Annotated in this window: 118 protein-coding genes, 3 tRNA genes and 4 pseudogenes; 64 read left to right on the top strand and 61 right to left on the bottom strand. The window is 62.1% G+C overall.

What is annotated here, in order from left to right:
* The 6 genes from AC0L3N_RS18885 to AC0L3N_RS18910 all read right to left on the bottom strand — a co-directional run.
* On the bottom strand, positions 1 to 2,701 hold a 2,701-nt coding region (locus AC0L3N_RS18885; protein WP_473549022.1), incomplete at its 3' end, for a CoA-binding protein.
* A gap of 12 nt (positions 2,702 to 2,713) precedes the next feature.
* On the bottom strand, positions 2,714 to 3,997 hold the full coding sequence (locus tag AC0L3N_RS18890) for an ATP citrate lyase citrate-binding domain-containing protein (protein ID WP_473549024.1): 1,284 nt from the start codon (positions 3,995 to 3,997) through the stop codon (positions 2,714 to 2,716).
* A 191-nt stretch (positions 3,998 to 4,188) separates the two neighbouring features.
* Positions 4,189 to 4,965 carry an ABC transporter permease gene (locus tag AC0L3N_RS18895; protein WP_473549026.1) on the bottom strand — a complete coding sequence of 259 codons (777 nt, stop codon included), beginning with the start codon at positions 4,963 to 4,965 and terminating at the stop codon, positions 4,189 to 4,191.
* Positions 4,949 to 5,779, bottom strand: a complete 831-nt coding sequence (locus AC0L3N_RS18900; RefSeq protein ID WP_473549028.1) for an ABC transporter ATP-binding protein — start codon at positions 5,777 to 5,779, stop codon at positions 4,949 to 4,951. Before AC0L3N_RS18900 ends, AC0L3N_RS18895 begins: the two co-directional genes overlap by 17 nt.
* A gap of 13 nt (positions 5,780 to 5,792) precedes the next feature.
* Complete coding sequence (locus AC0L3N_RS18905; RefSeq protein WP_473549030.1) at positions 5,793 to 6,794, bottom strand: ABC transporter substrate-binding protein; 1,002 nt, start codon at positions 6,792 to 6,794, stop codon at positions 5,793 to 5,795.
* 45 nt (positions 6,795 to 6,839) lie between these two features.
* A complete protein-coding gene (locus tag AC0L3N_RS18910; RefSeq protein ID WP_473549031.1) occupies positions 6,840 to 7,922 on the bottom strand; it encodes a 4-oxalomesaconate tautomerase in 1,083 nt (360 codons plus the stop codon).
* 104 nt (positions 7,923 to 8,026) lie between these two features.
* Between AC0L3N_RS18910 and AC0L3N_RS18915 the strand changes: the two genes are divergently transcribed.
* The 3 genes and pseudogenes from AC0L3N_RS18915 to proC all read left to right on the top strand — a co-directional run bounded on the left by AC0L3N_RS18915 (position 8,027) and on the right by proC (position 10,975).
* Positions 8,027 to 8,947: a LysR family transcriptional regulator gene (locus AC0L3N_RS18915; protein ID WP_473549032.1), complete on the top strand. Its 921-nt coding sequence runs from the start codon at positions 8,027 to 8,029 to the stop codon at positions 8,945 to 8,947.
* Positions 8,948 to 8,970: 23 nt separating this feature from the next.
* A pseudogene (locus tag AC0L3N_RS18920) lies at positions 8,971 to 10,032 on the top strand (O-antigen ligase family protein); the annotation flags it as partial.
* A gap of 127 nt (positions 10,033 to 10,159) precedes the next feature.
* Positions 10,160 to 10,975 carry a pyrroline-5-carboxylate reductase gene (gene proC / locus AC0L3N_RS18925; protein WP_473549033.1) on the top strand — a complete coding sequence of 272 codons (816 nt, stop codon included), beginning with the start codon at positions 10,160 to 10,162 and terminating at the stop codon, positions 10,973 to 10,975.
* A gap of 270 nt (positions 10,976 to 11,245) precedes the next feature.
* Here the strand turns inward: proC and AC0L3N_RS18930 are convergent, their stop codons facing one another.
* Positions 11,246 to 12,562 carry an NAD(P)H-dependent oxidoreductase gene (locus AC0L3N_RS18930; RefSeq protein ID WP_473549034.1) on the bottom strand — a complete coding sequence of 439 codons (1,317 nt, stop codon included), beginning with the start codon at positions 12,560 to 12,562 and terminating at the stop codon, positions 11,246 to 11,248.
* 205 nt (positions 12,563 to 12,767) lie between these two features.
* Here AC0L3N_RS18930 and AC0L3N_RS18935 point away from each other — a divergent pair, with 205 nt between their 5' ends.
* From AC0L3N_RS18935 to AC0L3N_RS18965, 7 genes are all read left to right on the top strand, one after another.
* On the top strand, positions 12,768 to 13,541 hold the full coding sequence (locus tag AC0L3N_RS18935) for an SDR family NAD(P)-dependent oxidoreductase (RefSeq protein ID WP_473549036.1): 774 nt from the start codon (positions 12,768 to 12,770) through the stop codon (positions 13,539 to 13,541).
* A gap of 196 nt (positions 13,542 to 13,737) precedes the next feature.
* Complete coding sequence (locus AC0L3N_RS18940) at positions 13,738 to 14,121, top strand: DUF2314 domain-containing protein (RefSeq protein WP_473549037.1); 384 nt, start codon at positions 13,738 to 13,740, stop codon at positions 14,119 to 14,121.
* 66 nt (positions 14,122 to 14,187) lie between these two features.
* Complete coding sequence (locus AC0L3N_RS18945) at positions 14,188 to 15,540, top strand: pilus assembly protein TadG-related protein (RefSeq protein ID WP_473549039.1); 1,353 nt, start codon at positions 14,188 to 14,190, stop codon at positions 15,538 to 15,540.
* A gap of 5 nt (positions 15,541 to 15,545) precedes the next feature.
* Positions 15,546 to 15,989, top strand: coding sequence for a TadE/TadG family type IV pilus assembly protein (locus tag AC0L3N_RS18950; protein ID WP_123146642.1), 444 nt, complete (start codon positions 15,546 to 15,548; stop codon positions 15,987 to 15,989).
* A gap of 46 nt (positions 15,990 to 16,035) precedes the next feature.
* Positions 16,036 to 16,389, top strand: coding sequence for a TadE/TadG family type IV pilus assembly protein (locus AC0L3N_RS18955; protein ID WP_473549041.1), 354 nt, complete (start codon positions 16,036 to 16,038; stop codon positions 16,387 to 16,389).
* A 366-nt stretch (positions 16,390 to 16,755) separates the two neighbouring features.
* Positions 16,756 to 17,412 (top strand): hypothetical protein, encoded by a 657-nt coding sequence (locus AC0L3N_RS18960; protein ID WP_473528154.1) that lies wholly within the window; start codon positions 16,756 to 16,758, stop codon positions 17,410 to 17,412.
* Positions 17,413 to 17,508: 96 nt separating this feature from the next.
* A complete protein-coding gene (locus AC0L3N_RS18965) occupies positions 17,509 to 18,510 on the top strand; it encodes a YihY/virulence factor BrkB family protein (protein WP_473549043.1) in 1,002 nt (333 codons plus the stop codon).
* Here AC0L3N_RS18965 and AC0L3N_RS18970 read toward each other — a convergent pair.
* Positions 18,467 to 18,751: a DUF3606 domain-containing protein gene (locus AC0L3N_RS18970; protein WP_123146639.1), complete on the bottom strand. Its 285-nt coding sequence runs from the start codon at positions 18,749 to 18,751 to the stop codon at positions 18,467 to 18,469. The genes AC0L3N_RS18965 and AC0L3N_RS18970 overlap by 44 nt on opposite strands.
* Positions 18,752 to 18,971: 220 nt before the next feature.
* On the opposite strand from AC0L3N_RS18970, the gene AC0L3N_RS18975 reads away from it, so the two are divergent.
* A complete protein-coding gene (locus tag AC0L3N_RS18975) occupies positions 18,972 to 19,235 on the top strand; it encodes a hypothetical protein (protein WP_029348484.1) in 264 nt (87 codons plus the stop codon).
* 208 nt (positions 19,236 to 19,443) lie between these two features.
* On the top strand, positions 19,444 to 19,644 hold the full coding sequence (locus tag AC0L3N_RS18980) for a CsbD family protein (RefSeq protein ID WP_095483513.1): 201 nt from the start codon (positions 19,444 to 19,446) through the stop codon (positions 19,642 to 19,644).
* Positions 19,645 to 19,791: 147 nt separating this feature from the next.
* Here the strand turns inward: AC0L3N_RS18980 and AC0L3N_RS18985 are convergent, their stop codons facing one another.
* The gene (locus AC0L3N_RS18985) at positions 19,792 to 19,992 is read right to left on the bottom strand and encodes a hypothetical protein (protein ID WP_123147414.1); all 201 of its coding nucleotides are present in this window, start codon (positions 19,990 to 19,992) and stop codon (positions 19,792 to 19,794) included.
* A gap of 215 nt (positions 19,993 to 20,207) precedes the next feature.
* On the opposite strand from AC0L3N_RS18985, the gene AC0L3N_RS18990 reads away from it, so the two are divergent.
* Together AC0L3N_RS18990 and AC0L3N_RS18995 are read left to right on the top strand one after the other, a co-directional pair.
* On the top strand, positions 20,208 to 21,098 hold the full coding sequence (locus AC0L3N_RS18990) for a transglutaminase family protein (protein ID WP_473549044.1): 891 nt from the start codon (positions 20,208 to 20,210) through the stop codon (positions 21,096 to 21,098).
* A gap of 47 nt (positions 21,099 to 21,145) precedes the next feature.
* A pseudogene (locus AC0L3N_RS18995) lies at positions 21,146 to 21,347 on the top strand (transglutaminase-like domain-containing protein); the annotation flags it as partial.
* Between the two features lie 136 nt (positions 21,348 to 21,483).
* On the opposite strand, the gene AC0L3N_RS19000 reads toward AC0L3N_RS18995, so the two are convergent.
* The 4 genes from AC0L3N_RS19000 to AC0L3N_RS19015 form a co-directional block, all read right to left on the bottom strand.
* Positions 21,484 to 21,783 (bottom strand): DUF1236 domain-containing protein, encoded by a 300-nt coding sequence (locus AC0L3N_RS19000; protein ID WP_473549046.1) that lies wholly within the window; start codon positions 21,781 to 21,783, stop codon positions 21,484 to 21,486.
* Positions 21,784 to 22,362: 579 nt separating this feature from the next.
* Positions 22,363 to 22,587, bottom strand: coding sequence for a hypothetical protein (locus tag AC0L3N_RS19005; RefSeq protein ID WP_473549048.1), 225 nt, complete (start codon positions 22,585 to 22,587; stop codon positions 22,363 to 22,365).
* 7 nt (positions 22,588 to 22,594) lie between these two features.
* Positions 22,595 to 22,840, bottom strand: a complete 246-nt coding sequence (locus AC0L3N_RS19010; protein WP_352952673.1) for a hypothetical protein — start codon at positions 22,838 to 22,840, stop codon at positions 22,595 to 22,597.
* A gap of 192 nt (positions 22,841 to 23,032) precedes the next feature.
* Entirely contained in the window at positions 23,033 to 23,722 is a 690-nt protein-coding gene (locus tag AC0L3N_RS19015; protein ID WP_473549050.1) for a Crp/Fnr family transcriptional regulator, read from the bottom strand.
* A 544-nt stretch (positions 23,723 to 24,266) separates the two neighbouring features.
* On the opposite strand from AC0L3N_RS19015, the gene AC0L3N_RS19020 reads away from it, so the two are divergent.
* A complete protein-coding gene (locus tag AC0L3N_RS19020; protein WP_473549052.1) occupies positions 24,267 to 25,175 on the top strand; it encodes a LysR family transcriptional regulator in 909 nt (302 codons plus the stop codon).
* On the opposite strand, the gene AC0L3N_RS19025 is transcribed toward AC0L3N_RS19020, so the two are convergent.
* From AC0L3N_RS19025 to AC0L3N_RS19080, 12 genes are all read right to left on the bottom strand, one after another.
* On the bottom strand, positions 25,117 to 25,863 hold the full coding sequence (locus tag AC0L3N_RS19025; RefSeq protein WP_123146634.1) for a peroxiredoxin-like family protein: 747 nt from the start codon (positions 25,861 to 25,863) through the stop codon (positions 25,117 to 25,119). The genes AC0L3N_RS19020 and AC0L3N_RS19025 overlap by 59 nt on opposite strands.
* A 210-nt stretch (positions 25,864 to 26,073) precedes the next feature.
* Positions 26,074 to 26,781, bottom strand: coding sequence for a peroxiredoxin-like family protein (locus tag AC0L3N_RS19030; RefSeq protein ID WP_473549053.1), 708 nt, complete (start codon positions 26,779 to 26,781; stop codon positions 26,074 to 26,076).
* A gap of 138 nt (positions 26,782 to 26,919) precedes the next feature.
* Positions 26,920 to 28,266: a dihydrolipoyl dehydrogenase family protein gene (locus AC0L3N_RS19035; RefSeq protein ID WP_244602625.1), complete on the bottom strand. Its 1,347-nt coding sequence runs from the start codon at positions 28,264 to 28,266 to the stop codon at positions 26,920 to 26,922.
* 19 nt (positions 28,267 to 28,285) lie between these two features.
* Positions 28,286 to 29,680, bottom strand: coding sequence for an NAD(P)/FAD-dependent oxidoreductase (locus AC0L3N_RS19040; protein ID WP_473549055.1), 1,395 nt, complete (start codon positions 29,678 to 29,680; stop codon positions 28,286 to 28,288).
* A gap of 44 nt (positions 29,681 to 29,724) precedes the next feature.
* Positions 29,725 to 30,882 carry a patatin-like phospholipase family protein gene (locus AC0L3N_RS19045; protein ID WP_473549057.1) on the bottom strand — a complete coding sequence of 386 codons (1,158 nt, stop codon included), beginning with the start codon at positions 30,880 to 30,882 and terminating at the stop codon, positions 29,725 to 29,727.
* Positions 30,883 to 30,908: 26 nt separating this feature from the next.
* Complete coding sequence (locus AC0L3N_RS19050; protein WP_128169136.1) at positions 30,909 to 31,691, bottom strand: 3-hydroxybutyrate dehydrogenase; 783 nt, start codon at positions 31,689 to 31,691, stop codon at positions 30,909 to 30,911.
* A gap of 218 nt (positions 31,692 to 31,909) precedes the next feature.
* On the bottom strand, positions 31,910 to 32,374 hold the full coding sequence (locus tag AC0L3N_RS19055) for a DUF302 domain-containing protein (protein WP_123146630.1): 465 nt from the start codon (positions 32,372 to 32,374) through the stop codon (positions 31,910 to 31,912).
* Between the two features lie 109 nt (positions 32,375 to 32,483).
* On the bottom strand, positions 32,484 to 33,689 hold the full coding sequence (locus tag AC0L3N_RS19060) for an MFS transporter (protein ID WP_473549059.1): 1,206 nt from the start codon (positions 33,687 to 33,689) through the stop codon (positions 32,484 to 32,486).
* Between the two features lie 92 nt (positions 33,690 to 33,781).
* Positions 33,782 to 34,279 (bottom strand): cupin domain-containing protein, encoded by a 498-nt coding sequence (locus AC0L3N_RS19065; protein ID WP_473549060.1) that lies wholly within the window; start codon positions 34,277 to 34,279, stop codon positions 33,782 to 33,784.
* A gap of 193 nt (positions 34,280 to 34,472) precedes the next feature.
* Positions 34,473 to 35,387 carry a LysR family transcriptional regulator gene (locus tag AC0L3N_RS19070; RefSeq protein ID WP_128169140.1) on the bottom strand — a complete coding sequence of 305 codons (915 nt, stop codon included), beginning with the start codon at positions 35,385 to 35,387 and terminating at the stop codon, positions 34,473 to 34,475.
* A gap of 242 nt (positions 35,388 to 35,629) precedes the next feature.
* Positions 35,630 to 35,905: a hypothetical protein gene (locus tag AC0L3N_RS19075; protein WP_473549061.1), complete on the bottom strand. Its 276-nt coding sequence runs from the start codon at positions 35,903 to 35,905 to the stop codon at positions 35,630 to 35,632.
* 193 nt (positions 35,906 to 36,098) lie between these two features.
* Positions 36,099 to 36,248, bottom strand: a complete 150-nt coding sequence (locus tag AC0L3N_RS19080; protein WP_473549062.1) for a hypothetical protein — start codon at positions 36,246 to 36,248, stop codon at positions 36,099 to 36,101.
* 342 nt (positions 36,249 to 36,590) lie between these two features.
* Between AC0L3N_RS19080 and AC0L3N_RS19085 the strand changes: the two genes are divergently transcribed.
* The 5 genes from AC0L3N_RS19085 (at position 36,591) to AC0L3N_RS19105 (ending at position 40,299) form a co-directional block, all read left to right on the top strand.
* The gene (locus tag AC0L3N_RS19085) at positions 36,591 to 37,466 is read left to right on the top strand and encodes a patatin-like phospholipase family protein (protein WP_473549063.1); all 876 of its coding nucleotides are present in this window, start codon (positions 36,591 to 36,593) and stop codon (positions 37,464 to 37,466) included.
* 230 nt (positions 37,467 to 37,696) lie between these two features.
* Entirely contained in the window at positions 37,697 to 37,966 is a 270-nt protein-coding gene (locus tag AC0L3N_RS19090; protein ID WP_473549064.1) for a BufA1 family periplasmic bufferin-type metallophore, read from the top strand.
* Between the two features lie 44 nt (positions 37,967 to 38,010).
* Complete coding sequence (gene bufB / locus AC0L3N_RS19095) at positions 38,011 to 39,042, top strand: MNIO family bufferin maturase (RefSeq protein ID WP_473488546.1); 1,032 nt, start codon at positions 38,011 to 38,013, stop codon at positions 39,040 to 39,042.
* A complete protein-coding gene (locus tag AC0L3N_RS19100; RefSeq protein ID WP_123146623.1) occupies positions 39,029 to 39,814 on the top strand; it encodes an HvfC/BufC N-terminal domain-containing protein in 786 nt (261 codons plus the stop codon). Before bufB ends, AC0L3N_RS19100 begins: the two co-directional genes overlap by 14 nt.
* Positions 39,815 to 39,825: 11 nt before the next feature.
* Positions 39,826 to 40,299: a DoxX family protein gene (locus AC0L3N_RS19105; protein WP_473549065.1), complete on the top strand. Its 474-nt coding sequence runs from the start codon at positions 39,826 to 39,828 to the stop codon at positions 40,297 to 40,299.
* 112 nt (positions 40,300 to 40,411) lie between these two features.
* Here AC0L3N_RS19105 and AC0L3N_RS19110 read toward each other — a convergent pair.
* Positions 40,412 to 40,486, bottom strand: a tRNA-Thr gene (locus tag AC0L3N_RS19110).
* 260 nt (positions 40,487 to 40,746) lie between these two features.
* On the opposite strand from AC0L3N_RS19110, the gene AC0L3N_RS19115 reads away from it, so the two are divergent.
* From AC0L3N_RS19115 to AC0L3N_RS19165, 11 genes are all read left to right on the top strand, one after another.
* The gene (locus AC0L3N_RS19115; protein ID WP_244602623.1) at positions 40,747 to 40,971 is read left to right on the top strand and encodes a hypothetical protein; all 225 of its coding nucleotides are present in this window, start codon (positions 40,747 to 40,749) and stop codon (positions 40,969 to 40,971) included.
* 128 nt (positions 40,972 to 41,099) lie between these two features.
* Positions 41,100 to 42,392 carry a UDP-N-acetylglucosamine 1-carboxyvinyltransferase gene (gene murA / locus AC0L3N_RS19120; RefSeq protein ID WP_473549066.1) on the top strand — a complete coding sequence of 431 codons (1,293 nt, stop codon included), beginning with the start codon at positions 41,100 to 41,102 and terminating at the stop codon, positions 42,390 to 42,392.
* A 220-nt stretch (positions 42,393 to 42,612) separates the two neighbouring features.
* Positions 42,613 to 43,047 carry a DUF2948 family protein gene (locus AC0L3N_RS19125; protein WP_473549067.1) on the top strand — a complete coding sequence of 145 codons (435 nt, stop codon included), beginning with the start codon at positions 42,613 to 42,615 and terminating at the stop codon, positions 43,045 to 43,047.
* 10 nt (positions 43,048 to 43,057) lie between these two features.
* Entirely contained in the window at positions 43,058 to 44,350 is a 1,293-nt protein-coding gene (gene hisD / locus AC0L3N_RS19130) for a histidinol dehydrogenase (RefSeq protein WP_473549068.1), read from the top strand.
* A gap of 6 nt (positions 44,351 to 44,356) precedes the next feature.
* Entirely contained in the window at positions 44,357 to 44,842 is a 486-nt protein-coding gene (locus AC0L3N_RS19135; RefSeq protein ID WP_123146619.1) for a UPF0262 family protein, read from the top strand.
* A gap of 43 nt (positions 44,843 to 44,885) precedes the next feature.
* Positions 44,886 to 45,293, top strand: a complete 408-nt coding sequence (locus tag AC0L3N_RS19140) for an arsenate-mycothiol transferase ArsC (protein ID WP_123146618.1) — start codon at positions 44,886 to 44,888, stop codon at positions 45,291 to 45,293.
* A 91-nt stretch (positions 45,294 to 45,384) separates the two neighbouring features.
* Positions 45,385 to 45,603, top strand: coding sequence for a translation initiation factor IF-1 (infA, locus tag AC0L3N_RS19145; protein WP_006200926.1), 219 nt, complete (start codon positions 45,385 to 45,387; stop codon positions 45,601 to 45,603).
* Positions 45,604 to 45,630: 27 nt separating this feature from the next.
* The gene (locus AC0L3N_RS19150) at positions 45,631 to 46,257 is read left to right on the top strand and encodes a Maf-like protein (RefSeq protein WP_123146617.1); all 627 of its coding nucleotides are present in this window, start codon (positions 45,631 to 45,633) and stop codon (positions 46,255 to 46,257) included.
* Positions 46,258 to 46,270: 13 nt separating this feature from the next.
* A complete protein-coding gene (gene yacG / locus AC0L3N_RS19155; protein ID WP_473549069.1) occupies positions 46,271 to 46,468 on the top strand; it encodes a DNA gyrase inhibitor YacG in 198 nt (65 codons plus the stop codon).
* A 197-nt stretch (positions 46,469 to 46,665) separates the two neighbouring features.
* A tRNA-Phe gene (locus AC0L3N_RS19160) sits at positions 46,666 to 46,741 on the top strand.
* A gap of 212 nt (positions 46,742 to 46,953) precedes the next feature.
* Complete coding sequence (locus tag AC0L3N_RS19165; protein WP_473549070.1) at positions 46,954 to 48,219, top strand: tyrosine-type recombinase/integrase; 1,266 nt, start codon at positions 46,954 to 46,956, stop codon at positions 48,217 to 48,219.
* A gap of 290 nt (positions 48,220 to 48,509) precedes the next feature.
* Here the strand turns inward: AC0L3N_RS19165 and AC0L3N_RS19170 are convergent, their stop codons facing one another.
* Positions 48,510 to 48,812, bottom strand: coding sequence for a hypothetical protein (locus AC0L3N_RS19170; RefSeq protein ID WP_473549071.1), 303 nt, complete (start codon positions 48,810 to 48,812; stop codon positions 48,510 to 48,512).
* Between the two features lie 25 nt (positions 48,813 to 48,837).
* Here AC0L3N_RS19170 and AC0L3N_RS19175 point away from each other — a divergent pair, with 25 nt between their 5' ends.
* The 7 genes from AC0L3N_RS19175 (at position 48,838) to AC0L3N_RS19205 (ending at position 54,381) form a co-directional block, all read left to right on the top strand.
* The gene (locus AC0L3N_RS19175; RefSeq protein WP_473549072.1) at positions 48,838 to 49,548 is read left to right on the top strand and encodes an 8-oxoguanine DNA glycosylase; all 711 of its coding nucleotides are present in this window, start codon (positions 48,838 to 48,840) and stop codon (positions 49,546 to 49,548) included.
* A 189-nt stretch (positions 49,549 to 49,737) separates the two neighbouring features.
* Positions 49,738 to 50,001, top strand: a complete 264-nt coding sequence (locus tag AC0L3N_RS19180) for a hypothetical protein (RefSeq protein WP_473549073.1) — start codon at positions 49,738 to 49,740, stop codon at positions 49,999 to 50,001.
* Between the two features lie 2 nt (positions 50,002 to 50,003).
* On the top strand, positions 50,004 to 51,185 hold the full coding sequence (locus AC0L3N_RS19185; protein WP_473549074.1) for a nucleoside 2-deoxyribosyltransferase: 1,182 nt from the start codon (positions 50,004 to 50,006) through the stop codon (positions 51,183 to 51,185).
* Positions 51,182 to 51,784: a 7-cyano-7-deazaguanine synthase gene (locus AC0L3N_RS19190; RefSeq protein ID WP_473549075.1), complete on the top strand. Its 603-nt coding sequence runs from the start codon at positions 51,182 to 51,184 to the stop codon at positions 51,782 to 51,784. Before AC0L3N_RS19185 ends, AC0L3N_RS19190 begins: the two co-directional genes overlap by 4 nt.
* Positions 51,785 to 52,118: 334 nt before the next feature.
* Entirely contained in the window at positions 52,119 to 53,267 is a 1,149-nt protein-coding gene (locus tag AC0L3N_RS19195) for a hypothetical protein (RefSeq protein ID WP_473549076.1), read from the top strand.
* Positions 53,268 to 53,386: 119 nt separating this feature from the next.
* Positions 53,387 to 54,040, top strand: coding sequence for an FRG domain-containing protein (locus AC0L3N_RS19200; RefSeq protein ID WP_473549077.1), 654 nt, complete (start codon positions 53,387 to 53,389; stop codon positions 54,038 to 54,040).
* Between the two features lie 5 nt (positions 54,041 to 54,045).
* Positions 54,046 to 54,381: a pPIWI-associating nuclease domain-containing protein gene (locus AC0L3N_RS19205; protein ID WP_473549078.1), complete on the top strand. Its 336-nt coding sequence runs from the start codon at positions 54,046 to 54,048 to the stop codon at positions 54,379 to 54,381.
* Between the two features lie 179 nt (positions 54,382 to 54,560).
* On the opposite strand, the gene AC0L3N_RS19210 is transcribed toward AC0L3N_RS19205, so the two are convergent.
* Entirely contained in the window at positions 54,561 to 54,746 is a 186-nt protein-coding gene (locus AC0L3N_RS19210) for a hypothetical protein (protein ID WP_473549079.1), read from the bottom strand.
* 653 nt (positions 54,747 to 55,399) lie between these two features.
* On the opposite strand from AC0L3N_RS19210, the gene AC0L3N_RS19215 reads away from it, so the two are divergent.
* The 3 genes from AC0L3N_RS19215 (at position 55,400) to AC0L3N_RS19225 (ending at position 57,128) form a co-directional block, all read left to right on the top strand.
* The gene (locus AC0L3N_RS19215) at positions 55,400 to 55,651 is read left to right on the top strand and encodes a helix-turn-helix transcriptional regulator (RefSeq protein WP_473549080.1); all 252 of its coding nucleotides are present in this window, start codon (positions 55,400 to 55,402) and stop codon (positions 55,649 to 55,651) included.
* Positions 55,652 to 55,716: 65 nt separating this feature from the next.
* Positions 55,717 to 55,938, top strand: a complete 222-nt coding sequence (locus AC0L3N_RS19220; protein WP_473549081.1) for a helix-turn-helix domain-containing protein — start codon at positions 55,717 to 55,719, stop codon at positions 55,936 to 55,938.
* Complete coding sequence (locus AC0L3N_RS19225; RefSeq protein ID WP_473549082.1) at positions 55,938 to 57,128, top strand: site-specific integrase; 1,191 nt, start codon at positions 55,938 to 55,940, stop codon at positions 57,126 to 57,128. The genes AC0L3N_RS19220 and AC0L3N_RS19225 overlap by 1 nt, the downstream gene beginning before the upstream one ends.
* A gap of 107 nt (positions 57,129 to 57,235) precedes the next feature.
* Here AC0L3N_RS19225 and AC0L3N_RS19230 read toward each other — a convergent pair.
* Positions 57,236 to 57,311, bottom strand: a tRNA-Ile gene (locus AC0L3N_RS19230).
* Positions 57,312 to 57,549: 238 nt separating this feature from the next.
* Here AC0L3N_RS19230 and AC0L3N_RS19235 point away from each other — a divergent pair.
* Positions 57,550 to 58,260, top strand: a complete 711-nt coding sequence (locus AC0L3N_RS19235; RefSeq protein ID WP_473549083.1) for an SIMPL domain-containing protein — start codon at positions 57,550 to 57,552, stop codon at positions 58,258 to 58,260.
* Positions 58,261 to 58,374: 114 nt separating this feature from the next.
* On the opposite strand, the gene AC0L3N_RS19240 is transcribed toward AC0L3N_RS19235, so the two are convergent.
* Together AC0L3N_RS19240 and AC0L3N_RS19245 are read right to left on the bottom strand one after the other, a co-directional pair.
* Positions 58,375 to 58,737, bottom strand: coding sequence for a hypothetical protein (locus AC0L3N_RS19240; protein WP_473549084.1), 363 nt, complete (start codon positions 58,735 to 58,737; stop codon positions 58,375 to 58,377).
* 275 nt (positions 58,738 to 59,012) lie between these two features.
* Positions 59,013 to 59,459, bottom strand: a complete 447-nt coding sequence (locus AC0L3N_RS19245; protein ID WP_095491649.1) for a YcgN family cysteine cluster protein — start codon at positions 59,457 to 59,459, stop codon at positions 59,013 to 59,015.
* A gap of 211 nt (positions 59,460 to 59,670) precedes the next feature.
* Between AC0L3N_RS19245 and AC0L3N_RS19250 the strand changes: the two genes are divergently transcribed.
* Positions 59,671 to 61,758: an OmpA family protein gene (locus tag AC0L3N_RS19250; protein ID WP_473549085.1), complete on the top strand. Its 2,088-nt coding sequence runs from the start codon at positions 59,671 to 59,673 to the stop codon at positions 61,756 to 61,758.
* A gap of 408 nt (positions 61,759 to 62,166) precedes the next feature.
* Here AC0L3N_RS19250 and AC0L3N_RS19255 read toward each other — a convergent pair whose 3' ends face one another.
* The 3 genes from AC0L3N_RS19255 to AC0L3N_RS19265 all read right to left on the bottom strand — a co-directional run bounded on the left by AC0L3N_RS19255 (position 62,167) and on the right by AC0L3N_RS19265 (position 64,672).
* A complete protein-coding gene (locus tag AC0L3N_RS19255) occupies positions 62,167 to 63,033 on the bottom strand; it encodes an SDR family oxidoreductase (RefSeq protein ID WP_473549086.1) in 867 nt (288 codons plus the stop codon).
* Positions 63,034 to 63,140: 107 nt separating this feature from the next.
* Positions 63,141 to 63,791 (bottom strand): helix-turn-helix transcriptional regulator, encoded by a 651-nt coding sequence (locus AC0L3N_RS19260; RefSeq protein ID WP_473549087.1) that lies wholly within the window; start codon positions 63,789 to 63,791, stop codon positions 63,141 to 63,143.
* A gap of 8 nt (positions 63,792 to 63,799) precedes the next feature.
* A complete protein-coding gene (locus AC0L3N_RS19265; protein ID WP_473549088.1) occupies positions 63,800 to 64,672 on the bottom strand; it encodes a S1C family serine protease in 873 nt (290 codons plus the stop codon).
* 270 nt (positions 64,673 to 64,942) lie between these two features.
* Between AC0L3N_RS19265 and AC0L3N_RS19270 the strand changes: the two genes are divergently transcribed.
* Entirely contained in the window at positions 64,943 to 65,890 is a 948-nt protein-coding gene (locus AC0L3N_RS19270; protein WP_473549089.1) for a S1C family serine protease, read from the top strand.
* A gap of 3 nt (positions 65,891 to 65,893) precedes the next feature.
* Here AC0L3N_RS19270 and AC0L3N_RS19275 read toward each other — a convergent pair whose 3' ends face one another.
* Together AC0L3N_RS19275 and AC0L3N_RS19280 are read right to left on the bottom strand one after the other, a co-directional pair.
* The gene (locus AC0L3N_RS19275; protein ID WP_473549090.1) at positions 65,894 to 66,694 is read right to left on the bottom strand and encodes an arginase family protein; all 801 of its coding nucleotides are present in this window, start codon (positions 66,692 to 66,694) and stop codon (positions 65,894 to 65,896) included.
* Positions 66,695 to 66,927: 233 nt separating this feature from the next.
* Positions 66,928 to 67,341 carry a VOC family protein gene (locus AC0L3N_RS19280; protein WP_135935022.1) on the bottom strand — a complete coding sequence of 138 codons (414 nt, stop codon included), beginning with the start codon at positions 67,339 to 67,341 and terminating at the stop codon, positions 66,928 to 66,930.
* Between the two features lie 66 nt (positions 67,342 to 67,407).
* Between AC0L3N_RS19280 and AC0L3N_RS19285 the strand changes: the two genes are divergently transcribed.
* Positions 67,408 to 68,034 carry a TetR/AcrR family transcriptional regulator gene (locus AC0L3N_RS19285; protein ID WP_473549091.1) on the top strand — a complete coding sequence of 209 codons (627 nt, stop codon included), beginning with the start codon at positions 67,408 to 67,410 and terminating at the stop codon, positions 68,032 to 68,034.
* Here AC0L3N_RS19285 and AC0L3N_RS19290 read toward each other — a convergent pair.
* Positions 67,967 to 68,923: a LysR family transcriptional regulator gene (locus AC0L3N_RS19290; RefSeq protein WP_473549092.1), complete on the bottom strand. Its 957-nt coding sequence runs from the start codon at positions 68,921 to 68,923 to the stop codon at positions 67,967 to 67,969. The two genes, AC0L3N_RS19285 and AC0L3N_RS19290, sit on opposite strands and share 68 nt — an antisense overlap.
* 110 nt (positions 68,924 to 69,033) lie before the next feature.
* Here AC0L3N_RS19290 and AC0L3N_RS19295 point away from each other — a divergent pair, with 110 nt between their 5' ends.
* A complete protein-coding gene (locus AC0L3N_RS19295) occupies positions 69,034 to 69,669 on the top strand; it encodes an FMN-dependent NADH-azoreductase (protein WP_473549093.1) in 636 nt (211 codons plus the stop codon).
* Positions 69,670 to 69,816: 147 nt separating this feature from the next.
* Here the strand turns inward: AC0L3N_RS19295 and AC0L3N_RS19300 are convergent, their stop codons facing one another.
* From AC0L3N_RS19300 to AC0L3N_RS19330, 7 genes are all read right to left on the bottom strand, one after another.
* The gene (locus AC0L3N_RS19300; protein ID WP_473549094.1) at positions 69,817 to 70,110 is read right to left on the bottom strand and encodes an HlyU family transcriptional regulator; all 294 of its coding nucleotides are present in this window, start codon (positions 70,108 to 70,110) and stop codon (positions 69,817 to 69,819) included.
* A gap of 106 nt (positions 70,111 to 70,216) precedes the next feature.
* Positions 70,217 to 70,888 carry a PadR family transcriptional regulator gene (locus tag AC0L3N_RS19305; protein WP_473549095.1) on the bottom strand — a complete coding sequence of 224 codons (672 nt, stop codon included), beginning with the start codon at positions 70,886 to 70,888 and terminating at the stop codon, positions 70,217 to 70,219.
* Between the two features lie 135 nt (positions 70,889 to 71,023).
* Positions 71,024 to 71,404 carry a thiol-disulfide oxidoreductase DCC family protein gene (locus AC0L3N_RS19310; RefSeq protein ID WP_473549096.1) on the bottom strand — a complete coding sequence of 127 codons (381 nt, stop codon included), beginning with the start codon at positions 71,402 to 71,404 and terminating at the stop codon, positions 71,024 to 71,026.
* A 230-nt stretch (positions 71,405 to 71,634) separates the two neighbouring features.
* Positions 71,635 to 71,928, bottom strand: a complete 294-nt coding sequence (locus tag AC0L3N_RS19315; protein WP_077379810.1) for a GYD domain-containing protein — start codon at positions 71,926 to 71,928, stop codon at positions 71,635 to 71,637.
* 208 nt (positions 71,929 to 72,136) lie between these two features.
* Entirely contained in the window at positions 72,137 to 74,158 is a 2,022-nt protein-coding gene (gene rpoD / locus AC0L3N_RS19320) for an RNA polymerase sigma factor RpoD (RefSeq protein ID WP_029350162.1), read from the bottom strand.
* 371 nt (positions 74,159 to 74,529) lie between these two features.
* On the bottom strand, positions 74,530 to 76,521 hold the full coding sequence (dnaG, locus tag AC0L3N_RS19325) for a DNA primase (RefSeq protein WP_473549097.1): 1,992 nt from the start codon (positions 76,519 to 76,521) through the stop codon (positions 74,530 to 74,532).
* Between the two features lie 155 nt (positions 76,522 to 76,676).
* Entirely contained in the window at positions 76,677 to 76,979 is a 303-nt protein-coding gene (locus AC0L3N_RS19330; protein ID WP_473549098.1) for an RcnB family protein, read from the bottom strand.
* 401 nt (positions 76,980 to 77,380) lie between these two features.
* Between AC0L3N_RS19330 and AC0L3N_RS19335 the strand changes: the two genes are divergently transcribed.
* From AC0L3N_RS19335 to AC0L3N_RS19345, 3 genes are all read left to right on the top strand, one after another.
* Positions 77,381 to 79,045, top strand: a complete 1,665-nt coding sequence (locus tag AC0L3N_RS19335; protein ID WP_473549099.1) for a Na/Pi cotransporter family protein — start codon at positions 77,381 to 77,383, stop codon at positions 79,043 to 79,045.
* Positions 79,046 to 79,260: 215 nt separating this feature from the next.
* Positions 79,261 to 79,470 (top strand): DUF2061 domain-containing protein, encoded by a 210-nt coding sequence (locus AC0L3N_RS19340; RefSeq protein ID WP_095491496.1) that lies wholly within the window; start codon positions 79,261 to 79,263, stop codon positions 79,468 to 79,470.
* Positions 79,471 to 79,603: 133 nt separating this feature from the next.
* Positions 79,604 to 80,785 (top strand): MFS transporter, encoded by a 1,182-nt coding sequence (locus tag AC0L3N_RS19345; protein WP_473549100.1) that lies wholly within the window; start codon positions 79,604 to 79,606, stop codon positions 80,783 to 80,785.
* Between the two features lie 10 nt (positions 80,786 to 80,795).
* Here AC0L3N_RS19345 and AC0L3N_RS19350 read toward each other — a convergent pair.
* A pseudogene (locus tag AC0L3N_RS19350) lies at positions 80,796 to 80,900 on the bottom strand (GNAT family N-acetyltransferase); the annotation flags it as partial.
* A 111-nt stretch (positions 80,901 to 81,011) separates the two neighbouring features.
* On the opposite strand from AC0L3N_RS19350, the gene AC0L3N_RS19355 reads away from it, so the two are divergent.
* Complete coding sequence (locus AC0L3N_RS19355; protein WP_473549150.1) at positions 81,012 to 81,521, top strand: DUF1801 domain-containing protein; 510 nt, start codon at positions 81,012 to 81,014, stop codon at positions 81,519 to 81,521.
* 13 nt (positions 81,522 to 81,534) lie between these two features.
* On the opposite strand, the gene AC0L3N_RS19360 is transcribed toward AC0L3N_RS19355, so the two are convergent.
* Complete coding sequence (locus AC0L3N_RS19360; RefSeq protein WP_473549101.1) at positions 81,535 to 82,425, bottom strand: arginase family protein; 891 nt, start codon at positions 82,423 to 82,425, stop codon at positions 81,535 to 81,537.
* Between the two features lie 171 nt (positions 82,426 to 82,596).
* On the opposite strand from AC0L3N_RS19360, the gene AC0L3N_RS19365 reads away from it, so the two are divergent.
* Positions 82,597 to 83,058 (top strand): DUF1801 domain-containing protein, encoded by a 462-nt coding sequence (locus AC0L3N_RS19365; RefSeq protein ID WP_473549102.1) that lies wholly within the window; start codon positions 82,597 to 82,599, stop codon positions 83,056 to 83,058.
* A 69-nt stretch (positions 83,059 to 83,127) separates the two neighbouring features.
* Here AC0L3N_RS19365 and AC0L3N_RS19370 read toward each other — a convergent pair whose 3' ends face one another.
* On the bottom strand, positions 83,128 to 83,577 hold the full coding sequence (locus tag AC0L3N_RS19370; protein WP_473549103.1) for a GatB/YqeY domain-containing protein: 450 nt from the start codon (positions 83,575 to 83,577) through the stop codon (positions 83,128 to 83,130).
* Between the two features lie 260 nt (positions 83,578 to 83,837).
* On the opposite strand from AC0L3N_RS19370, the gene carA reads away from it, so the two are divergent.
* The 3 genes from carA to AC0L3N_RS19385 all read left to right on the top strand — a co-directional run bounded on the left by carA (position 83,838) and on the right by AC0L3N_RS19385 (position 85,773).
* Positions 83,838 to 85,052, top strand: a complete 1,215-nt coding sequence (gene carA / locus AC0L3N_RS19375; protein ID WP_473549104.1) for a glutamine-hydrolyzing carbamoyl-phosphate synthase small subunit — start codon at positions 83,838 to 83,840, stop codon at positions 85,050 to 85,052.
* A 71-nt stretch (positions 85,053 to 85,123) separates the two neighbouring features.
* Entirely contained in the window at positions 85,124 to 85,375 is a 252-nt protein-coding gene (locus tag AC0L3N_RS19380) for a type II toxin-antitoxin system RelE family toxin (RefSeq protein WP_473549105.1), read from the top strand.
* 14 nt (positions 85,376 to 85,389) lie between these two features.
* Positions 85,390 to 85,773, top strand: coding sequence for a helix-turn-helix domain-containing protein (locus AC0L3N_RS19385; protein WP_473549106.1), 384 nt, complete (start codon positions 85,390 to 85,392; stop codon positions 85,771 to 85,773).
* A 12-nt stretch (positions 85,774 to 85,785) separates the two neighbouring features.
* Here AC0L3N_RS19385 and AC0L3N_RS19390 read toward each other — a convergent pair whose 3' ends face one another.
* From AC0L3N_RS19390 to mntR, 4 genes and pseudogenes are all read right to left on the bottom strand, one after another.
* Entirely contained in the window at positions 85,786 to 87,036 is a 1,251-nt protein-coding gene (locus tag AC0L3N_RS19390) for a TCR/Tet family MFS transporter (RefSeq protein ID WP_473549107.1), read from the bottom strand.
* A 192-nt stretch (positions 87,037 to 87,228) separates the two neighbouring features.
* On the bottom strand, positions 87,229 to 88,164 hold the full coding sequence (gene ypfJ / locus AC0L3N_RS19395) for a KPN_02809 family neutral zinc metallopeptidase (RefSeq protein WP_473549108.1): 936 nt from the start codon (positions 88,162 to 88,164) through the stop codon (positions 87,229 to 87,231).
* Positions 88,165 to 88,362: 198 nt separating this feature from the next.
* A complete protein-coding gene (locus AC0L3N_RS19400; RefSeq protein ID WP_123148374.1) occupies positions 88,363 to 88,551 on the bottom strand; it encodes a hypothetical protein in 189 nt (62 codons plus the stop codon).
* Between the two features lie 96 nt (positions 88,552 to 88,647).
* A pseudogene (gene mntR, locus AC0L3N_RS19405) lies at positions 88,648 to 89,017 on the bottom strand (manganese-binding transcriptional regulator MntR); the annotation flags it as partial.
* A 94-nt stretch (positions 89,018 to 89,111) separates the two neighbouring features.
* On the opposite strand from mntR, the gene AC0L3N_RS19410 reads away from it, so the two are divergent.
* A complete protein-coding gene (locus tag AC0L3N_RS19410; protein WP_473549109.1) occupies positions 89,112 to 89,954 on the top strand; it encodes a protein-L-isoaspartate O-methyltransferase family protein in 843 nt (280 codons plus the stop codon).
* Between the two features lie 147 nt (positions 89,955 to 90,101).
* Positions 90,102 to 90,755 (top strand): dihydrofolate reductase family protein, encoded by a 654-nt coding sequence (locus AC0L3N_RS19415; RefSeq protein WP_123148540.1) that lies wholly within the window; start codon positions 90,102 to 90,104, stop codon positions 90,753 to 90,755.
* A gap of 70 nt (positions 90,756 to 90,825) precedes the next feature.
* On the opposite strand, the gene AC0L3N_RS19420 is transcribed toward AC0L3N_RS19415, so the two are convergent.
* Positions 90,826 to 91,695, bottom strand: a complete 870-nt coding sequence (locus tag AC0L3N_RS19420) for a LysR family transcriptional regulator (RefSeq protein WP_473549110.1) — start codon at positions 91,693 to 91,695, stop codon at positions 90,826 to 90,828.
* A gap of 96 nt (positions 91,696 to 91,791) precedes the next feature.
* On the opposite strand from AC0L3N_RS19420, the gene AC0L3N_RS19425 reads away from it, so the two are divergent.
* Positions 91,792 to 92,391 carry a LysE family translocator gene (locus AC0L3N_RS19425; RefSeq protein ID WP_123148541.1) on the top strand — a complete coding sequence of 200 codons (600 nt, stop codon included), beginning with the start codon at positions 91,792 to 91,794 and terminating at the stop codon, positions 92,389 to 92,391.
* 162 nt (positions 92,392 to 92,553) lie between these two features.
* On the opposite strand, the gene AC0L3N_RS19430 is transcribed toward AC0L3N_RS19425, so the two are convergent.
* Positions 92,554 to 93,732, bottom strand: a complete 1,179-nt coding sequence (locus AC0L3N_RS19430; RefSeq protein WP_473549111.1) for an MFS transporter — start codon at positions 93,730 to 93,732, stop codon at positions 92,554 to 92,556.
* Positions 93,733 to 93,925: 193 nt separating this feature from the next.
* Between AC0L3N_RS19430 and AC0L3N_RS19435 the strand changes: the two genes are divergently transcribed.
* The 4 genes from AC0L3N_RS19435 to carB all read left to right on the top strand — a co-directional run bounded on the left by AC0L3N_RS19435 (position 93,926) and on the right by carB (position 100,422).
* Positions 93,926 to 94,282 (top strand): ArsR/SmtB family transcription factor, encoded by a 357-nt coding sequence (locus AC0L3N_RS19435; RefSeq protein WP_123148377.1) that lies wholly within the window; start codon positions 93,926 to 93,928, stop codon positions 94,280 to 94,282.
* A gap of 458 nt (positions 94,283 to 94,740) precedes the next feature.
* On the top strand, positions 94,741 to 95,499 hold the full coding sequence (locus AC0L3N_RS19440; protein ID WP_473527760.1) for a metallophosphoesterase family protein: 759 nt from the start codon (positions 94,741 to 94,743) through the stop codon (positions 95,497 to 95,499).
* Between the two features lie 212 nt (positions 95,500 to 95,711).
* Positions 95,712 to 96,668 (top strand): SH3 domain-containing protein, encoded by a 957-nt coding sequence (locus AC0L3N_RS19445; protein ID WP_473549112.1) that lies wholly within the window; start codon positions 95,712 to 95,714, stop codon positions 96,666 to 96,668.
* 256 nt (positions 96,669 to 96,924) lie between these two features.
* Entirely contained in the window at positions 96,925 to 100,422 is a 3,498-nt protein-coding gene (gene carB / locus AC0L3N_RS19450; protein WP_473549113.1) for a carbamoyl-phosphate synthase large subunit, read from the top strand.
* Positions 100,423 to 100,547: 125 nt separating this feature from the next.
* Here the strand turns inward: carB and AC0L3N_RS19455 are convergent, their stop codons facing one another.
* Both AC0L3N_RS19455 and AC0L3N_RS19460 read right to left on the bottom strand, forming a co-directional pair.
* A complete protein-coding gene (locus AC0L3N_RS19455) occupies positions 100,548 to 101,012 on the bottom strand; it encodes a DUF6644 family protein (RefSeq protein WP_123148380.1) in 465 nt (154 codons plus the stop codon).
* The gene (locus AC0L3N_RS19460; RefSeq protein ID WP_473489011.1) at positions 101,013 to 101,402 is read right to left on the bottom strand and encodes a DUF6152 family protein; all 390 of its coding nucleotides are present in this window, start codon (positions 101,400 to 101,402) and stop codon (positions 101,013 to 101,015) included.
* A gap of 268 nt (positions 101,403 to 101,670) precedes the next feature.
* On the opposite strand from AC0L3N_RS19460, the gene AC0L3N_RS19465 reads away from it, so the two are divergent.
* Positions 101,671 to 101,991, top strand: a complete 321-nt coding sequence (locus tag AC0L3N_RS19465; RefSeq protein ID WP_123148382.1) for a DUF1476 domain-containing protein — start codon at positions 101,671 to 101,673, stop codon at positions 101,989 to 101,991.
* Positions 101,992 to 102,115: 124 nt separating this feature from the next.
* Here AC0L3N_RS19465 and AC0L3N_RS19470 read toward each other — a convergent pair whose 3' ends face one another.
* From AC0L3N_RS19470 to AC0L3N_RS19490, 5 genes are all read right to left on the bottom strand, one after another.
* Positions 102,116 to 102,667 (bottom strand): DUF4142 domain-containing protein, encoded by a 552-nt coding sequence (locus AC0L3N_RS19470; RefSeq protein ID WP_473549114.1) that lies wholly within the window; start codon positions 102,665 to 102,667, stop codon positions 102,116 to 102,118.
* Between the two features lie 145 nt (positions 102,668 to 102,812).
* Positions 102,813 to 103,556, bottom strand: coding sequence for a DUF899 family protein (locus AC0L3N_RS19475; RefSeq protein WP_473549115.1), 744 nt, complete (start codon positions 103,554 to 103,556; stop codon positions 102,813 to 102,815).
* Positions 103,557 to 103,831: 275 nt separating this feature from the next.
* Complete coding sequence (locus AC0L3N_RS19480) at positions 103,832 to 104,266, bottom strand: lysozyme inhibitor LprI family protein (RefSeq protein ID WP_473489016.1); 435 nt, start codon at positions 104,264 to 104,266, stop codon at positions 103,832 to 103,834.
* Positions 104,267 to 104,438: 172 nt separating this feature from the next.
* Complete coding sequence (locus tag AC0L3N_RS19485) at positions 104,439 to 104,927, bottom strand: GNAT family N-acetyltransferase (RefSeq protein ID WP_123148543.1); 489 nt, start codon at positions 104,925 to 104,927, stop codon at positions 104,439 to 104,441.
* A gap of 4 nt (positions 104,928 to 104,931) precedes the next feature.
* Positions 104,932 to 105,795, bottom strand: coding sequence for a transglycosylase SLT domain-containing protein (locus AC0L3N_RS19490; RefSeq protein WP_473549116.1), 864 nt, complete (start codon positions 105,793 to 105,795; stop codon positions 104,932 to 104,934).
* Positions 105,796 to 105,975: 180 nt separating this feature from the next.
* On the opposite strand from AC0L3N_RS19490, the gene AC0L3N_RS19495 reads away from it, so the two are divergent.
* On the top strand, positions 105,976 to 106,545 hold the full coding sequence (locus tag AC0L3N_RS19495) for a methylated-DNA--[protein]-cysteine S-methyltransferase (RefSeq protein WP_473549117.1): 570 nt from the start codon (positions 105,976 to 105,978) through the stop codon (positions 106,543 to 106,545).
* 161 nt (positions 106,546 to 106,706) lie between these two features.
* Here the strand turns inward: AC0L3N_RS19495 and AC0L3N_RS19500 are convergent, their stop codons facing one another.
* Positions 106,707 to 107,033 carry a hypothetical protein gene (locus AC0L3N_RS19500; RefSeq protein ID WP_473549118.1) on the bottom strand — a complete coding sequence of 109 codons (327 nt, stop codon included), beginning with the start codon at positions 107,031 to 107,033 and terminating at the stop codon, positions 106,707 to 106,709.
* Between the two features lie 330 nt (positions 107,034 to 107,363).
* Here AC0L3N_RS19500 and AC0L3N_RS19505 point away from each other — a divergent pair, with 330 nt between their 5' ends.
* Complete coding sequence (locus tag AC0L3N_RS19505; protein WP_023678332.1) at positions 107,364 to 107,576, top strand: cold-shock protein; 213 nt, start codon at positions 107,364 to 107,366, stop codon at positions 107,574 to 107,576.
* Positions 107,577 to 107,833: the final 257 nt, after the last annotated feature.

The following is a 107,833-nucleotide window of genomic DNA, read 5'->3' on the forward strand; positions in this document are numbered from 1 at the left end:
AGCCGCAGGCGGGCGGGGGGGTGCGGGTGTCCATGTTGCGGCCGCGGTTCAGGTGGTCGTCGATCTCGGCGGCCGCGCCGATCATGCGACCGTATAGGAAGACGGTGAAGGCAGCGGTCTCCAGGTCGCGCTCGGTCAGGGTGCCGGACTTGAAGTCCTTCCACAGCAGCGCCAGCAGCAGCGCCGCAATTACAGCGTCAACGTTGACGCAGAAAACGTAAGGCGAGGCACCCTGATCGTGGAGTGCCTGGACGAGTTCGCGGTAGAAGGCGTGGAAGACGTTGTACTTTCCTTGCCGCGCCATGAATTCCGCGATGAAGCGCTCGCGCGGATCGTGGTTGACGGGCTTGCCTTTGAAGACCGGGTGATGGACGCCGGGGAGCGCGCGGACCTCAGTGCCGAGCTCCTTGGCCTGGGCCTTCTCGCGGCGGTACGTGCGCGCGAACGCCGTCGCCATCGCCTTCAGGTCGAGGCCGTGGGCTGGATCGGAGGGGTCGGTCAGCCCGGCGTCCTTGAATTGCTCGAGCAGGAAGGCCATGCCCTCGAAGCCGTTGCCGCCGTGGCTGTAGCCGGTATGGGTAAGGAAGCCGACCATCGCCTTGTTGATCTGCACGCGCGCGGGCGTCTGTGGCCCGTCCGCCGAGACCGCGCCCTTGGCACCCTGAGCCGAGATCGACCCAGGGCCGTTCGAAATCAGGAGCCCGACGAGCATCTGCAGCGGCAGCGCCTCCTCGGGGGTGGGCTTCTTTCCAGTCATGGCGAGGAAGCAGAGGTCGGCCATGGTCCATTGCCCAAAGCGCTCGTCGCGTGGGATGCCCCATAGCGAGCCCGACCGGTGGTGCTCGCCGGGGATTGTCGCGCCGACCATGACGCCATAGAGCCGCAGGTACCACGGCAGTGTCTCGGCGGTAAGGCGCGAAATGCGCTTGCGCATCAGCGGCCCCCAGGCGATCGTCGTGGCGATGGCCGCGAGAATTGCGTCCCGCGACAACCGGCCGCCCAGGCCTCCAAGGAACTTCAGGAACGCCGACCTGCCGCCGCGGGCTGCGATCGCCGCGAGCATCGCCTCTGGACGCGGGTCGGCGGCCTCGGCCTCGGTGGCCAGGAACAGCGCCCGGGTGGCATCGTCACAGACAATCCCGGAGGCGTCGAATTCCTCGTCGCGCCCGTCCCTGAGGCCCGAATGGGCGAAGAGCCCGATCAGTGCCCGGGTGCAGCCGAGCGCCCGCTCCACGCGCTTCGGCCCGACGATGGCGGCGGCGGTTGCCATCACCGCATTCGGAGCATTGCCGGCCTCCCGCGCCGCGTCGGCGGCGACGAGGATCGGGTCGCCGACGAGGTTGACCTCGGCTGCGACCGCGACGTCGAGCATCGCCCGGTCGTTCTCGGTGGCGATCTCGTGCACGAGCGGCAGGGCGAAGGTCGCCTCCAGCGGCTCAAGCGCGAGATCGAGCACTGAATGGCCGTGCACGCTCGTCACCTGGGTTTTCGGGTCCATGACCGACGCGCCGGACTTGTCCTTCATGTTCTGCCGCGCGACCGCCGACCCGACCTGGGCGCCGAGCGCGGCGATCTGGCCGGCGTAGGGCTCGGGCGCGGTGACGGCCGGCATGGCGAGTTCGGGCGGCAGCCGCAGGCCCTGGTCGTTGGCGACCCAGGGCTTCAGCGCGAGGTCCCCACGCGGCGCGAAGTCGGGCGCGGCGCCGTTGAGCGCCATCACCGCGGTGAGGGCGGCGGGGATGTCGGCGATGTTGGTGACGACGGCGCCCTTCGCGGTCACGACCGGGTCCTCGGGCGTGAAGAGGCCAGGCACGCCGAAGGCCTCCATGAACCAGCGCTCCTTGTCCTCGGCGCTGTCGCCCGAGCCGGCCATAGCGCCGGCATGCCCGACGGCACGGGTCAGCTTCGACTTCCAGCGGCCGACGACGCAGGCGACGACGGGCTTCGTCCAGTCGATGCCCTGCTCGTAGTAGCCGCCGGGTTCGGCATAGAGCACCGCCGCCTTGGAACGGTCGTCGTTGCCGAAGGCGTGGGCGAAGTCGGGCGCGGCGTAGTGGATGTAGACGTCCTTGCCGGAGGAGACGAGCGTCGTCGTGCCCCAGCCCGCAGTGGCGAGATACTGGGCGATCGTCGTGGTGAAGCCGCCGGAGTTCGAGAAGATCGCGACCGAGCCTTTGAGCAGCGACTCCTCTGGCTTGTCGCCGCCGAGCGCGCCGCCGATGCGCACGCGGTTCCACGAATCGGCGACGCCGAGGCAGTTGCCGCCGATGATGTCGATGCCGTTCGCCTGACCCATCGCCCGAATCTCGCGGGCGTCGTGCACGGAGATCTTCTCGGTGATGATGACGATCTTGCGCAAGCCCGGGTTCACCCGCACGAGCTCGGCCACGCCGTCGCGCACGCCCGACGGCGGCAGGTAGACGACGCCGGTATCGAAGGGGTGGCCGGCGTCGAGCCCCTCGCGCACGTTGTTATAGACAGGGATGTCGCCCACGGGCGTCTTCAGCACCTGCCCGCCGCGGCCGGGCGAGGTGCCGAAGACCACGTTGCCGCCGGAGAAGGCGTGGCTGGTCGGCGTGACCGTGCGCGACTCGCCGCCGAGGATGTTGAGTACGCAGACCCGGTCGTCGCGGGTCGCGATATCGGCCAGTGACCGGAGGCCGAGGAAATAGGGAAAGCCTTCGATGCCCTTGTGATACATGTCCGTCCTCCCTCAGGCCGCCGCGGCCTTGAGCCCCAGGGTAGCGGCGATCTCATCGCGGCCGCCGGCGCGCATCCACGTGTCGACGCGCTTGGCGTAGTTCACGACCTCGGAGATCGCGCTGTCGAAGCCGAAGAAGCGGTAGGGCAGGCCGAGCGACTCCAGCGTCTCGGCGAGGTTGCCCATACCGCGCACCAGGTTCGGACCGCCGCGTCCTACGACGACGTAGAGCGGCGTCGGCCCGTGCGCGGCGAAATATTCGCGCAGCGCGTCGCCCATGCCGCGGAAGGTCTCGAGGATGTCGGTGTTGTTCGACTTGCCGCCGATGATGAAGAGCACGTTGGTCTGGGCGAGGAAGTGCCGGTAGCAGATCGAGGCCACCGCCTTCATCTTCTCGTAGGGCGGGTTGCCGCCGAAGTCCGACGAGATGATCGCCGCCTCGCCCAGCACCTCGGTGACGAGGCTGTTGGCGCCGCCGCCGAAGGTCGGGGCAAGGATGGTGCCGCTCTCGTTGATCACGAAGACGTCCGACTGGCCCTGGTGGGTGCGCAGTTGGTTCACCTCCTGCTCGAAGGCAGAGATGTTTGCCGCGAACAGCTGGTCCGGCAGCCCGAGCCGACCTACGCGCGGGTCGTCGCGGTCAAAGCCGCACTTGAAGTCGCAGGCCACCGGCGTCAACCGCCCGTCGCGCCCGGGACGCATGCGGATCGGGTTCAACTCCAGCGTCGTCATGCCGTAGTGATGCATCAGCTCCCAGAGCTTCGGCAGGTGCTGCACCAGCGGCGAGATGATCTCCCGCGGCGCGCCAATGTCCGTCAGCGCGTTCGCCACCACAAAGGCCTTGAGCCCCGTGAGCGCCTCGAAGGGCACGGTGGCGATGTCGGATTTATCGAGATCCTCGATTTCCACGCCGCCGCGGTGGGTCAGCGTCATGGTCGGCGCGCGGAAATGCGTGTCGTCGGTGATGGCGAAATAGACCTCGTGCTCGGCGGGAATGCCGGCCTCGAAGGTCACGCCGTTCGCCTTGGCGAAGGCGTTGCCATGGCGGTGCTCGGCGAAGTAGAGCCGCTCCTTTTCGGCGAGCGCGGTCTTGAGGTCCCGCGCCTTGCCGATTAGTCCCGCCTTGCCCTTCTTGCCGACGCCGCCGCGGAAGACCGGCTTGACGAAGATCAGGCCGTGGCGGGCGATCAGGTCCTGGATCGCGTCTTCGCCAGCGTCGGGCCCGTGCACCTCGGACGCGGGGAAGTCGACGTGGCCGAGCAGCCTCGACCCATAAAGCATGCCGTTGAGTTGCATAGCCGTTCTCCCCAATGACCGAGGCGTGGTTCGGTCGTTTGACCTGATGGGCACTCAATTTACGAATTTGCCGAGGTCGATGGAGCGACCAGGTTAGGCTCAGACGCTCGCGGCAACAAGCGCCCGGCTAGCCTCAGTTCCGTCGTCACCTTGGTCGCCGGCCGGCATCTCCGACCGGCCTTCGGCACCCGTCAGGTGGCCCGGCTCTCGGTCGAATGCGGGCTCCACTTGATCAGACGGGCCTCGGCGATGTCGAGGATGCGGTCGATGATCAGCACGAACATCGCGAGGATCGTAATGCCGGCGAAGACGCCGACCGCATCGAAGTTGCCTTCCGCCTGGGCAATCAGATAGCCAAGGCCGGCGGAGGCGCCAAGGTATTCGCCGATGATCGCGCCGACTACCGCGAAGCCGACCGAGGTGCGCAGCGACGATAGGATCCAGCTGGCCGCGGCCGGGAAGTAGACGTGGGTCAGCAGGCTTGAGCGCTTGGCGCCGAGGATCCGCGCGTTCGCCAGCACCACCGGGTTGACTTCCCGCACGCCCTGCATGGCGTTGAAGAAGGTGATGAAGAACACCAGCGTCACCGATAGCGCCACCTTCGACCACAGCCCGAGGCCGAGCCAGAGCACAAAGATAGGAGCGAGCACCACGCGGGGGATGGCGTTCAGCGCCTTTATGAACGGGTCGAGGATGCGATAGGCGCCACGGCTAAGCCCTAGCCAGACGCCGGCCGCCACGCCGAGGGCGGTACCAATCACGTATCCGAGCACCGTCTCGGTGAGCGTGATCGACACGTGCCTGTAGAAGCCTGGGTCGATGATCCAGGCCACGATCTGCTTCATGATGTCGAAGGGGGCAGGGAAGAAGAAGACATCGATCACTCCGGCTTCCACGCCGAGCTGCCACCCGCCGACAATGACGACCAGCAGTCCCAGCTGGATCATACGTTCAGTCATGGCGTTCATAGCTTTTCTCCACTTCGCCGCGCAGGGACGACCAGATATTGCGGTAAAGATCCATGAAGCGCGGATCGAGTTTGATTTCCGAGACATCGCGCGGCCGGGCGAGATCGACGGGGAAGCTGTCGATCACGTGGCTGCAAGGCCCCGCAGCGAGGACGACCACGCGGTCGCCGAGCGCTATGGCTTCCTCGAGATCGTGCGTGATCATCACCACCGCGCGGCGCTCCTCCTGCCAGAGCGCGAGCAGCTCGTTCTGCATCAGGTGGCGGGTGTGGATGTCGAGCGCCGAGAAGGGCTCGTCCATCAGGATCACCTTCGGGCCGGTAATCAGCGCCTGCGCCATCTGAACACGCTTGCGCTGGCCGCCCGAAAGCTGGTGCGGGTAGCGTTGCTCGAAGCCCTTCAAGCCCACCTTGGCGAGCCATTTCATGGACTGTTCGCGCCTTTCGTTCGGGCCTGTTCCTTTGAACATCGGCCCGAGCTCGACATTTTCGAGCGCCGTCTTCCACGGAAGGAGCGCATCCTGCTGGAAAAGGTAGCCGATGTTGTTCTGGACGCCATGCACCGGCGCCCCGTCGATCGAGACAGTGCCGCTCGCCGGCTTCAGAAGTCCGGCGATGGCGTTGAGAATGGTACTCTTGCCGCACCCCGTCGGACCGACGATGGCCAGAAACTCGCCATCCGCAACAGTCAAGTTGACATTCTGGACGGCGATGAAGGTGCCAAAGGACATGGTGACCGAATCGATCGACACCATCGGCCTTGGTTTGTCCGGACTCATCATCGTTGTTGCCGACTTCACTACGGCCAGTGCCATGACTTCCTCCTTGTCAGTTGGCGACGTTGCGCGGCGCCTTGCCAACGAAGTCGTTCGTGTAGGTCTTGGAAAGGTCGATTTCAGCCGCCGCGACCTTTTCGTTGAAGCTTTTCAGAACCGCGAGTGGGGTTTTGACGTTCTCCTCGCTGATGAGGCCATCCTTCGAGAAGATCGCCTTGGCGTTTTCGACGGCCCTGATGTAGGTCTCGCGGTCGCCGGAGATGAATTCCTTTGGCAGTTTTTCGACGATTTCTTCGGCCGAATGGCTGTCCATCCATTCGAGCGCTTTTACCGTTGCGTTGGTGACCTTCTGGACCGTTTCCGGATTGGCGTCGATGTAGTCCTGGGTGGCGTAGAGAACCGATGTCGGATAGATGCCACCGTAGATTTCCTTGGCACCTTCGTCGCTACGTGCGTCAATCAGGATCTTGCCCACGCCCTTTGCTTCGATGAAGGTGGCCGCCGGGTCGTAGTTGACGAGCAGGTCGACCTTGCCCTGTTCGAGGGCTGCGACAGCAGCAGAGCCGGAGCCGACGCCGATCAGCGACACGTCGTCGGCCGACAGGCCGTTCCGCTGCAGATAGTAGCGGACAAAGAAGTCGGACGAGGAACCAGGCGATGTGATGCCGACTTTCGCGCCTTTGATCGTTTCCGGCTTAGACGGGTCGAAGGTGCTATCCTTGCCGCCGGCCAGAACGAGGCCGGAATTGCGGGCGAGCTGGATGAATGCGACGACCGCCTTGTTCTGCGACTGCATCTGGATCGTGTGATCGTAAAAGCCAACGGCGATATCCGTCGAGCCAGCCACGATCGCCTGAAGGGTCTTCGAGCCGCCCGACGCGAAGTTCTCTACGGTAACCTCCAGACCCTCCTTCTCGTAAAGGCCGAGGCCGGCTGCGACCGGGAAAGGCAGGTTGTTGAGGTTGTAGGAACCGACGCTGATGCGCACGGGTTCCGCCAGGGCGGAGCCCGCAAAGGCAACGGTTGCCGCAAGGGCGAGCATGAGCTTACGCATGATTTTCCTCCAAGTTATGTGGCGCCCTCCCGGCGGCCACGGTCATTATGCCGCGCAGACGAACTGCGTGACAGGTTTTGCGAAAACATGTCCTTCGAATAGGCGGCGGGCGGTGCGCAGGATGCCCGCGACGATCTTGCCGTTCCTGTCCTGAAGCTTGACATCGAGATGGCCGCTCGGATGCTCGATCGACAGGACCACCGGTGGTTTGCGAGTGCCGATCAAGCGGGATGCCACCGTATTTTCGGTGATGCAGGCCGTCGCAATCCCAACAGCACCTGTCGTGGCAAGCGAAGGATGGCACTGGTGCGGCATGAAATAGCGCACACTGATGTCGCCGTCTGCCCTTGGCCGGGAAATCAGCACCGGCTTCGGTATCACCTGGTTGCTGACATCACCCATGCCCATTCGCTCACCGGCGGCGATGCGCAGGCTCTCGAGCCGTTCCAATAGCGCCTTGTTTCCGTTGAGTTCGGCGGCGGTCTCGAATCCGCTGACGCCGATGGCCTCAGCCTCGAGGAGTATCATTGGCATGGCGCAGTCGATGCAAGTGACGCTGACGCCGTCGATGACCTCGTTCGGCTTGCCTGTGGGAAATAGCTGGCCCGTGCGGGCGCCTGCTGCATCCATGAAGGTAAGCGCAATCGGCGCCGCGCTGCCTGGAACGCCGTCGATCGCCGCGTCGCCGAGATAGGAGACGCTACCGTTGGGCGTCGGGACTTCAGCCTCGATCAGCTTTCCGGTGTTGACGTTGTGAATCCGGACGAGCGTCGTAGGACCCTGCACCGGCACAAGCCCCGCCTCGATGGCGAAGGGACCGACGGCGGCAAGCATGTTGCCGCAGTTGGGGGACGTATCGACGATCTGCTGGTCGACGCGCACCTGTGCGAAAAGATAGTCGACATCCGCGCCCTTGATGCTTGCGGGCCCGACGATGGCCACCTTGCTTGTGACCGGATTGCCGCCGCCAATGCCGTCGATCTGCAGCGGATGCCCTGACCCCATGACCGAGAGCAGGATCTGATCGCGAAGTGCCGGATCGGACGGTAGGTCGGAGGCGAGGAAGAAGGGCCCCTTGGACGTGCCGCCGCGCATCAGAGCGCACGGAATGCGGATCAGATCATTCATCGTGCGACATCCTCCCTTTCATGCGCTCTGTGGTTCAATCATCTTGTTTGTTACGCGAATCCGATTAATATGAGAAATGCTAAAATCGGAGCTTTTGATGCGTCATGCACATTAACTGTGAAATCCTGGACCTCCGCGCCTTTTTACTCGTCGTGGAGCTTGCGAGCTTCCATCGGGCAGCGGAGTCGCTCAACCTCTCGCAGCCGGCGCTGAGCCGTCGCATACAGAAACTCGAAGGCTCCATCGGCGCCCCCCTCTTGGAGCGGACGACGCGCCATGTGGCGCCCACCGCCGTCGGCGGGGAGCTGGTCCCGCTGGTGCGCCGGATGCTGGAGGAGTTTGACGGTTCGCTCTTCGCCTTCCGCGAGCTGGGGGAGCGGCGAGGCGGTCTTGTCACCATCGCCTGCTTGCCGACGGCGGCTTATTACTTCCTGCCCTCAGTGATCCGGCAGTTCGATGCGCAGTACCCCAACATCCGCTTCCGGATTCTCGACCTTCCGGCGACCGACGGGCTTCAGGCGGTCGCGCGCGGGGAGGTCGAATTCGGGGTCAACATCATGGGTTCGTCCGATCCCGACCTGACCTTCGAACGTCTGATCGAGGACCCCTTCGTTCTCGCCGCACGAAAGGAGCATCCGCTAGCATCAAGGGATGTCCTGACCTGGCAGGATCTCGTCCCCTACCATCTCATCACCGTCCATCGGTCGAGCGCGAACCGGATCCTCTTGGATGCCGCGCTGACGAAGTCGAACCTCGCGCTGCGCTGGTCCTATGAAGTGACGCATCTCTCGACGTCACTCGGTCTGGTCGAAGCCGGTCTCGGGATATCGGTCCTGCCGCGCATGGCGACCCCGCAGGGCGACCATCCGTTCCTGGTCACAAGGCCCATCCGCGATCCCGAAATCTCGCGCACGATCGGGGTCGTGCGTCGACGCGGGGCATCGCTCTCGCCGCCCGCCGAGAGGTTCATGCGGATGCTGATTGAAACCTGGGGTGAAGCTTCAACGCCTCGCATGGCAACCTGAAAACAGCATTTGGCGGATGCAGCCTGCGCCCGTCCTGGCTGCTGATGCTGGGCTTCTTCGTGCTGTCGGTGGTGATGGCAACCGATCCGCCGTCGGCCATGCGCGCCGCCTCCTTCACGCTGATCGGCATTTTGACGATGGCGACGATCCTGGCGCTTCCGCGCGACGCCGAGGCCTTCTCGAAAGTCATCATCTTCACCATCGCCGTCGTGATGGGCCTGTCCTATATCGGGCTCATCGTCTTTCCGCACGAGGCGCTGCACACCACCGATTCGCTGGAGCCGGAACATGCCGGCCTGTGGCGCGGCGTGTTCACCCACAAGAACATCGCCGGGCCTGTTATGGCCTGCTTCAGCTTCGCCGGCCTATACCTCTACCGGCGCGGACGGCGGCTCTGGGGCGCATCAATCTTTTGCGCAGCGATGATCTTCATGCTGCACACCGGTTCCAAGACGACGACCGGACTGGTGCCGTTTTCGATCCTGATCGTCGTGCTGCGGAGCCTGATCGGCATGCGGCTCGGCACGCCGATCCTGTTTGCGCTGGCGATCATCGCCGCGGCGATCAGCACGCTGGGCATCGTCTTCCTGCCGGCGGTGAAGCATCTGGCGGCAATCTATTTCCCCGACCTGACCTACACCGGACGCACGACGTTGTGGGAGTTCGCCGGCGAGATGCTGGCGAAGCGGCCATGGACCGGCTATGGCTTCGAGAGCTTCTAGGGCACGCCGCTGCTGTTGAACCAGGACCAGCCCTTCGACCGGGCCTGGGACATCAGAACCATCGTGCACGACCATAACGGCTATCTCGACATAACGGTGCTGATGGGCATCCCGGCGCTCTGCGTGGCGGTCTACACATTCCTGATCGCGCCGCTGCGCGATTACATGCGCATTCCGTTGCGCAAGGAAAACATCTATCTCGGCGACTTTTTCATGATGGTGGTGCTGTTCGCCGCGCTGAACGCCTTCCTCGAAAGCTTCTTCTTCCATCGCGCCGATCCGGTCTGGCTGTTCTTCGTGTTCGGCATGTTCGGCCTCAGACAAGTGTCGCTGCGCCCGATGGCGGTTCGTGGTCCGTCCTGATCTTCCGTCCCAACAGGGCTTCCCCGCCCCGCGACGAACGTCTATGGGAAGCCATCTTTTTGTTTGAGCATCGGATTTTCCCAAAACCGGTACCCACTTTTGGGTCCGATGCTCTGCGGAGGCTCCAATGATGATCAAGCTTGTTCTCGCCGGTTGCGGCAATATGGGTTACGCCATGCTCTCGGGGTGGTTGAAATCGGGCAAGCTGGCCCCCGCGGCGGTCTTCGTGGTCGAGCCCAATTCCGATTTGCGCAAGCGCGCCGAAGCGCTGGGCTGCAGTGCTGCGGCGGACGCCGGCGGCATTCCAGCGGATGCCGTTCCGGCCCTCGTCGTCATTGCGGTGAAGCCGCAAGTGATCCGCGACGCGACTCCCGCCTACAAGCGCTTCAATGATGGCCGCACCACCTTCGTCAGCATCGCCGCCGGAACGCCGGTCGCCACTTTCGAGGCCATTCTGGGCGATCGCGCGCCGGTCGTGCGCTGCATGCCCAACACGCCGTCGGCGATCGGCAAGGGCATGATGGTGGTGTTTTCCAACCCGCTGGTCTCCATCGATACGAAGCGTTTCGTTGCCGATCTGCTTTCGGCGAGCGGCGAAGTGACTGATATCGACGACGAGAGCCTGATGGACGCGGTGACGGCGGTGTCCGGGTCTGGACCTGCCTATATCTTCCATTTCATCGAAGCGCTGACCGTGGCTGCCGAGAAGGCCGGATTGCCGGCCAAAACCGCCAGGCTGCTGGCCATGCAGACGGTCTATGGCGCCGCCTCGCTCGCCGCCGAAAGCGGCGAAGATCCGGGCGTGCTGCGCCAGCAGGTGACCAGCCCCAACGGCACAACGGCCGCCGCACTTGCCGTGCTGATGGGCGAGAACCGGCTGACAAAACTGCTCACCGAAGCGGTGGAAGCAGCGCGGCTGCGGTCGATCGAGTTGGGGAAGTAGCTGCTTGAGGCGTTGCAAGCCGGTCGGCGGCGAAGGTCGACGATCAGTTGCAATAGCAAACGTTCTGTAGCGATCCTTCGCGCCCCCCTCTGTCCTGCCGGACATCTCCCCCACAAGTGGGGAGATTGGCAGCTTCGGCGGTCCACTCACCACTGCGATGTTGGAGATTGGCGAAAGCCGGCGTGACGTCCGATCTCCCCCCAAGTGGGGGAGATGTCCGGCAGGACAGAGGGGGGCGCTGTCTCGCCGGCATCAAATTTCTGCACCTCACTACCCCGCTCCGTACAGCATCTCGTCCTGCAGCCGGCGCAAGGCGAACAGCCTGGTGGTCGGGTCGGGTGCGGCATTGTCTGATGTCAGTAGCTCGCCCTTGCTGACCGGTCTCAGCACCTTACCGCCTTCGAGCAGGCCGACCGGCACGGCGCGGTTGGCGCGGGCCTCTTCGACAGTCATGGTCCAGGAGCGGTAGCAGGTCTCGCCGATCGCGTCGAATGTCTCTCCCGCCGCCAGATCGCGCTTGGCCACGGCGCAGACCTCGGCAACAGGCCTCGGCAGCGGCACCATATCCGGCTTGCCATAGAGCGCGATACGCGCGGCGGTGAGCGGCACTTCCAGCGAGGTCAGATGATACGGCCGGAAGAAGCTGTAATAGGGCCCGTGGCCGATATGCAGGTCGTCCATGCGCTCGACGATGCGCGGATGGGTCGCCTCGACGATGACGAAGACGCCGGGCGCCACGCCCTTGCCGATGGTATAGTCGACGACGCCCTTCCTCGACAGGATGCCGCCATCGGCGCGCGGGATGAGCACCTTGGCCAATTCATCGCGATTGGCCTTGGGGCCGTGCATGCCGGCAATGTCAGGCACCAGCCCGGTGGCGTTGGCGATGGCGCACATCTCGACCATGGTCTTCGAGCCGTCGACGAACTCGACCAGCATGCGCGGGTTCATGTTGCGGCGCAGCGCTTCCGCGCGATAGTCATCGGGGACGGCGTCATAGTTGAGCGGGTTGTTCTTGCCCTTGCCGGCCGAGACGATGGTGTAGCCGAGCGCGGAGGCGAACTCGATCAGCTCCATGCAGCTCGACGGCTCGTCGCCGGCGCCGACCGAGTAGACGACGCCGAGCCGGTCGGCCTGCTGTTTCAGATAGCAGCCGATGGTGACGTCGGCCTCGACATTCATCATCACCAGATGCTTGCCGTGCTCCATCGCCATCAGGTCGAAATCGGCGGCGACGCCGGGCTTGCCGGTGGCGTCGATGACGACGTCGATCAGCGGATTGGTGACCAGCATCTCGTTCGAGGTGATGGCGATTTTTCCGCTCTCGATCGCCTCGCTGACCTTCGACGGCGTATCGGCCTCCCGTGCCATCGCCTCGTCGCCATAGGCGATGCGGACGGCGTCCCGTGCCGTGTGCGGGCGCCGGGTCGAAACGGCGCAAACCGAAATGCCCGGCATAAGCATGCCTTGCGTCACCAGGTCGGTGCCCATTTCGCCGGAGCCGATGACGCCGATGCGCACCGGACGGCCTTCCGCGGCGCGCTTGGCGAGATCGCGGGCAAGCCCGGTCAGGGCGACATTGGTCATGCGCAAGTCCACTGCTTTTGATTTGGAGGGGGAATAGCAGGGAAAGGTAACCTTTTGCCAACGAAACCGGCCCTCGTCGGCAATTTCTTGTGACTGGCGTTCATATCGCGAGCGGGTAGTGTATCCGCCCCGATGATGTTCAGGGCTGAGGAGACCGTCCCTGTCGGGCGGCGCGCCTCGCGCAGGGTTTTCAGGGGAGGTTGAGATGACGAACGAGTTCACGCCGAAATTCGATCTGGCTGACAAGGTCGTGCTGGTCACTGGCGCCTCGCGCGGCATCGGACGCGCTTGCGCGCTCGCCTGCGCCGGCTCCGGCGCCGACGTGATCGTCGGCGTGCGCAGTGCTGCCGACGGCGCGGATCTCACCGCCGAGATCGAGCGCATGGGCATGCGCGCGCTGGCGGTACAGATGGACCTCACCGATCTGGCGACGGTGCGAAAAGCTGTCGCCGACGCCCACGCCGCCTTCGGCCGCATCGACGTACTCGTTAACAATGTCGGGCTTGGACCTGAAAACCTGGCGGAGAACGTGACCGAAGCGGATTTCGACCTCACCGTGAACGTCAACCTCAAGGGGACGTTCTTCACCACCCAGGAGGTCGGCCGGCTGATGATCGAGCAGAAATCCGGGCGCATCATCAACATCAGTTCGCAGGCCGGCACGGTGGCGCTGAAGGGCGAAGCGATCTACTGCATGACCAAGGCGGCGATAAACCACCTCACCCGCTGCCTCGCGGCCGAATGGGCGCAGCACAAGATCACTGTCAACAGCGTCGCACCGACCTTCATCTGGACCGACGGAACGCGGCCCTCGCTCGCCGATCCGGAGTTTCATAGGCATGTGCTCGGCCACATCCCGCTCGGCCGCATCGGTGATCCGATCGATGTCGCGGGCACCGTGGTGTTCCTGGCCTCGCCGGCAGCGTCGCTGATCACCGGCGCGAACATACTGGTTGATGGCGGCTGGTCGGTGGCGTGAGGGGCTCTCTGGCTGGTGCTGCAACACCGCCTCGCGAGTGCTGAGGTTTCGTTGAGCGTTAAAGGTGAGTCCAAGAGGTCTTTTATGAGCGAAAAATCTCAATCGAACGCGACGAGCCGCGGAATGAGCCACTCTTCCTGGCTATCTCGAAACAGACCCCGCCACCCTAGCTGCTTACGACCGAGCGCTTGCGAGTGTGCCGATAGTTATCGAACACATAGAGAGGAATGCAGACGCCCTGTGTTCTGCGAAGCTTCGGTTTCGCGATCCTGACGAGTCCGAACGTCTTGGCGAAGACAGCTTTCTTTTCCTTTGGCTTACCGCCGTGCATTATCATGCTGAGGAGCGGCTATTTTCGGGTACTTTTTTCGAGGTGCCACCCGCGCTTCAGAAATGGCATCAGGCCGCCCAGAGGCTTGCATTTGAAGGCGACGATATTTTCGATTGGATGGTTCTCGCCAAGGGGCACTTGCATGGGGGATTCACATTGCGCGTAACCCGAGACAAGCTTGCTGAGAAAGATCGTGGCTCACACGATCGATATGTCGGGGTTTCAGTTTATGAGCCACTGCCGTCCTGACTCAACGCACGCTTAACGAAGATCTTTTTGGGGCCAACGTCCGCGTTCTATACAGCAACAGAACTTGTGACGCCGCTGCGCGCGCCTGGTTTGGGTTCAGCGTCGGCGGATGGCGAGGAGGCAGCTAACAAATCGAGTGAAATTCTTAGTCATTCCTTTATGCATCGCTGCTTGAATAGGCAAATGGGATGGGGTGGCGATACCTTCAGGCGTTTTTTCAGCTGTCCGCGACGAATCAGCGAGAGCGGCAACGTTGCTATTATTTTTGCCCTGTCTTTGCCGATTGTTGTCGGCGGGGCGGGGCTCGGTGTCGAGACTTCCTATTGGTATTACAGCAGCCTGAAGCTACAGGCGGTGGCGGATGCGGCAGCCTATGCTGGCGCTTTGGAAAAAGTTTCGGGATCCGACAAGCCAACGATTGTCTCGGCCGCGACGCTGTCAGCGATCACGAACGGCTGGGGACCATCGACAGGCACAATCGAGGTCTTCACGCCTCCATCGTCCGGACCGAATGTCGCAAAAAAGGCGGTCGAGGTCATCGTCCATCAGACGCTCGATCGATTTTTCACATCGATATTCAGTCAAAGCGCGGTTGGCGCACAGGCAAGGGCCGTGGCTCTTATTACGGACGCGTCAAAAGCCTGCGTTCTGGCGCTCAATCCTTCCGCTTCGAGAGCGGCGCTCTTTTCCGGCAGTTCGAACCTCAAGCTGACCGGCTGCTCCGTCATGTCGGATTCAATCGCCGCGGACGCCCTCAAGCTTCAAGGGTCGGCATATCTGGAGGCCGATTGCCTGATATCGGCAGGCGGTGTTTCATTGAGCAACGTTGTAAAAACCGTTTGCGCGAACCCGCTTACCCAGGCGCTGCCCGCTGCGGATCCTTTTGCCGACTTGCCGGCGCCGCCAGCCACGAACCCCTGTCAAAACGACAATCAGTCGACCTTGGAACCTGGAACATACTGCAAGGGGCTCAGCTTGAGCGGCAATGTAACGCTCTCGCCTGGGGTATATGTCGTTGAGGGGGGCGATTTCAAAGCAAGCGCGAACGCAAATATTTCCGGCGACGGAGTCATCATCTATCTGGCCGGCAGCTCCGGCGTCAGCATGAACGGCACGGCCACCGTCAAGCTTAGCGCACCGACGTCAGGCACCTATTCGGGTGTGCTGTTTTACGGCGACAGAGCAAACCTGGCGGGATCGAACTCGTTTAATGGCACGGCGGATTCGCTTTTGACCGGTGCTCTGTATTTTCCAACGCAGGAGGTTAAATATCTCGGCAATTTCTCGGGCCAAGGTGGTTGCACACAGGTCGTCGCCAGTACGATAGAGTGGTCCGGCGCTACAAGCATCAAGCAGGATTGCACGAGCCTCGGAATGCGAGAGATTCCGGCCGCGCAATCCGTTCAGCTTGTCGAGTAACCGTCATGGAACGGCGGTCAGGTCGGATTTTCCGGAACGATTCGGGTGTTGCTGCGGTGGAGTTTGCGCTGATTGTGCCGATCCTTTGCCTGGTGGTTTTCGGCATCATTGACGGCTGGTCTTTCGTATCAAGCTCGATGTCGATGCGCGCAAGCGTCAAGACGGCGGCAAATCTTGTGATGGAGGGAGCAACCGACGACGCGGCCACCCAAGCCGTCGCCCTTTCGAGTTGGGAAAACCATCCCGAAGGCGCACAGGTTACACTGGGCCGGAAATACATGTGCGGAAGCACCGTGGTCGATGCATCGAGCCTGTGCAACGGGGGGACGAAAGCTCCCTCGGTTTTCGTGGAAATAAAGGCGACGGCGACCTGGTCCCCGCCCTTTATTTTTGGCGCGTTTTCTCTTTCTCGCGAGATCGGCCATCAAGAGGTGATCCGTGTCCGCTAAACGGATCGCGAGAGCGTTCAGCCGTGATGCATCAGGCGGGACTGGGATGGAATTCGCGCTGATCGCACCTTTTCTGATCATGCTTTTGTTCGGTATCTTCGCATTCGGCTGGGCTCTGAATGCCATGTCCAGCGTTCGCTATACGCTGGAAACGTCCTCACGTGCGCTGCAGTTGAAGAACTCGCTGACCGAGGCCGAAATAGAGGCCATAGCCGCAGAAAAATTGCTGGGTTTGGGATTGAAAGATGTCGATGTGACGATAGCAATCGACCCTCCCAGCGGCGGCTTCCGCATGGCGCATCTCACGGCCAGATATGCTTTCGTGATCGAGTTCCCGTACTTCGACCAATATCCGATCAATTATGCGACAACTGTCACAGTTCCGTTGGTTGGATCGTGACAGCGTCCAACAGCGCCTTTACGCAACAGGCGGTGGGGCGCCCGATTGATTAACACCGCCGCAGGGTGGATGGCGGCGATCGGTGGCGTGAGCGAACGGGTCGTCGTCGCTACAAAGACACGTTTCTGGACAGGACAGCCATCACCGCGCTAGGCCGGGACCAGGCTCGTCACGCTTGCGCAGTCATGCCGTCAGAGCGCCGGCAAGCGGCCGGGCATCGCGAAGCGGCAACTTGACAACGGCCCAGTCTTTCAAATTGAGTGAAATCACGATCAACAGAGAGTCGGCACAGGACAGATGGGCGAGACAGATATGGCGTGGAGCGAAAGAAAGACCGGCTACGGCGACGGCCACTATTTCAATCAAATGGGCCTTGCCCTGCTGGTGCTCGTCTTTCTCATCGCCTTGCCGCTCGCTTTCTTTCCCGAAGACATACGGAAGTTTTACCTCAGCGAGGGCGGTCCAATTGAAGTCTTCTCGGCGGCCGTCTACCTGATCGTCGTGGCAACGCTTGTCCGGGAAATGTCCTATCGGGACCTGCTCAAGCGGTGGTATCTCGTTGCCATCCTGATCGCGATGTGCCTGCGCGAACTGGACTTCCATGCGCATTTCACCACCCACAATATCACCAAGACCACCCTCTATATCTCGCCTGACGTTCCGCTGTTGGAAAAGCTAATCGGCGCGACGGTCGTGATTGCCCTCGCCGTTGCCTTCTATTTGCTCCTGAAGAACGGCTTCCGTAGCTTTGTGCACGGGCTTCGCTACGGCGAGGCGACTGCCGTTGCCATTGCCGCCGCTATCGGCTGCGCCGTCCTCTCCAAGGTCATCGACGGCGCGCCATCAAATCTCACATTTCTCGGCATCCACCTCACCCGGATCTATACCTCCACAGTGTTCGAAGAAATTCTCGAACTGGGGATTCCGATCTTTCTAGCCATCGCGGCATTCTCGGCCTTTCCAACGCAGCATGATCTCACAAGAAGGGCCTCGGGACAGGTCACGCCAAGATCCGTCACCTAAACGCCGGATTCAAGACAGACCAGGACTTCTCGAACTTATTGCTCTGGTCCGCTGGCGTGTTGCTTCTACTTGCTTGAGAAGCAGGTGAGGCAAAACATGTGGAATCTGGCGAAAGAGGGCTGGGCGCTGCTTGCGGAGAGCATTGTCGGCTTCATCAATGACAATGCCTTGAGCCACGGGGCAGCGATGGCGTTTTATGCCACGACCTCGCTTGCGCCGATCCTGCTCATCGTTGTCGCCATCGCTGGCATGGCCTTCGGAAACGATGCGGCGCAACTGGCGCTTTCGGCCCAGCTGTCGGGGCTGATGGGTCCGCAGAGCGCCGAGCTTTTGCAAGCGACACTCGAGAACGCGTCACACAAAAAGGCGGGAACTCTTGCCAGCATTTTGGGGCTCGTCACGCTGTTCGTTACCGCATCCGGCGTGTTCGGCGAAATGCAGCTTGCGCTGAACGAAATCTGGAAAGTCAAACCTGGTAAGACATCGATTTCCAGCCTTGTGCGGGCCCGCGCCGCAAGCCTTGGGCTCGTCGCGGCGCTTGGCTTCCTGCTGCTGGTGTCGCTGGTCGCGAGCGCCGCAATTTCGGCGCTTGGCGAAATCATCAACGCATATCTGCCCTTCGGCGCCCTTATCCTGAGTGCAATCAACGAGATCGTCTCGTTTGCCCTGATCGCGCTGTTGTTCGCGGCAATCTACAAGGTCCTGCCCGACCGCACGCTGCAATGGCGCGACGTTGGCGTCGGCGCCGTGCTGACGGCGTTTCTCTTCACGGTCGGCAAGTCGCTGATCGGCTGGTATATCGGAGCCAGCGCGACCGCATCGTCATACGGCGCAGCCGGCGCACTGCTCGTCGTGCTGCTGTGGGTTTTTTATTCGTCCGAGATCTTTCTGTTGGGCGCCGAATTTACACGAACCTACTCGGTTCGACACGGCAGCCGATCCGATTTGGAGGCGACCATCAAAGCAAGTGATCGCGAACAGCAGCTGGCGACTGCGGCCAGGATTGAAAGGTCTGAAAGCGAAGTCGTCGGCTGGATTGTTTTCAGCAGTCTCCTCACCGCGTTTCTAAGCCATTTCTGGCATCGACGCCGGCGCTGAGACGTCCGGCGCGGCGCCCCGGGGCGAGCATGGCCTTGGGAACATCCGGCCGAAGCGACGTGCGAAGTTCCTTCGCCGCAGCCACCAGCCTGGCGCGGTTGCTTCCATATCTCTTGATCAACTGATGGACTTGCGCTGGGGTGATGCCGTTTTGCCGGGCAAAATGCCTTACTACATAATCCTCGCTGCCGGAGATCCGATCCCGGTGGCGGGGATAGAGCTTCGCCGCGTCGGCTGTCATGCTTACTCTCCTTTGGTCACGTTTGCTCACGATCTATAATTGGCCAACGCAAAACGGGCGAATTCGTTGCCGGATGCGACACCAAAGCGCTTTTTCGCCGCAGGCCCGAACACATGGCCAAAGCAACCGGACCGGCGCACGCCTTTGGTTAAGCCCGTACGTCGATTTTTCGAGACTCAGCCCTCTGGCACGCGCATGATATGAGCAGGGAGGAAAAGCCATGCGCGAATTGCCGAAGAGCATTGACGCAGACGTTGTAATCGAAATCAGCAGGTTGCTCGACGACCGTGCGAAGTCGGCACCCGTGCCAGTCCACAAGCTTGCCTCGATGATCTCGAACAGTGTCGAGACCGATCTGCCGACGGCTTCCATCGAAGAGTTGATCGTTGAAATGGCCATGACCCGCCAACTTCCGATGCTGTTCGATCTACCGGGGGCGGATGCAGACAACGTCATATCGATCGCCTTGGCGCGCGCCAGCTGATCCGGCTGAGGGACGTTTCTGCCGAGTGTGGTTTCTAGACGCGGATCGTTCCCATCCTGCTCCAAATTTGCGCCCGCTGGCTCCGGCCGGCGGCCTCTTACTGCGTCGCCAATGATAATCGTCATGGGCAATAATCGTCATGGGCGATCAGCTGTCGGGAACATGTGGTGTCCAGTTGCATTTCCTCTAGACAACAAAGGAGGAATTCATGAACTGGGATCAAATCAAGGGAAAATGGATGCAGTTCAAAGGCAAGGCCAAGGAGCAATGGGGTGACCTTACCGACGATGACCTTGATCGCATCGAGGGCAATCGTGACCAACTCGCAGGACGTATTCAGGAGCGGTATGGCATCGCCAAGGAAGAGGCAGAGCGCCAGATAGACGACTGGTCCAGAAGCCTCACCTGAGCGTTCAGAACCAAGGCTGCGCAGTCGATCGGCGCAGCCTTGACACCGTCCAAGCCTGCCGCTCCGAAATGAGCGGCGGGCGATGTGTAGGCGACGGAGGCGGGGTGATCTGCGCCACCCGTCGCTCCAGGGTTTTCGGAACGAGAGCTAGCGCGCCGATTGTCGCTTGGCTTGTGCGGCGACGGCTGTGAGAAAAGCCGTTGCGGCAGTATCGCACGCCGCTCGGGACGGGCTATAGGCGAAAAGAATCAGCTCGGCAGCGCGTAGCGTAAGGCCGTGTTTTTTTGCGAAAGCAGCTATTTCGTAAGGCTTGTCGTGGTCTATGGCCAGATCGTAGTCTTCGTTCATTTTGCTTCCTCCCGTTTGCGACGTTCCTCGCCTTGGCCCCTCCTTGGGCGCAACGATTAACTTCCGGGGCATTGAGAGAGTCTACCAATTGGAGATTGCAAAAGGCCTACCGGGCCTGATGCGGCCGTGGCGAGGCGGAAGCCCCCATTTTGTCTGCTGCACATCGAAAAAGATTATATGATTGCGCTGATATCGCAGGTGGTCGACGCAAGCCAATGCCGATCTTTTCAGTCAAGCACACGACCGTCTATCGCTACACGCAACCGGTGACGTTCGGCGAGCATCGGCTGATGTTCAGGCCGCGCGATAGTTTCGATCAGCGACTTCTGGATCACGCCCTGTTCGTGGACCCCGAGCCGAAGGAGGTTCGCTGGATCCATGACGTTTTCGGAAACTGCGTTGCGGTAATCGACTTCAAGGGCTCGGGTGACGAACTGCGTTTCGTGACAGACATTCGGCTCGATCACACGCCGCAGCATGCGCCTGATTTCCGTATCGATGAAGCAGCGCTCAGCTATCCCTTTTCCTATGATCCGGATGAGGCAACCGACCTCACCCAAACCATCGAGCGCCATCATCTCGATGACGGCGACGAGATCGACAAATGGGCACGACAGTTCGTGAGTGCCAAAGGGCACACCGAGACGGGCAAATTGCTGATGACGCTTTGCTACGCCATCCACGAGAGCTTCGTGTATTCCCGTCGAACTGAATCGGGGACGCAGCCGCCTCTCATGACGTTGCACCTGCGCCGAGGCACATGCCGGGATTTTGCCCTGTTCATGATGGAAGCGGTTCGTTCGCTCGGTTTTGCCGCGCGTTTTGTGACTGGCTATGTCTATGTGCCGAACCGCGACAGTGCTTCTGTCCTCGGCGGCGGTTCCACACATGCCTGGTGCCAGGTCTATTTGCCTGGCGCGGGTTGGGTCGAGTTCGACCCCACCAATGGCATTGTCGGCAACCGGGATCTGATCAGGGTGGCTGTGGCCAGGCATCCTGGGCAAGCCATTCCTCTTTCCGGAAGCTACTGCGGCAGCGCGTCGAGCTTTCTCGGCATGACGGTGGAGGTCAAGGTGATGAAGGAAACCGGCATCAATAAAAATTAGTAACTTCTAATGTATTTCGGTTCGCGGCAATCCGGAGGTTGCTCGCCGGTGTCGGTCGTGATTTTGCACATCTAGCAATCACGCTGCCGTTGCATGCACATTCCGGCGCGATACTGCACCGGCTATCTCGGCGACATCGGCATACCGCCGATGCCACATCCCATGGATTTCAACGCACGGTTGCAAGCCTATCTCAGCGGTCATTGGGTCACCTTTGATGCACGGATTAACCAGCCTCACGAAGGACGTCGCCCGTCTCAACGAGCTTCGGTCTTTTCGCGGCTCACCCTGTCGAAGTCGTCACAGAAGAGACCCAAGCCGAGCCTGAGAAAGCGCCGGCCCGCCGCACCTTTCGGTATGACGGGCTTCAGCGTGAGGGGTCACGTCAGTCGTAGACCTTCACAATCTTGCGTGTACCTGGATCGACCAGGACGGTTCGGCCGTCGATGACGACGTAGCGGTACTGAACGTCCGGCACCTCGTAAAGCTCGACTGTTTCGGGCAAAGCTGTGCCGATGTTGAGCTCCACGCCGGGAAGGCTGAGTGATGCCACCGGTTTCTTTTTCACGTATTCGCGGATCACAATGTCCTGCTCGGGTTGAATAATGACGTCCTGAGCGGCGGCGGCGCTGACACCAACGAGCAGAAGGATGCCTGCCGCAGCCGATGTAAGTTGCTTTCCCATATTAGCCTCCGAGCAACCTTCAGCTGCGGTGCTTGATTGCTGCCGCCACGGGTTGCTTGCTACCTGAACGGTGCGGAGCAATTCTTGGTTCCACTGATTGGGTGGGGTCGGTTTGTTTTGTTGATCGGTATCGGGCTGCCCTGCATCATGGCCGCCTTCTACTATGCTTGGGACAAACAAGTTTCGCAAAAAGTGACGGGCAGGCAGCCGAGCGCGAACTGATGCTGGGGTCAATCCTAAGCAGGATCCTGCTACAATCCCGTATGGCCGCTCGAATAGTGGTTATCCTGGCGCTTCTTGCCGCCTTCGCCTACGGATTCGCAAAACTCGTGGAACGTTATGGCGACGCTAGCGACAAGCCTTCTCCGTGTGAAAAATGGCCACACCCTGATTGTCCGGTCCCAAACGCGCCTCCTCAGGAAGAAACCAAGCCGTGAGCGGGCGCGTTCGCTGATCCGAAATGGCAGGCTGTGAACCTGCGGCCCCTGCCCCGAACGATGTGATCCACCAGCCTGGTTCCGCCGTGGGAGACCGAGGCGACTGCGCGAAACCGTAACGCCACACTGCTGCTACAGGCGTCTAGGGGGCCGCATCGAAATCGATCGCAAATCCCGCCTCGATGGCGCTTCGCGCAATGAGATCGCCAATTTGCCAATCCGTGAGTTCGCAAAGTGGAAACATCTTCCTCACGGCGCTGGTCACTTCGAATATCGAAACGCTCGGATTGTCGACATTATCGATCAGGTAGCGGACAATCGCTTGCCGAACATCCAATGAACTTGGCTTGTGCACCAGCGCGGACATTTCCGGGCTACGAATGGAGCCGTGGTTCTAGGCCGTCGGCTGTTTTGGCGTCGAAAGCGACGGGCACGCCGTGAACCACGCATGCTGCCGCCAGCATCTCCTCCAACTCGTGGTTGGTGGCCTTGCAAGCCGGCATGAGTGTTCGAATGGCGCGGATCGCCTGTGCGATCGAGAGATACCGAGCCTTGCCTCTGGAAAGGACATAGGCCTCCGCCGCCCCTTCAACCGTGACTGTGTGAAAAGTGTTGCTCATCAACAGTTCCTCCCTGCCAGCCAATACGACTTTCGTCTAACATGCGGCGGCCTTCAAGCTTATGTCTGATATCGGACAATCAGGCGGAGGCTAAAGCGCGTCGCGTTTGGGGCCTCATGCGACGCGCCTTAGGTCGTTGTTTTTATGCATGTCGTTATCGCAAAACCGCTGCACACTTTTGCCCGACATGCATTAGCCGAAGTGACGTTGCTCCTCGTCGCCATACGCGCCATGTGTGAGCTTTATCATTCCGGCCCGGTCGACGATCGTGATCTCGCCGCGCCTGGCGTGAACCAGCCCCCGATATTCTAGCATTTGGAGGGCGGTGGTAACCCCGGGGCGCCGAGCGCCGAGCATGGTCGCCAGAAATTCATGCGTCAGGTTGATTTTATTTCCTTCGGTCCGGTCGTGGACCATCAGCAACCAGCGGGCCAGCCGTTCCTCAATCTTGGAATGGCCGTTGACGAGTGCCGTCCGGGACGACTGGACAAGGAAGGCGTGGGCATAGCGAAGCAGCGACGCGCGAAGGGACTGGCTTTCTGCAATCACAGGACGAAGATTTTCAACCGGCAGGCACCAGCCATTGCCTGCGACTTGGATATAGGTCTCATTGGGAGAGCTGTCTTGGCCGAGAATGACGGCAACGCCAGTCATGCCATCGTAGCCAACGATCCCGACTTCACTCTGCCGCCCTCCAGTCATGGTGGCGACCACGGAAGCGATACCAATCTCTGGAAAATAAACATGCTTGATCGGCTGATATGCAACCTCCAGTTGGGCTTTGATACCAAGTTCGACACGATGCATTGACGGCCGTAGCAGCGCGAAATCCTCTGGGGAGAGAGCTTTCAATACATGATTGCGAGGAAGGGACTGGGGCACGGCTCTCTCCCGGACGGGCAAGAGCACGTACCCTCTCACTGTCGGCTGCATCCGAAGCACTGGCGGCCGATATCGAAGCATAGGCTTCAAACGCGCGATTGGCAAAACCTTCGCCACCCGGTGGCCGAACTTAAAACAGAGACACGGCCCCGACAGCAGTCGATCCGGCCCCCTTTGCGCATCCCTGCGCGCTCGCTTCTTCAGCGGCAGAAACCTAGCGGACATACTGAGCCGGATTTGTGCCACAACCGGGGCGCGCAACCCTGCGCAGCTGGGCACAGCGCGGCATCGAAGCCCTTCTAGAAAGCCTTGGTAACTGGTGCTGCGAGAGAGGATTGAACTCTAATTCGTGTCAATGAAATCAATAACTTGCAATGAACTTTGTAACATTGTGACGAACATCTAAATGATCTCAATCAGTAAGTCGAAATCGGCCAACATCTGAGGAAACGTGCTCCTCCCTTTGCCTCGGCCCCTTGTTGCGTTAGCATAGGCGAAAATTAGCTATTGCTGACGAATCGGATTTCTGAGGGGGCGAAGGTTCATGGAAATGCAGCAGGTCCGCTATTTTCTGGCCCTGTCCAGCACTTTGAACTTCACTAGGGCAGCCGAAGAGTGCAACGTTACGCAACCGGCGCTGACGCGCGCCATCAAGAATCTGGAAGATGAGCTTGGTGGCGAGCTCATCCGACGTGAGCGTCAGCATTCGCATCTGACCGAGCTCGGTCGCCGCATGCTGCCATTCCTGCAGCAATGCTACGACGCGGCGAGTTCTGCGAAGTCACTCGCCAAGGCTGTCAAAAGCAGCGATGTTGCGCCACTTAACGTTACGATCTCCAACAGCATCAACATAGCGCTGATGATATCGCCATTTAGCGAGCTCTTTCGTGCCTACCCAGGTGTTCACCTCAAGATCAGCCGCGGCGCTCCGACGATCGTGGTCGAGGCGCTCAAAAATGGCGACGCCGAGCTGGCGATCGCCGGCCCGCTCGGGCAGGCCTGGGACAGGATCGACACGTGGCCGTTGTTCGATGAGGAGATCGAGTTGGTGGTCAATTCAGAGCACCCGCTCGGCAGACGCAACGAAGCCGATGTCGCGCTGAGTCAACTGGTTGATGAGCCGATACTGAGCCGGGTCGATTGGGAGACGAGCGAAGACCTGTCCCGCTCCTTGAAGGCCAATGGGTTTGCGCATGAAGCGGCACATGAAGTCGAAACGGACCATGACCTGTTGGCGCTGCTGGAGGCCAACGCTGGGGTAGGCTTTGTTTCGATGACTGCGCCACGCTCACCCAACGTTCGCAGGCTCAAATTGCGCGATATCCATATTTCCCGAACCGTGGCCGCCTATAGCGTAGCGGGCCGGCAGCGTGCGCCTGTCGCCACGACGCTGCTCAACCTGTTGCGCGCAACCGACTGGTCAACCTTTGGGGTTCGCGAGCCTGCTCGATAGCCGCAAGCAGGTCGTCAATTTCCATTCGCTGGCGATAGTCGGGATCAAGGTAGCGCGCTGTGATGATGCCGTCGGTGCCGACAATGAAGGTTGCCGGAATCGGCAGGAACCAGGCGGCATTGCCCTGATAGCTGGGCACATCCCAGCCGGCGCCCCCGATCAGCGTTTCCATTTCCGTCCCGACCCAGATCGCCAGGTTCAGCGACAGCGCATAGCCATTGTCCATGTCGGTGAGGAAGGGAAAGGATGCAGCCGCCTCCTCTTTCAACGTCGTCGTGAATTTGCGCCGCTCGGGCACAATCGCCACGAACTGGCCGCCTAATTCAGTGATTTCCTTCTCGACTTCAGCCATGCCGATCGCATTCAACCGGCAATAAGGGCACCAGTGTCCGCGCTGGAAAGAAATCGCGGCGGGTCCTTTTTGCAGGATTTCGGCTAAGCCGACCAGCCTGCCGTTCTCGTCGGGGAGCAGAAACGGCGGCATTACATCGCCGGGCGCCGGTGCCATCGCGCCCGCACGCTGGTCCTGCAGGCGCTGCACCATCCGGTCGACCGCTTCAGCGAAGGTGGTGCTGAGCGAGCGCACTGCATTGGCGATCACCGCCATCCGCTCGTTCAGCGGCGCATCAAGCGCGATCGCAGCCTGGACGGCCTCTTCGAGCTTCACGACCAATTCATTGGCAGCCATGAAGGCAACTCCAAATTCGCAGTTCTGCGCAGTGTAGCCTACTGCCAGCCAACGTCCATGCCGTAGATTCATGAAAGGTTCGCGAGACGATGCCTTTTTCGCATGGAAACGATGAGTCAAAGTAATGCGGGTCACTCAGATGCCAGAAATCGCCGCCACCCCGCCCAGGACGATGCTCGACCTGGTCAACGTTCGGTCGGCCTCTCGCAGTCAGCGAGCGCGCTCGAGCGCGGACACCAGGTCCTCGATCTCCATGCGCTGCTGGTAGTCGGGATCGACATAACGCGCTGTGATGATGCCATCAGCGCCGACAATGAAAGTGGCGGGGATCGGCAGAAGCCAGGCGGCGTTGTCCTGGTAACTCGGCAAGTCGTCACCGCCGGCGCCAAGCAGTTGCTGCATTTCCACGCCGATCCCGATCGCCAGATCGAGCGACAGTGCATAGCCATTGTCCATGTCGGTCAGAAACGGGAACTCAGCCCCGACCCGGTTCTTCAGGGCCGCTGAGAGCTTTCGCCGCTCCGGCGTGATCGCCACGACTTGGCCGCCCAAGGCAGCGATCTCCTGCTGCACCTCGACGATGCCGATCGCGTTCAACCGGCAGAAGGGGCACCAATGCCCACGCAGGAAAGTGATCGCCACCGGCCCATTCGCGAGGACGCCGGCCAGGCTTACCAATCTGCCGTCCTCGTCAGGGAGCAGAAAGGCCGGCATGGCATCGCCGGGCCTAGGCGCCGTGGCGCCTGCCCCCTTGTCCTGCAGCCGCATCACCATGCGGTCGGCCGCGTCTGCGTAGCTGGCGTCGAGCCTTCGTATTGCCGCAGCGATCACCGCAAGCCGTTCGCTGAGCGGCGCGTCGAGATCGATCGCCGCCTGCACCGCCTGTTCGAATGTGATGACTTGTTCAACTGCAGCCATATGCAAAGTTCCGCATTTCTCGGTGCCGAATAGCCCCGAGGACGCTCTGTCGAACAACCCATTTTCTCATGATAATCATGATCCAAACGCATTCCGTTCCTTCGCGGTCGCAGCTGGCGATGTCCACCGTGGACTGGCTCACATCATGTTCTTGATGTCCGACGAGAATGTCGGGAAACCGTAGAGATTATCGGCGAGATCGGTCGCGGTGATGCCGTGCCGCATGGCGAGTGCAAAGATGTGGATCAACTCCTCGCCGGCATGTCCGACAACGTGGGCGCCGAGGATATGGTCGCTCTCAACCCCAACGATGATCTTCGACCACGCCACGGTCTCGGCATAAGTCCTGGCCGACAGCCAGCCGCGCATGTCATTGACCTGCACCTTGATTCTCAGTCCGCCCTCGGCGGCCTTGGCCTCGGTAAGGCCGACACTGGCCACCGCCGGCACGGTGTAGACCGAGGATGGAATCTGGCTGTAGTCAGGCTGGTGCTTCGCGCCCTCGACGATGTTGCGGCCGACAATCCGGCCCTCATAGGTAGCGATCGGCGAAAGCTGGGGTGAGTTCCACACGGCATCCCCGCAGACATGAACGGCAGGGTTCGAGCGCGAGCGCAGGAACGCGTCGATTTCGATACGGCCGTCACGGTGTGCGACGTGCCCCGCGCCGAGATCAAGACCGTCAGTGTTGGCGATTCGCCCTGCGCAATTGACGACGCGATCGGCTTCGATGGTATGCTCGGAGTTGTCGTTGGCGAACAGCACGCGCAGGCGTTCGCCGACTCGGTCGATCCGTTTCACTAGGGCGAGCGTTAGCAAGCGCATGCCGATGCGCTCGCTTTCGCCGCGGATCTGGTCCACCGCGTCGGGGTCGAAACCGCCGAGCATTTGCGGCAGCGCCTCGAGGATAGTGACCCTGACGCCGGCGCGGGCGTAGACGTGGCCGAGCTCGAAGGCGATGATGCCGCCGCCGATGAACACGACATCGCTTGGCAACGCACGGTCGCTCAGCACGTCATCTGAGGTCGTCATCAATTCAGCGCCGGGAAAGCACAGCTCCCTTGGCCTTGAGCCGGTGGCAATCACGATGCTGGCGGCGTCAAGCTGGCGCTCGCCGACCCGGACGGCATTGCTGCCGACGAATGCCGCCTCGCCGTGGATGACGTCGACGCCGCGCATCGCCATCACGCCGGCCAGGCGATCGGGAATGTCGCGGACCATCGCCTGCTCGCGATCGATCAATGCGGCCCAGTCGAGGCGCGGGGCGGCAACCGTGATCCGGTGCTCGCACGCCCTCTCGATCTCGTGCAGCGCGTGGCCTGCCGCCACCAACACCTTCTTCGGCGTGCAGCCGCGATTGGGACAGGTGCCGCCGAGATCCCGCGCTTCGACCATCGCCACCGAGAGCCCGGCTGCCCGTGTCGCCACCGTGACGCCCATGCCGGCATTGCCGCCGCCGAGGATCACCACATCGTATTTTTCCACCGTCTTGCTCTCCCGGGATTCAATGCAGTTTGACTCGGGGTTTGGTGTGACGCGCCAGCATCCCGGCGATCGTGTCCAGCGCGGTCTTCAAGGTCCCGTGCACAGCCTTGCGATGCAGCTTGTAGAGCGAGCGATACATCAGCCGGGCGAGCAGACCTTCAATCCTAAGTCCGCCAATCAGGTTGCCGAACGAGCCGTAGTCGGCAAGCGAAACAAGGGATCCGTAGTCGCGGTAGCGGAATGTCGGTGCGGCCCGTCCGTTGAGACGCGCGGCAATCACCTTGACCAGATGATCAGCCTGCTGATGGGCTGTCTGGGCGCGCGGCGGCAAGGGATTGTCGTCATCGGGCAGGACACAGCTCGCACAGTCGCCGATCGCAAATACGTTTTCGTCGCCCTTGGTTTGCAATGTCTCATCCACAACCAGGCGGTTGATGCGGTCAGTCTCGAGGCCATCGAGTTTTTTCAGGAAATCCGGCGCCTTGATCCCGGCGGACCAGACGACGAGTTCGGCCGGCACAAACAGCTTCTCGCCAAGCCTGACGCCGTCCTCCGTCACTTCGGTGACCTTGGTCCCACACCGTATCTGGACGCCCAAATCGACAAGCAAGCGTGCTGAAGCGCGTGCCAGGTGCTCAGGCAAAGCCGGCAGGATGCGCGGCCCCGCCTCGACGATGGTGATGCGGATCAGTCTTTCGAAATCGATGTTGTCGAGGTTGTGCGACGCAATTTCCCGCATCGACTTGTGCAACTCCGCGGCCAGCTCCACGCCGGTCGCTCCGGCACCGACGATGACGCAATGGAGCTGGCCTGGCGACAGCTGTTCGTATTGCGCATTGGCGCGCAGACATGCGTCTATCATGCGCTTGTTGAATCGGGCGGCCTGATCGGCCGAATCGAGCGCGATTGCGTGGCGGGCCGCCCCTGGCGTGCTGAAATCGTTGCTGACGCTACCGACGGCCAGCACCAGCGTGTCGTAGCCCAGCACACGTGGCGGAATGATTTGCCTGCCATCGTCATCGAAGCTTGGCGCGACAAAGACTTGGCGCCTGGTGCGGTCGATGCCGACGACCTCGCCGATTCGGTATCGATAGTGGTGGCGACTGGCGTGGGCGATGTATTCCACCGCATCGTTGGATGCGCTCAGTGCGCCTGAGGCGACCTCATGCAGAAGCGGCTTCCAGACATGGATGCGATTGCGGTCGACGAGCGTGACGGAAAGCCGCCGCTTGCCGAACTTGCGGCCGAGGCGGGTCGCCAGTTCCAGTCCACCCGCACCGCCACCAACGATGACCACGCGATGCAGCGAGCTATCCGCATGGGATGGTGTCTCCGGTATCGTGCGGAACAGCGCAGCGTTGTTGGCGAGCACGGCTTCCGGAACCAGTCGTATTCCCGGAGTGATGATCTGCATTGGTATTCTCCGTCACTTTCCTCGGTCTCGCCGCGCTTGAAAAATCACTCTTGCGATTCGTGGACGACGATGCCTTGCAGCATGTCGACGTCGCATTCCCACGGCCTCTCCGAGAGCACGCGCTCGCCATGGTCGTATCCTGCCTGCCAGCGCGTGCGGATGCCTGCCCGCGTGAAGTCGATGTCCTTGGTGTGGTCCTCGCCATCGAGGCGCGGTGAAAGCAGCCGAACCAGGTGCATGACCGAAGGGCAGCCGTAGGACGCGAGTTCCTTGAACATCGGATCCTCGCGCCGCTCCTCGGGGACCAGCTTTCCCATTTCGCGAACGACGTGCCGAAGACGATGCAGTTGCTCCTGCCGGGCCACGTGGCTCCGGCCTCGGCTGGCGTATTGAAGGTCCTTTTGCCGCCCCATTACCTGCCAGATCGATTTCGGCTCGGTGGCGCGGGGCTGCCACATGTTGACGGCAAAGATCAGCGCATCGCGCCGCGGCCGGGCATCGAGCACGACTTCAATGGGGGTGTTGGAATAGATGCCGCCGTCCCAATAGGGCTCGCCGTCGATGCAAACCGCCGGAAACGCCGGGGGCAAGGCGCCCGATGCCATGATGTGCGCTGGCGACAGCGTCATCTCGCGGCTGTCGAAATATTTGAGTTCGCTGTTGTTGACGTTCACCGCGCCGACCGTCAGCCGCGTGTGGCGCCGATTGAGATAATCGAAGTCGATCAGGTTGCTCAGAGTCCTTTTGAGCGGATCGGTGGTGTAGTAGGATGCATTCTCCACACCAACTTCGCGATTCACCCCGAACATGGCGCTTGGGTTCGGTTCGAAGAACCCCGGTATGCCGTGCATCACCGTGCCCATGTTGGCAAAGATGTTGCTTGGAACCATCATCCGGAAAAACTCATCGAACGGGCTGCTTCGGCTGACGCCGTCCCAGAACTCGCGCAGCCTCGGCAGGCGGTCTTGCGGCTCGTTTCCGGCAATCAATGCCGCGTTGATGGCGCCGATCGAGGTGCCGATGACCCAATCCGGTTCAATCCCGCCTTCAACGAGCGCCTGATAGACGCCGGCCTGATAGGCTCCGAGGGCGCCACCGCCCTGGAGGACCAACACGGTCTGGCGCTGGATGGAACCATCGGCCACACGGCCGGCCTCCGGCGCAGGTTCCGACGTCGAAGGATTTTGCGTGATCTTGTTCATTGTCTTTTCGCTCCTCGTTGCCGCATTCAATGGGCGGTCCAGCCGCCTTCGATCGGCATGATCGCACCGGTGATCGAGGCGGCGTCATCCGAAGCCAGGAACACGCAGAGCGCCGCAACCTCGGCCACGGTCACGAACTGCTTGGTCGGCTGGGCCGCCAGAAGCACGTCCTTGATGACCTGCTGCTCGGTGATGCCGCGGGCCTTGGCTGTGTCCGGTATCTGCTTCTCGACCAGCGGGGTGAGGACGTATCCGGGGCAAACCGCATTGACGGTGATGCCCTGCTCGGCGACTTCCAGCGCGACCGTTTTGGTCAAGCCGGCGACCCCATGCTTGGCGGCGACATAGGCGGACTTGAATGGCGAGGCGACAAGGGCGTGAGCGGACGCAACGTTGATGATGCGGCCCCATTTGCGCTCCTTCATCGCCTGCAGGGCGCGCCGGATCGTGTAGAACGACGACATCAGATCGATCGCCACGACCGCCTCCCATTTCTCGATCGGAAAGTCGTCGATCGGCGCGACATGCTGAATGCCGGCATTGTTGACGAGGATGTCGACGGCGCCGAACTCGGCGATTGCCTTGTCCATCATCGCGGTGATCGCCCCGCCCTTGCTCATGTCAGCATTGTCGTAGCGAACGGTGACCCTATGGTCGGCAGCAATCCTGGCGCGTAATTTCTCGATCTCTTTGGCATCGCCGAAACCGTTGAGCACAATATTGCAGCCCTTGGCCGCAAAGGCCTCGGCGATGCCTTGGCCGATGCCGCTCGTCGACCCTGTGATGAGTGCTGTCTTTCCTCTGAGCATCGTTGTTTCCTTCGGTTGGAGCTGCGACCGGAAGTGCCGGCAAACGGCTGCGAGCAACGGGCTTCCGCGCCCAGTCTTGAGTTCTGGAGCAAGTATGGCGAACCGCTCGAAGCAGCGGAAATGCCGTTGAGACATGGATTCGATAGCCGACGGTCAGATCATCAGCTCGGCGCCGGCCTCGCATGCCCGGGCGGCGGCTCTCTGGCACATGTCCACCCTCAGTTCTTTCTGATCGTCGAGGTCACGGACTGAATGACCTCGGTCGCCATCTTGAACTGCGGCGCGCGGTCGGTAATTCCATGCCGCTTGGCAATCCAGTCGAAATCGCTGTAGGCGGCATAAACTGAACCATCTGCGGCCTGGTAGACCAGCACGCGCACCGGCCAGTCGAGACCGGCTTGCGGATTGGACGTGATGAAGGTCGTGCCGAGCGCCGGATTGCCAAACATCACCAGCCGCGACGGCCTGACATCATTGCCGGCGTTCTGGCCAAGGCTTGCCTGGTCGATGACGCCAAAAAACTTGATGCCCTTCTTGAGGACGTCCTTTTTGATGCGGGCAACTGTCTCCGCGATGGAATAGTCGCTCTTCACCGTGACGACGCCATCCGAAGCGGCAGCCGGGACGACGATCGCCATCAGCATGGCGGCGCAGCCAATCAAGGTTTTCAGGTAGGTGGTCATGTCAGTCTCCTTTGGTTTTGTGGGTTGCATGGATTTTGGCTATTGCATTGATATCCTTATTCATTCCCGCCTTAGATAAGCCGCCTTGCAGTCGACGAATTCCCGATCGTCAGGCGGTCGGCGACTTCAACGACCGCGCGACCGCGATCGCGCCGACGAGGACTGCGGCGAGCACGGCCACGCATGCGGTCCAGCCGATCCGGTCATAGATTTGTCCAATGACGAAGCTGCCGGCGAGCCCGCCTGCATAGTAGGAAGCAAGGTAGATGCCGCTTGCAGCGGCGCGGTCGCGCGAGGCGGTCCGGCTGACGTGTCCTGTCGCTATTGCCTGCGCCAGGAAGGTGCCAATGGCGACCAGCGCCATCCCGCCGAGAACAATGGGAAGGCTGCTCGTGAGCAGCAGTAGCAAACCCAGGATGGCCAGCGCAAGCGTCGCATCGATGCCGATCCTTGGGCCGAGGCCCGCAGCGACCCGCCCGGCGAGCGGCGTTGTCAGCATGGAAGGCAGGAAGACAAAATACACCAGTCCCAACGCCATCGGTGACAGCGATAGCGGGGCGGCGACGAGCTGGAAGTTGACATAGGTGAAAGTGCCTATGAAGACGAAGAGGATCAGGAAGCCGATGGCGAAACAGGCGCGCAGCTCGGCGTTCTTCAGCGGGCTCTTCCAGGCCGCGCGGGCAGGCTCGCCTATCGCGTCGGCGCGCATCATTGCGGATGTCTTCTGCAGCGTGAACCAGACAAGTGCGGCGCCAATCAGATTGAGGGCGGCGAACGTCAGGAAATTGGTGGAGATGCCAAACGTATCGGCGACGGCGGCCGACATGAGCCGTCCGAAGAAGTTACTGGCAACATTGCCGGTTACATAGGCCGCAAGCGCACCTGTCGTCTGCCGCGCGGAAAAATGCTCGGCCAGGTAGGCCATCGTCAGCGTGAACGCGGTCGACATGCACAAGCCCTGGACGACACGCAACAGGGCAAAGACGACGATGCTGTCTGTTTGTGACAGCAGCGTAGTCGGTATCGCCAGCACCGCAAGGCTGATCCAGATGCCGTTGCGGCGATCGAGGTTCCTGCCAAAAAGCGCCACCGCAATGCCGGCCACAGCCATGCCGAAAGTGCTGGCATTCACAGCAAAGCCCATCGTGGCGCGGCTGACACCGAACTTTACCACCAGGGAAGGCAGGATTGCCTGGGTGGCGAAGAGATCGACAAGTGTCAGGAACGCGATCACAGCGATGATGCCGAAGCGCCAGTTGCCCGCGGCAGCGATGCGGAGCCGCGTCGAGGAAGTCTGTTCCGTCGTTGTCACCATAACGAGGCTCCTTGGCCACACGTCCCCAGGTGATTACCCGAGGACGCGCTTTCAGTTGCTGATGCTAGGAAACGGTCACCGCAACGCGTGGCTCACATCGTGTGATCTTCGCGCATTTCCGGCGGCAGGATGTCGGCCGAATAGAGCACCGCCGGGACCTTGCCGTTGTTCTTCCACCAATGAGCGAGCTGTCCGAATTCGACGCTCACGTCGCCAGCCGAATGCTTGATCCCCACCTTGCAGGTGCTGCTATATTCGGTGATCGAACCCTCGACGACGAGGATGTTGGCCGGACGAACGGTGTGCTCATGCCAGGGCACGACACCCCCCGGCTGCACGACGAGCTTGCGCAGGCGCAGCATGTTACCTTTCCAGGCCTCGCCCTTCGGGCTCAGATCGATGGCTGAAAGGACATCATCGGTAACGCCAACCGACTTGCTGGGATGCTCCTGGATGTCAACGGTCGCGGCCTGGCCGGCTGGGCAGTCTCCTGCAAAAGCCGGTGCGACGGAAAACGCCGCGGTTGCGGAAAGAAGGCCGAGCGCTAGCACGTTGAGTGGCGCGCTGAATGCGATTGCTTTGGAAGCCATATCTTGTTTCTCCTTTGTCGGTGCCCAAACGCGGGAGGCGGGGCATGAGGAGGAGAGTGACGAGATCCGCAAAGAAAGAGAAATGCTGCCTGGCTCTCAATTCGATACCTGAAAACTATAGTAATCCATTCGTGCCGACACATAGGAGGCGCGGGAAAGCATGCCGCGAGAATGAAAACTCTTCGACTATGCTTTAGGCCGCTGTCTTGTGGGGTGCCAAAGGTATGGCACTTTCCGGCCAGCCATGCGCCTTCACACTGTTTATGAAGGCCAATGCCGCGGGCGAGAACCGACGTCCCGCCACAACGACGAGGGACACCTCCCGCCAGACTTCGGGGTCGATGACGGGCCGGACCTGCAAGCCCGGGATCACCGCGCTGAACTCAGGGATGAAGCAGATTCCGAGCCCTCCGGACACCAGGTTCTGGATCCAGTCCTCGCGCTCGCTGGCGTAGGAGATCCTAAGCTTCACCCCCCGATCGTTGCACAGGCCGGCAAGATGATCGCGATACTCGCAGTTGAGACGCCTGAGATAGTTTTCACCGTCGAGTTCGGAAATGGAAACATTGTCGTTGCGGGCCAATCTATGGCCGTTGGGAAATGCCAGGACGAAGCGCTCGCGATAAAGCGGCGTCACGTCGAAGCGTTCCGGAAAACTGTCGCTCGATGCCATGATGGCGACGTCGATCTCGCCTGATTCGAGCAGTTGGGAAAGCGATGCCGGCACGCCCTCTACCAGTTGGAGCTGGATCCCCCGCTGACGTCTGTTGAAGTCGGCCAGCAGCCCGGTGAACCGGCGCGGACCGATGGTGCACATGACACCAACCTTGAGGTTCGCATTTTCCAGACAGAGAAACCTTGATGCCTCCTGCCGAACGCCGGTCAGTTCGTCGAGGATCTGCTGGAAACGGGGTCGCAGCAGAGCACCTAGATCCGTGAGATGGGTGAGGTTTCGCTCGCGGCGAAAAAGCAGGCCGCCGACCTCTTCCTCAAGCTGCTGGATGGCGCGCGACAGCGCCGGTTGAGTGACATTGCATTTTTCGCCAGCGCGCGTGAAATTCCGTGTCTCGCAGACAGCAAGAAAATAGCGGATGTGATGAATGTCCATGCCGATTGTCCCCGAACTGCATACGGTTCATATGCTGGCTTCGGAGCCTGTCGCAAAGCGTCCCGTCATGCCAATGCACTGCCGCTATAAAGTCGATAACGGCCCGTCATGATGCCTTCTGAGGTCAAGGTGCGGATCGCTTCGCTACGGCTAAAGCGTCGCTCAGGCTGACCTAAAAACAATGATGGCGAGCATTTGCTCGCCATCATGCTCTTATTGCAGCGAAATAGGTCAAGCGGCGACTAGCTGTTGCCGCCAAGCTGATGGACCTTGACGCAAAACTCGGCATACGGCTTGCTCATCGCCGCGTCGTTGCATTCCTTCTTCATCGCGTTCCGCTTGTCCTTCGACATCGCATTCCAGGCTGCTTTGAACTCTCTGTCCGACTTCATCGTCTTCATGCCCGCATCGGCGTAAAACGGCTGCATGTTGGATGGTTCGTCGAGCGCCCCGGCAAACGCGACGCTGCCGAGAATGGAAAGGGCAAAGGCGCTGAGGCAGATAGCTTTGAAATTCATGGCATGATCCTTCTCTGAGGTTGGGCGATCGTCCCATCGACGGCCGCGGTAATGATCGACAGCAATCGAAAAACCTGCGGTTCCTGCTTGCCGAGACGAAACGTTGCTGCAATCGACCGCCAACCCGCCAATGCCATCTGCGTATGGAGTTTATGCCGCTTCTGCATCCCAGGGATGCTTGGCGGCACAACCGCTAATTGGCGCCGCCGAACGCCAGGATGTTGGCGCAGAATGCGGCATGGGGCTTGCTCATTGCCGGGGCGTTGCAGGCCTTGGTCATCGTGACTCGATTGTGCTTTGGCATGGCGGACCAAGCCCTTCTTGAACTGGTCATCGGTTTCATCGTCTTCACCCCGCTTCCGTATAGAAGGTGGGCAACGCCGCCAGGTCGCTGAAGGGGTCTGCAGAAGCCACCCCGGCAAGAAGACCGATGGCAATCGCCGCCAGCCAGATAGTTCGAATTCTCATGACGCACCCTCTATACGCTGGAAGTTGTTCAAGCCGCCGTCGGGGCGCCGGTGTCAGATCGGACAAGATCGCGTTGTCTTGCCTGCTTGGACGAACCTTGCCGCGCGGAATTGCAGCCAATGCAATCTGCCTATGGAGTTCATGCTACCTTGGCATTTCGCCCTGAGGGGATGATGCGGCAGTCTCTCCATATGACGCCCTGGCCGGCGTTTTTGGGATGGAGACCAAAAAGATGCATGTCCAGACCGGAACTGAAAACAACAACGCCGTCATTGCCGGCGCAAGACCTGCGGTGGACGACGGGCAACTCATCGACATTGTCCTGACAAGCGACGCACACGGTGCATTTGTCTGGGGCGTGCTCGACCGCCTGTTGGATGAGCACGGCCTTTGCTTCGGCAACATCACTGCGTCCGGTTTCGGTGCGATGGAGGCGGCGGTTCTGGCCTATGGCCTGGCTCTGGGCGATCGGCGTGGCGCACGGACGGCGCTTACCAACTTCTGGCGACGCGTCAGTCACGCATCGATGTTCGCAGCCGATACAGCCAGTCCGCTGAGATCGATTCTGGAACAGTCAATCGACATTGCGGAGATTCGCAAGAATAGCTGCCCGGTGAAACTCAGCATCCTGGCTTCAAATGCCCGCACCGATGCTGTGAAGACCTTCACCAGCGATCAATTGTCGATCGACGCGATCGTGGCGGCGGCCACAATCCCATTCCTCTTCCCGGCCGTGGAGATCGACGGCGACACCTATTGGGGCGACGGCGACCTTTCGGGTTTACCACCGGTCCAGCTGGCTGAAGGCGGTCATCGGCTAATCATCGCCAGCAAGCCCTCCACGTCCATGACGCCGTGCGGGGCTTGTCGCCTCGCCGCCGGTCATGGTGCAATGAAGCCCACACAGATTCACACTATCTTCGACGGTCGGCACCGGGCTGGCGCAGCGCTATTCTTGAGACCCTGGACCGACTGGGGTGAGTTGACCGACATGCGTGACAGAGGGCGGGAAAGAGCCGATGATTGGCTTCTGGGCGATCACCTCTTTGTGGGCGAACGCTCTGCCGTCGATAACAAAAACCGATACGTCTAGGCGCCTCCCTCCCGCCTAGCCGCGCCTGCTTCGCCCTGTTCACGAATTCAGGCGCCAAGCCCTCCGGTTCCCCGCCGGAGGGCTTTTTGCTTGAGGCCCCTTCAACATAGTGACCGCGTATCAAATCCATGCCGAGACAGCATTTCAGCTCGGCCGTCTGATCAGGGACACTGCTTGCAGACAGGCCGCAGGGTCAGTCTTCCCTCGAAACGCAACCAGGAGACACGACTGTGATCAACACCAGAACCCTCATTGGATCGGCCCTCGCGGCTGCCACTTCGCTGGCCGCCACGGCCGCCTACAGCGGCCCCGCCGCCCAGCCCGACTTCGCCTTCGAGAAATGCTACGGCGTCGTCAAGGCCGGCCAGAACGACTGCCAGACCGCAACGCATTCCTGTGCCGGCACCGCGACCGCCGACAACCAGCCGGATTCCTGGCTTTACCTGCCTGCCGGCAGCTGCGCCAAGATCACCGGCGGCAGCGACAAGCCGAAAGCCTGAGCGATCCAGACTTCGAGCCAACCCCTTTGGAAGGGAGCAGACCGATGTGCCGTGCGTTTCAACCCCTCGCGATCCCCGCAACCGCGGGCATCGGTCTTCGCTCTCCCCACATCAGCGAGATGCTGACCCGCAGGCCCTCCGCTGGCTGGCTCGAAGTGCATGCCGAGAACTATATGGGAGACGGCGCCGGCGTAGAGGCGCTGGAGAGGCTGCGCCAGATCTATCCGCTGTCGGTGCATGGCGTTGGGCTGTCACTGGGCAGCGCACAGGGATTGGACCGCGATCATCTGGAGCGGCTGCGCAAGGTCTGCGAGCGCTTCCAGCCAGATCTCGTCTCGGAGCATCTCGCCTGGAGCGTAGCCGACGGGGCTTATCTCAACGACCTGCTGCCGCTGCGCTATGACGAGGGGGCATTGGCGGTGGTGGCACGCAACGTCGAGACCGTCCAGGACGCGTTAAAGCGACAGGTGCTCATCGAGAACTTATCCGCCTATCTAGCCTTTGCAGATTCCTCGATGAACGAGGCAGAGTTCCTGGCCGAACTCGTGACACGGACCGGCTGCGGCCTGCTCCTGGATGTGAATAATGTGCAGGTTTCGGCGCACAACCTGCAATATGATGCAAAAGCCTTCATCGACGCGCTGCCGGCCGATTCCATCGGCGAGATCCACCTTGCCGGCCATGCGACCAATCAGGTCGGAGCCGACACCGTGCTTATCGACGATCATGGCTCACGCGTGCCGCCGGTCGTCTGGACGCTCTACCATCATGCCATAGACCGGCTCGGACCGCGCCCGACGCTTATCGAATGGGATACCGATGTCCCGGTTCTCGATGTGCTGCTGGGCGAAGCCATGTGGGCCGACATGCTCTCCGCTTCGATCATGTTTAACCGCAAGCAGGCCGCGAGACAAACTACGACAGCCAAGCCCCGGCCGATATCCAACCTCCTCCCCTTCGAAAGTGACATGAGGAGCGGCATGCCCGTGCTTGCGGCATTTGCTGCCGCCAAGGCTGGACCGGCCATGCCTGCGGCGATGCCGCCAATAGAGAGGGGATACCATGCTGCCGCTTGAACACCTGCAGACCACCATGGCGCGCTCGGTGCTCGCCATAGAGCCAATGGTCACCGCGAAAATGCTAACCGCCGGCAAGGCCGATCCATTGGCCCGCCTGCGTATCTACCAGAACAACACGCGCAGTTCGCTTACCGCAGTGCTGATGGCGGTCTTTCCCGTCACGGTTCGCTTGGTCGACGAGCGCTTCTTTCGTTTCGTGGCGAGCGAGTTCATTCGACGCCATCCGCCGGTGGAGTCCCGGCTGGCGCGCTATGGCGCCGGCTTCCCACGCTTCCTGAAAACCATCGACACGCTTTCCGATATGCCGGTCGTGGCTGAAACGGCGCGGCTCGAATGGGCCATTGCCGAAGCGCTCGACGCGGCTTCGCATCCACCCCGCCCCCTCTCGGAATATGACGGCACCGATCTGGGGCCTTCGCCCGATATCGTGCTGCAGCCATCCCTGCGGCTGATCGTTTCGCACTGGTTGATCCTGTCCGTATGGACAGCCCATCAGCAGGAGACGGCGGTCGACCAGCACAGCGCCTGGGAAAGGCGTCCCGAACGCGTGGCGTTGTGGCGGGCCGGTGAGAGTGTCCGCCTGGTTCTCCTTGATCGAGCGAATTTCGCGTTTAGGCATTCCCTGAAGCACGGCCTCGGCCTGGAACACGCCACAACCCGCGCCCTCGCTCTCGATCCGGCGTTCGATCTCGTGTCCGCGCTCGTGCGTCTGTTCGGCGACGGGCTCGTCACTGATGTCCGGATCCCGACGCATCCCCTTGCAAACTGATGGAGACAGTCATGACTGCGATACCAGAATATTCTTCGTTCACTCCGGCTGGCCTTGTCGGCTTCTACAGGCGTGTTATCAAACTACCCGAACGCATTCCGCTTTCACTGGTTCAGCTCGCTTCCCGAATCGCAGTCGCACATGTGTTCTGGCAGTCCGCTCAGACGAAGCTCGCATCCTGGCCGGTAACGCTGCAGCTGTTCGCCAACGAATACAATCTGCCGTTCATCGATCCATCGATCGCCGCGCCCCTGGCGACGACCGCCGAGATCACTGGCTCGGTGCTGCTCTTTCTCGGGCTGTTCTCGCGCCTCGGCGCGCTCATGCTGCTCGCCATCGTTTCGGTGATCCAGATCTTCGTTTTCCCCGAGAATTGGGCCGAGCACCTGCTGTGGGCGTCATTGCTTCTTCTCGTATTGACACGCGGCGCCGGCGTGATCTCGGTCGATCGTTTGGCTGATTGGGCTTTTGGACGAAGAGCCTGAAATCGTCGCCGGGCCACGAGCACGCGGTCTACGCCTTCCGCGCGCAATGGCAGCTCCCGTCGCTGCAGGCTGGTTCGTCGCAGAACACTTCAGCGATTTCAACGGGATAGACTGGTGCTGCGAGAGAGGATTGAACTCTCGACCTCTCCCTTACCAAGGGAGTGCTCTACCACTGAGCTACCGCAGCCGCTGATGGCGGGGCTTCTGCCATATCGAACCGGCAAGCGCAAGGCCAAGCGCAAGCCATCTGTGAATGGCCGCCCCGACGGGTTTCCCGGACATGGCGGCGCCACAATGTTGGCTATCCCTGAACAGCGGGCTGGCGCAGCTGCCGAAAATCGGAATCGGTATTCGGAAAGCACGATGCGGAGATTCAAAAGTGTTAGAGCGTACTTTGTGCGTTCCAAGCGGACGCACGTCGCCCTAATCGTCAGCCGGGACGGAACCATGAACGACAAGACAACTCCACTGGACAAGGGCGGTCCACCTGACAAGGGCGGTTCGTCGAAAAAGGACAGCCCATCGAAAAAGGCCGACCGCAAGAGCCGGCTTGCCGAGCAATTGCGCGCCAATCTGCAGAAGCGCAAGGCGCAGTCGCGCTCGCGGCGCACCGGCGACGCCGACAAGCGGCCGGACGGGCTCGGCGCTTTAGGGGAAACGCAAAAGGATTGACCTATATCAACAGGCTGGCCACGGGGCGGGAATCCTGTTTCTTGAACCAAGCCGGCCAATGGTCTAGACCGGCCACAACGGACTCAACCGATTGAAAACCGGCCTTTCGGCCGAGGGGACGCTCTTCCATGGATCGCATCAGAATTGTCGGCGGCAACAAGCTTGCCGGAAGCATTCCGATCTCCGGCGCGAAAAACGCCGCGCTGCCGCTGATGATCGCCTCGCTTTTGACAGACGACACGCTGACCCTGGAAAACGTGCCGCACCTGGCCGATGTCGAGCAGCTGATCCGCATCCTCGGCAACCATGGCGTCGACTATTCGGTCAACGGCCGCCGCGAAAAGCAGCAGGAGGGCTACTCGCGCACCATCACTTTCTCCGCCCGCAACATCGTCGACACCACGGCACCCTACGAGCTGGTGTCGAAGATGCGCGCCTCGTTCTGGGTGATCGGCCCGCTGCTCGCCCGCATGGGCGAGGCCAAGGTTTCGCTGCCCGGCGGCTGCGCCATCGGCACGCGCCCGGTCGACCTTTTCCTGGAAGGCCTTCAGGTGCTGGGCGCCGATATCGACGTCGACACCGGCTATGTCATCGCCAAGACCAGGAACGGCCGTCTTGTCGGCAACCGCTACGTCTTCCCGAAAGTATCGGTCGGCGCCACCCATGTGCTAATGATGGCGGCTTCGCTGGCCAAGGGCGAAACGGTGCTCGAAAACGCCGCCCGCGAGCCCGAGATCGTCAACCTCGCCGAATGCCTCAACGCCATGGGCGCCAGGATTTCCGGCGCCGGCACCGCGACCATCACCATCGACGGCGTCGAAGCGCTGTCGGGCGCGCGCGTCCGGGTGATACCCGACCGCATCGAGACCGGCACCTATGCGATGGCCGTCGCCATGACCGGCGGCGATGTCGTGCTCGAAGGTGCGCGGGCGGACCTGTTGCAGACCGCGCTCGACGTGATTTCCCAGACCGGCGCCGAGATCACGCAGACCAATTCCGGCATCCGTGTCAGGCGCAACGGCGCCGGCATTGCGCCGGTCGACGTGACGACAGCGCCGTTCCCGGCGTTCCCGACCGACCTGCAGGCGCAGTTCATGGGCCTGATGACGATGGCCAAGGGCAAGTCGCGCATCACCGAGACGATCTTCGAAAACCGCTTCATGCACGTCCAGGAACTTGCCCGGCTCGGCGCCCACATAACGCTGTCCGGCCAGACGGCGATCGTCGACGGCGTGCCGAAGCTGAAGGGCGCGCCGGTCATGGCGACCGATCTTCGCGCTTCGGTGTCGCTGGTCATCGCCGGCCTGGCGGCCGAGGGCGAGACCACGGTCAACCGGGTCTATCATCTCGACCGCGGTTTTGAACGGCTGGAAGAAAAGCTGTCCGGCTGCGGCGCGGTGATCGAACGGATTTCGGGTTAGAGGTAGCGGGCCTGAGGTCGGCGCTGCCGTCATCTGCCTGCCGGCATCTTCTCCCCGTATAGTGACTGTCACTACATGGGGCGAAGTGCCCGGCAGTGCGACGAGGGACAGCGCAAAGCTGAAGCGATTGCCCTGGTCAGAGTCCGTGGCGCGGTTGCACGGATCGCCAAGACCGCCTAACAGAAAGTCGATTGTAAACCTTCGCAGGTGCGAAATCCGCATGAACCTTCTCAAGCTTGTCGCGCTCGACGATCAGGATCTGAGCATCGTCTCGGCCCATGTCCAGGACGCCGTGCTGAAGGTCGGCGATCTCGAATACATGCCGGCGGTCAAGCGCTTCGTGATGACGATGAACCGCTTCGTCTGGGAGGCGAAATCGGGCCTGTTCCGCCAGCACAATGAGCGGCGGCAAAGCGTGCTGCATTTCGACCGGGTGCTGGGCGCCAAGACCAGCGGCATTGCCCGCGACACGCCGGATGAGGTGCTGTCGCTGCTGGCGATCAGCTTCCTCGCGCTCGACAAGCCGGCCGGCATTGTCGAGCTGATCTTTTCAGGCGGCGGCGCGATCATGCTCGATGTCGAGTGCATCGAGGCGCGGCTCGCTGACATTGGCGGCGCATGGGAAGCGACGTCACGCCCCTTCCACAGAGCCTGAGCAGCACAAGATGGCCATCACCCTTCGTCTGTCCGATGCCGATTTCGAGCAGCGTTTTGCCGCGTTCCTTTTGACCAAGCGCGAAGTCTCGGCGGACGTCGACGCCGTGGTGCGCGCGATCATCGCGCGGGTGCGCGCCGAGGGCGACGCGGCGCTCATCGAGTATACGCAGAAATTCGAAAAGGCCGATCTGAAAGACCTCGGCATAGCCGTGTCGCAAGACGACATCGCCAAGGCCTACGATGCGGCCGACCCGCGGACGATCGAGGCGCTTAAATTCGCCCGTGATCGGATCCGCTCCCACCACGAGCGGCAGCGGCCAAAGGACGACCGCTATACGGACGCAATCGGCGTCGAGCTCGGCTCGCGCTGGACGGCGATCGAGGCGGTCGGGCTCTATGTGCCGGGCGGCACGGCGAGCTATCCAAGCTCGGTGCTGATGAGCGCCGTACCGGCCAAGGTCGCCGGCGTCGAGCGCATCGTCATGGCGGTGCCGGCGCCCGGCGGCATCATCAATCCGCTGGTGCTGGTGGCGGCGGATCTGACCGGCATATCCGAAATCTACCGTGTCGGCGGCGCGCAGGCGATCGCGGCGCTGGCCTATGGCACCGAGACGATAAAGCCGGTCGCCAAGATCGTCGGCCCCGGCAATGCCTATGTCGCCGCGGCCAAGCGCCAGGTGTTCGGCACGGTCGGCATCGACATGATCGCCGGGCCTTCGGAAGTGCTTATCGTTGCCGACGGCAGCAACGATCCGGACTGGATCGCCGCCGACCTGCTTGCCCAGGCCGAGCATGACGTGTCGGCGCAGTCGATCCTGATCACCGACGATCCTGCCTTCGGCGCGGCGGTCGAACAGGCGGTCGAACGCCAGTTGAAAAACCTGTCGCGCGCCGAGACGGCGGCGGCGAGCTGGCGCGATTTCGGCGCCGTCATCCTTGTTCCGCGAATCGAGGCAGCACCGCCGCTGGTCGACCGCATCGCGGCCGAACATGTCGAGCTTGCCATCGACGAGCCAGAAGCCTTCCTGGCGCGGATGCGCAATGCCGGTGCCGTCTTTCTCGGCCGCCACACGCCGGAAGCCATCGGCGACTATGTCGGCGGCTCCAACCATGTGCTGCCGACGGCGCGCTCGGCGCGCTTCTCGTCCGGGCTTTCGGTGCTCGATTTCGTCAAGCGCACCTCAATCCTGAAGCTCGGGCCGGAGCAATTGCGGGCGCTGGCGCCGGCGGCCATCGCGCTGGCCAAGGCGGAAGGCCTCGACGCGCATGGACGCTCCGTCGCCATACGGCTGAATATGTAGACTGACATGGCGGACTACGATCGAACCCCTGCCAGGCTGATCGATGTCGAACTCGACGAATCGATCGGCCGTTCGACGCCCGATGTCGAGCATGAGCGGGCGGTGGCGATCTTCGACCTGATCGAGGAAAACAGCTTCCAGCCGGTCAATGACGACGGCGCCGGACCCTACCGGCTAAAACTGTCGCTGGCCGAATCCCGCCTGGTCTTCGCGGTGACGCGTGAGGACGGCGCTGCCGTGGTCACCCATATCCTGTCGCTGACGCCGCTCAGGCGCATCGTCAAGGACTACTACATGATCTGCGAAAGCTACTACGACGCCATCCGCACCTCGACTCCCAGCCAGATCGAGGCGATCGATATGGGCCGGCGCGGGCTGCACAATGAAGGCTCGCAGACGTTGATGGACCGGCTGGCCGGCAAGATCGATATCGATTTCGATACGGCGCGCCGGCTGTTCACGCTGGTCTGCGTGCTGCACTGGCGAGGCTGAGCTGCCAGCCCCTCTGCCCCGCTCGATCCTGTTTTTCTGCGGCATGAACGCGGTGCGCTCGCCGATGGCCGAACTGCTGGCGCGCCAGGTGCTTCCGGCGACAACTTTCGTGGCGTCGGCCGGGGTGCGCGGCGGCGAACGCGACCCGTTCGTGGACGCCGTGCTGGCCGAGGACCGGCTTTCGCTGGGCGAACGGCACCCAAGGACACTGGACGATCTCGAGGACGACTATTTCGACCTGATCGTCACGCTATCGCCGGAAGCCCATCACACCGCGCTCGAGCTTACCCGCTCGCTTGCCGTCGACGTCGAATATTGGCCGATGCCGGACCCGACAGACGTCGGCGGCACGCGCGAGCAGATCATGGCCGCCTATCGCGAGGTGCGCGAACGGCTGAAGGCGCGGATCGGCCGCCGTTTTGTGGCGCCGGAAGGCAAAAAACCGCGCTGATTAAGCATGTTCACAAGCGCACGATTATCATATAGGTTCCGCGCAAATTCCGGCCGGCGCGCTGGGAATCCCATCCAAGCAAAGGTATCGAATGCCGAAGGAAGAAGTCCTCGAGTTTCCGGGTGTCGTCACGGAATTGTTGCCCAACGCGATGTTCAGGGTGAAGCTCGAAAACGAACACGAAATCATCGCCCACACGGCCGGCCGCATGCGCAAGAACCGCATCCGCGTGCTGACCGGCGACAAGGTCCTGGTCGAGATGACACCTTACGACCTGACCAAGGGCCGCATCACCTACCGTTTCAAGTAAGATCGTCAGAGTTCGGCCGGGATCGCGATGAGCATTTTGCAGAAGCTCGTGCTTGCCTCGGGTTCGCCGCGCCGGATCGAACTGTTGCAGCAGGCCGGCATCGAGCCGGACCGCGTGCTGCCGGCCGGTGTCGACGAGACGCCGCTGCGCGCCGAGCATCCGCGCTCGCTGGCCAAGCGCCTTTCGAAGGAAAAGGCCGAGAAGGCGCTGGCCTCGCTGCAGGCGGAAGACGACTATGTGCCGAGCTTCGTGCTGGCCGCCGACACGGTGGTCGCCGTCGGCCGGCGCGTCCTGCCCAAGGCCGAAACGTTCGACGACGTCGCCAATTGCCTCGGCCTGCTGTCAGGTCGTTCGCACCGGGTCTATTCCGGCATCTGCCTGATCACGCCGGGCGGCAAGCTGCGCCAGCGGCTGATCGAGACCAGGGTGCGTTTCAAGCGGCTGCCGCGCGCCGAGATCGACGCCTATGTCGCCTCGGGAGAATGGCGCGGCAAGGCCGGCGGCTATGCCGTCCAGGGCTTGGCCGGCGCTTTTGTCGTCAAGCTTGTCGGCTCCTACACCAATGTCGTCGGCCTGCCGCTCTATGAGACGGTGGCGCTGCTGACCGGCGAGGGTTTTAAGGTGCATGCCAAATGGCAGTCAGCTCGGCCATGAGTTCGGGGCGGCCATGAGCTCGGACGACAAGGTCACGCCGCTGCGCCCCAAGCGGCCCTGCCCCGAGTGCGGCAAGCCATCGGCACGTGAGACCTACCCGTTCTGCTCCGTGCGCTGCAAGGACATCGACCTCAACCGCTGGCTCAAGGGCGCCTATGTCATTCCGGCCCGCGACGACGAGGACGAAACGGACGACGATCCTCCCAAATGAGGCTGTTCAGAGCAGCCTGCGGGCCTCGACCGCGTCCCATGAATCCGCCCGTCGAGCAACTGCTGGTTTCCCGCTTGAAATCAGCGCTTAAGCGCTGGACAGGCCGGATTCCCGTGCTATAACCCACCCGCTTTCAAGGGGCGCCTGCGGCGCTTTCAAGAAATCCGGCGTGCAGAACTGCCCGTGTGCCGGAACAGGCCCAGATAGCTCAGTTGGTAGAGCAGCGGACTGAAAATCCGCGTGTCGGTGGTTCGAATCCGCCTCTGGGCACCATCCCCTCTTCTCCCGACAGTCTCTTTCACCGAAGCCCCTACGCTTATGTTTCGGCAAGTAACTGAAATCTTTGCTCATTTCGGCGCGTAAAGCGCAGATGGTCGGGTTTTGTGGAATTTCGGCGCAATTGGTCCAACGAGGCAGGGGGCTGGTATTTTCGCTGGTATTGGAGATCCTGATGGTATCGATGCAGCCAAATGGAGGTCCCGAAAATGGCCCTTTCCGACGTAAGATGCCGAACTGCCCGTCCCGTTTCCAAGCTCGTGAAATTGTCTGACGGTGGCGGGCTCCAGCTTTGGGTGCAGCCTACCGGATCTCGCCTATGGCGCCTCGCCTATCGTTTTGGCGGCAAGCAGAAGCTTCTGGCGTTGGGCAGCTATCCCCTCATCTCCCTCGCTGAGGCACGCGAGGCGCGCGATACTGCCAAACGTCTCCTCCTACGAGGCATCGACCCCGCACAGGAGCGTAAGTCGCAAAAGGCTTCGGCAGAGGACACCTTTCGCTCTATCGCGGAGGACTATGTCGACAAGCTGAAGAAGGAGGGACGTGCCGACCGGACCATCACCAAGGTCAAATGGTTGCTCGACTTTGCCTATCCAGCATTTGGGGACAAAAGTGTTCGGGAGATCGATCCGGCCACAATTCTTGCCGCTCTCCGCAGCGTGGAGGTTCGCGGTCGATACGAGTCGGCTAGGCGACTGCGCTCCACCATCGGCAGCGTGTTTCGATATGCAATCGCAACCTCACGCGCCGATATAGATCCGACGATCGCCCTGAGGGGCGCACTCGTCAGTCCGACCGTCACGCCGCGTGCCGCGGTAACCGATCCTAAGGCCTTGGGAGGCTTGCTGAGGGCGATCAATGCATTTGACGGACAGCCTACAACCCGAGCCGCCCTGAAGCTGATGGCCCTGCTGTTTCCCCGCCCCGGCGAGTTGCGCGCGGCCGGATGGGACGAGTTCGATTTCGAAAGCTCGATGTGGAGCATCCCTGAAGGGCGCATGAAGATGCGACGGCCGCACCGCGTACCTCTCTCCAGGCAGGCCGTCGGCGTCCTGACCTCACTTAGAGAAATCTCTGGTGGTGGATCGCTGTTGTTTCCTAGTGTTCGATCAGGCTCGCGTCCGATTTCTGACAACACGCTTAACGCTGCCCTTCGCCGTATGGGGTACGGCAAGGAAGAAGCTACCGCGCACGGTTTTCGAGCAACGGCATCAACTCTGCTAAACGAATGCGGAAAGTGGCATCCGGACGCCATAGAGCGGCAGTTGGCCCATGTTGAGAACAACGAAGTTCGTCGCGCCTACGCCCGGGCAGAGCACTGGGAGGAGCGCGTAAAGATGATGCAATGGTGGGCTGATTATCTGGAAGAACTTGCGAGCAAAAACGCGCGGGTGAAAATTGCGGGCGATCGAAGACCGCTAAAACTGAGCTACCTGTGGTCTGGCGACCCAATGACCAGGGCGAAGAGTGGTTGAAGCGCCATATCATTGTACTGAACCCTCGAGAGGGTGATGCCTCCTGCCTTCGGACGCATCAACACTGCCCAAATTTCCAGTAGAGCCAAGCATTCTGACTCGAATTCAGCCTCGCATGGCGGGAGGTGAAAGTGAACTTTGCGCCGCTTTCTGGTCATTCTTAAGCCGCCGGCAGTTTCCTAAAAGCTGTCGGTCTGCTCCGTGAACCGTTAATCTGCGATCATCGCTTTTCGCGTGATCTTCCGCCAGTACCGACTCGATCCGGCCCGATAGCTGAAGTGCATAACGTTCTACCTCTTGTTATGCATTCTGAGAGCCAGCCGCGTGAACTCTCGGAATTCGAGAGATCCGCGAATGGCGGCAACAACCGCGGCCTCTAGCACCGGATCGCCAGTTGTCTGCCCTGGCCATTCGCTCAGCAGACACTCCATTTTAGCTTTCATTTTTCCCGTGACGTTGGCTTTCCCAGCAAGAAGCTTCGACAGATGGCCTTGGTTGATGCCGAGAAGGTGTGCCACTTTCGCCTGTGAAGTTGAGGTGTCGCGCCGCTTGATTTCTACACGTCGGACGATCTGGGAAACCTTGATACTCATATGCATTGCATATAGGAATCCATGCATGATCGCTACTCCATCCACTGTTTCGAAGTTCAAAGCCGATGACGAGATCATGCCGGGCGTGCCCTTTGGCATGAGTGGCTGGGCCGGAAGTCCGGCCTACTGGTCGAAGATGGCAGAGTACGAAGAAGAGGATCCTGAAGATTACATCAGCCCGAAAGGCACGCCGTTGGCCGACGATCTGGGCTTCTGTCTCCTTGGTGGCTACGGCGTGAAAATGGAGCTGAACCGCGCCGCCTGGGAGCATCTCTACGATGCGGGCGTATTCGCTGCAGATCTTGTTCCATCGAGAGAAGAGATCGAGAAACTATTGAGCGTCCCGCTCATGGTGAATGGCAAGCCGCATCGATATAGATATCCGAAGCAGAGAGCTGATCGCCTTCACGTGGCGCTCAACGCAATCCGTCAACGTCCGATGCAGACTGACAATGCATTGGTATTGCGTGAGCAGTTGATGGAACTGCCGGGGATAGGACCAAAGACGGCTTCCTGGATTGTCCGCAATTGGCTTGGCAGTGATGAAGTCGCAATTCTCGACATACATGTTTTACGCGCTGGTGTCCTGATGGGCCTGTTCCCGAAAGACTATCGGCTGCCACGGGATTACGAGGTTCTTGAACGCAAATTTCTTGATTTCGCTAAAGCGATCCAGGTGAGAGCATCTCTGCTCGACGCGATCATGTGGCGAGACATGAGGATAATCTTTAATTAGCTGGTTGCATTTTACAAACACGATAATCTCTCCTGCGCGGAGGATGATTCGATGTCTGGAAATGGTGGTGGAGGGCGTCGCAGGAGCCGCAGTGGAGGGCCGGATGCTTCGCCGCCAACGCCCAGGGTGAAGCCTGGATCAGGCGGTGGCGGCGGTGGCGGCGAGGAAGGCTCCAACTCTTGCGACATCTTGATCGATACCGATCTTGAGGGTGTGCGCCAATCAGCGTTGACCGGACTCAACGTCGGTTCGGTTCTGTCGGTCGTTCTCCTGACAACTGCCGCATTCCCCACCGTCGTTTGCGTCAAGCCAGATCAGACTGTAGTCGGCTCGCTGGCTGGATTCCGGTATCTCAATGATCTTATCGATTGCCTGAAGCAAGGCGTCGACTACCGCGTAGAGGTGACAGCCATCGGGCCAGGTAGCTGTCACGTGCGAGGCGGGCGCGTCTGACGATGATTGTGGCTGGCGGCGTCTATCGTGAGGAGTGCGTCCGACCCCACTGGTCGCGAATATTCGGATCTGGTGGACGCGCGGCGGCAGCTGTCTCGGCACTCTCGCCCGGAACGAGCCTGGTCGCCTATTCATGCACTCGATGGGCCGAGGACGTGCGGCACAGCATGGGATCGTTCGGTGTCAGCGCGGATTTGTCCGAAATCGAGAACGACATCGCCTTTCACTATCTCCATCCCCTATCGGACGCCGAGCTGTATGGTGCGCCAGAAATGCCGCTTCCATCCCTATCGGCTGCCGGGGAGGCCGTCTTGCGCTTCGGCTACGTTGAAGGTGACGTCCTCGTGCAGGGCGACCGGGTCACATATGATCCCCAGAACGCCTCGGAGGTCCTGCGATTTCACGAGAACGGCTCGACTGCGAGGCATCTGGCGATCGTCCTCAATCAGGCCGAACTTCGGTTCAGCGTGGGCGAGACCGGAGAGGCCGGGGCTCGCAGTCTCATTTCGCGTTGCGGAGCCGAAGTCGTGGTCGTTAAGAGCGGGCCAGCTGGCGCTCTTGTCGTCGATCACCGAGGAAGTGTTATCGTCCCATCTTACGCGGCCACGCCGATTTTCAAGATCGGCTCAGGCGACATTTTCTCGGCGACATTCGCTCACCTCTGGGGGGAGAAAGGCGTCGATCCGAGGCTTGCCGCGGACACCGCATCTCGCGCCGTCGCGAGCTATGTCGCGACACGCAATCATCAGGTTGATCTGGAACGTCTGAAGGACCTGACGCCGCGGTCGGCGCATTCGCGTCAAGGGCGGATATATGTCGCCGGTCCGTTCTTCAATCTCGCGCAGCGATGGCTCATTGAGGAAATCGTTCGCTGCATACACGGTCTCGGCGCAAACACGTTCTCACCTGTTCATGATGTAGGCGTCCATGGCAATGCGCGGCAGATTGCAGACCAGGACCTTGAAGGTCTCAATGCCTGCGACGCGGTGCTGGCTGTGATCGACGGCGAGGATGCAGGGACTCTGTTCGAAGTTGGCTATGCACGGAGCCGTGGGATTCCGGTCATCGCGCTTGCGGAGGCGCCGAAGCTGGAAAGCCTTACCATGCTTGAGGGCACCGGCTGCTTCATCACGAACGACTTCTGCACCTCTATGTACGAGGCGGTCTGGAGGGCGTCGGCTTGAAAAAGGCTCTCCTTCTTTCAGGCGGCCTGGATTCGTCGGCGCTTGCCTATTGGCTGAAGCCGGATGTTTGCGTGACTATCGACTATGGGCAGCACGCTGCGAAAGGTGAGATCGCGGCCTCCTCCGCCCTATGCAGCCATATCGGTCTCCCGCACGAAGTGCTGTCTGCGGATCTGTCTGCGCTCGGGTCGGGAACAATGGCCGCGAAGGATGCGGCGACAGGCGCGGCGGCGGCTGAATTCTGGCCGTACCGCAACCAGATGCTCATCACGTTGGTAGCGATGAGCCTCATGCCTAGGGGGATCGGCGAGATCATGATCGGAGCCGTCGCAACCGACAAGCACGCCGACGGAAGAGCACCGTTTCTGCGAGCCATAGACCGCACGCTCTCGTTGCAAGAAGGTGGCCTGCGCGTTTCGGCACCGGCAAGGCACCTTTCCACCGTAAAGCTCCTGCAGACCGCCGGTTTCCCATATGACCTGATTGGGCTCACGTTTTCATGCCACGTCCATGAATATGCATGTGGGGGATGCGGAGGCTGTCTGAAGCACCTCGAATGTGTTGAGCGCGCTTACGGGCGGGTGAGGGAACGCAACTGATGGCCGGCTTCTCACCAAGACAGATGCGCCGCATGGCAGTAATCGAGGAGACACCCGACGCCGATCTCAAGGACATTATTCGGGTCGATTTGATAGGCGTCCGGACAGAGGTCAGCTCCCGATTGTCACAAGGTCAGATTCTGTCAGTCACCATTCACGAGTTCGGTACCGCGCGAAGTGTCGTTTGTAGGACTGAGGCGGGGGAAATCGTTGGAACGTTGGCGGGCTTTCGTGGCCTGGCGCAAATGCTAAGGTCACTGGACGACGGTGCATCCTTTAGCGCAATTGTGGAGTCTGTTTCTGCTTCACATTGCTCCGTGCAGGTGCGTCGCAGATGATCATCGCTGGTGGCACATATTCGGAGCGCTGTATTTATCCGGAATGGGACCGCATCTTCGGCTCCGGGTTGAGGGCAGCTGTCGCGGCGAGTGGTCTTTCCCCGGCAGTCACACTTCATACTTACGTGCCCGACGCCTGGCGCGAAGACGTCGAGGCCACCTTGAACTCTTTCGGCATAGAGGGAAGGCTCGAAAAAACCGAGAGGACCATTGTCTTTGAGTATCTGGACAGTCTGCAGCGATCGCTGACGCCCATACCCCCGGAGCCGAATAAGGACCTGGAAGCGGACGGGGATGTGATCCTGCGATTTGGCATGATGGAAGGATCTGCCAAGGTGACGGGTGACCGCGTAGTCTACGACCCTCAGTCTTCGGGCGTGCACTTCAGCTGGAACGGATCGTCTGCAAAGAGCCTCGCGATGATCGTCAACGAGGTAGAACTCCTCCAACTGGCTCGCGTGCAACCTCACGTCGACGGTTCAGCTATTCGGGAAGCTGTCATCGCTTTGCGCGAGACGCCGAACCCACCCCAGGTGGTGGTTGTCAAGGACGGCCTTGGCGGTATGCAGCTTTTCGTGGGTGACGAGCCCCTTAGAGTCCCAAGCTATGCCGCAGAAAGCTATTTCCGTATCGGTGCCGGCGACGTCATCGCGACCGCGTTCACACATGCCTGGGGTGAACTCAGAAAAAACGCGGTGGAGGCAGCCGACTATGCGGCGAGGGCGCTATCTTATTTTGTCGAAGGTGCGCGCCTACCACTTGCCCCTTCGGAGCAGCTCGAAGATCGCAAGCGATCACGCGATACGGGCACAAACCTTCGGCTTCTCGGCGTCGGCAACTATGAGGTGAAATCACTGGTCCTTCAGACTGCAGCTTGGATCCATGACTTGAATGGCACTGTTCGACAGATAGTTTTGCAGCCGGAAGACCTTCAGCCCTGCGATGACGCGTTCGATTTGCTCATTTTGGGGTCGCGGACGTCGCGCCACCATGTCGAGCGCGTTGCCGAAAAGATAAAGATCGTGCCTGTGATCTTCTGGCCTGGCGGAGACCCTGACGAAATTCGCGGCCTGTTCCCTGGCGCGATTATCTCGCGCGACTACGCGAGCGCGCTCTATCATGCAATGAGAAAGCCAGAAGCGTGAAGTCGCCCTCAGTCCGTAATCTAGGCCCACGACAGTCGTTTCGGCCTGCCTCAGAAGGATTGGATCGAGAGCAACTTGAACTCCTCGTTCGCGAATCGCAGCGGCTATGGATGCGCTTCATGGAGTTCGTTGATCAGAAATCCCACACAAGGTGGGTGTTCCGCGGCTGTGGCTCGGAACTGCACAAGTTCATTCCATCGGTTGGCCGAGATCCCGACATTTACAATGCTCCCAACGAGGAGCGCGTCTTTCGAGCCTTCCAGCGCGCTGCGCTACCATTCGTGACGACGCCCCTCGCCAATGATTGGGATTGGCTGGCTGTCGCACAGCACCACGGTCTCCCAACCAGGCTGCTAGACTGGTCCACCAACCCGCTGGTCGCGTGCTTCTTTGCGGTTTCAAGCGGCAAGCTGGAGGAGAACGCAGTCGTCCACGCTTACAGCATTTCCGAGGGGGAAGTCGTTGACCCGGAGAGGCACATCTCTCCTTTCCGGACCGACCGCGTGCTTTTCCTGATACCTAGCAGATCAGCATCACGTATCGTCAATCAGCGCGGCCTTTTCTCAGTGCACGACACGCCAAGCGAAGCTTGGCAGCCAAAGGATGTAGACAGGTTTGTTATCCCGGCGAACATGCGCGCAAGGTTCAGGCGCCGACTTTTCAGATTGGGTATCGATCACAGCCACATCTATCCCGATTTGCCAGGGCTGTGCGACACACTGAGATGGCGGTATGAGGCAGGTATCGGCATCGGAACGCCTATGATCGGATGACGCTTATGGACAACACAACAATCGAGGAGAAACGGCAGCGGATTGCTCAGACCGTGCGCTCAACGGATGCGACTGAAACCAGTGCATGGAATGCACTCGATAGCCTGTCATCCCAAACTGCTGTCGATTCCGTGGAAATATTCGACCAGGAGATACGGATCGAACCCGATCATTTCGAGGGGCCGATAACCTGGTACGTCATGTTGCAATATGCCCCTCGCGCCGGCGAGGATTCTCTCACTATCTCGGAAAGCTTTCCGGGCACGTTCCGCGGCCACTTCGAAGGTGGCGAGCCCATCGTTGATGATATGACAGTCGATACCGCCTCATTCTACGCTTGACCTTAGGACCGCGATCGATGCTGCCTATCACTGGCCGACAATATGCGGCTTACGATTGGATCTGGTACATATCGTTCATCTCATGCGTCCCCGTTGCAAATTGGCATAGCCAACGTCGGTTCGACCTGTGTTCCGACGGTGCGTGCTTGATGCCTGTCTGGCCAGGCATTCTCGCGCCATCAGGAGTTCTGCTCGCGGGCCTGTCGTTCGTGCTTCGAGATATAGTCCAAGAGTATTTCCGGCATCAGCTGGGCAATTGTTGCGGTGCTTATCGGCGGCCTGATTGCCGCAGCGATAACATCGCCGGCGCTCGCTGCCGCCTCTATCTCGGCATTCCTGATCTCAGAGCTCGTGGATATGGCCATCAACACCAGCCTTCGCAGGCGCGGCATGGTGGTTCGCTTCGGTAAGTAGCTCCGTCGTCGGACTGGTCCTGGACAGCGCGATCTTCGTGCAGATAGCGTTCGGTAGCCCGGAATACATCCTCGGACAATCGATCGGGAAAGGCTGGATGGTCGTTATCACTTGGCCGGTCTTGATCGTGCTTCGTGGAACTCACTCGCGCCCGACAGCCTAGTAGCCACGCCGGAGTAAGCCGTGAAAGTCCGAGGATAAGGCCCTGGAGACGACGAAGGACCTGCAAATTGAAGCGTTGAGCCTTGAGTTGGAGTGGAGACGCCTGAATGAGCGAGCAGGAGGGGCAGCTGTTCTCTCAAATTGGCTAAAAGCTGCCCGTCTGCTGGCGGCCCCGAACGCGACGTCGGAGTAGTGGGTTGCTGATCCACCAGCTCAGCGAAAAGCCGTCCGCCGACTTGCCCCACGGATTGCTCTCCTGCCGCAATGACCCCAGTTCACACGTTGCCGCCAGTTTACGCCGAACGAACTAGTCAGGCCGCTTCCGCTTAACGAGGCTCTTCTTATGTTAGCCCAACACGATCTCCTCGCTACGAATTAGCAACTAGGATGTGGCTTTGCGCTTCGATGCCGACACGCCCGGATTACCAGTGAGGCAGCGTCCATGAAGAGTGACGCAATCTCGTATGCCCCACGAGGGCTATCTCGTGAGGAAGCGGCTCGTTACATCGGTGTCGGATCGACGCTTTTTGACGAGATGGTCGCCGATGGGCGGATGCCCCAGCCCAAGCGCATCAACAGCCGCGCTGTCTGGGATCGTGTAGCCCTCGATATAGCTTTCACCTCGTTGCCGGACAAAGATAGCGGCCTTCAAGAGCTGTTGGAACGAAGCAAACGGAACCTAGAAAAAAGCTAGCAGTTACGCTTGTTGCGTATACGCTGCAGACGTAGTACGATGATAGCCTGTGCGGAAGGCATGACGTGAACGAGAATGAGAAACTTGCGCAAGACGTGAAAGCATGGCGGGCCAAGGAAGGGTTCACTGCCGCAGCCGCGGCCAAGGTGCTAGGAATACCGAAGCGCACCTTTGAAGGCATAGAGCAAGGAAGAGGCTTTCCTTACCCGGTACTCCTGCGCGTTGCCATCGAAAGCGAAACCCCTTCGCTACGGGCAAATCTGAAAGGGCGTGAAAGGAGCATTTGATGGCTCGTCCATTTAAGGACGCCAGTTACCCAGGGGTATCTTCGCGCTTCAAGAACGGCAAGCTAATCTATCGCTACCGCGCAAAGGCCATGCCTGAAATCCGCCTTCCCGGCAAACCCGGCGATCCCGAGTTCGAGGCGGCTTACGAGAAGGCCACGCAGGGCCAACATAAGAATGCGGTTATCATCGATTTTCCCGGTCGGGCACTGCCAAAAACTTTTGGCCATGCCGCGCGCCGGCTTGAAACGACAATGGAGTGGTTGGATTTTGATGAGGCGACGCAGCAGAAGAATGCAAGACTGATTGAGCGTTTTCTCAACCTGCGGGTCGATCCAAACTACCCACTCACTTGGCGCGATACTCCGGTGGAGCTTCTCGACGCGGATCGGCTTCGCGCCATCATCGAAAGCATCTTCAGGACCAATCGCACAGTCGCCAAACACATGCTGGTTGCCATCAAGAAGCTTGTATGGGTCGCGACCGATGTCGAAAAATGGATAAAGCCGCACGACGATCCCTCGTTGTCCATCCGCGTGCGAGTGCCCAAATCGACCAGGAACCCGGCCTGGCCGATCGCGATGCGCGAAAGGTTCGAGGAGCGACATCCCATCGGCACAGCCGCACGCACCTGCTATGCACTCGGCTTTTGGCTTGGAAATCGGCGCGGCGATATCGCTGCTCTTGAGTGGGATGATCTTTTAACCGAAGAGATCGAACTGTTCGACGGCTCGCTCGTGCTGATCGAGGCCTTTGATTTCCGCCAGAAGAAGAACCGCAACCGCCATGGCGGGCGCGAGATGTTCATTCCGGTCGTAGACAAGCTAGCAGCGGCCCTGGAGCCGCTTGATCGCTCGCAAGGCGGCACTGTCTTAAAGAACGCCTATGGCAGGTCATTTTCGGAAAAGAGCCTAACGGGCATGATGCAGCACTGGACGCGGCAGGCGGGAATTCCTGGCGGCTACACGCTCCATGGCCTACGCCGCACTTTCGGCACCTACCTTGCTGAATGCAACATCCAAGCGCGAGCCATCATGGAGGCGATGGGCCATTCCTCCATGACGGTAACAGATGATTATGTACGTGAGGCCAACAAAAAGCGGATCGCGGTTGATATTGCTCGTGCCATCAACGAGCGCGAGGCCAAACGTGACGCCATGAAGCGGCCGGCAAACCTCCGCATTGTCAGATAATCAAATCGAGTCGGAACAAACCGGGACCACGGTCTTTGCTTTGGGCCCATAATGGGCCCAAAACGTTTTGGGCCCAGGGCACTTTTTGTCAATAAAATCAATGGTTATGGTGGGCCCGGAGGGACTCGAACCCCCAACCAAGCGGTTATGAGCCGCCGGCTCTAACCATTGAGCTACAGGCCCCACACGCGGCTGGATTAATGTTTTTCCCCGAATCGCACAAGGCTTTCCGAACTGGCTGGCCGAGATCGTCCAAATCAGCCCATATTCAGACATTAGAGCGACGTGCGTCCACTTAGACGCGCAAAGTACGCTCTAACGCTTTGAATCTACGCATCGGGCCTTCCGAAATCGATTCCGATTCTTGGGCCGATGCGGTAGTCGACAGGTGCGACTGGATCGCAAGACCAAGGAGATTGTTATGACCAGACATCTTTTGCCCTTGGCGCTCGCCGCCGCTATCGCGTTTCCGGCGATGGCCGGCGCGGCCGATTCGCCGCCCCCGCCCCGCATCGTCGTCACCGGCGAAGGCGAAGCGACCGCGGCCCCCGATCTGGCGCTGCTGACGCTCAGCGTCATGCGCGAGGCCAAGACCGCGCGTGCCGCGCTCGATGCCAACAACGACGCCATGGCCTCCGTGATCGCCGCTATGAAGTCGGCTGGCATCAAGGAGCGCGACCTGCAGACAGCCGGCATCCAGATCAGCCCGCGCTACAACTACACCAACAAGCCGGACGGCAGCCAGGAAGCCGAACTCATCGCCTACCAGGTGACCAACACGCTTTCGGTGCGCATCCGCGACATCGACAAAACCGGCGAGATTCTCGACAAGGCGGTATCGCTCGGCGTCAACCAGGGCGGCGGCATCTCGTTTTCCAACGAGGATCCGGCTGCAACTCTCACCGAAGCCCGCAAGAAGGCGGTCGCCGACGCCATGGCCAAGGCAAAGACGCTGGCTGAAGCCGCCGGCGTCAGCATCGGGCGGGTGCTGGAAATCACCGACCAGAATGTCGCGCCGCCGCCGATACCGATGAACGCCAAGGCCTTCGACGCGGCCCGCGAATCGGTTCCGGTGCAGGCCGGCGAGAATTCCTACACGGTGCAGGTCACTGTCACTTTCGAGTTGAAGTGACCGCCGCCTGAAGCGCGGGTAACAGGCAACATCGATCTTGCTGCATGAAGAAACCCCCGGAGGACTGATCCCCCGGGGGTTTTTCGAGCCGCACCCTTGCCGGTAGATGAACGCTTACCGGTAGAGGACCGGGCAGCCGCGCTCATTGGCGAACACGACCAGCACGCGGTCGCCATACTGACGGCCCGCTACTTTCACCGTGCGGCGGCTGACGTCGACAATACGGGCGCGGCGCAGACCCATGCGCTCTGCCTTATTGAGGGCACGGTTCGGCGAGCAGGACCGGCGCCAGTCGCGTTCGCGGCGGCGTTCGCGGTAAAAACCATCCTCGTCGCCGGTATAGACGCCGACGCGTGGTTCGTCGTTGTTGCCGAAGCCGAGATAGATGCTGTCTGCCTGGGCTGTGGCGGGGATAGCGGCAAGCGTGCCGAGGCCGATGAGCGCCGAAAGGGCAACCGTCTTGATCGTGTTGAACATTGTCTTCTCTCCTTGTTCAGGCTTCCGCCCGTCTTGATCGAACTGGTGTGTCTTGATCGACCAATGTGTCCTGGTCGAGCCGATGGGGAGGAGAATGCGCCTGCGTATCTGAACTTTTTACGAACCAGCCGTTCATTTTGGGTTCATGTTGCAACAACAGGTAATTTCGCATTTCTCCGCTTTTCGGTTCTGGACGATGTGGCCGGTTCTGGACAATCCCGAATGGAAAATGCCCTGTCGCGCAGGCGGTTCCGATCCTGGCCTTGAGGCTCGCCCTAAGGCTCGTCGTCCAGCATGTGTTCGAAATAGTCGTCCGGCTCGGCAAGATCGGTCTCGCTGGCGCTGACCCGGCCGCGCATCGAGATGCCGGCCTCATGCACCGTCTCGGCACTCCCCGACACCAGCCTGTGCCACCAGTAGAGATCGTGGCCCTCGGCGACCAGTCGATAGGCGCAGGTCTTGGGCAGCCAACTGATGGTGCGCACATTCTGCGGCGTCAGCCCGACGCAGTCCGGGACGCGCGCCAGCCGGTTGGCATAGTCCGAGCAGCGGCACGTTTCGGCGTCGAACAGCCGGCAGCCGACGCTCGTCCAGTAGATCTCGCCGGTGTCTTCGTCCTCGAGTTTCGACAGGCAGCATTTGCCGCAGCCGTCGCAAAGCGATTCCCACTCGGCCGGGGTCATCGCTTCGAGCGTCTTGGTTTTCCAGAACGGCGTTTCCATTGACGGGATGTGGCCCCCGCCGGCGTCAAGGTCAAGCACCGCGGCGACGCAAACCCGGCCAGCACCATAGGCCGGCACCATAGGAATGACACGAAGTCGCCTTCAAAACGCCGGCCAATCGCCCTTCGTGGCCGTTAATGCCTGCTAACCGGAACCAATCCGGTTGATGAACAGTTTGGGCCGGGATGGGACGCCAAAAGGAGAATTTCTAATGAAACGCCAACCACGGATTCTGGCAGGCACGGCACTTGGCCTGCTCATGGCGTCCGCGCCGTTGGGCGCATTCCCGCTGCAGGGCAGCGCCGCGTTCGAACCGCCGCAACGTACCGCAACGCCCTTGATCTTGGCGCAATCGAATTGCCCCGAAGGCGAGTCGGCGGAAGGCTGCCCACAGCAGGCGGAACCGGAGCAGAAGCCGCGCAAGAAGCGCGAGCGGCAGGCTGAATCGGCTCCCACGGAGCAGGCCGCGCCTTCCGGGGACGAGCAGGGCAATCAACGCAGGAAGAAGCGCGAGCAGCAACAACAGACCGAATCAGCCCCTGCCGAACAGGCGGCCCCGGCCGAAGAGCAAAAACCGCGCAGGAAGAAGCGCGAACAACAGCAGATCGAAGAAGCGCCAGCCGAGCAGGCGGCCCCGGCCGAAGAGCAAAAACCGCGCAGGAAGAAGCGCGACCAACAGCAGATCGAAGCAGCGCCGGCCGAACAGGCCGCCCCGGCCGAAGAGCAAAAACCGCGCAGGAAGAAGCGCGACCAGCAACAGCAGATCGAAGCCGCACCCGCCGAAGAACCCGCCGAACAGGCGGCGCCGGGCGAGAAGGCCGCACCTGCAAATGACAACGAGCAGGTCAAGCCGCGCAAGAAGCGGAAGCAGGATCAGCAGATCGAAGCCGCACCATCCGAACAGCCGGCCAGGAAGGAAACGCCCGCCGGCGAGCAGGCCGAGCCGCTTCCGACCGACCAGCAAACGGCTCCCGCCGAGGGCGAAGAGCCCCGGGATCAGGCTAAGGACCGTCGCAAGAAGCCTATCGGCGAACAGCCGGCGACGGGCGAGCAGCCGACAACCGGCGAGCAGCCCGCCGATGGCGAGCAGGCTGCGCCGGCCCAAGGCGAAACTCCGGTCCAGGGCGAAGCGTCCGATCCAAACGCGGCTCCCGTGTTCGACAGCCAGAAGGATGCCAGGCGTAAGCGCAAGGGCGGCAGGGACAACGCGCAAGAGACTGTCGGCCAGGACGCGGGTGGTCAGCCCACCCAGCAGAACGGCGAGCAGGCGGAAGCCCCGAAGCCGGCTCCGGTCGACCAGGGACCGCCGCCCACCGACGACAGGACGGCCCAGCAGGCGATCAAGCTTGAGAGGATGGTTCCGGTGACGGAGGAAAAGGGCAAACGCGTTGAGCGTGTGCCCGACGTCGAGGACATTCGCCGCCGTCCCCGTCCGCAAGGGGTCGACGTCGTCAGGGAACTCGGCGACCGCGTTATCCTCCAGTTCAACAACCAGACGATCGTGGAAAGCGACGATACCCCGCGCATGCGCCGTGGCGCGAGGAACGTCTACTATGAGGAGCTGTCGGGCGATCGCACCCGGGAAATCGTCGAGCGTGACAACGGAATCCAGATCGTCACCATCCGCAACCGCTACGGCGACGTCATCCGGCGTTCACGCATCGCGCCCGACGGACGCGAATATGTGCTGAGCTATGTCGACGAGCGGTATTATGAGGACTATGGCGACTGGCGTGATCCGGGTGACGACCTGCCGCCGATTCGGATCGACATTTCGCGCGAGGAGTACATTCTGGATTCCGAAGAGGTCGAGGATCCGGACGACTACTATGCCTTCCTCGAACAGCCGCCGGTGGAGAGGGTGCAGCGCCTCTACTCGATCGACGAGGTCAAGCGTTCTGCCCGCGTGCGCGACATCGCCCGCCGCATCGACCTCGACACGCTGAACTTCGAATTCGGTTCAGCCTCGATCCCCGACACCGAGGTGCAGAAACTCGAAGGCGTCGCCAGTGCCATGGAGAAGCTGCTGGAGAAGAACCCGGCGGAAACCTTCCTGATCGAAGGCCATACCGATGCCGTCGGCAGGCCGGAGGCGAACCTCGCCCTGTCCGACCGTCGCGCGGAGGCGGTCGCAGAAGCCCTGACCAACGCCTTCAACATCCCGCCGGAGAACCTGACGACACAGGGCTATGGCGAGGAGTACCTCAAGGTCGACACGCCGGAGCCTGAGCGCGAGAACCGTCGCGTCGCCATCCGCCGCATCACCTCGCTGGTGGCGCCGGTCGCCAGTGCGAATTAGGCCATGGTCCCGAACCGAAGGTCAGCGACGCAAAAGGCGGAAACCGGTTTTCGTAAAGATCATGGCCAACTTAAAAGCAATGATTCCAGAAACCTGAACTGGTTTCTGGAATCTATACAGGAAGACGTAGCCCACCCGGTTTCACCGGGATGGGCAATTTCCGGCAATGAGCCGAGGTTGAAGGAGAATGTACGTCGCGATTTAACCAGGCATTGAATCGCGAGGTCGTCCACCCCAGATTCTGGCTAGGGCTTCCCTGCCCTGTCCCGACTCCAGCGGGACACATGAGCCCCGCCGGTACCCCCCCTCGCCGGCGGGGTTTTTGTTTCCGGCTTCGGTGTTGAACTGAAGCCTATGCGAGGCTCAAAGCCAGCAAGGCTGAGGAGTGAGAACGGCGTCTGGTGCCCGTCAGTTGATACTTTTGATGTTGGTTTCCGAATTCGCAAACACCTCGTCGGGAACGAAGAAGTCACCGGCGAGCGGACCTGTCGCATCAGGCGCATAGATCGAAAAATCGCTGACGCCCTCGGCGCGCAGCACCTCCTCGTCGATGTAGAAATTGCCGGTCGCTTCGCGCGACGGCCTGAGCAGGATCGCATGCGCGGCATCGGCCATGATATCGGGCGAACGGCTCATCGCCGCCACTGTCGCCCCACCCAGAAGATTGCGCACCGCTGCCGTATCGATTGTCGAGATCGGCCACAGCGAATTGACGGCGATGCCGTCCCTGGCGAACTCCGCGCTCATGCCCAGCGTGCACATCGACATGCCGAATTTGGCCATCGTATAGGCGACATGGTTCTTGAACCATTTGGCCTTCATGTCGAGCGGCGGCGCCAGATTCAAGATGTGAGGATTGTCAGCCAACTTCAGGTGCGGAATGCAGATTTTGGAAACCAAGAACGTGCCGCGGGTGTTGATCTGGTGCATCAGATCGTAGCGCTTCATATCGGTTTCCAGCGTGCCGGTGAGTTGGATGGCGCTGGCATTGTTGATGCAGATGTCGATGCCGCCGAACTTTTCGACGGTCCGGGCGACCGCCTCGGCCACCTGCCCCTCCTCGCGTATGTCGCACAACATCGGCAACGCCTTGCCGCCTGCCTGCTCGATCTCCTCAGCCGCCGTGTAGATCGTACCCGGCAGCTTTGGATGCGGCTCGGCGGTCTTGGCCGCGATCGTCACATTGGCGCCGTCGCTCGCAGCGCGCAGCGCGATCGCCAGCCCGATCCCGCGCGACCCGCCGGAGATGAACAGCGTCTTTCCCTTGAGCGACATGTCTTGCGCCTCCCTTGCAACATTACAGGCGTGATCCTTGCGCGGCGGTTGCGTGCCGCGCAAGGCCCAACACGCCGGATGTTGATTACGCTGCGTAGGCTCGGAGGTTAGACCAGCACCAGGCCTTGCCGCATGGCGATGGCGATCGCGTCGGTGCGGTTGGCCGCACCTAGCTTGATCAGGATCGCCGCGACGTGGAACTTCGCCGTGTGCACAGAAATGTTCAAGCGCCGCGCGATCACCTTGTTGGGCGCGCCCTCGGCCAAAAGCGCCAGCACTTCGCTCTCGCGCGGCGACAGCGGCGGCCGCTCGGCCCTGTCGTCGACCGGCTCCTCGTCGGAGAGGTCGTCGTCATGGAAGGCGAAATCGTCATGCCGATCGGACAAAGGGCGGCCCTCGCCCGAAATCCGGTAGCCAGCCGCCGCCAGCCGCGCGGCGGCAGCGACCAGCAGATCGTCCGCTGCCGCCGGCAGCACGGCAAACACGGTATCGACCGGCCGCTGCCGGCTCGCTCGTTGAGACAGGAGCACCTGAGGTATCGCTGGATCATTGGCCCCGCCTTCCAGGCCCCCTCTTTCCAGGTAATTGTCATCGACGACCGCGACTTCGGCTCTGTCGCCGCTATTGGCGCTGCCGGCCACAAGCGGCAGCAGATCCTCGGTCGCGGCAAGGGTCGTCGACAGGTGTTCGGCGCGCACGGCGTCATCGAGCGCGATCAGCACCGTCAGCCGCCGCCCCATGATCCCGTGACTTGCCATCGATCTTCTCAGCTCAGCGGCTTTTCGCCGATAGTCAGCACGACATCGCGCCGTTCGCCGCCGCGTACCACGCCGAGGGTCACCGACGCGCCGGCGCTGTCCGGCCCGAGCCTGCGGATCAGCTCGCGCGGACCATGCACGGCCTCGCCGTTCCACGACACGATGATGTCGCCAAGATGCAGGCCGGCCGCCTTCGCCGGGCCATTGTCGTCGAGGCTCATCACCATCGCGCCATGCGTGTCGCCATTGCGGATCGGGTGCAGGCCGGCGCCGAGATAGCCGCGCGCGACATGGCCCTTCTCGCGTAGCGTCGCCACCGCCCGCTCGATCGTCTCGTAAGGCATGACCAGCGCCCGCCGGCGCGGGCCGAACAGCAGCATGCCGATCAGTGCGCCGTTGGCGTCGAGCACAGGCCCGCCCTCGAAACGGCCGCCGGCATTGACGGCCAGATTGATGCGCCGGTCGATCGTGCCGCCGCGCATTGAGCGCCAGGTCGGACCGACCTCACCGACCGTGCCGAATGCGACGAGCCCCGCACCGTCGCCATTGCCGACGGCGATGGCCAGATGGCCCGGCCGCACCGTGCCTGCCTTGGCCAGCGGCGGCACGTCCGGCGCGCCTGTCGGCTTCAGAAGGGCCGTCCCAGTGGATGGATCGCGGCCGACCAGCTCAGCCTTCACCTTGTCGCCCGAAGAAAGCGTCAGCTCGATCTCCTCGCCGGCCTCCACCGCCTCCTCGGCAGCGATGAAATAGCCGTCGCGCCAGTGGAAGGCGGTCGCGGTGCGATGCTGATGCGTGGCGAAGCTCGCCGTCGCCGGCGCCGCTGCGGCGGCGATATCGGCGATGGCGTCGGAAAATGCGCTCAGATTGAAGTCGCTCATGTTGGTCTCCTGGGTCTTTATCGCATCGGCCCGAAATCGGAATCGATTTTCGGAAAGCACGATGCGAGAACTGAAAGTCTTAGAGCGTACTTTGAGCGTCCAATGGACGCTCGTCGCTCTACCCCAGATATCGCTCGGCAGCGCGTTCGCGGGTACTCGCCTGACGGCTAGTTGGGCGTTGGACTGGCCATCTGGTCAGGTCGCGGCCGATCCGGCCGCTCCGCACATATAGGCATCCTTCATCTTGCTCTAAAGACACGGAGCCCTGCCATGTCCCTCCCCGCCCAGCAATTTCAGTTCGACGATGCGCTGCTCGATGATTATTCGGCAACGGTCGCCGATGCCGTGGACCGCATCGGTCCCGCCGTCTGCCGCATCGAGCGCATCGGTGGCGCCGGCGGCCAAGGCTCCGGCTTCGTCATCACGCCGGACGGGCTGGTCGTCACCAATTTCCACGTCGTCGGCGATGCCCGCAGCGTCCGCGTCACCCTGCCGGACGGCGTCTCCAGAGAAGGCCGTGTTCTCGGCCGCGACCCCGACACCGACATCGCGCTGGTGCGTGCCGACGGCAGCTTTGCCGATATCGCGCCGCTCGGCGATTCCAAGCGCCTGCGGCGCGGCCAGATCGCCATTGCCATCGGCAACCCGCTCGGCTTCGAATGGACCGTCACATCAGGTGTCGTCTCGGCGCTCGGCCGCTCGATGCGTGCCTCCACCGGCCGGCTGATCGACGATGTCATCCAGACCGACGCAGCGCTCAACCCCGGCAATTCCGGCGGACCGCTGGTGTCGTCGGCGGCCGAGGTCATCGGCGTCAACACCGCCATGATCCACGGCGCGCAAGGCATCGCCTTCGCGGTTGCCTCCAACACCGCCAATTTCGTCATTTCGGAGATCATCCGCTTCGGCCGCGTCCGCCGCGCCTTCATCGGCGTCTCGGCCGACACGGCAAACCTGCCGCGCCGCGCCGCCCTTCTGTCGCAGGTGTCGACCAGCACGGCGGTGCGCCTGCGCAGCGTCGAGGCGAACGGCCCGGCGGCCAAGGCCGGGCTCAGGGAAGGCGACATCATCGCCGCCATCGACGGCCGACCGGTCACCGGCGTCGACGATCTGGTGCGCCTGCTCGATGCCGAGCGCATCGGCCGCGAGACGCTGTGCACGGTGGTGCGCCGCTCCGGCATTACTCAGGTCACGGTGATGCCGGTGGCGCGGACCTGACAACTATCGCGGCGCACAGATCTGGCCAAGCAGCGAAACCAGCAGCACTGCCAACTCGCCGGTCGGATCGAGGTCCGGATCGAAAATGGTCATGTCCATTCCGGTGCAGCGCGGGTCCGCCACCAGCGCCGCGAGGATGGCGACGAGATCGTCGGGATCGATGCCGGGGCTGCCTGGTGAATCGACCGCCGGCATCACCGTCTGGTCGAGCGCATCGACGTCGAAGTGCACCCAATAGGGCGAGCCGGTTCGCGCCAGCGCGGTCCAGGTCTTTTCCAGGACCTTTGCCGCGCCAAGCTCTCGCACGGCAAAGACATCGATCAGCGTCATCGCAGTCGAATTGATATCCGGCCAGGCAAAGTCGGGGTCGCGGTTCTCGCGTTCGCCGATCTGAATCACCTGTTCGTCCGCAACAAGCGGGCTTGCGATATCGGGCCAGTCGGTCAGCAACGGCTCGCCACGTCCGGTGGCGAGCGCAAGGTCCATGCCAGCCGCCGAGCCGAGCGAAGCGTTGATGTCGTAGTTGCCCGGATGGCGGAAATCGCTGTGGCCATCGACATGGACCAGTGCCACCGGACCAGATCGCCGTGCGCCAGCCAGTGCGCCAAGCAGGACCGCGCAGTCGCCACCGACGACCAGCGGGAATTCGCCTCGCCCCAGCGCGCCGGCAACAACTTCGGCGAGTTCGAGATTGAAGCTGCGTATCGCGTTGCCGTTGCGCAGCCGGGTGCCCGGCTGCGGCTCCGTGCTATAGGCGGGCCGATCGAGATCAACCACTTTGACGGGCGAAAGCGTCTCGATCAAGCCAGCTTCGGTCAACGCCTGCGGCGCACGCCACGTCCCCGGTATATGACCTGGCCTCAGCGGGCGCAGGCCAAGGTTTGAGGGTGCGCGGACAAGGCAGATTTCACGCATCGAATGGGCCCAGGGTTGCCAAGCTCACCATAGACCGCGAATGCCCGCCCGGTCACGCGGCCCGAGCCGTCCTCTCACCTCTGCCGACAGTTCCTGCCAGGGGCCGTCGTTCAGGCTCCCTGTCACCCTTCAACAAACTGCGCCAGGAACTCCGCGCTCGGCGGGATTGGCTTGATCACGTCGATCAGCACGCCATTGGGGTCTTTGGTGATGAAATGACGCTGGCCGAAGGGTTCGTCGCGCAAGGAACGCAGGATCGGCAGGCCGGCCGCCAGGATCCGTTCGTAGACCGCGTCTGGATCCTTGACCTCGAAATTGATCAACAGCCCCGACGTTCGGCCACGCCCCTCCTCAGGTATCGTCTCGTGGTCGCCTTGGACGATGCCGAGATTGACCCGGCGATCCTCGGCTGATTGCAGATGCACATACCAGTCGCTCGCAAACAGCGGCTTGAAACTGAAGTGATTGATATAGAAGGCTTTCGTGCCGGCCACGTCGCCCGTCATAAGCACCGGATAATAGCTCGTCGTCTTCATCTTTCCTTCTCCCGCTAAATCACATACAGTCTGCATGCAAAAGTTATTAACATACAGGCTGTATGTATGCAACAGAAATCCGCGCGCCGTTCCAACCGCGATCGCACCGAAGCGACGCGTGCCGACCTGATCGCCGCGGCGCGCAAACTGTTCACAGAAAAATCCTATGCCGAGACAGGCACGCCGGAGATCGTCGCTGCGGCCGGCGTCACGCGTGGCGCGCTCTATCATCACTTTGCCGACAAGCAGGCCCTGTTTGCCGCCGTGGTCGAGCACGAGGCGGCGGCTGTGGCAGAAGAGATCGAGCGCGCCTCGCCGCCTTCGCTGTTTGCCCGCGACGCGCTGATTGCCGGCTCCGATGCCTATCTTGCAGCCATGCGCGCACCCGGCCGCACCCGGCTGCTGCTGCTCGACGGGCCAGCCGTGCTCGGCCGCGCCGCCATGGACGAGATCGACAACCGCCACGGCAACCGTACCCTGCGCGAAGGCCTCGTCGCGGCGATGCGCGCACAGACCATGGTGAAATTGCCGGTGGAAGCGCTGACTGCGCTGTTTGCGGCCGCCTTCGACCGCGCTGCGCTTGCGGTCGAGGCCGGCGCTTCAACCAAGGACTATCGCGCCGTTCTCATGGCGCTGATTGACGGGCTGTCTCCGGTTCCTCCTCAGGCACTTCGCCCGGCTCGAACTCGTTGAAGCAGCGGAGCTGACGCTTGAACTGATCAATCAGCCAGGCAGCCGCCGGTTTCGGGCTGCGGTCGGCCCGGTGCATGGCATAGAGTGGCGAACGCACCTCGCTGAACGGCTCCAGATCGAGTTCGACCAGCCGACCACTGGCCAGATCGTCGGCGATCAGCCAGCGCGGCAGCCCGCCCCAGCCCAGCCCCTCGCGCATCAGCATATGTTTGGTGCGCAGATCCGTCAGCCGCCAGGTGCGATAGGCAAAGACGCCAAAGTCGCGCCCCTTGGTGCGCTCGGACTGGTCGGTGACAACGAGCTGAATGTGTTCGCGCGCATCCTCGATCGCCACCGGCTTCGGCAGCAGCGCCAGCGGGTGGCTGGGCGCGGCAGCCAGCACTATCGACATGAAGCCGATGCGCCCAAGATGGACGTCGACCTCGCCCAGCAGGCCGCCAACACCGAGATCGGCCTGCCCGTTGACGACATGATCGGGGATCAGGCCGAGCGTGCCGATATGCAGGCGCAGCATCACGGTCGGGAACTGCGCCTCGAACGCCTTCAGCACCCGCACCAGCACCGGTGATGGCAGCGCCGCATCGACCGACAGCGCCACTTCGGTCTCTAGCCCCTGGTGATAGCCGTCAACCCTGGAACGCATGCGCTGGAGCACGCCGACCATGCGCCGCGCATCTTCAAGCGTCGCCTTACCGATATCGGTCAGCTGCGGCTCGCGCATGCCCTCGCGCTCGAACAGTTTCAGTCCAAGCTGTGCCTCGAGATTGGCGATGGCGTAGCTGATAACCGACTGCGCTCGGTTGAGCTTGCGGCCGGCGGCCGAGAAGCTGCCGGTGTCGGCGACGGTGACAAGGATCTGAAGCTGATCGAGCGTCGGGTTTGGCTGCATCGTTATATCCAATATTTAGATGGAACATACATGAAATATACCGGTTTTTCAAATGGGTCAGCGAGTCCATATAGGTCGGGACAATTCATTCCAATCCTGGAGACCCGGCCATGTCCATCCTACTTGTCACTTCCAGCCCGCGCGGCGCTGCTTCGCATTCGACCCACATCGCCACCGAGCTTGCCGGAAAGCTGCTTGCCGCCGACCCTTCGGCCAAGCTGGTCGTCCGCGATCTCGTGGCCAACCCGCTGCCGCACATCGATCCCGACTATTCGACCGGTATCTATACGCCCGTCGAGGCCCGCACCCCGCGCCAGGCTGAGGTCGTCGGTGTTTCCGACGGCGTGCTGGACGAGCTGTTTGCGGCCGATACCATCGTCCTGGCCACCGGTTTCATCAATTTCGGCATCTCGTCGACCCTGAAATCCTGGGTCGATCACGTCGCCCGCTCCGGCAAAACTTTCGCGTATGGCGAGAACGGCCCGAAGGGCCTCGTCACCGGCAAGAAGGTTTACATCGTCCTTGCCTCCGGCGGCATCTATTCGGAAGGCGCTGCCGTCCAGATGGATCATGCCATCCCTTACCTGCGCAGCGTGCTTGGCTTCATCGGCATGACCGATGTCGAAGTCATCCGCATCGAAGGCGTCGGCATGGGGCCCGAGGCCGTCACGGCCGCCCTGGCCAAGGCATCCGCCAAGGTGGATGCGGTGGTCGCCTCGACCGGAGCCGTCGCCGCTGCCGCGTAGACCGCGAACAGCCGGTAGCCAGAACTAAAAAGGCAGGCGCCAGGCGCCTGCCTTTTTTGCACTTGCCGCCTGATGCCCGACGAGGCGTCGGCGGATCCTACAGCTTTCTGACGTCGCTCCGATGTCGCGACATCGCCGTGCGCCAAGCTAACCGAAAATCTTCTCGCCCTGCTCGTCGACGAGTTGGATGCCCTTCTTGATCGAGATGTCGACAGCGTCGTCGAGCCCGGCAAAACGATCGGCGCGGATGAATTTGTGTTCCTTCACCACGCCGTCGATTTCCTTAGAAACCACGCCGCAGGTCTGGTATTGGCCTTCCGCCTTGTAGGGCGTGGCGCTGATCAAAAATCCCTTGTGCTCGATCTGCTTTGCCGGTGCACCACTCTTTGGCTCGCCCGCGTCACCGCCGCCGCCGCCGAAAAGACGTTTCAGAAAAGACATGGGCGGGCCCTCCAACGGCAATCATCCTGCATCACATAGCGTGGTGCAGGATGATTTCACTAGCGGTCCTTAGGCAAACCAGCAAGGGCCGACCCGGCCGCAGAAGTCAGCCGCGCGACAGCGCTTCCAGGGCTTCGGCCGCTCCTTCCAGTATGGCGATCGCCTCAGCCTGTTTTTCGGCAGGCGCGTCGACGATGTCGCCGAGGGCTGCGCGCAGCCGGTGGCGCACGGCGCGGAATTCGTCGCGCTTCTCCGAACGGCCGCGGCCGCGCCGTCCGCTATCCTCGCCGTCGTCGTTCCAGCCGAACCACTCGCGCGCCTTTGCCATCTTGCGGCCGAAACGCTCGAGATGATCGAGCACGTGGTCGATCATCTCGCGATTGTCATTGAGATGCGCCTGCCCCGCCTCGGTAATCGAAAACACCTTCTTGTTGCCTTCCGCCGACGAGACGGCATAGCCGGCCTCTTCCAGGAAGGTCAGCGTCGGATAGACCACGCCGGGGCTCGGGCTGTAGACGCCGCTGGTGCGTTCCTCCAGCGCCTTGATGATGTCGTAGCCGTGGCGCGGCGCCTCGGCCAGCAGCGACAGCGTGATCAGCTTGAGATCGCCGTCGGCCAGCATGCGCCCGGCGCGGAACATGTCGCCCGGCCCGCCGCGCCCGCCGCCCCTCATGCCGTGGCCGAATGGGCCGAAGCCGCCGCCACGACCGCCGAACTTGCCGGCCATATGCATGAAAACGCGCTCGGCATGCTCGCCGAAATGATGATGTTCGTGCATGTCTGCTCCTTGAGTTATGTCTTACGATATATCTCAATTATGCGGGCGAGGCCGTTGAGTCAAGATATATCTTACGATGTATCTGAGAACGGTGCCAACCAGATTGATTTCGTCACCGAGCTTGGCTAATACCGGTTACCAGCGGCCCTTGCGCCGGTTCCAGGCATAGAGAAGATCGGCGAAGCGATCATATGCATAGCGCGTCAACGGCAGCGCGGCGGGATTGCCGAACAGCGTTGCCAGCCAGCCCTCGCCCGGCGTTCTCAGCCAGACGGCAATTGCGACGTCGGCGCCGACCAGCAGTTTGCCGTCCGCCTCGGTTGCGTGCAGCCGGCGGCGGATGTCCTCCAGCGACACGCCGTACCCGGCCAGTGCCGCCGGCTCGGCATTGATGTCGCAAAACGTGATCCGCCCGGCCTTGATCGCCTCGACCAGCCGCCGCTTTTGCCGGCTGATCCCGGCATCGCAAACCGGACAACGGGTGTTGTACCAGACGGTCAGCAGAGGCTTGGACATGTGTTTTGAGACGCGAGTTGAAGGGCTGCGCCGATTATCCGGGAAATGCCTCGGCCCCGCAACATTTCCGGACCAGCCTGGCCGCGACGAGCCGTCTTCGGGATATGGAGAAAATGAAGCGAGAGCAGCATTCCTCCTCATGATCAGCGGATCGGGCGCCGTCAAGCGGCGCCTGACCGTTCTATATCAGGAACTCGGCAGTTTGCGCGGATCTGTAGCCGCGCAGCGCCTCAGCCGAGCGAGGCGATGATCTCGCGATAGGCCAATTCCGGGAAGGCCTTGAGCGTCCGCGTCCTCACGTTGCCGCCTGTCGCCAGCATCAGCGAGAAACGAGCGAGCACCGCATCGTCGGGCGCTTCGACGACCGCCACCATATCGCATTCGCCCATGGTGAGATAAAAAGCCTTGAACGAGCCGCCCATGTCTCCAAGCAGCTTCTTGGCGGCATCGAGCCGCTTCGGCGACTCGCGCACATTTTTGGCGCCCTGCTCCGTCCAGTTGATCAGCACGATATAGGTTGTCATGCACACCTCCCTCCGGGGCCTCGGAGCACGGCGTCACCGCCGGGGCGGGCATCCGGGTTTGTCGCCCAGAAAATGCATCCGACAGCAGATTATCCTCCCACAGCAGGTGTGCTGCAAGAACAACCGCACCGTCTGGCGAGACATCCCTGTGCGACGATCGAAAAAGGGCGCCGCAGCGCCCTTTTAAATTGTCTATCCGTCACCCGCATCAGCTATCGAGGAAGCTCCGCAGCTTGCGCGAGCGGCTCGGGTGCTTGAGTTTGCGCAGCGCCTTGGCTTCGATCTGGCGGATGCGCTCGCGGGTAACCGAGAACTGCTGGCCGACTTCCTCCAGCGTGTGGTCGGTGTTCATGCCGATGCCGAAGCGCATTCTGAGCACGCGCTCTTCACGCGGGGTAAGCGAAGCAAGCACCCGCGTCGTCGTCTCGCGCAGATTGGCCTGGATCGCCGCGTCGATCGGCAGGATCGCCATCTTGTCCTCGATGAAATCGCCGAGATGCGAATCCTCCTCGTCGCCGACCGGCGTTTCGAGCGAAATCGGCTCCTTGGCGATCTTCAGCACCTTGCGCACTTTTTCCAGCGGCATGGCGAGCTTTTCCGCCAGTTCCTCCGGCGTCGGCTCGCGTCCGATCTCGTGCAGCATCTGGCGCGAGGTGCGCACGATCTTGTTGATCGTCTCGATCATGTGCACCGGAATACGGATGGTGCGCGCCTGGTCGGCGATCGAGCGGGTGATCGCTTGCCGGATCCACCACGTCGCATAGGTCGAGAACTTGTAGCCGCGGCGGTATTCGAATTTGTCGACCGCCTTCATCAGGCCGATATTGCCTTCCTGGATCAGATCGAGGAACTGCAGGCCGCGATTGGTATATTTCTTGGCGATGGAAATGACGAGGCGCAGATTGGCCTCCACCATTTCCTTCTTGGCGATCGCGGCTTCGCGCTCGCCCTTCTGCACCTGGTTGACGATCTTGCGGAATTCCAGGATCGAGATCGCCGTTTCGGTGGCGAGGTTCTGGATCTCGGCGCGCAGGTCGCGGATCGCGTCCTTCTCGTTCTTGGTGAATTCCTTCCAGCCGCGCGAGGTCAGATTGCCGATCGAGCGCGTCCAGTTGGGATCGAGTTCCGAGCCCTGATACTCCTTCAGGAATTCCTCGCGGCGCACGCCATAGCTTTCGGCCAGCCGCAACAGCTTGCCTTCGTTCTGCACAAGGCGCTTGTTGATGTCGTAGAGCTGCTCGACCAATGCCTCGATGCGCGCCGTGTTCAAGGACAGCGACTTCACCGCCTTGATCAGCTGATCCTTCAGCTCCTTCAGCCGGCGGTCCTGGCTGGGCGACAGCGTGCCGGCGGCAGCCAGCCGGTTCTCGACCTGCTGGTCCTGCAGCTTGCGCAACTTCTTGTAGGTGTCGGCGATGACGTCGAGCGTCTCCATCACCTGCGGGCGCAGCTCCGCTTCCATCGCCGCCAGCGACAGGCTGGCTTCGTCCTCGTCTTCCTCGTCGTCATCAGTCAGACCGCGCGTGTCGCCGCCGACATTGGTGATGTCGTCCTCGTCCTCGCGCGAACGGCGCGGCTTGTCCTCGGTCTTGGCTTCCTCGATCCGCTCGACCACCGGCGCCTGCTTGGCCTCCGGTCCGGCATAGGTCGCTTCGAGGTCGATGATCTCGCGCAAGAGGATCTTCGATTCGTTGAGCTCGTCACGCCAGATGATGATGGCCTGGAAGGTCAGCGGGCTTTCGCACAGGCCCGCGATCATCGTCTCGCGGCCAGCCTCGATGCGCTTGGCAATCGCGATTTCGCCCTCGCGCGACAGAAGCTCGACCGAGCCCATTTCGCGCAGATACATGCGAACCGGATCGTCGGTGCGATCGGTCGGCTCTTTCTTGGTGGTCGTCGCGGCAACGGCGGTACCGGTCTGCTCGGCCAGTTCGTTGGCGTCTTCCTCGGCGTCGGCAGCCGCGTCGGCGGCTTCGGGCTCCTCGCCCTGCTCGTCGTCCTCGACCACGTTGATGCCCATGTCGGAGAGCATGGCCATCGTGTCCTCGATCTGCTCGGAGGTCACTTCCTCCGAGGGCAGCACCGAATTCAGTTCGTCCATTGTGACATAGCCGCGCTTCTTGGCGGCTTTGATCATCTTCTTGACAGCATCGTCGGAAAGGTCGAGCAGAGGGCCATCGGTGGCGCCTTCACGTTCGGTCTCGACCTCTTCCTTTTCTTTTGTCGCCATTCTTTATTTTCTCCAAGCGGCCAAGGATCAAGCCGCGTAAGCTGCCGTACCGGTTAAATCAGATGCGCTCGCTCTAGAACGCGCTTCCCCGGGCCAGTAACTGCATCTCTCGTTAAGTCCAGATTAACCCTGGTATCTGTGGCAGGCTGACTGCCTGTCCAGTGACCGGTACCTCACATCGCTGCATTTCCCGTCGACGCCGGCACGGGTTAACGTTTCGAATCGTCCTGATTCCGTCATTCTGCCCGAAGGTCAAGCGCCTCTCGCATGATTCGCATGAAAAAAGCGAATCAATTACCCGACTTAAAGCGCCGCGGCTGATTCGACGCGCAAGCACGGTTCTGCACTTTCACTCTTTCGTAAGCTTCGACCTACACCCGCCCGGCCCTGCCCGAAGACACGCCGAACCCTTCGATCAGCGCTTCCGTTGCCTGCACATCACGAAATTGCGCCTGAATCTCGACGAGATGCCGGTAGTTTTCGTCCGTGGGATCGCTGGCGAGCGCCGCTTCCGCCTGTTTCAGCTCCTTATGTAAGGTGCGCGCGCTGCGCTGCAAGTGGAGCGCCTGGCTGAAGGCGTCGCGGGCATCGTCAAGTCCGGCTGTTTCCAGCGCCGGCCATTGCCGCGCACGTTTGATCAGCGCCACCACGCGCGCCCAGATCTCGCCGCAGCCCGCCCGTTCGATGGTCGCGATCACCGCGTTGCGGTCGTTGGCCATGTCATGCGCCATCGCATCGAGAATGGCCGCATGCAATCGCTTCAGATCGGTGTTGGCGAGGTCGAGGAACTCGACATGTGCGAAATTCTCGTCGATCAGCGCCGGATGATTGACAAGGGCTGCGATGATCGTCGCCTCGCGCACCGACATCCCCTCGCCGCCGCGCTTGACCAGCGCCGAGCGGCCAAGGCTTTCGGTAATCGCGGTGCGTCCACCGGCATTGCCGCCGCGTGCGAACTGTCCGCCAGGAGCTGAGCCCTTGCCCTGAAAGCGCCCGCCGGGCCGGCCATCTTGCCGCCCCCCTGGATAGCCTTGGCGCGCGCCACGCTGGGTGCCGAAAAAGCTTAGCACCCGCTCGCGCATTTCCTGTTGGTAGTGATAGCGCAAGCTCTCGTCGCGGATGCGGCTGGTCAGTTCGCGCAGCGTCTTTTCCAGTTCCGCCCGCCGCTCCGGCGTGTCGAAGATGCCGCCGGCCGTTTCGCGCACCCACAAAAGGTCGGCGAGCGGCCGGGCCTCGGAAAGCACGGCGCGAAACGCGTCCGGCCCATCGGCCTTGACCAGATCGTCGGGGTCCTTGCCTTCGGGCAGAAGCGCAAAGCGCACCGAGCGGCCTGCCTGGACCGCCGGCAGCGCCATGTCGGCGGCGCGCCACGCCGCCTTCAGTCCGGCCTGGTCGCCATCGAAGCACAGCACCGGCTCGCCGGCCATCCGCCACAGGAGTTCGAGCTGATTTTCCGTCAGCGCGGTGCCGAGCGGCGCCACGACATTCTCGAAACCGGCCTGCGCCAGCGCGATCACGTCCATATAGCCCTCGACGGCGATGACCGTGCCGCCCTTGGCCAGCGCCCCCTTTGCCAGCGCCCCCTTTCCCAGCGCTTGGCGCGCCCGGGCGAAATTATAGAGCACGTTGCCCTTGTGGAAGAGCTCGGTGTCGGGCGAATTCATGTATTTGGCGAGCGCATCGGCTGCCAGCGCCCGCCCGCCAAAGGCGATTATCTTGCCTCTGGAGTCCGGGATCGGGAACATGATGCGGTCGCGGAACCAATCGTAGGAAACCGGAACGTCGTCGCCATGGCGCACCAGCCCGCATGCCTCGATATCGGCCTTGGGCACGCCCTTGGCAGCAAGATGCTCCTTCAGCGCATTGCGGCTGTCGGGCGCATAGCCGAGCCGGAACGACTGCTGCGTCGCCGGCGTCAGCCCGCGGTCGCGCAGATAGGCGCGGGCTTTTGCGCCTTCCGGCCCTTGCAGCCGCTCCTGGAAGAAGGCGGTCGACATTTCCATGATTTCGGTCAGGCTGGCGCGTTCCTTTTCGCGCCGTTCCTCCTGGGCATCGCGCACCGGCATCGGCACGCCGGCCATGTCGGCGATCTTCTCGACTGCTTCGGGAAAGCTCATCCCGTCGAGTTCGGTGAGGAATTTGAAGTGGTCGCCCGAAACCGAGCAGCCGAAGCAATGGTAGCGGCCCTTCTTGTCCTCGCAATGGAAGGACGGGCTCTTCTCGCCATGGAAGGGACAGCACGCCCAATAATCGCCGCGCGGCGCGTTGGTCTTCTTCCTGTCCCACGCCACGCGCTGGCCGATCACCGATGAAATCGGCACGCGGTCGCGTATCTCGTCGAGGAAGGCAGGTGGAAAGCGCATCGGGAACGGCTCGTTTGCCCTCCATATAATCACGCCGGCGAAACCCGACGACTCCTAATGCGGAACCATACCCGGTTTTCACAGGGCAAAAGAAAGCGGCCGTTGCGGACCGCCTTCTTCCTATTCCGGCATAGTGCCGGTCGACGTTTAGACGGTCAGCGCGCGGCGATCGCGCCGAAGATGATGCCGGAGACGACGCGGATCCATTCCTGGCCGCGGCCCGGACGACGCAGGCCATAGTGGCGATAGTCGCGGATCGGCTGGTGACGCTTCCAGCTCGAATATTTCTGGCCGTTGCGCCAATGGTTCCCCTTCACGATGACTTTCTTCTTCACCACGACGCGCTTCTTCTCGTGCCTGTCCGGCTTCTTCCAGTCGACCTGGCTGTGGGTCGACCGCGGCGCGTTCGGTGCGTTCAGCGGCGCGGCCTGGCCCTGCAGCGACGTGGCAGCCAGCATCGAGACGGCGACTGCGGAAAGAAGATGCGTTTCATCACGGGGTACTCCTAGGGCCCGAAGAATGAACCGAAACTGAACATGAGAATTACGTTTTTGTAATGATTTCATATATTTAGAATAGCTAATTCAACACTCCACTCAAACCGGATCTGAAGGTGTCGCCTGCACTGACCGCGCGGTCATCCGGAAGCCGGCCGGCAATGCAACCATTTTGCGATCCATCCATTTCCGACACGCCCTGTCGCGCATCAACAGCCGGCCGGAATAGGCAAAATTTATTACCCGGCTAAAATTAATCGGAGTAGCATCGATCTTTGTAATGCCCTTGATTCGCTCCCTCTTTTGCTCCTTTGCCGTCACGGTGACCGTATCGCTGGCGCCTGTCAGGCTGCGAGCCTGATATGAGCGGTTCGGTCGTTTTGCTGCATCTTGCCGGCGCGGTGGCGCTGATGCTGTTTGCCACCCGGTTGGTGAAGACCGGCGTCGAGCGCGCCTACGGCGATGTGCTGCGCCACAAGCTGCGCGCCACCATGCGCAATCCTTTCATGGCGGTTCTGGCCGGCTGCGGCCTGGCGATCGCGCTGCAAAGTTCCACCGCCGTTACCTTGCTGGTCAGCTCCTTCGCCGGCGCCGGCATTGTCAGCGGCATATCGGGCCAGCTTGCCGTGCGCGGCGCCGAGATCGGCTCGGCGCTGGTGGTCAAGCTGCTCACCTTCGACCTGTCGCTGCTGGTGCCGATCTGTCTTGTCGCCGGCACTGTCATGTTCATGGCCACCGAGCGGCGCGATTGGCGCCAGTTCGGCCGTATCCTGGTCGGCATCGGCCTGCTGGTATTGTCGCTGGAGATGATCGGCCAGGCATCGGAGCCGCTGCGCCAGAGCACGCTGATGCCGGTCATCGTCGATTACTTTTCCAGCGACCCGGTCACCGCCTATCTCCTGGCGGCGCTGGTCACCTGGCTGTTTCATTCCTCGATCGCCGCGGTGCTGCTGATGGTGACGCTGGCCGGTCGCGGCTTCATCCCGCCCGAACTCGGCATCGTGCTGGTGCTCGGCGTCAATCTGGGCTCGTCGATCATCGCACCGCTGCTCACCCGCAACGCAGACCCGGGTGTGCGTGTCGTACCGATCGGCAATCTCCTGATGCGCGGCATGGGCTCTCTGGCCATGCTGATCCTGTTTATGTGGTTGAAGCCGCCGGTCGCCTTTCTCGGCGCCACCGTGCCCGACCAGATCGTCAACGCGCATATCCTCTTCAACATCCTGATCCTGGTTGCCGGCCTGCCACTGGCCGGCCTCGTCTACCGCGTTTCGGAAAAGATCGTGGCGCTCGGCACCAAACCGGCGCCGGCCGACGCACTCGACGTCATCGAGCTTTCCGCGCTCAACGACAGCGCCCTCGACGTGCCAAGCCAGGCGCTGGCCAACGCCACCCGCGAGGTGGTGCGGGTCTGCGAGACGGTCGAGATCATGCTGAAGCGCATCATCGAGCTCTATGAAAGCGCCGACGCCGACAAGATCAAGGCGCTGGCCGCGCTCGACGACCGCGTCGACAACAAGCACGCGGCGATAAAGCTCTATCTGGCCAAGGTCACCAGGAACCCGCTGAGCGAAGACGAGGCGCTGCGCTGCCAGGAGTTGATCGGCGCCTGCGTCAAGCTCGAACAGGTCGGCGACATCATCGTGCGCAACATGCTGGTGCATGTCAGGAAGAAGCTCGAGCGCGGGCTGGAGTTCACACCCGAGGGTTGGCGCGAGCTTAGCGCCTTCCACGCTTCGGTGCTCGCCAACGCACGGCTTGCCTTCAACGTGCTGGTCTCGCGCGATCCGGAGACCGCCCGCCAGCTGGTGCTCGAAAAGGACCGGCTGCGCGACCGCGAGAAGGAGACCAGCGCCAGCCATTTCGTGCGGCTGCGCGACGGCACCGCCAAGAGCGTCGAGACCAGTTCCATCCATCTCGACACCATCCGCGACCTGAAGCAGATCAACTCACTGCTCGCCTCGATGGCCTATCCCGTGCTCGAGGAACGCGGCCTGCTCACCGGCTCGCGGCTGAAAGCGGGATAGACTGGGCCTGCAGGCGGAAGCCAATTGCCCGACCATCAGCGCGGCAATTGCTTCGAGCCAGCCGCGACCTCCCGTCGGTCGGCTAGAGCATTTTGCAGCCAGACGCCTTCATTTGGCGTCCGACAGAATGCCTCAACAAAGACGTGGGGCGCGGTTTTGGTTCCACCAAACGCAAAGCGCTCTAAGGATCGGTCAATCCGCCGGGAGAAAAGTAAATGGACACCCACTCGCGCAGTTTCGCCAAGGCGCTTTCCTGGCGCGTCACCGGCACCATCGACACGATGATCATTTCGCTCGTCGTGACAGGCAGCATCAAGCTCGCTGCGGCCATCGGCCTGACCGAAGTCATCACCAAGTCGCTGCTCTATTATTTTCACGAGCGGGCGTGGCTGAAAATTCCCTATGGGAGGAAGACGACCATCTAGCGCTTGCCGGATGCGGCCGGAGCCTGCCTGAACCGATCAAGAAAACCTAAAGCGGCGTCGACAATTTCTGGATTGCCCGCGGCTCTCGTTCGTGATTTGAGGCCATCTCATTCAAGGATCGCCTCCCAGCGCCATGCTTCCCCTTATCGCCCTGTTCATCGCTGCGTTCGCATTCGGCACCACCGAATTCGTCATCGCCGGCGTGCTGCCGCAAGTTGCCGATGGCCTCGGCGTCTCCATCCCAACTGCCGGCTACCTCGTCTCCGGCTACGCCGGTGGGATCGCGATCGGCGGACCGCTGTTGACGCTCGCCACCAGGACGATTTCCCGCAAGGCCTTGCTGGTTGGCCTTGCCGCAGCCTTCACCATCGGCCAGGCCGCCTGCGCCCTTGCACCCGACTTCGCCTCCATGTTGCTGCTGCGGATTGCAGTGGCCGTGGCGCACGGCGCCTATTTCGGCGTCGCGATGGTGGTCGCGGTCGGCCTGGTCCGCCAGGACCAGCGTGGAATGGCCGTGGCGCTCATCCTGTCGGGCCTCACGGTCTCCAATGTCATCGGCGTGCCGGCCGGCACGGCGATCGGCAATGTCTGGGGGTGGCGCGCGACGTTCTGGGTGATGTGCGCGCTTGGCGTGGCGTCCATCGCTGCCATGACCGTGCTACTGCCGCGCAAGACGGGATCGTCGCGCCAGTCCGTCAGTTTCGGCAGCGAGGTTCGCGTGCTCGCACGCCAGCAGGTCTGGACGTCGCTGATCCTCATGCTGATGCTGATGATCGGCCAGTTCGACCTCTTCACCTACATCACGCCGACGCTGCTTGAAGTCACCGGCCTCGATGAGGCTCTGGTGCCGTGGGTGCTGCTGCTCAACGGCGTCGGCGCGACGATCGGCGTCTTCCTTGGCGGGCGGCTCGCCGACTGGAAACTGATGCCGTCGCTCATCACAATGCTTTTCATGCAGGCGGTGACACTTGCCGTCATTTACGCCGTCAGCCCGTACCCGGTGCCAATGGTGGTGGCGATCACTATCTGGGGCGGTCTCAGCTTTGCCATCGGCACGCCGATCCAGACCCGTATCCTGACCTGGACGGCGGATGCCTCCAACCTGGCCTCATCGCTCATCCCTGCCGGCTTCAATGTCGGCATCGCGCTGGCCGCCTCGCTCGGCGCTGCCATGCTCAATGCCGGTTATGGCTATCGCAGCCTGCCGGTGGTTGGCGCCATAGCCATGCTGGTCGCCGTGGCGGTCGCGCTTGCCTCGCATGTCTGGGAGTGGCGCCGCAACACGACGCCACCGCTACCGGCTGCAGCCGAGTAGACAGCAGACTCTACAAATCGATCCGGCGCAGGCTTTCGGCGCCGCCATAGGCAGCATCCTCGAAGAAACGCCCGACGAGCCGTCCGCCATTGGCCAGCACCACCTTCCGCGGGGCGCAGATTTACGGGTCTGGGCGGAGATCAACAGGATTCGGAAGTTGATCTTCAGGGACGGCTTTCTAAAATCAGATATCATCGACTACACACTACCACTTGGAGTGAACGCAATGGCCGGCAACACGTCCGAGAAATCGGCGAAGGCCGCCGCCGAGCGGGGCGCTACGAAGGCGACCAAACCGCGCAAGGCGACGCCGAAGCTGCAGTCCGGCAAGGCCGCGAAACCGACCCTTCTCGCAGGCGGCAACCCCCAGATCGCGAAGGCTGAAGGCGACGCTCCCGTGCAGGCCTACATCGCGGCCATGCCGGGCTGGAAAAGCGACATCGGGCGCCGCCTCGACGCGATCATCGAGCGCACCGTGCCGGGCGTGCACAAGGCAGTCAAATGGAACTCGCCGTTTTACGGCATCGAAGACCAGGGCTGGTTCCTGTCGTTCCACGTCTTCACCCGCTACGTCAAAGTGACCTTCTTCCGAGGCACGTCGCTGCGTCCTCTTCCTCCCGGCAAGTCAAAGCACAAGGAAGTGCGCTATCTCGATATTTATGAGGACCAGCTCGACGAAGCTCAGTTTGCCGCTTGGGTGAAGCAAGCCAGCCAATTGCCCGGCGAACGACTGTGAGATGCATCGCGAATTAGCCAATGGCGTCCGCAAGCACCTCGTTCAGGCGTGCAAACGCGGTGGGCTCGTCTGGCGCATGGGCCGGATTAACTTCTGTGACGGTCAGGCCGCGCCATTGCTGCAGGGCGGTCAACTGCTTTAGCACGAAGGCGGCTTGCTCCAGTTTGAGACCGTCGCAACGGCGCACATTCTCAGCAATCGGGAAATCGATAAAGGAGAGCACATCGACATCGAAGTGAATAAGCACGCAGTCAAAGCGCGCCGCCCATTCGGCCGCGCGCGCCGCCGCCGCCTCGATATCACTCAAAGCTTCCTCACGCGATATAACCTTGATCGCATTATCCCTGATGGCGGCGGTTTCGGGCGGAGTGATATTCTCGACGCCGAAATAGAGGAGCTGCTGAGGCACGAGCATCGGACGCGTTGGGCCGAGCCCGGCGAGCGAAGGCTCGCATCCTGGGATGTCGAGCAGATGAGCGACACCAGTCCAGTCCAAGGCGCCGTCGCTCGTGGCAGGTGTGTTGAGATCGGCGTCAAAGTCTATGTAGACGAGTCCGATCTGCGCGCCGGCCGCGTTCGCTCCAGTGACCGTTCCCAGCTCCACAGTACAATCGCCGCCTAAGACAAGCACGTCTTCCTGCGCCGAAATCGCCGTCGCCACGTGGCTTGCGACCAAGTCACAGGCCCCGCGCACGGCCTCCAGGTTCATGGCCTGCGGCCGCGAGGGATCCGGCCGCCACCGGAACGATGCAACATCGCCATGGTCCCTGACGGCTCTGCCTCGGCTCGCGAGCGCCTCTGCGAGCCCATGTCGCCGAAACGCCGCGGGGGCTCGTTCCTGCCCCGGCGAATAGGCGCCGGCGCTGGTGGCGGCGCCGATAATGTTCAACAAACGCGCCGCCAAATCGAAGCTCCATTTTCGGATGATCCTAGTTGCAAAACGTGTCCGGAGCGAGGAAAGTTCCTCCTCGACGTCGAGAGTTTGTCACCCGCGCCGGAACGGCAAACGGCTCGCCACATCGATGCCGTCGTGAGACGCCGGACGCCGAACGTTCACAAGCCACTGGGACCAATCATGACCAAAGCGACAACAGCCATGAAGAAGAGCGGCTCGATGGAAGGAGCAGGAGACACTCCCTCTCAGTTGATAGATGCGAGAATCAACGAGCTGAGCGATTGGCGGGGCGAGATGCTCGCTCGGGTGCGAACGCTCATCAAGCAGGCCGATCCCGAAGTGGTCGAGGAGTGGAAGTGGAGAGGGGTTCCGGTGTGGGAGCACGCCGGAATTATCTGCACCGGTGAGACGTACAAGAATGTCGTGAAGCTGACCTTCGCCAAGGGCGCCTCGCTGGAGGACCCTTCAGGCCTCTTCAACTCCAGCCTCGAGGGCAACACCAGGCGCGCCATCGACATCCATGAGGGTGATAAGATCGATGAAGAGGCGTTGAAGGCGCTCATTCGCGCCGCCGTGGCACTGAACACGTCGGTGCGAGCTACCGCCCGCACCGCCCGCACTCAGAAAACAAAACGCGTTTGAGGATCATCCGGAAAGCTGGCTCCTGGCTCGCCTTTCGACGCCTTGAGCATCGCAGCAGCGGGAAAATCCCTACCGCAGCAGTTCCTTGACGATGCCGCTCGCCTTGGAGAAATCCATCTGGCCGGCGTATTTCTCCTTGAGCACGGCCATCACCTTGCCCATGTCCTTGACGCTGCTGGCGCCGGTCTCGGCGATGGCGGCGCGGATCGCCGTTTCGGTCTCTGCCTGGCCCAGTTGCGTCGGCAGGAAATCGCGGATTATGGCCATCTCGTCGCGCTCCTGCGCGGCAAGCTCCGGCCGCTTGCCGTCGTCGAAAGCCTTGGCCGACTCCTCGCGCTGCTTCACCATCTTGGCCAGGATCTGCAGGATCTCGTCATCGCTGGCCGGCTCTTTGCCGGCGCCGCGATTGGCGATGTCGCGATCGTGAATGGCCGCCTGGATCAGCCGCAATGTCGGCAGCCGGCGCTTGTCCTGCGCCTTCATCGCGCTCTTCAGGGATTCGGCGATTTTGCCGCGCATGATGCTTCCTCCTTCGAATGCGACGGACAATAGCCGTGCCGAAAGCCCAAGGCAATTCGACGCCGCCCGGCAAACCGCTGATATTGTTCGACGAAATAAATCGCGCCTGCGGACGTAGCGTCATTGACCGCTCTGGCGCCTTCCCCTATGTACTGGGCCTTGCATGAACTGAATTTTTGTTGCGCGCGCTGGCTGCGAAATCGCTGCTTCGCGCCATTTTGTTGCGCCAATTGAAGGCGCAGCCTTTTAGGAGTGCCGCCATGGCAACGATGACCGCCGCGTCGACTGCCCCTTGGGCCACCGAGAAGCCGACCGCCTTGCTGGTGCTGGCCGACGGCACTGTCATCGAGGGCCGCGGCCTTGGCGCCACCGGCTCCGCCGTCGCCGAGGTTTGCTTCAACACCGCGCTGACAGGCTATCAGGAAATCCTCACCGACCCGTCCTACGCCGGCCAGATTGTCACCTTCACCTTTCCGCATGTCGGCAATATCGGCACCAATGACGAGGACATCGAGGACCTCAACCCGGTCGCGCGCGCCGGCGCCGTCGGCGCCGTGTTCAAGGCCGACGTCACAAATCCGTCCAGCTATCGCGCCGCAACTGGTCTCGACCAATGGCTGAAGAAACGCGGCATCGTCGCGCTTTCGGGCATCGACACCCGTGCGCTGACCGCGCTGATCCGTGAAAAGGGCATGCCCAACGCCGTCATCGCGCATGCGCCCGACGGCATCTTCGACATCGATGATCTGAAGCGCCGCGCCGCCGCCTGGTCCGGCCTGATCGGGCTTGACCTGGCCAAGGACGTCACTTCCGGCCAGTCCTCGGTCTGGCGCGAGACGCCCTGGGTCTGGGACGAGGGCTTTGGCGAACAGATCGATCCGTCCATGCACGTCGTCGCCATCGACTACGGCGTCAAGCGCAACATATTGCGCCTGCTTGCCGGTCTCGGCGCCAAGGTCACCGTGGTGCCGGCCAACACTGGCGCCGAGGAGATCCTCGCCATGCGGCCCGACGGCATCTTTCTCTCCAACGGTCCCGGCGACCCGGAAGCCACCGGCGACTATGCTGTTCCGGTCATCCAGGAGCTGCTGAAGACCGACATCCCGGTCTTCGGCATCTGCCTCGGCCACCAGATGCTGGCGCTGGCGCTGGGCGGCAAGACCGCCAAAATGCATCAGGGCCATCACGGCGCCAACCATCCGGTCAAGGATCACACCACCGGCAAAGTCGAGATCGTCTCGATGAATCATGGCTTTGCCGTCGATGCCGACTCGTTGCCCACGGGAGTCGAAGAAACCCACGTCTCGCTGTTCGACGGCTCGAACTGCGGCATCACGCTGACAGGAAGGCCGGTGTTCTCGGTCCAGCATCATCCCGAAGCCTCGCCCGGCCCGCAGGATTCGCACTATCTGTTCCGCCGCTTTGTCAACCTCATCCGCGAAAAGCGCGGCGAGCCGGCGCTGGCGGAGCGCTGACTATCTGTACGCGAGAAGCCTTGGCAATAATATCGCTTAACTTTCCGCGATAAATCTGCGATATCATCACCGTGAAGACGATCATCCTCTCGGTGTCGGCGGCTCGCGATCTCGACAACCTGCCGGCCGATGTCCGCGAGCAGATCGCCGAAGGCCTGATCTCCTATGCCGTCAGCGGGCGGGGAGATATCAAGCGTCTTGCTGGCAGGGACGGCTACAGACTGCGGATCGGTCGCTACCGCGTCATATTCGATGAAGACCGCACGACGATCCTCGCGATCTATATCGGCAAACGCGAAACGACAACCTACCATCGGTCATAGCAGGACAGGACACCATGAACGCCCCGCAAATCATAAAGACGCCAACCGGAGAAGAACTGGTTGTTATCCCAAAGGCGGACTACGAGGCTCTGTTGCACGCGGCCGAAGAGGCTCTTGAAGACGCTGCGGATGTGGCGATTTACGACGAGCGAAAGGCCAGTCTCAAAACGGAAAAACCCCTGCCTGCGGATGTGACCATGGAAATTCTGCGGGGCTCCAGCCGGCTCAAGGCGCTGCGCAAATGGCGGCGCCTGACGCAGGCCGAATTGGCGACCACGGTCGGTGTCAGCCAGGGTTTTCTGTCGGATCTTGAATCCAATCGCCGTAAGCCATCGGCGCAGACCAGCGCGATGCTGGCGAAGGCACTGGATATTCCGGGCGAATGGATTGAATCCTAGTGCGCATGGCCCTTAGGCCACCGTCGCCGTCGTGACGTTCTTCACCGCGACCGGTCTTTCGACCCTGAGCACAAACGCGATCAGCGACAAAGCAAGAAAAATGCCGCCGAGCACGAAGGGCGCGCCGCCGAACGTCACCGGCGCGCTTGGCCCGGTGAACCAGGCGAAGATTCCGGTATAAAGCAACGGAGTGATGATGCTGGTGATCGAAAACACGCTCGTCATCGCACCCTGCAATTCGCCTTGCGCGGAGGGCGGCACCTTGGCCGCCGCCAGGCTCCGCAGCGGCGGGTCGGCCAGCGCCTCGAGGCAGGTCGCCACGATCACCGCATAGATCATCCAGCCCTTCCATGCCGCGGCATAGCCGAAGGCGGCGAGCGCGGTAAAGGCAAGGCCGATGGCAGCGGTCCGCCATTCGCCGAGCCGTGGAATGACGCGCGGCAGGACAAAACCCATCACCAGTGCGCCGCCGAGGCCGAAGACGCCGAGCGAGAAGCCGATCTGCTGTTCGCTCCAGCCGTAGCGGTAGCTGCCGACGAACGACCACACGGCAGGGTACATCATGTGGCCGAGCGTCATCAGGAAGAACACCAGCCCGATCCAGCCGATGCCATGATAGTTGCGCATCTGCTTCAGGGCGCCGAGAGGATTGGCGCGGCGCCACTCGAATCGCCGACGGTGGTGCTGCTCCAGGGTTTCCGGCAGGAAGAACCAGCCAACGATGAAGTTGATGAGAGCAAGCACCGCCGCGCCCCAGAACGGCACCCGCGGCCCGAACTCGCCAAGCAACCCGCCCAGCACCGGGCCGATGATGAAACCGACACCGAAGGCGATGCCAAGCAGGCCGAAATTCTTCGCCCTGTTCTCGTCGGTGCTGACATCGGCGATGAAGGCGGAGGCAGTCGAATAGCTGGCGCCGCTGATGCCGGCCAGCACCCGGCCGATGAACAGGACCGAATACGACCAGGCCACCGCGCAGATCAGATTGTCGATGGCGAAGGTCAGCACCGAGGCCAGCAGGATCGGGCGCCGGCCAAAGCGGTCGCTGAGATTGCCGACCAGCGGCGCGAACAGGAACTGCATGGCCGCGTAGACGAAGAACAGCCAGCCGCCTTCGATTGCCGCTTCGCTGACGCCGACGCCAGTCAGATCCTGCAGATAGGCCGGCAGCACCGGCATGATGATGCCGATGCCGGTGATGTCGAGCAGCAGCGTGGTGAAAACAAGCGCAAGGCCCCGCCTGGCGGTTTTGGCTTCGATCATGATGGTATCGACTCCTGGAGCCGCCTCGGAGCGAAGGCGGAAGGGCTCGTTATAGGCGAGTCAGCCGCTCAGAACAATAAGGGAACACGCCAGGAATTTTTATCCTGACATCAACTGTCGACATGAATGCGGCCACAACCCTGCATAACCGCCGGCGCTTCAACGGTCATTCGACAGGAAGGTCCGAGCACCTCAGATCGGAGTTTTGAACGTGTCGCAGTCCGAAAGCTTGCCGCTCCTGTAGCCGCGCGCCAGCCAGGTCTGCCGCTGCTGCGAGGTGCCATGATTGAAGCTTTCCGGCACGACATAGCCCTGCATCTTCTTCTGCATCGTGTCGTCGCCGATCTGCTGGGCGGCGTTCAGCGCCTCGTCCATGTCGCCCTGCTCCAGGATTCCCTTCTGCCCGGTGAAATGCGCCCAGACGCCGGCGAAGCAATCGGCCTGAAGCTCGACCTGCACCGACATGCGGTTGGCCTCGGCCTCGCCCATTTGCTGCCGCATCTGATTGAACTTGGGCAGGATACCGGTGATGTTCTGCACATGGTGGCCGACCTCATGCGCGATCACATAGGCCTGGGCGAAATCGCCCGAGGCGCCGAATTGCTGGTCGAGCTGCTGGAAGAAAGTGGTGTCGAGATAGACCTTGCGGTCGCCGGGGCAGTAAAACGGGCCGGCCGCGGAAGAGGCGAAGCCGCAAGCCGAACGAATTTGCCCGCTGAACAGAACCAGTTTGGGGTCTTCGTAGGTGAGGCCCTCGGCCTTGAAAAGGCCGGTCCAGGTCTCCTCGGTCTCGGCCAGCACCGTCGAGACGAACTGCTTCATCTCATCGGAAGCCGGCGCGCCGGTGCCACCGCCCTGTTCTCCGCTGTTGTCGGTGATCTGATCGCCGCCTGGCAGCAAGCCGCCACCGCCGCCGGCCAGGATCTGCAGAGGGTCGATGCCAATGGCCTTCAGCCCGAAATAGAGGATCACGAGAATGATGATGGTCGACAGCGACATCCCACCGCCGGAGCGGCCGCCGACCGGGATGCGGAACCGACCGGGGCCGCCGCCTGGCAGGTTGAACCCGCCGCCCTGGCCGCGTCGGTCTTCGACATTGTCACTTTGACGACGACCCTTCCAGAGCATGGCAACTCTCCGCGACGCGTATCGGTAACCTGCCGATCTCATGGCCCGATCCGACCCAACAAACAATTATCTCAATGGTTGCGCCAAGTCACAGTATTTTTCGTATGAAGGGCCGCCGGCTCTGGGGTGGATCGATGCACGACACCCGCGGCTGAGAAGCCTGCCGGCGCCTTTTTTGGTCCGTACTTGGCGTTACGCTCAGATCTTCTGCTTGGTACCCGCGCTCTTGCCGTCCGAGCTCTTCGAGCGCTCCTCGAAGCGGGCCTCACCCTTCTTGAGCGGGCGTCCAGTATCCGCTTCGGTCTTGCGTTCGTCCTTCGCCGCAGCCTGCTTCAATCCCTTGGCCGCTTGCTTGCCCTTCGCTGTCGGTGCCTGTTCAACGCCCATGGTATCCTCCTCGGTCTCGCGCCAATCGCGTGGCACGATCTCAAACGCAGCGGCAACGCGGCGGTTCCGGCAGGACTGTCGGCAATGGCGGTAGACTTAGCGTGTCGCCGTCATTGCGTTGCGAAACGTTTCTAGCGTCTCGGCGCTGACATGGTGCTCGATGCCCTCGGCATTGATACGCGCCGTTTCGGCGCTGACGCCGAGCGAACGCAGCAAGGCTTCCACCGTCTGATGGCGAATGCGGATTTCTTCCGCAACCTTGCGGCCGGCATCGGTCAGGAACACGCCACGGTAAGGTTTCCTGGAAACGAGCCCATCCGCGCACAGCCGTGTCGGCATCTTGGCCACGGTCGGCTGGGCGACGCCGAGCCGCGCCGCGATATCGACCTGGCGCGTCGTTGCCATCCTCGATCAGGTTGGCGATGAGCTTGACATAATCCTCGACCAGCGCACTGCGACGCGCTTCGCCGGCTTCGGCTGAGGGTTTCTCGGCCGTGCATTGAGTGAGCTCGTGGGGCTAGCGCGACAATTCGGCCAGTTGCGCTATCTTCTGACGCGACATGACCAGAATTGCCGAAGCCCGAAAATTCTACGCACGACTGATGGCTGCCAATGCAGGTTCGGCCGATCCACGTCTCGAAGCAGCTTTCGCCGCGGTGTCGCGCGAAGCTTTTCTCGGGCCCGGGCCGTGGACGGTCGTCGCCGGCAACGGCAAGGTAGAAACGCCGAGCGCCGATCCTGTTCACATCTATCAGAACGTGCTGGTGTCACTCGACGCCGCCAAGGGCATCAACAATGGCGAGCCGTTTCTGCATGCCATGTGGATCGGCAAGGTGGCGCCAAAACCCGGCGAGACGGTCACCCATGTCGGCGCCGGCACCGGCTACTACACGGCTCTGCTGGCACAGCTGGTTTCGCCGGACGGCGCAGTCGCCGCCTTCGAACTGGAATCCAGTCTCGCCGACCGCGCGAGAAAGAATCTCGAAGCCTATGGCAATGTGACCGTCATCCATGGCGATGCGGTCATCGGCAGCTTGCCACCGTCCGACATCATCTATGTCAATGCCGGCGTCGCAGCACCACCGGCCGAGTGGCTGAAGGCGCTGAAGCCCGGCGCCCGCATGGTATTTCCGTGGCGTCCAGCCGAGCGCGTTGGCCTGGCGGTGATGGTAACCCGCACCCAACAGGGTTTTGCCTGCGACCCGTTCATGCGGTCATGGTTCATCCCTTGCATCGGTGCCTCGGCGGCAACTCCCGCACTGAAGATCCTCGACCGCGATAAGGCGGCACGCAGCCGTTCGATCTGGCTGACGGCCGACAAGGCGCCGAACCGCACCGCCATTGCCATCATCGGCGACGTCTGGTTCTCGTCGCAAGATGTTGGCGGCAGGCGGTCGCAATGACGTCGCCGAGGCGAGGCATCCGATGCTTGCCCGTCGCCGGCTGCAGCGCAGGAACTTTTTTCCGGCCCTGTCGGACCGGCGTCCGCTCGCACGTCCTTTGGCCGAAATCCGGCACCGACGGCCCGGATAATGAAAAGGGAGAATCCAATGAGGAAGATCATCACTGCGACATTCGTCAGCCTCGACGGCGTCATGCAGGCGCCTGGCGGGCCGGAAGAAGACCCGGTCGGCGGCTTCGAATTCGGTGGCTGGACGTTCCATTACTGGGACGACGTCGGGGGCGCCTTTATCGGTGAGATCTTCGCAAAACCCTTCGCGCTGCTCCTCGGCCGCAAGACCTACGACATCTTCGCCGCGCATTGGCCGTACCAGAAGAGCGGTCCGATCGCCGACAGCTTCAACGCCGCCACCAAATATGTGGCCACCCACCGGCCCGATACGCTGTCATGGCAAAACAGCCAGTCGCTGGGCGACGACGTCGTGGCGGCACTGCGCCAGCTCAAGCAGGAGGACGGCCCCGACCTGCTCGTCCAGGGTTCGAGCGAGCTGATCCAGACCTTGCTCGCCAACGACCTTATCGATGAGATCAGCCTGTTGACCTTCCCGCTGGTGCTGGGCAAGGGCAAGCGGCTGTTAGGCAGCGGCGCAATGCCGGCGGCTTTCAAGCTGAACCGCTCACAGGCATCGACCACCGGCGTCATTATGGCGACCTACCAACGCGCCGGTGAGATCAAGACTGGATCCTTCGCCCAGGAACAGCCGTCCGAAGCCGAGATCGAGAGACGCCGAACCTGGAAATAGACGACCGCACAAGCGCGCACCGCGTTAACGGGATGGCCGAGCACCGGCTGTCCCCTTGCTATTTTGCCGATCACGCCGCCTGTTGCCGCCGGGCCAGTCCGTCGCGGATACACGCGGCAAATTCCCGCGCCGCCGGCCCGACCCCATGCTTCGGCAGATGCAAATTGATCGAGAAATTCGGCAAGGCCGGCAGCTCCGGATCGGCGGACAGAATATCAAGATCGCTGGGCACCGTGGAGGCCAGCCAGGTCGTGACGGCCAGATCCGAACGCACAGTCGCCGTCGTCGCGTCGAGGTTGCCGTTCTCGAACACGGTCCGCCATTCCAGCCCGTGCTCGTTGAGCGCCGCCAGCACCGCAGGGCGGAAGGCACAGGTGTCGGCCACCATCGAAACCGGCAAGGGCCGCTTGCGGCGGGCTATGCCGCCTTTGGCGCCGACCCAGACCAGCCGGTCGATGGCGAGACATTCGCCGGCGGACGGACCGACCGGTTCCTCGATCACGGCAAGGTCTATCGTGCCAGCTGCCAATGCCGCCGCAAGCTCCGGCGACGAGGCGCAGACCAGCGAAATCTCGACCTGCGGATAGGTCTCAGCATAGGTCTTCAGCACCGGCGCAAGCATGGTGCCAACCAGATCATACGGCACGCCGAGCCGCACCTCACCCGCGACCGCGCTGATCGCCATATCGGCCCAGATCTCGTCATTCAGGGAGAGCAGGCGCTTGCCCTTACCGAACAGTCGCTCCCCGGAACGGGTCAGTCTCAGGCCGCGCCGGTCGCGCTCGAATAGGCTGCAGCCGAGAACCTCCTCCAGCCGCTTGATCTGCTGGCTGACGGCGCCCTGCGTCAGGTGCAGCGCGTTCGCCGCCGCCGTCATGCTGGCCGTGTCGGCGACGGTGGCGAAGGTCCGGATCAGGGCCGTGTCGAGATTGCGGATCATAGTTGCATTATATTCTCTAATGCCAACCATGACAAACATTGCATTTACTGATGCACGCTCATGCTTAGCATGCTGGTTCCCAACAGAGGAAACAGCATGCTTGAGGCCATCCTTCCGCTCGTCCTGTTTGCGCTGGTCTCGACCTCCACGCCCGGCATGGCCACGACCTTGTCGACAGCGTCCGGGGCACAGTTCGGCTTTCGCCGCTCGGTTCCGCTGATGGCCGGCAGTGCGGCCGGCCTAGCCACGGTGGCTGCGGCAGGTGCGGCCGGGCTCGCCGGCCTGTTGGCAGCCGCTCCGTCCCTGCAGCTGGCGATGAAGATAGCCGGATCACTCTATCTGATCTGGCTCGCATGGAAGATCGGCCGCAGCGGTCCACCCAATCTGGACGTGTCCATGTCCAAGCCGAACAGCTTTTTCGGTGGCGCGGGCCTGCAATGGATGAACCCCAAGGGTTGGGCCATGGGTCTGGGAGCGGCGGCATCCTTTGCCGCCCTCGCCAACGGACCGCTGCAGCTCGCCTTTCTGCTCGGCACGGTCTTCGGCCTGGCAGCCGCGCTGTCACTGTCGGCGTGGTGCGTGGCGGGCACGCTGCTCGCGCGGTTGCTCAGAACCGAGCGGCAGTGGCGCGTGCTCAACGCCGTGCTTGGGCTGCTGCTGGCCGCCTCGATCATTCCGATGTGGCAGCCAGCATAGATGCTGATGTTCAGGCGGCGTAGCCCAGCAGCGTTTCGAGGACATAGTCGACAAGGAGCAGGCGGCAAGCCTGCGCGCGGCGCTGGATGACATCGCCGCGCTGGATTTTGGTATACCGCCGGCGGCGCCCCTGAGGTCTCGGACGGCCGGCGGTAGCCACACTTACTCCGCCGGCATGGCAATCGCCCGCGCCGCCCGGTGGCGGGCCAGCATGACGCCAAGACCCAGAATCGGGAACACTGCTGCGACCAGGCCGAGATCGGTTGGCGCGCCATAGCGCAGCACCGCGCCACCGACGACGGCGCCCAGCGCCACGCCGAGATAGAGCGCCGACCCGTTGAGCGACAGCACGATGGGCGCGGCGTCGGGCGCCAGCCTGATGATGCGGCTGGCCTGCGCCGGAGGGAAGGCCCAGCCGACGATGCCCCACGGCACCATCATGGCCATCAGCGCCGGCCCGGCGATGCTGTGCGGCAGGAATGCCGGGATGACCGAAAGCATGACCAGCATGACCGCACTCAGCGCCAGCGACCAGCTGACGGTGCGCGTCGCGCCGAAGCGATCGGCAGCCTGCCCGCCGGCGATGTTGCCGATAACGGCGCCGACGCCGAAGGCAAGCAGCATGCCGGGCAGCGCGATCGGGCTCAAGCCGCCGCCTTCGATGGCTAGCGGCGCGACAAAGGCAAAGACCGTGAAGGCGCCGGTGAGCGCCAGCAGCGTGGTCAGCAGGATCGATGGCACGCCGGGGCGAAGGATTGCGGCCAGCCGCTGCCTGAGCGGCAGCTTGGTGCCGACAATGCCGCGCGGCAGCCGGTACCACAGGATTGCGCCGGCCAGTGCGCCGAGCCCGGCGATGGCAAAGAACGTGCCGCGCCAGCCGACAACGGTCGCGACAAGCGCGCCAAGCGGTGCGCCGACCGCCACCGCCACCGTAGTGCCGCCGACAACGACGGCAATGGCGCGGGCGCGGTGATGATCATCGACAAGCGCCACGGCCGTCCCCTGCGCCGTCGCCGCAAACAGGCCGGACGACAGCGCCATGACGATGCGCGCGATCAGCAGCAATTCGAAAGAGGAACTCAGAGCCGCCGCCAGATTGCCCAGCACGAAAAACACCAGCGTCCATAAGATGACGCGCCGCCGGTCCCATTCGCCGGTGAGCGTCGCCAGGATCGGCGTGCCGAGCGCATAGGCGAGCGCAAAGGCGGTGATCAGCGCGCCGGCGAGTGGAACGGAGATGGCGGCATCGGCCGCGATGTCGGGCAACAGGCTTGAAATGACGAAGCCTTCGGTCGCGATCGTGAAAGACCCGAGCGCAAGCCAGATGAGGCGCTTGTCCATGGCAACAAATCCTTAGTTCAAAAGTTATTGAACAATTGTACATAATGGGGCATGGTGTCAATGAAGCCACCCGAGAATAGCGGAACCCTCCTGACAGCTCTATGTCAGGACAAGGTGGCGGGAGGTAGAAACTGCGTGCATCCGCCAGGAGAGATGCGTTGAAATCGGCCCTGATTGCGCTTAGTTCTCCGGCATGACACTGCCCCACCCTGCCGCCGACCAGATCAGCCTGTCGAACGTGCTTGCCGTGCTCGGCGATCCGACGCGGCTGGCCATCGTGCGCTATCTCGCCAGCAAGGAAGGCGTGCCGCTGAATTGCAGCCAGTTCCTCGATCTCGGCTCAAAAACCAATCTCAGCTACCACCTGGCCAAATTGCGCGAGGCCGGCGTCACCCGCACGGAAGTGGTCGGCACCAGCCGGCTGATCACGCTGCGCCGCGACGATCTCAATGCCCGCTTTCCGGGCCTGCTCGATAGCGTCATTGCCGCCGCCGTCGATGACCCAGCTCTGCCCGCGGTCGGCGCCTCCGAGATCGAAGTCCGCGCCTGAGGCCGTAACTCGCCCCCGTGTAACAGGCAGGGCAACCGCGTTTGGATTCTTGCGAAGGTGGACCCCCACCCTAACCCTCCCCACAAGGGGGAGGGAACGCTGCCGCGCGCCTTTAACTTCCCCTCTGGCGCCGAAAGGCAGGCAATTTGCCGAGGTCCGTGCCAACGGAAGTCTCCCTCCCCCTTGTGGGTGGTTGGACTGGGGACATCGCGCTTCTGTCCTTGAACGGCATCCCGAACCCCTCGCGCACAATGCGCAAAACTGTTCGCGATGTCCTCGCACACCTGTTCGCGATGTCCCCAGTCCAAACAGTGGGGAGGGTTAGGGGTGGGGTACATCGTAGAGCGAAAGCCTCGGCTTTCCAGCTGCGGTAGCCCTGATGTAACAGGGGAGAGGAACCAAAGTCTGCCAGGCCCGCCCTTCCCGACCAGTCATTCGTCGACCCTACGGAGCTTCCCATGCGCATTGCCGTCCTCGCCGATATTCACGGCAACATCGTCGCCCTGGACGCCGTGCTCGACGATCTCAGCCAGCGCGGCAGTGCTGACCTCATCGTCAATCTCGGCGATTGCGTCTCCGGCCCGCTCTGGCCGCGCGAAACCATGGAGCGGCTTGAAGCGCTCGCCTTGCCGACGGTGCGCGGCAATCACGACCGCCGCGTCGCCCGCGACGCCGCCGATGAAGCCATGTGGCCGTCCGACCGCTACGCGCAGGAGCGGCTGACATCGGCGCAGCGCGAGGCGCTGTTCGCCTTGCCTCTCACGCTGGAGATCGCGCCTGACGTGACCGCCTTCCATGCCCGGCCCGACCACGACGAAAAATATCTGACCGATACGATAGAAGATGGCCGGCTGGTGCGAGCACCACTGGCCGCCATCAAGCGACGGCTGGCCGCGCTCGATCCGGCTTGCCGCATCGTGCTGTGCGGTCACAGTCACCGCAGCGAGCTGATCCGAATCCCAGGCGGCCCGGTCGTCTTCAATCCGGGCAGCATCGGCTGTCCCGCTTATGGCGATTCGACACCGCCGGCGCATGTCTCCGAGCAAGGCTCCCCACATGCGCGCTACGGCATCGTCGACCTGGGTGAGCCGGGCCGCCCCGACCGCTTCGAGGCCATTGCCGTCGACTATGATCACGAGGCGGCGGCGCGGCAAGCCGAACAGGCGGGGCGGCCGGAATGGGCCTACGCGCTGCGCACCGGATTTATGTCCGGCTGAACGCAACGCGTTCATGTCCGGCTGAACGCGGAAACGCGTTCATGCCGCACGCTGAGCTTGCTCATGCCGCACACTGAACACGTTGACGTCGCAGCCGCATTTTCGGGCTTACATAGCGCCACGTCGTCGCTTATAAAATCGACTTGGCCAGCGGTGGCGTTTCCGTACCTGGCCGCGCCTTCGGTAATGAATCTATCGCCACGGCCAACATAATGAGGCGCACAGTTACGCTCCGAACGACACTGTACGCGCTCACTGCCCCTCTCCTGCTAACGGCGCTGCTGCCGGCCAGGGCCGAGGAGGCGCCGGTCGTGTCCATCGTGACCGACCTCGCTCCAGGCGATCTCCTGAACGTCCGCGCCACGGCGTCGGCGATAGGCAAGATCAAGGCTCGGCTGCCGAATGGTACGAGCGTGAACAATCTCGGCTGCAACGACGTCAATGGCCACCGCTGGTGCAAGGTTGCAGAAATCGACAACCCGCAACTGACCGGATGGGCTCCTGCGCGCTACCTGAACCCTGAGAATCCGGTGGCGGTTTCGGATGCGGATACTGATCCGACCGGCGAAGGCACCGCCTCTGCAGCCGAGGCCGCGAACCCGGCAACCGCAGACCAACCGCTGCCCGACCTGACAGCGCGCCTGGGCGCGACCGATCCCGAAACCACAATGACAGCCGCTGAGGCAATCGGCAGGGCCGCCATCGAGGACGCTTACCGCCTGGCGCTCGCTACCAGCGGAAATCCTTCGATCGAGGAGATGCAGACGGCCGCGGCGGCGAAAGCGAGCCAAAATCGCGCCGCCAATGCAGCGGCTCCGGCCAACGCACAAACCGTTGCGCGGCTGCAGCCGCCGGGGCGGCCCGCGCCGGCGCTGGGTGCCCGCAACGAGATTCCTTGCGCGCGCTATGTCGGCCAGCCGATGACCAGCTGCAAGGCGGGCGTTGTCCACACCGGCGACAAGGCCGAGGTGACCGTGACCTGGCCCGATGGCGGCACGCGCGTCATCAGCTTCCAGGCCGGTCGGCCCGCCGGTTCGAATGCATCAGGCGAATTCCGCTACACCCGCGAGGGCAGCCTGAACCTGATCCGTGTCGGCGTTTCCGAACGCTTCGAGATTACCGACGACCTGGCGCTGGGGGATGAGTGGCTAAGGGGAATAAGGCAGTAGGGCAGTAGGGCAATATGTTTAAAAGGCGCTCGAACCACTGCCCTACTGCCCTACTGCCCTACTGCCCTACTGCCCTACTGCCCTACTGCCCTACTGCCCTACTGCCCTACTGCCCTACTCGCATTTTAGGGGGTTACATCAGGCAAAACTCTTCCCTATAAGGCCCTCCTAGCCTGATACCAGAATCGCGAGCACAACCGGCCGGGTCTTCCCGTCCGGTTTTTCGTGCAAGCCGCCTGCCGAACGGACCCTCGATATGCCAAGACGCACCGACATCAAGTCGATTCTGATCATCGGGGCCGGCCCCATCGTCATCGGTCAGGCCTGCGAGTTCGACTATTCCGGCACCCAGGCCTGCAAGGCGCTCAAGCAAGAGGGTTTTCGCGTCATCCTGGTCAATTCCAACCCGGCCACCATCATGACCGACCCGGAATTGGCCGACGCCACCTATATCGAGCCGATCACGCCCGAAGTGGTGGCCAAGATCATCGCCAAGGAGCGGCCGGACGCCCTGCTGCCGACCATGGGCGGCCAGACCGCGCTCAACACCGCACTGTCGCTGCGCCGCATGGGCGTTCTCGAGCGCTACAATGTCGAGATGATCGGCGCCGACGCCACGGCAATAGACAAGGCCGAGGACCGCGCTTTGTTTCGCGAGGCGATGAAGAAGATCGGCCTGGAAACGCCGAAGTCGAGGCTGGCCAACGCCACCGACGTCAAGAACGCCGACCGCAAGACGCACGAGGCCGAACGCGCCGCGCTGAAGGCCGAGAAGCCCGAAAACCTCGACGCCGCGCTCGACGCGCTCGAAACGCGCTGGAACCTCGGCGAGGGCGACCGCAAGCAGCGCTACATCAGCCACGGCATGGCGATCGCCGCACAGGCGCTCGACCATGTCGGCCTTCCCGCCATCATCCGCCCGTCCTTCACCATGGGCGGCACCGGCGGCGGCATCGCCTACAACCGCGCCGAATTCTACGAGATCGTCCAGTCCGGCCTCGACGCCTCGCCGACCACCGAAGTGCTGATCGAGGAAAGCGTGCTCGGCTGGAAGGAGTACGAGATGGAGGTCGTCCGCGACAAGGCCGACAACTGCATCATCATCTGCTCGATCGAGAACATCGACCCGATGGGCGTGCACACCGGCGATTCGATCACCGTCGCCCCTGCCCTGACCTTGACCGACAAAGAATATCAGATGATGCGCAACGCCTCGATCGCGGTGCTGCGCGAGATCGGCGTCGAGACCGGCGGTTCCAACGTTCAGTTCGCCGTCAACCCGGCCGACGGCCGCCTGGTGGTGATCGAGATGAACCCGCGCGTCTCCCGCTCGTCGGCACTGGCATCCAAGGCGACCGGCTTTCCGATCGCCAAGATCGCGGCCAAGCTCGCCGTTGGCTACACGCTGGACGAGCTGGAGAACGATATCACCGGCGGCGCCACGCCCGCCTCGTTCGAGCCGTCGATCGATTACGTCGTCACAAAAATCCCGCGCTTTGCCTTCGAGAAATTCCCCGGCGCCGAGCCGGTGCTGACCACGGCGATGAAGTCGGTCGGCGAGGTCATGGCCATCGGCCGCACTTTTCAGGAATCGCTGCAGAAGGCGCTGCGTGGGCTTGAAACCGGCCTGACCGGTCTGGACGAGATCGAGATCCCCGGCATCGCGCACGGCGCAGCCAGCCACGCCGACGACCGCAACGCCATCCGCGCCGCGCTGGGCACGCCGACGCCCGACCGGCTGCGCATGGTGGCGCAGGCCATCCGCATGGGCACCTCGCTCGAAGACGTCCACGCCATGTGCAAGATCGACCCGTGGTTCCTCGAGCAGATCGCCGGCATCCTGGCCATGGAAGACCGCATCCGCGAGCACGGCATTCCCGAGGACGCCGCCAATCTGCGCATGCTGAAGGCGATGGGTTTCTCCGATGCCCGCCTCGCGTCGCTGGTCCGGAAAGACGTCGAAGATGTACAAAGGATACGCGAAAAGCTCGACGTTCATCCGGTTTACAAGCGCATCGACACCTGTGCCGCCGAGTTCGCCTCGCCCACCGCCTACATGTATTCGACCTATGAGACGCCTTTCGCCGGCGCGCTCGCCAACGAGGCGCAGGTCTCGTCGCGCAAGAAGGTTGTCATCCTCGGCGGCGGCCCGAACCGCATCGGCCAGGGCATCGAGTTCGACTATTGCTGCTGCCACGCGGCCTTCGCGCTGCGCGATGCCGGGTTCGAGGCGATCATGGTCAACTGCAATCCGGAGACCGTCTCGACTGACTACGACACGTCGGACCGGCTCTATTTCGAGCCGCTGACGCCGGAGGACGTGCTGGAGATCCTGCGCGCCGAACAGGCGTCGGGCGAGTTGGTCGGCGTCATCGTCCAGTTCGGCGGCCAGACGCCGCTGAAGCTGGCGGATGCGCTGGAGAAGGCCGGCATCCCGATCCTCGGCACTTCGCCCGACATGATCGATCTCGCCGAAGACCGCGACCGTTTCCAGAAGCTGCTGCACAAGCTCGGCCTCAGCCAGCCAAAGAACGGCATCGCCTATTCGGTCGAGCAGGCCCGCCTCGTCGCCGGCGAGCTCGGCTTCCCGCTGGTGGTGCGCCCGTCCTATGTGCTCGGCGGCCGCGCCATGCAGATCATCCACGACGAAAGCATGCTGCAGACCTACCTGCTCGACACCGTGCCCGGCCTGGTGCCGGAGGACATCAAGCAGAAATACCCCAACGACAAGACCGGCCAGATCAACACGCTCCTGGGCAAGAACCCGCTGCTGTTCGACACTTATCTCTCGGGCGCCATCGAGGTCGATGTCGACTGCCTGTGCGACGGCAAGTCGACCTTCGTCTCCGGCATCCTGGAACATATCGAGGAGGCCGGCATCCATTCGGGCGACAGTGCCTGCTCGCTGCCGGTGCACGCCCTGCCTTCCGACCTCGTCGACGAGTTGGAGCGCCAGACGGCGGCGCTCGCCCGCGCGCTCAATGTCGGCGGGCTGATGAACGTGCAATATGCGATCAAGGACGGCACCGTCTATGTGCTGGAGGTCAATCCGCGGGCGTCGCGCACCGTGCCCTTCGTCGCCAAGACCATCGGCCGTCCCATTGCGAAAATTGCCGCCCGCATCATGGCCGGCGAGACCCTCGAAGACGCCTTCGCCCACTATGGCGCCATGCCCGACCCCAGAAATCCCGGCCACATCGCGGTCAAGGAAGCAGTGTTCCCCTTCGCCCGCTTCCCCGGCGTCGACATATTGCTCGGCCCGGAAATGCGCTCGACCGGCGAGGTCATGGGCCTCGACCGCGACTTCGCGCTGGCCTTCGCCAAGAGCCAGTTAGGGGCCGGCGTCGACCTGCCGCGCTCCGGCACGCTGTTCGTCTCGGTGCGCGACGACGACAAGAAGGGCATCTTGCCGGCGGTCAAGCGCCTTGCCGGCCAGGGTTTTAAGGTAATGGCCACCTCAGGCACCGCGCGCTTCCTCGCCGAGAACGGCGTCGTCGCCGAGAAAATAAACAAGGTGCTGGAAGGCCGCCCGCACATCGAGGACGCCATCCGCAACCGCCAGGTGCAGATCGTCTTCAACACCACGGACGGCCAGAAGGCGGTGTCGGACTCAAAGTCGCTGCGCCGCGCCACGCTGATGCAGAAAGTGCCGTATTACACGACGCTGTCGGGTGCGGCTGCGGTGGCTGAGGCTATTGCGGCGCTGAGGGCGGGGAGCCTGGAGGTTAGGCCGCTGCAGGAGTATTTTGCCTGAGGCGACTAGCCAATCTCCCTCCTTGTGGGGGAGATGGCCGGCAGGGGGGGTGCTGTCCCGCCAACGCTGCGATTTCTACAGCACCCTGATCCGTCCAGGGCAATCGAACCGAGCCGACGCTCACCTCAGTTGAGAAACCCAATAAACCGTCCGGCGAACAGCACCGACGTCCACAGAGCCATCGACAGCACCGCCAGGATTGTGACGGTGCCGCCGGCCGGCTCGTCACCGCCTTTTGCGCGGCGCATGAAGACGAAGAAGTTGGCGCCGGCGAGAAGGATAAGTGTCATCTTGGTGAGGAAAATCGGCATCGCCGCGTACTCGCTCGCCCTGACTGAAAAGAGCAGCGAGCCCGTGACAAGCGCGCCGGCGAACGCGGCAAATGCAGTGCGGCGCAGCAGCGCAATGAACTCCGCGTAGGGCAGCGAACGGAAGGCGCCGAGGATCCTGAGGTCCATCAGCCAGACGCTGGTCAGCAGCGCGCCGATCGACATGATGTGCAGCGCGTTGACTATGGGATAGGCGACGAAGGAGGCCTTCAGTGCCCGCACCAAGGCGAGTTGCTCGATGCCGGCGAGGAGCTCGTCCATTCAGGCCGGCGGCACGCGGTCGGGATAAACATCATAAGTCTTGCCATTGACGATAATGCGGGATGCTTTCATCCACTTCTCGGTCTCGTCGCGCGAGCGGTGGCCGATCGCGGTCACCTCGTCGCCGACTTTGGCGACCTCCTCGGTGAAGCCGGCGGCGATCGTCCGGGACGGCGGCGCCAAATCCACCCGCCAGACCTCGCCCTCTGCGTCGACATCCAGCGTGGCGTGCGGATTGCCGATATAGATGGCCGTGATCTTGCCCCGGAGTTCGAAAAAACCTTCCTCGGTCCACGACCAGCCGTGATGGGCATAGGCTGCGGTGGCGGCGGCAAGCATCACTGCTGCTGTCAGCGCGACGCTCCGAATCCCGTTGAAAGGTGACTGCATCGCTCGTCTCCTCGGCTCATGCCGTCAGTATTCGAGAGTAGGTCACCGCGCGGCAACGTCAAATCACATCGGTGCGAAGGCCTTCCGCGACGGCCGCCATGTGCCGTTCGTCCAGGCGCTGCCCGATCAATCACCGGCCCGATCAATCACTGGAATGAACGGTCCGGTCTTGCTTATGACATCTATGCGCGCCATGTTCGGGCCCCACCCGCCGCTCTTCTTCTCCATCGGATGAAGGTCGGAGACTCACACTTGAACGAGGCACACCATGAGCAGTATGAGAGACCGTCAGGAAGGCTTCGAAAAGAAGTTTGCGATGGACGAGGACACGAAGTTCAGGGCCATGGCGCGCCGTAACAAGCTGCTCGGCCTATGGGCCGCCGAAAAACTCGGAAAAACCGGTGCGGACGCCGACGCTTATGCGAAAGAGGTGGTGCGCGCGGACTTCGAAGAGGCCGGGGACGACGATGTGTTGCGCAAGATACGCGCCGATTTCGACGCGGCGGGCGTCGCCCAGTCGGATGTTCAGATTCGCGGCGTCATGGACGACCTGCTGGCGACGGCGGTCGAGCAGATCAAAAACACCTGAGAGCGCCAGCGTAAAGCGCGTCGCGACGCGCTTTAAGTTCTTGTTTTTTGTCGCCCAAAACCGCTGCGCACCCTCGGGTCAGGCCCAGGGTCAGGCCCGAGGGCATGCTTTTGGGTGACATGCATTAGCTGTGGGCGGCCACCAGATCCTTTAGGCGCTCTTCGTGCATCCGCAGCGTCGGTAGTGTCTTCTTGGCGAATTCCTTCAGCGCCGGATCTTCGCCCGACTGCGCATAGGTGGAAAACAGCGCCAACGCCTGCTTGTGCGCCTGCGTCTGCAGGACGATGTATTTCGCCTGGAAGGCATCGCCGTCGAGCTCCTTGAGCTCGTCCAGCATCGCCTGATCCTTCGACAACAAAGCGGGGCCGCTCGCTGTCACCGAGGCCGTGGTCTCGCTCTGCTCGAGAGCTGCCTTGAAATCCTCACCAGCCTTGGTGTGATCCCTAATCATCAGCGAGGCGAAATCCTTCACATCGGCGGCGACGGTCTTTTGTTCGGCCAGCTTGCTGCTTTCAATCTCGAACCGGTTGGCGCTGGGGACCGTTTTGGTGAAGGTCTCGGTCTCGATCTTGGTTTGGCCGACAGCAGGTATATCGGCCGGCGTGGCGGATTGGGCGAAGCCCGCCGGCGCGCCGGCCAGCAAAGCGACCATGGCTAGCGTGAGATGCGTTTTCACAGGAAATCTCCGGGTTTGTGATCCTCGGAGAGTTCAACGCGACACAAGCAGCGAAGTTGCGCGACGGGGACAGGAATGAGGTGTCGGCGACCCTGCCAACACCCCCCGCTCGACGCCGATACGCCGGAAATATGCTTGGCAAAGCTCAGTGGCAGCAGGCGCCGGCATATTGCAGCTGTTCGTTCCATTCCGGCCGGCCCTCCGGCGTGAAATCCATCAGGTTCCACAGGATCTCGCAGGTGCCGACGGCGCGCGGGTCCTGGCCGGGTTCGGACGGCGCGAAGCCAAGCTCCGAACTCCAGAAATGCCGGATGCCATCGGCGTCGCGATGGAACACCGACAGCATCGGAAGTTGCGCGCCGTCGTCGGCCTCGGCGTGGTAGTCGCGCTTGAAGCTGTTGCCGGCCGAGGAGACCAGCCGCATATTCGTCCAGCCGCGATCGCGGCCAAGCGTGATCAGGTTTTCGAGCGCGGTCTTGCCCACCACCGCGAAATTGAAGCCGGCGGCCTCAAGATGGCCAATGGCGCCGTCGAACTGGTCGAGCAGCGCCGTGCAGGACGGGCATGGCTGGTCCGGTCGTGCGAGCTTCGCCGTGCCGCCGCTTGTCGCCACCTCGCGCGTCTCCTGGGGATGGCGCGGAAACATCATAGAGTAGACGATCAGCGTGTCCTTGCCGGGCGAAAACAGTTCCGACAGATTTATGCGGGCCGGCTTGCCGTCGGCGTTAAGTCCGTCGAACACATAATCCTGTGGCACCAGCCCACCCGGCGGCAGTGCGCGGCGGGCGACGGCCACATCCTCCATGGCGCGGCGCAGCTCGATCTCCTTCTGCAAGAGGGTTTCGCGGGCGGCACGATATTCAGCGGATTCATTGGGAAAGGTGATCATCGTCATCTCCATCAGCCGTGCTTGTGGCGGCGCGCCCCGTACGGCAACGCGCCTTTGCCTCTCAAGGACGCATCGCGAAGGAGGGTTCCGACATTTTTGCGCACACAGGCGGCAGAAGACCCCCTCACCCAGCCTCCGCTTCGCTCGGCTGACCTCTTCCTCCAAGGGAGAGGAGACTATCAACGCCGGCGCCAACCTCTTCTCCCGCCGGGGAGAAGGTGGCCGCGAAGCGGCCGGATGAGGGGGACCTCGCATGGGATAGCGGGACAACGAAGCTACTGCGCCGCCGGCACCGGGCAGCTCGTGTCGCCCTCCTGGCAGTTGAGATAGCCCTGAAAATCCTTCAGCCTGATGTTGGTGAGGCTCTCCTTGCAGTCGGCGATAACCATCGGATACATGCTGCCTGCCATATCGGTCGGGCCGCCCTGGAAAGCGCATTCGGAATCGCGGAAGGCGACCCAGGCGCGCTGCGCACCGACCAGCAGCTTCTTCGTCGCAGCATCGTCCTTCAGCCGGCCCTCGATCTGCCTGTAGACGTGGTTGAGCTTCTTGTCGGCTTCGGTGAATGACTTGCCGGCGCATTCGTTCATAGTCGCCTGGTCCTGCGCGTTGGCGCAATCGTCGGCGTGCGCAACGCCCGCAAGAAGCGGAATGGCGAGGATCACCAGACCTGTTTTGGCCATACCCGTTTTGGAAAGCAAAAGCCGCATCGTGTTTCTCCGGTTTCGGTCGAGACCCCGCCCGCGGCACGAAAGCCGCAGGATCGCAGATTAACGCCCGAGCGGTTGCCGGCAAGATGCAGCCTGCCGCCTTGGTGGACACTTCCTTTCCACACTTTGCCCCTCGGCCGCTCGCTCGCTGATCGGCTTCGCCGACCGCCCCTCACCCCGCCCAATCGACTTCGAACATCCCCAGCCGCTCGTAGAGCCTGACGGCGGCGGCGTTCTCCACCGTGCTGGTTTTGAGATCGACATGCTCAGCGCCCCGTGCGCGAAAGGCGGCGAAGACGTGCCACATCAGCGCTTCGGCGATGCCTCGGCCGCGCGCCTCGGGGTGGACGGCAAGGTCTTTGACGAACGCCCTCGTCCAGCACAGTGCCGCGCCCGCCAGCCGACCCTTGCTGTCGATAACCAGGAAACACAAGGCAGCGTCGAATTCCGCGTCGCTTGAAATGCGCGGCCACCATTCCTCGAACGGCCCATCGGCGCCATCGTCGAAGACGGTGGTCAGCAGCGCATGCAAAGCGAGCGCGTCGGCGGCCTCGAAGCCGCGCATGACAAAACCTTCCGGCCAGCGCGGCGGAGCAAGCGTGTCGTCGAGGATCTTGCGCAGCCTTATGTCGTTCGGTGCCGGCGGGCGCGGCTCAGGCATCTGTTCAGGCATCCGGCTGCAGGCGACGCCGACCGCGGTCGCGGCCAAGGCCGGTTTCTCCCAGCATGCCCTTGCGCTTGGCGTCGTAATAATAGCCGCTCTGGTAGAGCCGGTCGGCGCGCTTGGCGTTGCCGCCGGCCACCAGCCAGGCGCCGCGCAGATATTTCACCGCATATTTCAGATTGGTCTCGGCGTCGAACAACCCGCTCGCCGGCCCGTCATAGCCCATGCCGCGCGCCGTCGCATGCTTGATCTGCATCAGCCCCCAATGGCCGCGATTGTAGGCCTTGGGATTGAAGGTGCTCTCGCGCCTGACGACACGGCGCACCAGATCGACCGGAACCTCATAGAGGATGGCATATTTCTCGATCAGCCGCTCGATCTCGCCGCGCGGGCCCGCCGAATACTCCTTGGCAGGGCTGGTCGAAAGCAGGGCGGACGGATCCTCAGGCACGACATAGGCGGCCTGCTGAACGCCGGGCATTGTCTTGCCTGTCTCGCCGGTGATCGGCATGGCGACAGCGGCCGTCGCATAGACAGGTGGTGCGCCGGCTGACGCGGCAACGGCCGTCATGGCTGCAGGTGCAGTCGCGTCCAGCGGAGTCGGGCCGGCAAAGGCGGCCGGCTGGGCAGGCATCGCGGTGGGGTCGACAGCCAGCGCCGCCATCTGGACAGGCGCGATGCCGGACGATTCCGGCAGCACCGAAACCGTGTCGGGCAGCGCTAGCGTAAAGCCGGCATCAGCGCCTGCGGCGGTGGTTTCAGTCAGGGAAGGCACGGCCTTCGTCTGCGAGGTCGAAGTGCAGCCGCTGAGACCGGCCGCAGCGAGCATCACGCCGATCGCGGGAAAGATGATTTTTGCTGGCAAGCCGCGCTCGGGTCCGGTTCGTCTGTTAAGAAAGTCCTTACACCAGCGCCTTTGCCCCGGCAATCCGCCGCCAGTCGGGACCTCGAATGGTTTTCGGGTGGCAACACCAGCCTGAAAATGCGATATCTCGTTCTCGATATGTACTGGATTGCCATCCGTTTCTGCGGAAAGGAGCACATCATGGAAGGCACCTCTCAAGCCGTCGCCGGCCACACGGTCTTCGAAACCGTGATCGGCTTCATGGGCATCGCCTGGAGCGAGGCCGGATTGACCCGGCTCTGCCTGCCCCAGCGCAACCGCGACGCGGTGGAACGCCAGCTTTTGCGTCATGCCGGCAGTGCCGCTTCGAGCGCCCAACCGCAATGGATTAGCGAGCTGATTCTGTCGATAAAGGCCTATGCAGCCGGCGAGGACGTCGATTTCTCCGGTGTGCCGGTCGATCTCGCCGGCGTCGACGATTTCCGCCTCGCCATCTACGACGCGGCGCGAAAGCTCGCTTTCGGCGAGACCACCACCTATGGCGAACTGGCCAAGCGCGCCGGGCATGCAGGGCTCGCGCGTGAGACGGGCGCCGCACTCGGCGCCAACCCGGTGCCGCTGGTCATCCCTTGCCACCGCATTCTTGCCGCCGGCGGCAAGATCGGCGGTTTTTCTGCGCCCGGCGGCTCGACCACCAAGGAAAAAATGCTGGCGATGGAAGGCGTGCGCGTCGGTCCGCCGCCTCTGGCGCAGGTCTCGTTCGGCTTCTAGGGTGTGTTGATTTTCAGGTGCTGCCGGCCTGCAAACGGCGGCTTCCTGCGCTTCCGGTGCTCACGTACCCAAAAGTACGCTCCGCTCCGGTTCTCGGAACCCACCGCTTTCGGCTCGGCCTGACGTAAATCTCAACACACCCCGGCGCAGATCTCGAAGACCTAGTTCGGAAAGATGCGCCGGCGGAAATGCCGGTCTGTTTCCACGCGCTTGCACTTGTAGACGATGCAGGACCTGGTATCGGCGCTCGGCACCGAGGCGCGTGCCCTGACCTCCCCCATGTTGCAGAAACGCTGGCTTCGCACATAGCGGTCGTAGAGCGGCAGCCCCGGCGTGCGCGTCGACTGGTAACGCAGGATGACGGCGCCTTCACGCGCGATCGTCGCCCGCACCGTACCGCAACTCATGCGGCTCGGGTCGTAGCGCGAGATCGCCTGCGCCTCGGCGGCCACCAGCGTCAGGCAGGCGGCAAGCAGAACAGTTTTCATGGTCCTCTCCCCAAACAGGACCGGGCGCTCGAAGGCGGCGCGATCCTTCCCCGCAACGTGCGCGATAGGGATTCGACCCTCCGCAACGCGCGACGTTGCAAGGCTTTCAGGCGATTGGGGCGGCCATTGGGCAGCGCCGCATCAGCACCTTTTTTCGTGCAGTCTTGTTTTTTGCGGAGAAGCAGACTATATGAGGTCCATTGATATTTCGGCCGATCGATCCGGGCCTCGCGATATTCGCGTTTGCTGACGTCTATCCCCAAAATCTCGATACAAACCGGCTGGACTTAGGTTCGGTCAAGCTAAAGCAAACGTATAAGGACTATCGAAATGGCAACAGGTACGGTCAAGTGGTTTAATTCCACCAAGGGTTTCGGCTTCATCCAGCCTGACAGCGGCGGCGCGGACGTTTTCGTCCACATCTCTGCAGTCGAGCGCGCTGGGCTGTCGACCCTGGTCGAAGGCCAGAAGATCAACTTCGAGATCGAGCAGGACCGCCGCACTGGCAAGTCGTCCGCTGGGTCTCTGAGCAAGGCAGCCTGATTTTGCGAATGGCGCGCGCCGGGCGACAGCTCGGGGCGCGCGGCAAGTCACGGATGTAGTGACGGTCGCGCGAGAAGCGCACCGGAGCGGAAAGACACCGACAAGCCGAAGCAGCAGATTGCTGCCGGCCCGGACCAAACGCTCCCGATCAGGCTACCAAGCATGGGAAGGCGGGATTTTGTCCCGCCTTTTTGCTGTCCGGATTCCGGATGAAACAGCCACCTTGGCCTTATTGTACCAGTCATGGTATTTTTAGC

The sequence above is a fragment of the Mesorhizobium sp. WSM4807 genome (genome assembly GCF_055811615.1).

What these genes read in the sequence shown, in the direction of transcription:
- AC0L3N_RS18890 (WP_473549024.1), bottom strand. Translation starts at nt 3,997, where the DNA reads ATGCAACTCAACGGCATGCTTTATGGGTCGAGGCTGCTCGGCCACGTC.
- AC0L3N_RS18895 (WP_473549026.1), bottom strand. Translation starts at nt 4,965, where the DNA reads ATGAACGCCATGACTGAACGTATGATCCAGCTGGGACTGCTGGTCGTC.
- AC0L3N_RS18900 (WP_473549028.1), bottom strand. Translation starts at nt 5,779, where the DNA reads ATGGCACTGGCCGTAGTGAAGTCGGCAACAACGATGATGAGTCCGGAC.
- AC0L3N_RS18905 (WP_473549030.1), bottom strand. Translation starts at nt 6,794, where the DNA reads ATGCGTAAGCTCATGCTCGCCCTTGCGGCAACCGTTGCCTTTGCGGGC.
- AC0L3N_RS18910 (WP_473549031.1), bottom strand. Translation starts at nt 7,922, where the DNA reads ATGAATGATCTGATCCGCATTCCGTGCGCTCTGATGCGCGGCGGCACG.
- AC0L3N_RS18915 (WP_473549032.1), top strand. Translation starts at nt 8,027, where the DNA reads ATGCACATTAACTGTGAAATCCTGGACCTCCGCGCCTTTTTACTCGTC.
- proC (WP_473549033.1), top strand. Translation starts at nt 10,160, where the DNA reads ATGATGATCAAGCTTGTTCTCGCCGGTTGCGGCAATATGGGTTACGCC.
- AC0L3N_RS18930 (WP_473549034.1), bottom strand. Translation starts at nt 12,562, where the DNA reads ATGACCAATGTCGCCCTGACCGGGCTTGCCCGCGATCTCGCCAAGCGC.
- AC0L3N_RS18935 (WP_473549036.1), top strand. Translation starts at nt 12,768, where the DNA reads ATGACGAACGAGTTCACGCCGAAATTCGATCTGGCTGACAAGGTCGTG.
- AC0L3N_RS18950 (WP_123146642.1), top strand. Translation starts at nt 15,546, where the DNA reads ATGGAACGGCGGTCAGGTCGGATTTTCCGGAACGATTCGGGTGTTGCT.
- AC0L3N_RS18955 (WP_473549041.1), top strand. Translation starts at nt 16,036, where the DNA reads ATGGAATTCGCGCTGATCGCACCTTTTCTGATCATGCTTTTGTTCGGT.
- AC0L3N_RS18960 (WP_473528154.1), top strand. Translation starts at nt 16,756, where the DNA reads ATGGGCCTTGCCCTGCTGGTGCTCGTCTTTCTCATCGCCTTGCCGCTC.
- AC0L3N_RS18965 (WP_473549043.1), top strand. Translation starts at nt 17,509, where the DNA reads ATGTGGAATCTGGCGAAAGAGGGCTGGGCGCTGCTTGCGGAGAGCATT.
- AC0L3N_RS18970 (WP_123146639.1), bottom strand. Translation starts at nt 18,751, where the DNA reads ATGACAGCCGACGCGGCGAAGCTCTATCCCCGCCACCGGGATCGGATC.
- AC0L3N_RS18975 (WP_029348484.1), top strand. Translation starts at nt 18,972, where the DNA reads ATGCGCGAATTGCCGAAGAGCATTGACGCAGACGTTGTAATCGAAATC.
- AC0L3N_RS18980 (WP_095483513.1), top strand. Translation starts at nt 19,444, where the DNA reads ATGAACTGGGATCAAATCAAGGGAAAATGGATGCAGTTCAAAGGCAAG.
- AC0L3N_RS18985 (WP_123147414.1), bottom strand. Translation starts at nt 19,992, where the DNA reads ATGAACGAAGACTACGATCTGGCCATAGACCACGACAAGCCTTACGAA.
- AC0L3N_RS18990 (WP_473549044.1), top strand. Translation starts at nt 20,208, where the DNA reads ATGCCGATCTTTTCAGTCAAGCACACGACCGTCTATCGCTACACGCAA.
- AC0L3N_RS19000 (WP_473549046.1), bottom strand. Translation starts at nt 21,783, where the DNA reads ATGGGAAAGCAACTTACATCGGCTGCGGCAGGCATCCTTCTGCTCGTT.
- AC0L3N_RS19005 (WP_473549048.1), bottom strand. Translation starts at nt 22,587, where the DNA reads ATGTCCGCGCTGGTGCACAAGCCAAGTTCATTGGATGTTCGGCAAGCG.
- AC0L3N_RS19010 (WP_352952673.1), bottom strand. Translation starts at nt 22,840, where the DNA reads ATGAGCAACACTTTTCACACAGTCACGGTTGAAGGGGCGGCGGAGGCC.
- AC0L3N_RS19020 (WP_473549052.1), top strand. Translation starts at nt 24,267, where the DNA reads ATGGAAATGCAGCAGGTCCGCTATTTTCTGGCCCTGTCCAGCACTTTG.
- AC0L3N_RS19025 (WP_123146634.1), bottom strand. Translation starts at nt 25,863, where the DNA reads ATGGCTGCCAATGAATTGGTCGTGAAGCTCGAAGAGGCCGTCCAGGCT.
- AC0L3N_RS19030 (WP_473549053.1), bottom strand. Translation starts at nt 26,781, where the DNA reads ATGGCTGCAGTTGAACAAGTCATCACATTCGAACAGGCGGTGCAGGCG.
- AC0L3N_RS19040 (WP_473549055.1), bottom strand. Translation starts at nt 29,680, where the DNA reads ATGCAGATCATCACTCCGGGAATACGACTGGTTCCGGAAGCCGTGCTC.
- AC0L3N_RS19045 (WP_473549057.1), bottom strand. Translation starts at nt 30,882, where the DNA reads ATGAACAAGATCACGCAAAATCCTTCGACGTCGGAACCTGCGCCGGAG.
- AC0L3N_RS19050 (WP_128169136.1), bottom strand. Translation starts at nt 31,691, where the DNA reads ATGCTCAGAGGAAAGACAGCACTCATCACAGGGTCGACGAGCGGCATC.
- AC0L3N_RS19055 (WP_123146630.1), bottom strand. Translation starts at nt 32,374, where the DNA reads ATGACCACCTACCTGAAAACCTTGATTGGCTGCGCCGCCATGCTGATG.
- AC0L3N_RS19060 (WP_473549059.1), bottom strand. Translation starts at nt 33,689, where the DNA reads ATGGTGACAACGACGGAACAGACTTCCTCGACGCGGCTCCGCATCGCT.
- AC0L3N_RS19065 (WP_473549060.1), bottom strand. Translation starts at nt 34,279, where the DNA reads ATGGCTTCCAAAGCAATCGCATTCAGCGCGCCACTCAACGTGCTAGCG.
- AC0L3N_RS19070 (WP_128169140.1), bottom strand. Translation starts at nt 35,387, where the DNA reads ATGGACATTCATCACATCCGCTATTTTCTTGCTGTCTGCGAGACACGG.
- AC0L3N_RS19075 (WP_473549061.1), bottom strand. Translation starts at nt 35,905, where the DNA reads ATGAATTTCAAAGCTATCTGCCTCAGCGCCTTTGCCCTTTCCATTCTC.
- AC0L3N_RS19080 (WP_473549062.1), bottom strand. Translation starts at nt 36,248, where the DNA reads ATGAAACCGATGACCAGTTCAAGAAGGGCTTGGTCCGCCATGCCAAAG.
- AC0L3N_RS19085 (WP_473549063.1), top strand. Translation starts at nt 36,591, where the DNA reads ATGGAGACCAAAAAGATGCATGTCCAGACCGGAACTGAAAACAACAAC.
- bufB (WP_473488546.1), top strand. Translation starts at nt 38,011, where the DNA reads ATGTGCCGTGCGTTTCAACCCCTCGCGATCCCCGCAACCGCGGGCATC.
- AC0L3N_RS19100 (WP_123146623.1), top strand. Translation starts at nt 39,029, where the DNA reads ATGCTGCCGCTTGAACACCTGCAGACCACCATGGCGCGCTCGGTGCTC.
- AC0L3N_RS19105 (WP_473549065.1), top strand. Translation starts at nt 39,826, where the DNA reads ATGACTGCGATACCAGAATATTCTTCGTTCACTCCGGCTGGCCTTGTC.
- AC0L3N_RS19115 (WP_244602623.1), top strand. Translation starts at nt 40,747, where the DNA reads ATGAACGACAAGACAACTCCACTGGACAAGGGCGGTCCACCTGACAAG.
- murA (WP_473549066.1), top strand. Translation starts at nt 41,100, where the DNA reads ATGGATCGCATCAGAATTGTCGGCGGCAACAAGCTTGCCGGAAGCATT.
- AC0L3N_RS19125 (WP_473549067.1), top strand. Translation starts at nt 42,613, where the DNA reads ATGAACCTTCTCAAGCTTGTCGCGCTCGACGATCAGGATCTGAGCATC.
- hisD (WP_473549068.1), top strand. Translation starts at nt 43,058, where the DNA reads ATGGCCATCACCCTTCGTCTGTCCGATGCCGATTTCGAGCAGCGTTTT.
- AC0L3N_RS19135 (WP_123146619.1), top strand. Translation starts at nt 44,357, where the DNA reads ATGGCGGACTACGATCGAACCCCTGCCAGGCTGATCGATGTCGAACTC.
- AC0L3N_RS19140 (WP_123146618.1), top strand. Translation starts at nt 44,886, where the DNA reads ATGAACGCGGTGCGCTCGCCGATGGCCGAACTGCTGGCGCGCCAGGTG.
- infA (WP_006200926.1), top strand. Translation starts at nt 45,385, where the DNA reads ATGCCGAAGGAAGAAGTCCTCGAGTTTCCGGGTGTCGTCACGGAATTG.
- AC0L3N_RS19150 (WP_123146617.1), top strand. Translation starts at nt 45,631, where the DNA reads ATGAGCATTTTGCAGAAGCTCGTGCTTGCCTCGGGTTCGCCGCGCCGG.
- yacG (WP_473549069.1), top strand. Translation starts at nt 46,271, where the DNA reads ATGAGCTCGGACGACAAGGTCACGCCGCTGCGCCCCAAGCGGCCCTGC.
- AC0L3N_RS19165 (WP_473549070.1), top strand. Translation starts at nt 46,954, where the DNA reads ATGGCCCTTTCCGACGTAAGATGCCGAACTGCCCGTCCCGTTTCCAAG.
- AC0L3N_RS19170 (WP_473549071.1), bottom strand. Translation starts at nt 48,812, where the DNA reads ATGAGTATCAAGGTTTCCCAGATCGTCCGACGTGTAGAAATCAAGCGG.
- AC0L3N_RS19175 (WP_473549072.1), top strand. Translation starts at nt 48,838, where the DNA reads ATGATCGCTACTCCATCCACTGTTTCGAAGTTCAAAGCCGATGACGAG.
- AC0L3N_RS19185 (WP_473549074.1), top strand. Translation starts at nt 50,004, where the DNA reads ATGATTGTGGCTGGCGGCGTCTATCGTGAGGAGTGCGTCCGACCCCAC.
- AC0L3N_RS19195 (WP_473549076.1), top strand. Translation starts at nt 52,119, where the DNA reads ATGATCATCGCTGGTGGCACATATTCGGAGCGCTGTATTTATCCGGAA.
- AC0L3N_RS19200 (WP_473549077.1), top strand. Translation starts at nt 53,387, where the DNA reads ATGGAGTTCGTTGATCAGAAATCCCACACAAGGTGGGTGTTCCGCGGC.
- AC0L3N_RS19205 (WP_473549078.1), top strand. Translation starts at nt 54,046, where the DNA reads ATGGACAACACAACAATCGAGGAGAAACGGCAGCGGATTGCTCAGACC.
- AC0L3N_RS19210 (WP_473549079.1), bottom strand. Translation starts at nt 54,746, where the DNA reads ATGGCCATATCCACGAGCTCTGAGATCAGGAATGCCGAGATAGAGGCG.
- AC0L3N_RS19215 (WP_473549080.1), top strand. Translation starts at nt 55,400, where the DNA reads ATGAAGAGTGACGCAATCTCGTATGCCCCACGAGGGCTATCTCGTGAG.
- AC0L3N_RS19225 (WP_473549082.1), top strand. Translation starts at nt 55,938, where the DNA reads ATGGCTCGTCCATTTAAGGACGCCAGTTACCCAGGGGTATCTTCGCGC.
- AC0L3N_RS19235 (WP_473549083.1), top strand. Translation starts at nt 57,550, where the DNA reads ATGACCAGACATCTTTTGCCCTTGGCGCTCGCCGCCGCTATCGCGTTT.
- AC0L3N_RS19240 (WP_473549084.1), bottom strand. Translation starts at nt 58,737, where the DNA reads ATGTTCAACACGATCAAGACGGTTGCCCTTTCGGCGCTCATCGGCCTC.
- AC0L3N_RS19245 (WP_095491649.1), bottom strand. Translation starts at nt 59,459, where the DNA reads ATGGAAACGCCGTTCTGGAAAACCAAGACGCTCGAAGCGATGACCCCG.
- AC0L3N_RS19250 (WP_473549085.1), top strand. Translation starts at nt 59,671, where the DNA reads ATGAAACGCCAACCACGGATTCTGGCAGGCACGGCACTTGGCCTGCTC.
- AC0L3N_RS19255 (WP_473549086.1), bottom strand. Translation starts at nt 63,033, where the DNA reads ATGTCGCTCAAGGGAAAGACGCTGTTCATCTCCGGCGGGTCGCGCGGG.
- AC0L3N_RS19260 (WP_473549087.1), bottom strand. Translation starts at nt 63,791, where the DNA reads ATGGCAAGTCACGGGATCATGGGGCGGCGGCTGACGGTGCTGATCGCG.
- AC0L3N_RS19265 (WP_473549088.1), bottom strand. Translation starts at nt 64,672, where the DNA reads ATGAGCGACTTCAATCTGAGCGCATTTTCCGACGCCATCGCCGATATC.
- AC0L3N_RS19270 (WP_473549089.1), top strand. Translation starts at nt 64,943, where the DNA reads ATGTCCCTCCCCGCCCAGCAATTTCAGTTCGACGATGCGCTGCTCGAT.
- AC0L3N_RS19280 (WP_135935022.1), bottom strand. Translation starts at nt 67,341, where the DNA reads ATGAAGACGACGAGCTATTATCCGGTGCTTATGACGGGCGACGTGGCC.
- AC0L3N_RS19285 (WP_473549091.1), top strand. Translation starts at nt 67,408, where the DNA reads ATGCAACAGAAATCCGCGCGCCGTTCCAACCGCGATCGCACCGAAGCG.
- AC0L3N_RS19290 (WP_473549092.1), bottom strand. Translation starts at nt 68,923, where the DNA reads ATGCAGCCAAACCCGACGCTCGATCAGCTTCAGATCCTTGTCACCGTC.
- AC0L3N_RS19295 (WP_473549093.1), top strand. Translation starts at nt 69,034, where the DNA reads ATGTCCATCCTACTTGTCACTTCCAGCCCGCGCGGCGCTGCTTCGCAT.
- AC0L3N_RS19300 (WP_473549094.1), bottom strand. Translation starts at nt 70,110, where the DNA reads ATGTCTTTTCTGAAACGTCTTTTCGGCGGCGGCGGCGGTGACGCGGGC.
- AC0L3N_RS19305 (WP_473549095.1), bottom strand. Translation starts at nt 70,888, where the DNA reads ATGCACGAACATCATCATTTCGGCGAGCATGCCGAGCGCGTTTTCATG.
- AC0L3N_RS19310 (WP_473549096.1), bottom strand. Translation starts at nt 71,404, where the DNA reads ATGTCCAAGCCTCTGCTGACCGTCTGGTACAACACCCGTTGTCCGGTT.
- AC0L3N_RS19315 (WP_077379810.1), bottom strand. Translation starts at nt 71,928, where the DNA reads ATGACAACCTATATCGTGCTGATCAACTGGACGGAGCAGGGCGCCAAA.
- rpoD (WP_029350162.1), bottom strand. Translation starts at nt 74,158, where the DNA reads ATGGCGACAAAAGAAAAGGAAGAGGTCGAGACCGAACGTGAAGGCGCC.
- dnaG (WP_473549097.1), bottom strand. Translation starts at nt 76,521, where the DNA reads ATGCGCTTTCCACCTGCCTTCCTCGACGAGATACGCGACCGCGTGCCG.
- AC0L3N_RS19330 (WP_473549098.1), bottom strand. Translation starts at nt 76,979, where the DNA reads ATGCTGGCTGCCACGTCGCTGCAGGGCCAGGCCGCGCCGCTGAACGCA.
- AC0L3N_RS19335 (WP_473549099.1), top strand. Translation starts at nt 77,381, where the DNA reads ATGAGCGGTTCGGTCGTTTTGCTGCATCTTGCCGGCGCGGTGGCGCTG.
- AC0L3N_RS19340 (WP_095491496.1), top strand. Translation starts at nt 79,261, where the DNA reads ATGGACACCCACTCGCGCAGTTTCGCCAAGGCGCTTTCCTGGCGCGTC.
- AC0L3N_RS19345 (WP_473549100.1), top strand. Translation starts at nt 79,604, where the DNA reads ATGCTTCCCCTTATCGCCCTGTTCATCGCTGCGTTCGCATTCGGCACC.
- AC0L3N_RS19355 (WP_473549150.1), top strand. Translation starts at nt 81,012, where the DNA reads ATGGCCGGCAACACGTCCGAGAAATCGGCGAAGGCCGCCGCCGAGCGG.
- AC0L3N_RS19365 (WP_473549102.1), top strand. Translation starts at nt 82,597, where the DNA reads ATGACCAAAGCGACAACAGCCATGAAGAAGAGCGGCTCGATGGAAGGA.
- AC0L3N_RS19370 (WP_473549103.1), bottom strand. Translation starts at nt 83,577, where the DNA reads ATGCGCGGCAAAATCGCCGAATCCCTGAAGAGCGCGATGAAGGCGCAG.
- carA (WP_473549104.1), top strand. Translation starts at nt 83,838, where the DNA reads ATGGCAACGATGACCGCCGCGTCGACTGCCCCTTGGGCCACCGAGAAG.
- AC0L3N_RS19385 (WP_473549106.1), top strand. Translation starts at nt 85,390, where the DNA reads ATGAACGCCCCGCAAATCATAAAGACGCCAACCGGAGAAGAACTGGTT.
- AC0L3N_RS19390 (WP_473549107.1), bottom strand. Translation starts at nt 87,036, where the DNA reads ATGATCGAAGCCAAAACCGCCAGGCGGGGCCTTGCGCTTGTTTTCACC.
- ypfJ (WP_473549108.1), bottom strand. Translation starts at nt 88,164, where the DNA reads ATGCTCTGGAAGGGTCGTCGTCAAAGTGACAATGTCGAAGACCGACGC.
- AC0L3N_RS19400 (WP_123148374.1), bottom strand. Translation starts at nt 88,551, where the DNA reads ATGGGCGTTGAACAGGCACCGACAGCGAAGGGCAAGCAAGCGGCCAAG.
- AC0L3N_RS19410 (WP_473549109.1), top strand. Translation starts at nt 89,112, where the DNA reads ATGACCAGAATTGCCGAAGCCCGAAAATTCTACGCACGACTGATGGCT.
- AC0L3N_RS19415 (WP_123148540.1), top strand. Translation starts at nt 90,102, where the DNA reads ATGAGGAAGATCATCACTGCGACATTCGTCAGCCTCGACGGCGTCATG.
- AC0L3N_RS19420 (WP_473549110.1), bottom strand. Translation starts at nt 91,695, where the DNA reads ATGATCCGCAATCTCGACACGGCCCTGATCCGGACCTTCGCCACCGTC.
- AC0L3N_RS19425 (WP_123148541.1), top strand. Translation starts at nt 91,792, where the DNA reads ATGCTTGAGGCCATCCTTCCGCTCGTCCTGTTTGCGCTGGTCTCGACC.
- AC0L3N_RS19430 (WP_473549111.1), bottom strand. Translation starts at nt 93,732, where the DNA reads ATGGACAAGCGCCTCATCTGGCTTGCGCTCGGGTCTTTCACGATCGCG.
- AC0L3N_RS19435 (WP_123148377.1), top strand. Translation starts at nt 93,926, where the DNA reads ATGACACTGCCCCACCCTGCCGCCGACCAGATCAGCCTGTCGAACGTG.
- AC0L3N_RS19440 (WP_473527760.1), top strand. Translation starts at nt 94,741, where the DNA reads ATGCGCATTGCCGTCCTCGCCGATATTCACGGCAACATCGTCGCCCTG.
- AC0L3N_RS19445 (WP_473549112.1), top strand. Translation starts at nt 95,712, where the DNA reads ATGAGGCGCACAGTTACGCTCCGAACGACACTGTACGCGCTCACTGCC.
- carB (WP_473549113.1), top strand. Translation starts at nt 96,925, where the DNA reads ATGCCAAGACGCACCGACATCAAGTCGATTCTGATCATCGGGGCCGGC.
- AC0L3N_RS19455 (WP_123148380.1), bottom strand. Translation starts at nt 101,012, where the DNA reads ATGGACGAGCTCCTCGCCGGCATCGAGCAACTCGCCTTGGTGCGGGCA.
- AC0L3N_RS19460 (WP_473489011.1), bottom strand. Translation starts at nt 101,402, where the DNA reads ATGCAGTCACCTTTCAACGGGATTCGGAGCGTCGCGCTGACAGCAGCA.
- AC0L3N_RS19465 (WP_123148382.1), top strand. Translation starts at nt 101,671, where the DNA reads ATGAGCAGTATGAGAGACCGTCAGGAAGGCTTCGAAAAGAAGTTTGCG.
- AC0L3N_RS19475 (WP_473549115.1), bottom strand. Translation starts at nt 103,556, where the DNA reads ATGATCACCTTTCCCAATGAATCCGCTGAATATCGTGCCGCCCGCGAA.
- AC0L3N_RS19480 (WP_473489016.1), bottom strand. Translation starts at nt 104,266, where the DNA reads ATGCGGCTTTTGCTTTCCAAAACGGGTATGGCCAAAACAGGTCTGGTG.
- AC0L3N_RS19485 (WP_123148543.1), bottom strand. Translation starts at nt 104,927, where the DNA reads ATGCCTGAGCCGCGCCCGCCGGCACCGAACGACATAAGGCTGCGCAAG.
- AC0L3N_RS19495 (WP_473549117.1), top strand. Translation starts at nt 105,976, where the DNA reads ATGGAAGGCACCTCTCAAGCCGTCGCCGGCCACACGGTCTTCGAAACC.
- AC0L3N_RS19500 (WP_473549118.1), bottom strand. Translation starts at nt 107,033, where the DNA reads ATGAAAACTGTTCTGCTTGCCGCCTGCCTGACGCTGGTGGCCGCCGAG.
- AC0L3N_RS19505 (WP_023678332.1), top strand. Translation starts at nt 107,364, where the DNA reads ATGGCAACAGGTACGGTCAAGTGGTTTAATTCCACCAAGGGTTTCGGC.